At 54.0% G+C, this 111682-nt stretch carries 118 protein-coding genes, 4 pseudogenes and 1 other annotated feature (2 of these 123 running past the window's edge); of the genes and pseudogenes, 40 read left to right on the top strand and 82 right to left on the bottom strand.

Translation table 11 applies throughout. From position 1 onward, the window contains the following. The 3 genes in view from BH714_RS05455 to BH714_RS05445 are tightly spaced (at most 53 nt apart) and all read left to right on the top strand, a layout consistent with a single transcriptional unit that may run on beyond the window. On the top strand, nucleotides 1-540 hold the final stretch of the coding sequence (locus BH714_RS05455; RefSeq protein WP_040017266.1) for an acetyl-CoA C-acetyltransferase. Its footprint begins 642 nt before the window's first position; 540 of the gene's 1182 nt are visible here — the last part of the coding sequence; the start codon falls outside the window, past its left edge; its stop codon occupies nucleotides 538-540. Between the two features lie 53 nt (nucleotides 541-593). Beyond that, nucleotides 594-1988: a GntP family permease gene (locus tag BH714_RS05450; protein ID WP_176399550.1), complete on the top strand. Its 1395-nt coding sequence runs from the start codon at nucleotides 594-596 to the stop codon at nucleotides 1986-1988. A gap of 10 nt (nucleotides 1989-1998) precedes the next feature. After that, nucleotides 1999-2769: a 3-hydroxybutyrate dehydrogenase gene (locus BH714_RS05445; RefSeq protein ID WP_032681201.1), complete on the top strand. Its 771-nt coding sequence runs from the start codon at nucleotides 1999-2001 to the stop codon at nucleotides 2767-2769. 59 nt (nucleotides 2770-2828) lie between these two features. On the opposite strand, the gene selO is transcribed toward BH714_RS05445, so the two are convergent. From selO to thrS, 14 genes are all read right to left on the bottom strand, one after another. Next, nucleotides 2829-4271: a protein adenylyltransferase SelO gene (gene selO / locus BH714_RS05440; protein WP_040017263.1), complete on the bottom strand. Its 1443-nt coding sequence runs from the start codon at nucleotides 4269-4271 to the stop codon at nucleotides 2829-2831. 64 nt (nucleotides 4272-4335) lie between these two features. Next, nucleotides 4336-5046, bottom strand: a complete 711-nt coding sequence (locus tag BH714_RS05435) for an EAL domain-containing protein (protein WP_020884402.1) — start codon at nucleotides 5044-5046, stop codon at nucleotides 4336-4338. Nucleotides 5047-5340: 294 nt separating this feature from the next. Further along, entirely contained in the window at nucleotides 5341-5805 is a 465-nt protein-coding gene (locus BH714_RS05430; protein WP_040017261.1) for an NlpC/P60 family protein, read from the bottom strand. 74 nt (nucleotides 5806-5879) lie between these two features. Beyond that, nucleotides 5880-6635, bottom strand: a complete 756-nt coding sequence (btuD, locus tag BH714_RS05425; RefSeq protein WP_032677976.1) for a vitamin B12 ABC transporter ATP-binding protein BtuD — start codon at nucleotides 6633-6635, stop codon at nucleotides 5880-5882. Next, nucleotides 6635-7186 (bottom strand): glutathione peroxidase, encoded by a 552-nt coding sequence (locus BH714_RS05420; protein WP_014169696.1) that lies wholly within the window; start codon nucleotides 7184-7186, stop codon nucleotides 6635-6637. The genes btuD and BH714_RS05420 overlap by 1 nt, the downstream gene beginning before the upstream one ends. Before the next feature lie 33 nt (nucleotides 7187-7219). Next, entirely contained in the window at nucleotides 7220-8200 is a 981-nt protein-coding gene (gene btuC / locus BH714_RS05415; RefSeq protein ID WP_025204397.1) for a vitamin B12 ABC transporter permease BtuC, read from the bottom strand. Between the two features lie 103 nt (nucleotides 8201-8303). After that, complete coding sequence (gene ihfA / locus BH714_RS05410) at nucleotides 8304-8603, bottom strand: integration host factor subunit alpha (protein ID WP_003857805.1); 300 nt, start codon at nucleotides 8601-8603, stop codon at nucleotides 8304-8306. A 4-nt stretch (nucleotides 8604-8607) separates the two neighbouring features. Then, complete coding sequence (pheT, locus tag BH714_RS05405; protein WP_040017258.1) at nucleotides 8608-10995, bottom strand: phenylalanine--tRNA ligase subunit beta; 2388 nt, start codon at nucleotides 10993-10995, stop codon at nucleotides 8608-8610. Between the two features lie 15 nt (nucleotides 10996-11010). Continuing rightward, nucleotides 11011-11994, bottom strand: a complete 984-nt coding sequence (pheS, locus tag BH714_RS05400; RefSeq protein ID WP_020884406.1) for a phenylalanine--tRNA ligase subunit alpha — start codon at nucleotides 11992-11994, stop codon at nucleotides 11011-11013. Nucleotides 11995-12056: 62 nt separating this feature from the next. Continuing rightward, nucleotides 12057-12181: a sequence feature (Phe leader region), on the bottom strand. After that, nucleotides 12132-12176: a pheST operon leader peptide PheM gene (pheM, locus tag BH714_RS24010; protein ID WP_001386830.1), complete on the bottom strand. Its 45-nt coding sequence runs from the start codon at nucleotides 12174-12176 to the stop codon at nucleotides 12132-12134. Its footprint overlaps the feature before it by 45 nt. A gap of 118 nt (nucleotides 12182-12299) precedes the next feature. Next, nucleotides 12300-12656 (bottom strand): 50S ribosomal protein L20, encoded by a 357-nt coding sequence (rplT, locus tag BH714_RS05395; protein ID WP_000124850.1) that lies wholly within the window; start codon nucleotides 12654-12656, stop codon nucleotides 12300-12302. Between the two features lie 50 nt (nucleotides 12657-12706). Next, entirely contained in the window at nucleotides 12707-12904 is a 198-nt protein-coding gene (gene rpmI, locus BH714_RS05390) for a 50S ribosomal protein L35 (protein WP_003030583.1), read from the bottom strand. Between the two features lie 97 nt (nucleotides 12905-13001). Further along, nucleotides 13002-13544 carry a translation initiation factor IF-3 gene (gene infC, locus BH714_RS05385; RefSeq protein ID WP_023616141.1) on the bottom strand — a complete coding sequence of 181 codons (543 nt, stop codon included), beginning with the start codon at nucleotides 13542-13544 and terminating at the stop codon, nucleotides 13002-13004. A gap of 3 nt (nucleotides 13545-13547) precedes the next feature. After that, on the bottom strand, nucleotides 13548-15476 hold the full coding sequence (gene thrS / locus BH714_RS05380) for a threonine--tRNA ligase (RefSeq protein WP_014169692.1): 1929 nt from the start codon (nucleotides 15474-15476) through the stop codon (nucleotides 13548-13550). Between the two features lie 143 nt (nucleotides 15477-15619). Here thrS and yncL point away from each other — a divergent pair, with 143 nt between their 5' ends. After that, on the top strand, nucleotides 15620-15892 hold the full coding sequence (yncL, locus tag BH714_RS24430; RefSeq protein WP_072040314.1) for a stress response membrane protein YncL: 273 nt from the start codon (nucleotides 15620-15622) through the stop codon (nucleotides 15890-15892). A 99-nt stretch (nucleotides 15893-15991) separates the two neighbouring features. Further along, the gene (gene yniD, locus BH714_RS24000; protein ID WP_008500658.1) at nucleotides 15992-16099 is read left to right on the top strand and encodes a small membrane protein YniD; all 108 of its coding nucleotides are present in this window, start codon (nucleotides 15992-15994) and stop codon (nucleotides 16097-16099) included. Nucleotides 16100-16297: 198 nt separating this feature from the next. On the opposite strand, the gene BH714_RS05375 is transcribed toward yniD, so the two are convergent. Together BH714_RS05375 and BH714_RS05370 are read right to left on the bottom strand one after the other, a co-directional pair. Continuing rightward, nucleotides 16298-16531, bottom strand: a complete 234-nt coding sequence (locus tag BH714_RS05375) for a YdgH/BhsA/McbA family protein (RefSeq protein WP_020884407.1) — start codon at nucleotides 16529-16531, stop codon at nucleotides 16298-16300. Between the two features lie 272 nt (nucleotides 16532-16803). Beyond that, complete coding sequence (locus tag BH714_RS05370) at nucleotides 16804-17562, bottom strand: DUF481 domain-containing protein (RefSeq protein ID WP_025204400.1); 759 nt, start codon at nucleotides 17560-17562, stop codon at nucleotides 16804-16806. A gap of 295 nt (nucleotides 17563-17857) precedes the next feature. Here BH714_RS05370 and pfkB point away from each other — a divergent pair, with 295 nt between their 5' ends. The 3 genes from pfkB to BH714_RS05355 all read left to right on the top strand — a co-directional run bounded on the left by pfkB (nucleotide 17858) and on the right by BH714_RS05355 (nucleotide 20152). Further along, complete coding sequence (pfkB, locus tag BH714_RS05365; protein ID WP_040017252.1) at nucleotides 17858-18790, top strand: 6-phosphofructokinase II; 933 nt, start codon at nucleotides 17858-17860, stop codon at nucleotides 18788-18790. Nucleotides 18791-18895: 105 nt separating this feature from the next. Beyond that, entirely contained in the window at nucleotides 18896-19186 is a 291-nt protein-coding gene (gene ghoS / locus BH714_RS05360; protein ID WP_014169688.1) for a type V toxin-antitoxin system endoribonuclease antitoxin GhoS, read from the top strand. 105 nt (nucleotides 19187-19291) lie between these two features. After that, nucleotides 19292-20152 carry a fructosamine kinase family protein gene (locus tag BH714_RS05355; protein ID WP_014169687.1) on the top strand — a complete coding sequence of 287 codons (861 nt, stop codon included), beginning with the start codon at nucleotides 19292-19294 and terminating at the stop codon, nucleotides 20150-20152. A gap of 36 nt (nucleotides 20153-20188) precedes the next feature. Here BH714_RS05355 and BH714_RS05350 read toward each other — a convergent pair whose 3' ends face one another. Continuing rightward, complete coding sequence (locus BH714_RS05350) at nucleotides 20189-20725, bottom strand: YniB family protein (protein WP_040017251.1); 537 nt, start codon at nucleotides 20723-20725, stop codon at nucleotides 20189-20191. 148 nt (nucleotides 20726-20873) lie between these two features. On the opposite strand from BH714_RS05350, the gene hxpB reads away from it, so the two are divergent. From hxpB to BH714_RS05330, 4 genes and pseudogenes are all read left to right on the top strand, one after another. After that, the gene (gene hxpB / locus BH714_RS05345; RefSeq protein ID WP_040017250.1) at nucleotides 20874-21545 is read left to right on the top strand and encodes a hexitol phosphatase HxpB; all 672 of its coding nucleotides are present in this window, start codon (nucleotides 20874-20876) and stop codon (nucleotides 21543-21545) included. A 129-nt stretch (nucleotides 21546-21674) separates the two neighbouring features. Beyond that, nucleotides 21675-22436 (top strand): annotated as a pseudogene (kduD, locus tag BH714_RS05340) (2-dehydro-3-deoxy-D-gluconate 5-dehydrogenase KduD); the annotation flags it as partial. Between the two features lie 92 nt (nucleotides 22437-22528). Further along, nucleotides 22529-23119 carry a metal-dependent hydrolase gene (locus tag BH714_RS05335; protein ID WP_020884412.1) on the top strand — a complete coding sequence of 197 codons (591 nt, stop codon included), beginning with the start codon at nucleotides 22529-22531 and terminating at the stop codon, nucleotides 23117-23119. A 127-nt stretch (nucleotides 23120-23246) separates the two neighbouring features. Then, on the top strand, nucleotides 23247-24638 hold the full coding sequence (locus tag BH714_RS05330; protein ID WP_040017249.1) for an L-cystine transporter: 1392 nt from the start codon (nucleotides 23247-23249) through the stop codon (nucleotides 24636-24638). A gap of 48 nt (nucleotides 24639-24686) precedes the next feature. Here BH714_RS05330 and cedA read toward each other — a convergent pair whose 3' ends face one another. Continuing rightward, on the bottom strand, nucleotides 24687-24941 hold the full coding sequence (gene cedA / locus BH714_RS05325) for a cell division activator CedA (protein ID WP_071605472.1): 255 nt from the start codon (nucleotides 24939-24941) through the stop codon (nucleotides 24687-24689). Nucleotides 24942-25128: 187 nt separating this feature from the next. Here cedA and katE point away from each other — a divergent pair, with 187 nt between their 5' ends. Continuing rightward, on the top strand, nucleotides 25129-27378 hold the full coding sequence (gene katE, locus BH714_RS05320) for a catalase HPII (protein WP_040017248.1): 2250 nt from the start codon (nucleotides 25129-25131) through the stop codon (nucleotides 27376-27378). A gap of 85 nt (nucleotides 27379-27463) precedes the next feature. On the opposite strand, the gene chbG is transcribed toward katE, so the two are convergent. The 7 genes from chbG to osmE form a co-directional block, all read right to left on the bottom strand. Beyond that, nucleotides 27464-28222, bottom strand: a complete 759-nt coding sequence (gene chbG, locus BH714_RS05315; RefSeq protein WP_040017247.1) for a chitin disaccharide deacetylase — start codon at nucleotides 28220-28222, stop codon at nucleotides 27464-27466. An 11-nt stretch (nucleotides 28223-28233) separates the two neighbouring features. Next, nucleotides 28234-29589 carry a 6-phospho-beta-glucosidase gene (locus tag BH714_RS05310; protein WP_040017246.1) on the bottom strand — a complete coding sequence of 452 codons (1356 nt, stop codon included), beginning with the start codon at nucleotides 29587-29589 and terminating at the stop codon, nucleotides 28234-28236. Between the two features lie 110 nt (nucleotides 29590-29699). After that, a complete protein-coding gene (gene chbR / locus BH714_RS05305; protein WP_014169676.1) occupies nucleotides 29700-30539 on the bottom strand; it encodes a transcriptional regulator ChbR in 840 nt (279 codons plus the stop codon). Nucleotides 30540-30547: 8 nt separating this feature from the next. Continuing rightward, nucleotides 30548-30895: a PTS N,N'-diacetylchitobiose transporter subunit IIA gene (chbA, locus tag BH714_RS05300; RefSeq protein ID WP_020884417.1), complete on the bottom strand. Its 348-nt coding sequence runs from the start codon at nucleotides 30893-30895 to the stop codon at nucleotides 30548-30550. Between the two features lie 47 nt (nucleotides 30896-30942). After that, nucleotides 30943-32301 carry a PTS N,N'-diacetylchitobiose transporter subunit IIC gene (chbC, locus tag BH714_RS05295; protein WP_014169674.1) on the bottom strand — a complete coding sequence of 453 codons (1359 nt, stop codon included), beginning with the start codon at nucleotides 32299-32301 and terminating at the stop codon, nucleotides 30943-30945. Nucleotides 32302-32380: 79 nt separating this feature from the next. After that, nucleotides 32381-32698 (bottom strand): PTS N,N'-diacetylchitobiose transporter subunit IIB, encoded by a 318-nt coding sequence (gene chbB, locus BH714_RS05290; protein ID WP_008500676.1) that lies wholly within the window; start codon nucleotides 32696-32698, stop codon nucleotides 32381-32383. Nucleotides 32699-32979: 281 nt separating this feature from the next. Beyond that, nucleotides 32980-33324, bottom strand: coding sequence for an osmotically-inducible lipoprotein OsmE (osmE, locus tag BH714_RS05285; protein WP_014169673.1), 345 nt, complete (start codon nucleotides 33322-33324; stop codon nucleotides 32980-32982). A 232-nt stretch (nucleotides 33325-33556) separates the two neighbouring features. On the opposite strand from osmE, the gene nadE reads away from it, so the two are divergent. Both nadE and cho read left to right on the top strand, forming a co-directional pair. Beyond that, nucleotides 33557-34384, top strand: a complete 828-nt coding sequence (gene nadE / locus BH714_RS05280) for an ammonia-dependent NAD(+) synthetase (protein WP_020884418.1) — start codon at nucleotides 33557-33559, stop codon at nucleotides 34382-34384. A 123-nt stretch (nucleotides 34385-34507) separates the two neighbouring features. After that, complete coding sequence (gene cho / locus BH714_RS05275; protein ID WP_014169671.1) at nucleotides 34508-35386, top strand: excinuclease Cho; 879 nt, start codon at nucleotides 34508-34510, stop codon at nucleotides 35384-35386. Here cho and ves read toward each other — a convergent pair. The 7 genes from ves to astC form a co-directional block, all read right to left on the bottom strand. Beyond that, nucleotides 35364-35921, bottom strand: coding sequence for an environmental stress-induced protein Ves (ves, locus tag BH714_RS05270; RefSeq protein ID WP_020884419.1), 558 nt, complete (start codon nucleotides 35919-35921; stop codon nucleotides 35364-35366). The genes cho and ves overlap by 23 nt on opposite strands. Before the next feature lie 297 nt (nucleotides 35922-36218). Next, complete coding sequence (gene spy / locus BH714_RS05265) at nucleotides 36219-36716, bottom strand: ATP-independent periplasmic protein-refolding chaperone Spy (RefSeq protein WP_020884420.1); 498 nt, start codon at nucleotides 36714-36716, stop codon at nucleotides 36219-36221. 338 nt (nucleotides 36717-37054) lie between these two features. Beyond that, a complete protein-coding gene (astE, locus tag BH714_RS05260) occupies nucleotides 37055-38020 on the bottom strand; it encodes a succinylglutamate desuccinylase (RefSeq protein WP_040017244.1) in 966 nt (321 codons plus the stop codon). 10 nt (nucleotides 38021-38030) lie between these two features. Continuing rightward, on the bottom strand, nucleotides 38031-39356 hold the full coding sequence (gene astB / locus BH714_RS05255; protein WP_040017243.1) for an N-succinylarginine dihydrolase: 1326 nt from the start codon (nucleotides 39354-39356) through the stop codon (nucleotides 38031-38033). Beyond that, complete coding sequence (gene astD, locus BH714_RS05250; RefSeq protein ID WP_020884423.1) at nucleotides 39343-40830, bottom strand: succinylglutamate-semialdehyde dehydrogenase; 1488 nt, start codon at nucleotides 40828-40830, stop codon at nucleotides 39343-39345. Before astD ends, astB begins: the two co-directional genes overlap by 14 nt. Further along, entirely contained in the window at nucleotides 40827-41861 is a 1035-nt protein-coding gene (astA, locus tag BH714_RS05245; protein ID WP_014169664.1) for an arginine N-succinyltransferase, read from the bottom strand. Before astA ends, astD begins: the two co-directional genes overlap by 4 nt. After that, complete coding sequence (astC, locus tag BH714_RS05240) at nucleotides 41858-43078, bottom strand: succinylornithine/acetylornithine transaminase (RefSeq protein ID WP_040017242.1); 1221 nt, start codon at nucleotides 43076-43078, stop codon at nucleotides 41858-41860. Before astC ends, astA begins: the two co-directional genes overlap by 4 nt. A gap of 433 nt (nucleotides 43079-43511) precedes the next feature. Here astC and xthA point away from each other — a divergent pair, with 433 nt between their 5' ends. The 6 genes from xthA (at nucleotide 43512) to BH714_RS05210 (ending at nucleotide 49687) form a co-directional block, all read left to right on the top strand. Then, nucleotides 43512-44318 carry an exodeoxyribonuclease III gene (xthA, locus tag BH714_RS05235; RefSeq protein WP_020884424.1) on the top strand — a complete coding sequence of 269 codons (807 nt, stop codon included), beginning with the start codon at nucleotides 43512-43514 and terminating at the stop codon, nucleotides 44316-44318. A gap of 6 nt (nucleotides 44319-44324) precedes the next feature. Continuing rightward, entirely contained in the window at nucleotides 44325-45008 is a 684-nt protein-coding gene (locus tag BH714_RS05230) for a TVP38/TMEM64 family protein (protein WP_025204411.1), read from the top strand. A 15-nt stretch (nucleotides 45009-45023) separates the two neighbouring features. Next, on the top strand, nucleotides 45024-46184 hold the full coding sequence (locus BH714_RS05225; RefSeq protein WP_040019018.1) for an ABC transporter substrate-binding protein: 1161 nt from the start codon (nucleotides 45024-45026) through the stop codon (nucleotides 46182-46184). Next, nucleotides 46157-47686: an ABC transporter permease family protein gene (locus tag BH714_RS05220; protein ID WP_040017241.1), complete on the top strand. Its 1530-nt coding sequence runs from the start codon at nucleotides 46157-46159 to the stop codon at nucleotides 47684-47686. The genes BH714_RS05225 and BH714_RS05220 overlap by 28 nt, the downstream gene beginning before the upstream one ends. After that, nucleotides 47686-48306 carry an ATP-binding cassette domain-containing protein gene (locus BH714_RS05215; protein WP_040017239.1) on the top strand — a complete coding sequence of 207 codons (621 nt, stop codon included), beginning with the start codon at nucleotides 47686-47688 and terminating at the stop codon, nucleotides 48304-48306. Before BH714_RS05220 ends, BH714_RS05215 begins: the two co-directional genes overlap by 1 nt. Nucleotides 48307-48379: 73 nt before the next feature. Beyond that, entirely contained in the window at nucleotides 48380-49687 is a 1308-nt protein-coding gene (locus BH714_RS05210) for a rhodanese-like domain-containing protein (RefSeq protein ID WP_025204415.1), read from the top strand. Here BH714_RS05210 and BH714_RS05205 read toward each other — a convergent pair. Next, entirely contained in the window at nucleotides 49684-50301 is a 618-nt protein-coding gene (locus BH714_RS05205) for a CDP-alcohol phosphatidyltransferase family protein (protein WP_032677958.1), read from the bottom strand. The two genes, BH714_RS05210 and BH714_RS05205, sit on opposite strands and share 4 nt — an antisense overlap. Next, nucleotides 50294-50863, bottom strand: coding sequence for a carboxymuconolactone decarboxylase family protein (locus BH714_RS05200; RefSeq protein WP_040017238.1), 570 nt, complete (start codon nucleotides 50861-50863; stop codon nucleotides 50294-50296). The genes BH714_RS05205 and BH714_RS05200 overlap by 8 nt, the downstream gene beginning before the upstream one ends. A gap of 75 nt (nucleotides 50864-50938) precedes the next feature. On the opposite strand from BH714_RS05200, the gene BH714_RS05195 reads away from it, so the two are divergent. After that, nucleotides 50939-51355 (top strand): pyrimidine (deoxy)nucleoside triphosphate diphosphatase, encoded by a 417-nt coding sequence (locus BH714_RS05195; RefSeq protein ID WP_025204417.1) that lies wholly within the window; start codon nucleotides 50939-50941, stop codon nucleotides 51353-51355. Here BH714_RS05195 and BH714_RS05190 read toward each other — a convergent pair. Next, the gene (locus BH714_RS05190; RefSeq protein ID WP_032677956.1) at nucleotides 51315-51587 is read right to left on the bottom strand and encodes a YnjH family protein; all 273 of its coding nucleotides are present in this window, start codon (nucleotides 51585-51587) and stop codon (nucleotides 51315-51317) included. The genes BH714_RS05195 and BH714_RS05190 overlap by 41 nt on opposite strands. A 228-nt stretch (nucleotides 51588-51815) precedes the next feature. Here BH714_RS05190 and gdhA point away from each other — a divergent pair, with 228 nt between their 5' ends. Beyond that, nucleotides 51816-53159 carry an NADP-specific glutamate dehydrogenase gene (gene gdhA / locus BH714_RS05185; protein ID WP_014169652.1) on the top strand — a complete coding sequence of 448 codons (1344 nt, stop codon included), beginning with the start codon at nucleotides 51816-51818 and terminating at the stop codon, nucleotides 53157-53159. 49 nt (nucleotides 53160-53208) lie between these two features. Here the strand turns inward: gdhA and BH714_RS05180 are convergent, their stop codons facing one another. From BH714_RS05180 to BH714_RS05170, 3 genes are all read right to left on the bottom strand, one after another. Then, entirely contained in the window at nucleotides 53209-55116 is a 1908-nt protein-coding gene (locus BH714_RS05180; protein WP_040017237.1) for a DNA topoisomerase III, read from the bottom strand. Between the two features lie 4 nt (nucleotides 55117-55120). Further along, nucleotides 55121-56164 carry a selenide, water dikinase SelD gene (gene selD, locus BH714_RS05175; protein WP_020884436.1) on the bottom strand — a complete coding sequence of 348 codons (1044 nt, stop codon included), beginning with the start codon at nucleotides 56162-56164 and terminating at the stop codon, nucleotides 55121-55123. A 116-nt stretch (nucleotides 56165-56280) separates the two neighbouring features. Next, nucleotides 56281-56832, bottom strand: a complete 552-nt coding sequence (locus tag BH714_RS05170; RefSeq protein WP_014169648.1) for an NAD(P)H nitroreductase — start codon at nucleotides 56830-56832, stop codon at nucleotides 56281-56283. Nucleotides 56833-56999: 167 nt separating this feature from the next. On the opposite strand from BH714_RS05170, the gene sppA reads away from it, so the two are divergent. From sppA to chiD, 4 genes are all read left to right on the top strand, one after another. Next, nucleotides 57000-58856: a signal peptide peptidase SppA gene (gene sppA / locus BH714_RS05165; RefSeq protein ID WP_014169647.1), complete on the top strand. Its 1857-nt coding sequence runs from the start codon at nucleotides 57000-57002 to the stop codon at nucleotides 58854-58856. A gap of 63 nt (nucleotides 58857-58919) precedes the next feature. Beyond that, nucleotides 58920-59936 (top strand): asparaginase, encoded by a 1017-nt coding sequence (gene ansA / locus BH714_RS05160; protein ID WP_020884438.1) that lies wholly within the window; start codon nucleotides 58920-58922, stop codon nucleotides 59934-59936. 9 nt (nucleotides 59937-59945) lie between these two features. After that, the gene (gene pncA, locus BH714_RS05155) at nucleotides 59946-60587 is read left to right on the top strand and encodes a bifunctional nicotinamidase/pyrazinamidase (RefSeq protein WP_032677954.1); all 642 of its coding nucleotides are present in this window, start codon (nucleotides 59946-59948) and stop codon (nucleotides 60585-60587) included. Nucleotides 60588-60757: 170 nt separating this feature from the next. After that, nucleotides 60758-62017, top strand: coding sequence for a chitinase ChiD (chiD, locus tag BH714_RS05150; protein WP_040017235.1), 1260 nt, complete (start codon nucleotides 60758-60760; stop codon nucleotides 62015-62017). 55 nt (nucleotides 62018-62072) lie between these two features. Here chiD and BH714_RS05145 read toward each other — a convergent pair whose 3' ends face one another. Beyond that, nucleotides 62073-62336 (bottom strand): YeaC family protein, encoded by a 264-nt coding sequence (locus tag BH714_RS05145; protein ID WP_153852331.1) that lies wholly within the window; start codon nucleotides 62334-62336, stop codon nucleotides 62073-62075. A gap of 56 nt (nucleotides 62337-62392) precedes the next feature. Further along, nucleotides 62393-62806 (bottom strand): peptide-methionine (R)-S-oxide reductase MsrB, encoded by a 414-nt coding sequence (msrB, locus tag BH714_RS05140; RefSeq protein ID WP_020884441.1) that lies wholly within the window; start codon nucleotides 62804-62806, stop codon nucleotides 62393-62395. Between the two features lie 341 nt (nucleotides 62807-63147). Between msrB and gapA the strand changes: the two genes are divergently transcribed. Next, nucleotides 63148-64143: a glyceraldehyde-3-phosphate dehydrogenase gene (gapA, locus tag BH714_RS05135; protein WP_020884442.1), complete on the top strand. Its 996-nt coding sequence runs from the start codon at nucleotides 63148-63150 to the stop codon at nucleotides 64141-64143. A gap of 74 nt (nucleotides 64144-64217) precedes the next feature. Further along, nucleotides 64218-65102, top strand: a complete 885-nt coding sequence (locus tag BH714_RS05130) for a D-hexose-6-phosphate mutarotase (RefSeq protein ID WP_014169640.1) — start codon at nucleotides 64218-64220, stop codon at nucleotides 65100-65102. A gap of 47 nt (nucleotides 65103-65149) precedes the next feature. On the opposite strand, the gene BH714_RS05125 is transcribed toward BH714_RS05130, so the two are convergent. Beyond that, the gene (locus tag BH714_RS05125) at nucleotides 65150-66004 is read right to left on the bottom strand and encodes an aldo/keto reductase (protein WP_040017231.1); all 855 of its coding nucleotides are present in this window, start codon (nucleotides 66002-66004) and stop codon (nucleotides 65150-65152) included. A gap of 91 nt (nucleotides 66005-66095) precedes the next feature. Next, entirely contained in the window at nucleotides 66096-66845 is a 750-nt protein-coding gene (locus BH714_RS05120) for a MipA/OmpV family protein (RefSeq protein ID WP_014169638.1), read from the bottom strand. A 432-nt stretch (nucleotides 66846-67277) separates the two neighbouring features. Between BH714_RS05120 and yeaG the strand changes: the two genes are divergently transcribed. From yeaG to BH714_RS05105, 3 genes are all read left to right on the top strand, one after another. Beyond that, nucleotides 67278-69212 (top strand): protein kinase YeaG, encoded by a 1935-nt coding sequence (yeaG, locus tag BH714_RS05115; protein WP_014169637.1) that lies wholly within the window; start codon nucleotides 67278-67280, stop codon nucleotides 69210-69212. 99 nt (nucleotides 69213-69311) lie between these two features. Then, nucleotides 69312-70595 carry a YeaH/YhbH family protein gene (locus tag BH714_RS05110; RefSeq protein WP_040017223.1) on the top strand — a complete coding sequence of 428 codons (1284 nt, stop codon included), beginning with the start codon at nucleotides 69312-69314 and terminating at the stop codon, nucleotides 70593-70595. Nucleotides 70596-70709: 114 nt separating this feature from the next. Continuing rightward, entirely contained in the window at nucleotides 70710-71210 is a 501-nt protein-coding gene (locus BH714_RS05105) for a YbaK/prolyl-tRNA synthetase associated domain-containing protein (protein ID WP_014169635.1), read from the top strand. Nucleotides 71211-71230: 20 nt separating this feature from the next. On the opposite strand, the gene yoaI is transcribed toward BH714_RS05105, so the two are convergent. Next, complete coding sequence (gene yoaI / locus BH714_RS24265) at nucleotides 71231-71335, bottom strand: small membrane protein YoaI (protein ID WP_014169634.1); 105 nt, start codon at nucleotides 71333-71335, stop codon at nucleotides 71231-71233. A 144-nt stretch (nucleotides 71336-71479) separates the two neighbouring features. Between yoaI and BH714_RS05100 the strand changes: the two genes are divergently transcribed. Further along, nucleotides 71480-71926, top strand: a complete 447-nt coding sequence (locus BH714_RS05100; RefSeq protein ID WP_014169633.1) for a DUF441 domain-containing protein — start codon at nucleotides 71480-71482, stop codon at nucleotides 71924-71926. On the opposite strand, the gene BH714_RS05095 is transcribed toward BH714_RS05100, so the two are convergent. Continuing rightward, the gene (locus tag BH714_RS05095) at nucleotides 71910-72701 is read right to left on the bottom strand and encodes an AraC family transcriptional regulator (protein WP_040017221.1); all 792 of its coding nucleotides are present in this window, start codon (nucleotides 72699-72701) and stop codon (nucleotides 71910-71912) included. The two genes, BH714_RS05100 and BH714_RS05095, sit on opposite strands and share 17 nt — an antisense overlap. Nucleotides 72702-72800: 99 nt before the next feature. Between BH714_RS05095 and BH714_RS05090 the strand changes: the two genes are divergently transcribed. After that, entirely contained in the window at nucleotides 72801-73988 is a 1188-nt protein-coding gene (locus BH714_RS05090) for a CynX/NimT family MFS transporter (RefSeq protein WP_040017220.1), read from the top strand. A gap of 30 nt (nucleotides 73989-74018) precedes the next feature. Here BH714_RS05090 and BH714_RS05085 read toward each other — a convergent pair whose 3' ends face one another. Then, nucleotides 74019-74726 (bottom strand): CTP synthase C-terminal region-related (seleno)protein, encoded by a 708-nt coding sequence (locus tag BH714_RS05085; protein ID WP_040017219.1) that lies wholly within the window; start codon nucleotides 74724-74726, stop codon nucleotides 74019-74021. Nucleotides 74727-74877: 151 nt separating this feature from the next. On the opposite strand from BH714_RS05085, the gene BH714_RS05080 reads away from it, so the two are divergent. Continuing rightward, entirely contained in the window at nucleotides 74878-75222 is a 345-nt protein-coding gene (locus BH714_RS05080; RefSeq protein ID WP_040017218.1) for a DUF488 domain-containing protein, read from the top strand. Here the strand turns inward: BH714_RS05080 and BH714_RS05075 are convergent, their stop codons facing one another. Continuing rightward, nucleotides 75223-75528: a nuclear transport factor 2 family protein gene (locus BH714_RS05075; protein ID WP_014169628.1), complete on the bottom strand. Its 306-nt coding sequence runs from the start codon at nucleotides 75526-75528 to the stop codon at nucleotides 75223-75225. A gap of 80 nt (nucleotides 75529-75608) precedes the next feature. Next, nucleotides 75609-75863: a putative hemolysin gene (locus tag BH714_RS05070; RefSeq protein WP_020884447.1), complete on the bottom strand. Its 255-nt coding sequence runs from the start codon at nucleotides 75861-75863 to the stop codon at nucleotides 75609-75611. A gap of 304 nt (nucleotides 75864-76167) precedes the next feature. Here BH714_RS05070 and BH714_RS05065 point away from each other — a divergent pair, with 304 nt between their 5' ends. Genes BH714_RS05065 through yoaJ form a run of 3 tightly spaced genes read left to right on the top strand, consistent with a single transcriptional unit; the run spans nucleotide 76168 to nucleotide 77415 of the window. After that, nucleotides 76168-77196 carry a sensor domain-containing diguanylate cyclase gene (locus BH714_RS05065; protein WP_040017217.1) on the top strand — a complete coding sequence of 343 codons (1029 nt, stop codon included), beginning with the start codon at nucleotides 76168-76170 and terminating at the stop codon, nucleotides 77194-77196. A gap of 45 nt (nucleotides 77197-77241) precedes the next feature. Continuing rightward, nucleotides 77242-77340: a YoaK family small membrane protein gene (locus BH714_RS23995; RefSeq protein WP_014883431.1), complete on the top strand. Its 99-nt coding sequence runs from the start codon at nucleotides 77242-77244 to the stop codon at nucleotides 77338-77340. Then, nucleotides 77341-77415 (top strand): protein YoaJ, encoded by a 75-nt coding sequence (gene yoaJ, locus BH714_RS24450; RefSeq protein WP_071605476.1) that lies wholly within the window; start codon nucleotides 77341-77343, stop codon nucleotides 77413-77415. A 54-nt stretch (nucleotides 77416-77469) separates the two neighbouring features. Here the strand turns inward: yoaJ and BH714_RS05060 are convergent, their stop codons facing one another. The 3 genes from BH714_RS05060 to BH714_RS05050 all read right to left on the bottom strand — a co-directional run bounded on the left by BH714_RS05060 (nucleotide 77470) and on the right by BH714_RS05050 (nucleotide 81168). Then, nucleotides 77470-77718 carry a GlsB/YeaQ/YmgE family stress response membrane protein gene (locus BH714_RS05060; protein WP_006174788.1) on the bottom strand — a complete coding sequence of 83 codons (249 nt, stop codon included), beginning with the start codon at nucleotides 77716-77718 and terminating at the stop codon, nucleotides 77470-77472. Nucleotides 77719-77993: 275 nt separating this feature from the next. Continuing rightward, nucleotides 77994-79466 (bottom strand): sensor domain-containing diguanylate cyclase, encoded by a 1473-nt coding sequence (locus BH714_RS05055; RefSeq protein WP_032679672.1) that lies wholly within the window; start codon nucleotides 79464-79466, stop codon nucleotides 77994-77996. A 181-nt stretch (nucleotides 79467-79647) separates the two neighbouring features. Continuing rightward, nucleotides 79648-81168: an EAL domain-containing protein gene (locus BH714_RS05050; protein ID WP_080765198.1), complete on the bottom strand. Its 1521-nt coding sequence runs from the start codon at nucleotides 81166-81168 to the stop codon at nucleotides 79648-79650. 237 nt (nucleotides 81169-81405) lie between these two features. Here BH714_RS05050 and BH714_RS05045 point away from each other — a divergent pair, with 237 nt between their 5' ends. Beyond that, nucleotides 81406-82917, top strand: coding sequence for an EAL domain-containing protein (locus BH714_RS05045; RefSeq protein WP_040017216.1), 1512 nt, complete (start codon nucleotides 81406-81408; stop codon nucleotides 82915-82917). Here BH714_RS05045 and BH714_RS05040 read toward each other — a convergent pair. The 5 genes and pseudogenes from BH714_RS05040 to BH714_RS23470 form a co-directional block, all read right to left on the bottom strand. After that, nucleotides 82914-83609: a hypothetical protein gene (locus tag BH714_RS05040; RefSeq protein ID WP_040017215.1), complete on the bottom strand. Its 696-nt coding sequence runs from the start codon at nucleotides 83607-83609 to the stop codon at nucleotides 82914-82916. The two genes, BH714_RS05045 and BH714_RS05040, sit on opposite strands and share 4 nt — an antisense overlap. A 243-nt stretch (nucleotides 83610-83852) precedes the next feature. Continuing rightward, nucleotides 83853-84098: a YmjA family protein gene (locus tag BH714_RS05035; protein WP_014169620.1), complete on the bottom strand. Its 246-nt coding sequence runs from the start codon at nucleotides 84096-84098 to the stop codon at nucleotides 83853-83855. Between the two features lie 76 nt (nucleotides 84099-84174). Further along, entirely contained in the window at nucleotides 84175-84525 is a 351-nt protein-coding gene (locus BH714_RS05030) for a DUF1304 domain-containing protein (protein WP_040017214.1), read from the bottom strand. Nucleotides 84526-84724: 199 nt separating this feature from the next. After that, nucleotides 84725-85771, bottom strand: a complete 1047-nt coding sequence (locus BH714_RS05025; protein WP_040017213.1) for a glycosyl hydrolase — start codon at nucleotides 85769-85771, stop codon at nucleotides 84725-84727. 588 nt (nucleotides 85772-86359) lie between these two features. Continuing rightward, a pseudogene (locus BH714_RS23470) lies at nucleotides 86360-86530 on the bottom strand (NADP-dependent isocitrate dehydrogenase); the annotation flags it as partial. Between the two features lie 222 nt (nucleotides 86531-86752). Here BH714_RS23470 and BH714_RS05015 point away from each other — a divergent pair. After that, nucleotides 86753-87010 (top strand): annotated as a pseudogene (locus tag BH714_RS05015) (SOS response-associated peptidase family protein); the annotation flags it as partial. Here BH714_RS05015 and BH714_RS05010 read toward each other — a convergent pair. The 27 genes and pseudogenes from BH714_RS05010 to BH714_RS04890 form a co-directional block, all read right to left on the bottom strand. After that, nucleotides 87010-87342 (bottom strand): FlxA-like family protein, encoded by a 333-nt coding sequence (locus BH714_RS05010; protein WP_040017211.1) that lies wholly within the window; start codon nucleotides 87340-87342, stop codon nucleotides 87010-87012. The pseudogene BH714_RS05015 and the gene BH714_RS05010 sit on opposite strands and share 1 nt — an antisense overlap. A gap of 202 nt (nucleotides 87343-87544) precedes the next feature. Further along, nucleotides 87545-88813, bottom strand: a complete 1269-nt coding sequence (locus tag BH714_RS05005) for a Y-family DNA polymerase (RefSeq protein ID WP_040017210.1) — start codon at nucleotides 88811-88813, stop codon at nucleotides 87545-87547. Nucleotides 88814-88815: 2 nt separating this feature from the next. Beyond that, nucleotides 88816-89235 carry a translesion error-prone DNA polymerase V autoproteolytic subunit gene (locus BH714_RS05000; RefSeq protein WP_040017209.1) on the bottom strand — a complete coding sequence of 140 codons (420 nt, stop codon included), beginning with the start codon at nucleotides 89233-89235 and terminating at the stop codon, nucleotides 88816-88818. 166 nt (nucleotides 89236-89401) lie between these two features. After that, nucleotides 89402-89515 (bottom strand): annotated as a pseudogene (locus BH714_RS23985) (helix-turn-helix domain-containing protein); the annotation flags it as partial. A gap of 1010 nt (nucleotides 89516-90525) precedes the next feature. Next, nucleotides 90526-91845, bottom strand: a complete 1320-nt coding sequence (locus tag BH714_RS04995) for a tail fiber domain-containing protein (protein ID WP_052445446.1) — start codon at nucleotides 91843-91845, stop codon at nucleotides 90526-90528. Nucleotides 91846-91903: 58 nt separating this feature from the next. After that, on the bottom strand, nucleotides 91904-92140 hold the full coding sequence (cor, locus tag BH714_RS04990) for a phage exclusion lipoprotein Cor (protein WP_040017206.1): 237 nt from the start codon (nucleotides 92138-92140) through the stop codon (nucleotides 91904-91906). A 111-nt stretch (nucleotides 92141-92251) separates the two neighbouring features. After that, nucleotides 92252-92923 carry a hypothetical protein gene (locus BH714_RS23980; protein ID WP_072040313.1) on the bottom strand — a complete coding sequence of 224 codons (672 nt, stop codon included), beginning with the start codon at nucleotides 92921-92923 and terminating at the stop codon, nucleotides 92252-92254. Next, nucleotides 92923-93240: a hypothetical protein gene (locus BH714_RS04985; protein WP_040017205.1), complete on the bottom strand. Its 318-nt coding sequence runs from the start codon at nucleotides 93238-93240 to the stop codon at nucleotides 92923-92925. Before BH714_RS04985 ends, BH714_RS23980 begins: the two co-directional genes overlap by 1 nt. Nucleotides 93241-93282: 42 nt before the next feature. Beyond that, complete coding sequence (locus BH714_RS04980; protein ID WP_040017204.1) at nucleotides 93283-96873, bottom strand: TipJ family phage tail tip protein; 3591 nt, start codon at nucleotides 96871-96873, stop codon at nucleotides 93283-93285. A 42-nt stretch (nucleotides 96874-96915) separates the two neighbouring features. Continuing rightward, the gene (locus BH714_RS04975) at nucleotides 96916-97533 is read right to left on the bottom strand and encodes a tail assembly protein (protein ID WP_040017203.1); all 618 of its coding nucleotides are present in this window, start codon (nucleotides 97531-97533) and stop codon (nucleotides 96916-96918) included. After that, on the bottom strand, nucleotides 97526-98245 hold the full coding sequence (locus BH714_RS04970; protein WP_020690727.1) for a C40 family peptidase: 720 nt from the start codon (nucleotides 98243-98245) through the stop codon (nucleotides 97526-97528). The genes BH714_RS04975 and BH714_RS04970 overlap by 8 nt, the downstream gene beginning before the upstream one ends. A gap of 2 nt (nucleotides 98246-98247) precedes the next feature. Beyond that, nucleotides 98248-98985: a phage minor tail protein L gene (locus tag BH714_RS04965; protein ID WP_040017202.1), complete on the bottom strand. Its 738-nt coding sequence runs from the start codon at nucleotides 98983-98985 to the stop codon at nucleotides 98248-98250. 55 nt (nucleotides 98986-99040) lie between these two features. Beyond that, nucleotides 99041-99379: a phage tail protein gene (locus BH714_RS04960; protein WP_040017201.1), complete on the bottom strand. Its 339-nt coding sequence runs from the start codon at nucleotides 99377-99379 to the stop codon at nucleotides 99041-99043. After that, on the bottom strand, nucleotides 99376-102513 hold the full coding sequence (locus BH714_RS04955) for a phage tail tape measure protein (RefSeq protein WP_040017200.1): 3138 nt from the start codon (nucleotides 102511-102513) through the stop codon (nucleotides 99376-99378). Before BH714_RS04955 ends, BH714_RS04960 begins: the two co-directional genes overlap by 4 nt. Next, complete coding sequence (locus tag BH714_RS04950; RefSeq protein ID WP_020690724.1) at nucleotides 102497-102769, bottom strand: phage tail assembly protein T; 273 nt, start codon at nucleotides 102767-102769, stop codon at nucleotides 102497-102499. Before BH714_RS04950 ends, BH714_RS04955 begins: the two co-directional genes overlap by 17 nt. Nucleotides 102770-102819: 50 nt before the next feature. After that, nucleotides 102820-103251 (bottom strand): phage tail assembly chaperone G, encoded by a 432-nt coding sequence (gpG, locus tag BH714_RS04945; RefSeq protein ID WP_040017197.1) that lies wholly within the window; start codon nucleotides 103249-103251, stop codon nucleotides 102820-102822. 10 nt (nucleotides 103252-103261) lie between these two features. Then, the gene (locus BH714_RS04940; RefSeq protein ID WP_032678763.1) at nucleotides 103262-104005 is read right to left on the bottom strand and encodes a phage tail protein; all 744 of its coding nucleotides are present in this window, start codon (nucleotides 104003-104005) and stop codon (nucleotides 103262-103264) included. Nucleotides 104006-104012: 7 nt separating this feature from the next. Next, a complete protein-coding gene (locus tag BH714_RS04935; RefSeq protein ID WP_040017196.1) occupies nucleotides 104013-104411 on the bottom strand; it encodes a phage minor tail U family protein in 399 nt (132 codons plus the stop codon). Then, on the bottom strand, nucleotides 104408-104992 hold the full coding sequence (locus BH714_RS04930; RefSeq protein WP_023292731.1) for a phage tail protein: 585 nt from the start codon (nucleotides 104990-104992) through the stop codon (nucleotides 104408-104410). The genes BH714_RS04935 and BH714_RS04930 overlap by 4 nt, the downstream gene beginning before the upstream one ends. 9 nt (nucleotides 104993-105001) lie before the next feature. After that, nucleotides 105002-105355, bottom strand: a complete 354-nt coding sequence (locus BH714_RS04925; RefSeq protein ID WP_040017195.1) for a head-tail joining protein — start codon at nucleotides 105353-105355, stop codon at nucleotides 105002-105004. 11 nt (nucleotides 105356-105366) lie between these two features. Beyond that, nucleotides 105367-105774, bottom strand: a complete 408-nt coding sequence (gene gpFI / locus BH714_RS04920) for a DNA-packaging protein FI (protein WP_040017194.1) — start codon at nucleotides 105772-105774, stop codon at nucleotides 105367-105369. A gap of 45 nt (nucleotides 105775-105819) precedes the next feature. Beyond that, complete coding sequence (locus BH714_RS04915; RefSeq protein ID WP_040017193.1) at nucleotides 105820-106845, bottom strand: major capsid protein; 1026 nt, start codon at nucleotides 106843-106845, stop codon at nucleotides 105820-105822. Between the two features lie 55 nt (nucleotides 106846-106900). Beyond that, nucleotides 106901-107233 (bottom strand): head decoration protein, encoded by a 333-nt coding sequence (locus tag BH714_RS04910; RefSeq protein ID WP_040017192.1) that lies wholly within the window; start codon nucleotides 107231-107233, stop codon nucleotides 106901-106903. Between the two features lie 9 nt (nucleotides 107234-107242). Further along, a complete protein-coding gene (locus BH714_RS04905; protein ID WP_040017191.1) occupies nucleotides 107243-108586 on the bottom strand; it encodes a S49 family peptidase in 1344 nt (447 codons plus the stop codon). Beyond that, nucleotides 108567-110156, bottom strand: a complete 1590-nt coding sequence (locus BH714_RS04900) for a phage portal protein (protein WP_040017190.1) — start codon at nucleotides 110154-110156, stop codon at nucleotides 108567-108569. The genes BH714_RS04905 and BH714_RS04900 overlap by 20 nt, the downstream gene beginning before the upstream one ends. Next, nucleotides 110153-110359 (bottom strand): phage head-tail joining protein, encoded by a 207-nt coding sequence (locus BH714_RS04895; RefSeq protein ID WP_040017188.1) that lies wholly within the window; start codon nucleotides 110357-110359, stop codon nucleotides 110153-110155. The genes BH714_RS04900 and BH714_RS04895 overlap by 4 nt, the downstream gene beginning before the upstream one ends. Further along, nucleotides 110359-111682 carry the 3' portion of a phage terminase large subunit family protein gene (locus BH714_RS04890; RefSeq protein ID WP_040017187.1) on the bottom strand. The gene runs 599 nt beyond the window's last position, so only the last 1324 of its 1923 coding nucleotides appear in the window; the start codon falls outside the window, past its right edge; it ends in the stop codon at nucleotides 110359-110361. Before BH714_RS04890 ends, BH714_RS04895 begins: the two co-directional genes overlap by 1 nt.

Raw genomic sequence — 111682 nt, 5'->3', positions numbered from 1 at the left:
AGCAGTGATGAACAACCCCGGCCGGGAACCACCGCTGAGCAACTCGCTCAGTTGCGCCCTGCCTTTCGTCGTGAAGATGGAACGGTCACTGCGGGTAATGCCTCAACCCTGAACGATGGTGCCGCTGCGGTGCTGTTGATGAGCGGTGAAAAAGCGCGGGAAAGCGGATTACCGATCCTGGGACGGGTCGTGAGTTATGCCGTGACCGGCGTTGATCCATCGGTGATGGGCATCGGGCCGGTCAGCGCCTGCCAGACGGCTCTGGCCCGGGCAGGCTGGGCGCTGGATGAGGTGGACGTCATTGAAGCGAATGAAGCCTTTGCCGCACAGGCGCTGGCCGTTGGCAAACTGCTCGGCTGGGATGAACGTAAGGTGAACGTAAACGGTGGTGCGATTGCGCTTGGCCACCCTATCGGCGCTTCTGGCTGTCGGATCCTCGTCACGCTGCTGCATGAGATGCAACGCCGCGACGCGAAAAAAGGGCTCGTCACCCTGTGTGTGGGAGGTGGGCAAGGCATTGCATTAACCCTTGCGCGCTAACCGCGCCCGGACATCTCGTTGGTACCCGAATATAACAATGATAGTGAGGAGTCATAATGAGTGTGTTGATTGCCCTGGCGGCGCTGGCATTGCTGATGCTCGCGGCCTATCGCGGATACAGCGTTATTCTTTTTGCCCCCATCGCGGCGCTGGGTGCCGTGCTGCTGACCGACCCGGGGGCCGTCGGCCCGACGTTTACCGGTCTGTTTATGGAAAAGATGGTCGGCTTCGTCAAGCTCTACTTCCCGGTGTTCCTGCTGGGTGCCGTGTTTGGCAAGCTGATTGAGCTTTCCGGTTTCTCACGCGCTATCGTCGCTGCAGCGATCCAGATCCTCGGGCGCCGCCATGCGATTCCGGTCATTGTGCTGGTGTGTGCATTGTTAACGTACGGCGGCGTTTCGCTCTTCGTGGTGGCCTTTGCCGTCTATCCTTTTGCAGCCGAGCTGTTCCGCCAGAGCGGCATCCCCAAACGTCTTATCCCGGCAACCGTGGCTCTGGGTGCGTTCTCGTTTACCATGGACGCCCTGCCCGGCACGCCGCAGATCCAGAACATTATCCCCACCAGCTTCTTTGGCACTAACGCCTGGGCTGCCCCGTGGCTTGGTCTGATTGGCTCGCTGTTTATCCTCTGTTTTGGCCTGCTCTGGCTGGAGCGTCAGCGGCGAAAGGCGCTCAACAACAATGAGGGCTACGGTTTCGATCTGAAAAATGAACCTGAAACGCCGGACAACATTAATCTGCCCCATCCGCTGATCGCCATTTCCCCTCTGCTGCTGGTCGGGATCCTCAACCTGCTGTTTACCCGCTGGATCCCCGGCTGGTACGGGACGCAACATGAGCTTATCCTGCCCGGACTGGCGAAGCCGATTGTCACCGAGGTCAGCAAAATCACCGCCATCTGGGCCGTGGAAGCGGCGCTGATCGCGGGTATTGTCATGGTACTGCTTTTTGGATTTCGCAATATCCGGGGACGGCTGGCAGAAGGCAGCCGGACGGCGGTCAGCGGCGCCATTCTGGCGGCAATGAATACCGCATCTGAATACGGTTTCGGGGCGGTGATCGCTGCGCTGCCCGGTTTTCTGGTCTTATCCAAAGCGCTCGCCGCTATCCCGAACCCGTTGCTCAACGAAGCCATCAGCGTGACCGTGCTTGCCGGGATCACCGGTTCGGCGTCGGGCGGGATGAGCATCGCCCTTGCGGCCATGGCCGATACGTTTGTCGCGGCCGCCCACGCAGCCAATATCCCTCTGGAGGTTCTCCACCGCGTGGCCTCGATGGCCAGCGGCGGCATGGATACGCTTCCCCATAACGGGGCCGTGATAACGTTGCTTGCCATTACGGGTCTGAGCCATCGTCAGGCGTATGGCGGCATTTTCGCTATCACTCTCATCAAAAGTCTGGCGGTGCTTTTTGTCATTGCCGTGTTCTATCTCACCGGCATTGTGTAAGGAGAATAAAATGAATCTGAACGGTAAAACCGCACTGGTGACCGGCTCGACCAGTGGTATTGGACTTGGGATCGCTGGCGTGCTGGCGAAGGCCGGCGCGCAGTTGATTCTTAACGGTTTCGGCGACAGTGAATCGGCAAGAGACGAAATCGCGAAACGGGGTAAAACGCCGGGCTATCACGATGCGGACCTGCGTGACGTCCAGCAGATTGAAGCCATGATGCACTACGCCGAAACCCGGTATGGTGGAGTCGATATTCTGATCAACAACGCCGGTATACAGCACGTCGCACCTGTTGATGCGTTCCCGGTGGAGAAATGGAACGACATTATCGCCATCAACCTCTCTTCCGTCTTTCACACCAGCCGGCTGGCGCTGCCTGCAATGCAGGCGAAAAACTGGGGGCGCATCATTAATATCGCCTCCGTGCATGGGTTGGTCGCGTCGAAAGAGAAATCCGCCTATGTTGCCGCCAAGCATGGCGTGGTGGGCTTTACCAAATCCCTGGCGCTGGAGACCGCCCGCACCGGTATAACCGCCAATGCCATCTGCCCGGGCTGGGTGCTGACCCCGCTGGTGCAGCAGCAAATCGACAGACGTATTGCCGATGGCGTCGCACCGGATGTCGCTCGTGAGCAACTGCTGGCAGAGAAACAGCCCGCCGGCGAGTTTGTTACGCCGGAACAGCTAGGCGAGCTGGCGTTGTTTTTGTGCAGTGACAGCGCCGTACAGGTCCGCGGCGCCGCCTGGAATATGGATGGCGGATGGGTCGCACAGTGACCGCGGTATCGGCATAAAAAAACCTGGCACCGCAAGGTGTCAGGTTTTGTCCGCCCGGGCTAGCTCGAACAGCTCACTTCAAGGCGTTTTCCCCAGTCCGGCGGACGGCTGACATAGTCGTCATCACGGTCAGCAAACGGCGTACGCAGAGCCACATGCAGGCGATGTAATTCGTCATACTCACCCTGTTCTGCCTGTTCAATGGCCCGCTGCGCCAGCCAGATGCGCAACACCATCGCCGGGTTCGCCGCGTTCATTTGCGCCTGCCGGGTTGCGTCGTCGACCTGCTCTTGCTGCAATCGCGCACGGTAAAGCGCAAACCAGTCGTCAAAGCCCTGCCTGTCAATGAACTCGTCGCGCAGCGGTGAGGCACTACTGTGTTGCTCAGTCTGGCTCAGCATCCGGAAGGTGCGGGTGTAATCGCTGCCTTCACGTTCCATGAGTGCAAACAGAGCGTTCAGGATGTCGTTATCGCCCCTCTCCTGCGTCACCAGCCCCAGTTTGTTGCGCATCAACGCGCCGTATTCGCGCAGTAAAATGTCCTGGTAGCTGTCGAGCGCATCATTCAGGGCATCAACGTCGATAAACGGCGACAGAGTTTGCGCAAGGCGCTGCAGGTTCCACAGGCCAACAGCCGGCTGATTGTCGAAACTGTAACGTCCCTGATAGTCAGAATGGTTGCAGATGTACCCCGGCTGATAGTCATCAAGGAAGCCAAACGGACCGTAATCAAAGGTCAACCCGAGAAGCGACATGTTGTCCGTGTTCATCACCCCATGGGCAAACCCGACCGTCTGCCAGCGGGCAATCATGGTTGCGGTACGGGCTACCACATCGCGGAACCAGAGAATGTACTTATCGGCCTCGTCCTGGAAATGAGACCAGTGATGACGAATGGCATAATCCGCAAGCTGGCGGACTTTTTCCGGCTCACGACGATAATAAAAGTGTTCAAAGTGGCCAAAACGCAGATGGCTTTGCGCAACGCGCATAAGCATCGCCCCTTTTTCCATCGTTTCACGAGCCACCGGGGTGTCACTGGTTACAATCGACAGTGCGCGGGTGGTGGGGATCCCCAGCGCATGCATCGCTTCTGATGCCAGACATTCGCGAATAGTCGAACGCAATACCGCGCGCCCGTCGCCCATTCGAGAGTAAGGGGTCAGGCCGGCCCCCTTCAGGTGCCAGTCCACCGTCTCCCCGTTGGGCAGCCGTTGTTCGCCCAGCAGAATCCCCCGGCCATCGCCCAGTTGTCCTGCCCAGACGCCAAACTGATGTCCGCTATAGACCTGAGCCAGAGGCTGCATACCGGCAAGCAGCGTTTCGCCTCCCCAGACGCCAGCGCCGTCGGAGGGCTGAAACATCTCAGGTGGAACAGCCAGCTCATCTGCCAGCCGATCGTTATGCCAGATAAGACGGGAATTTTGTAACGGTGTGGGTTTGAGTGCGGTATAAAAACCCGGCAACTCGTCATGCCAGTGAGCAGTAAAAGACAGGGTCATAGGTCCTCCTGCTTTTAGTGTAGAGGGTTTACCCGGACTTAAACACGGGCGAAAGAGAGGGTTATCACTGAACGAGCGTGGTGACGTGCTCTGCAGAGACGGCTGGCCAGAGCGCCCCCTGCATTGCGCCAAAGTTAAAGGACAAGACGCGCTGCAATAAACCGTGGTCATCAATGCCGCCGACGAGCACGGACTGACAGTGAGGCGTTATTTGCCAGAGGATTGCGCGCATAAAAGGCTCAAAAGAGAGTTCAGAAGCACGCTGCTGGATAAATCCCTTGTCGAGAATGACCCGTTTAAACAATCCATCATAAACGGCTTTCAACGACGCTGCGCCTGCGCCAAAGTTTGCCAGCACCAGCGGAAAATGGATTGCCATTCTCGCCAGTTGCAGATCGTCCTTCCCGTTATTTAAACCTGGATAATTCTCATTAACAGTAAACTCAAGAAACGGATAACGCTCAAGTATTGAAACAGCGTTCCCATTACTTAATAAAAATTCAACAATTACAGGTGTAATATTGATCCATGCAATTAACTGATGCTGAATAAAAAACAGTTTACAGGTATCAAGCAATTGCAGTTTCTCGTTAAACAACGCTAACTCTTCTTCAGCAGAAAGCCGCGGGATAACGAGTTCGGTGGGGATCCGAACGTGGGTACCGACGCCAGTAAAGTTAACCAGAACCTCTAAACCTTTAAGCTCGCCGGCGCTATTACGGGCAGGCAGAAGCATCAGTTCAGACTGGTAAGCATTATCTAGCGTAATAATCATTGCACTCGCCCCGCATTAAAGATGAGAGAGGACATCCTGGAGCAATTGCCGACACAATTCCACTGTCTTGATTTTAATAAGATTAATTTCATTAGTTCCGTATTATTTTTCAGATTTATCCCTGAATCTAAAATAATCTTATCCTGGTTGCTCAGTAATAGCCAGTTTTAGATAAAACAGACACCTGAGGAGATAAGTCATTTTTCGTAAATTTAACTTTAAACCTCTTATTTGAGAAAAAATGGCATGATTTATTAGTTATCATGCCATCATAAGAGACTGCTCTTTGACAGACTAAATACGTCGTGCCTGCCAGAAGTTTTTACGCCAGTAAACATTATCGAGCGACGAGCGCATCACCCCACGACTGGTCGAGGCGTGAATAAACTGATTATCGGTATCATAAATACCGACGTGAAGCCCACTGTCACCCGAGCCGGTTTTGAAAAAAACCAGGTCGCCGGGCAGCAAATCATCTTTATTGATTTCCGTGCCAATTTCCGCCTGTTTGCGTGTTTCGCGCGGAAGCTGTAAATCAAACTTATCGCGAAACGTCATCAGAACAAAGCCAGAACAATCTACGCCCCCACGGCTCATGCCTCCATAACGATAGGGCGTGCCGCGCCAGTTGCTCAGCTGATCGTTAAGGCTGGCAATGACGGTAATAGAATCTGAAAGCCGCGGGTTAGGCGGCGGCGCACGATGGCTACTGCATCCCGCAAGAAATAACGCGGCCATCAGGAGAAACCAGAATCGCATTTTCAGACGAATCCTCTGCTTTTTTTGTTCTTTTCGTAATTTAGCGTGCAACGGCGTTAACAGGCAAGAAACGGTTACGCCTGCACGGTAGAAATCAGCATCTTATGCCCTTCTATATCCAGCCTGCGGAAAGACATATTGTACGCGCGGGCAAGATTTGGCGGCGTCAATACCGCATCGCGCGTGCCGCTGGCAATCATCTTTCCTCGCGCCAACAGCCACACCCGGTGGGCGTGACGCAGCGTATGGTTCAGGTCATGACTGCTCATGACCACGCCGATCCCTTTTCTGCTCAGGGAGCTTAACAGGGTGTCCAGCGCGGCCTGCTGTGCCACATCCAGACCGCTCATCGGTTCATCCAGAAGCAGCAGTCTGCCATGGGGATTGCCGGCCGGGTGAATCTGCAAAATGACGGCCGCGAGACGCACGCGCTGCCACTCGCCCCCGGAAAGCTGGCTGGCATGCCGGGACAGTTTATCTTCTAGCCCTAATCCCGCCGCCACCTCAGTGAGCAGCGACGTATGCTGTTTATCGTGCAGATGCAGCATCAGGTAGTGCCAGACGGGCATCGCAAAGGGCGGGACCTGCTGCTGCACCAGATAACTGCGCCTGTGCGCCAGCGAGACTGGCGACCAGTCAGCAAGGTTATGCTCCAGCAGGGTTATCTCCCCCGCGCCGGCGGTCAGCCCTGCCATGCGCGCCAGTAAGGTGCTTTTTCCTGCGCCGTTCGGCCCGACAAGATGCAGGATTTCGCCTGCATTGATGGCACCGGTTATCGGCTCCAGACGCCCCGTATCGGCGACGTCCGTGAGCTGCATCAGCAACGTCATTATTTCGCCAGCGCCAGCTTGATAGACTCCATCACAATCGGATCTTCAGGCGTCATGTCCGGTGAAAAACGCTGCACCACCTGTCCGTCACGACCAATGAGGAATTTTTCAAAATTCCACAGGATATCGTCCGGATAGAGCGGCGCGCGTCCTTTACTGGCCATGCGCTCATAAAAACCGCTACCTTCCGGCGCAACGGCGGTCGGCGCGGCCGCCACCAGCTTCGCATACAGGGGATGACGATGTTCACCGTTAACGTCGATTTTGCTGAACATCGGGAACGTCACACCGTAGGTGGTGCTGCAAAACGTTTTGATTTCGTCTTCGCTGCCCGGCTCCTGGCCCAGGAACTGGTTGCACGGGAAGCCCAGCACGGTGAAACCGTCTTTCTCCCAGGCTTTTTGAATGTTTTCCAGCTGCTCATACTGCGGCGTCAGGCCACATTTGGAGGCCACATTCACGATGAGCAGCACGTTGCCTTTATAGCTTTCCAGCGTGGTTTTCTCACCCTCAATGGTGGTCACTTCGGTATTCAAAATATCAGACTGCATAGCATTCCCTCAGGTTATCTTACGGGTAGTGATTTAACGTCCGGATTTTAATAGTAGCCAGATAAATACCGGCGCGCCCAGCGTGGCGGTCACCACGCCTATTGGCAGCTCAGCGGCTGTCAGGGCGAGCCGGGCGATGATATCCGCCACCAGCAGCGTTACCGCCCCGGCAACCGCCGAGGCCGGCAGTAAGGTTCGATGGTCGGTGATCCCGCACAGACGCAGCATGTGGGGGATAACCAGCCCAATAAAGCCAATCGCCCCGGCCAGTGCCACGCTCACCCCAACCAGCCAGCCAATGGCAATGACCAGCACGTTACGCCAGAAGCCTATCGGCATGCCAAGCTGGCGGGCCGAGGTTTCCCCCAGCGCGAGAATATTCAGCGGCTGTGCCTGCAGGCCTGCCCACAGCAAGACCGGTATCAGCAGTGCCATCAGCCAGCCCTGGCGCCAGTCTACGCCCCCGAAGCCGCCCATCATCCAGTACATCAACTGACGCAAGTCAAAGGACGTGGAGAAATACACCGCCCAGGTCATCAGCGCGCTACAGATGATCCCCAGAGCCACCCCGGCAAGCAGCAGCCGACTGGTTGATAAGTGCCGTCTGGCAAAGCGCAAAAGGATTACTGTTATCAGCAACGCGCCGATAATGGCGCTGAGGCTAATTCCCCATGAGGAGAGTTCCCCCCCGCCCAACATCACCGCCGCCACCAGCCCTACGCCCGCGCCATTCGACACACCGAGCAGCCCGGGCTCCGCCAGCGGGTTATCAAATAATGCCTGCATAATGGTGCCGCACAGTGCCAGCGCGGCGCCCACCAGGATCACTGCCAGCGTGCGCGGCAGACGGATTTGCCAGACGAAAAGCTGCCCCTCAGGCTCAAACCAGTGTTCAGGTCCTATCCACTGTTCCCCTGCGCACAGGCTAACGCCTGCGGTAACAATGAGCAGCAGCACGAGCAAAAGCAGGTGTCGTTGATCTAAACGGTGCTGGCGATGGGCATAATCAAGCATGGACATGGTTTTAGTAGCGTGTGATGTAATTGATTTTACGGCGGGTTTGCCAGAGAGCGCAAAGAAAAAAGGCCGCGTGAGCGGCCTTTTTAGTTAGTTCATATTACTCTGCTTTGGGCGTTGCGTTTTCGACACGGCTTTTTAACTTCTGGCCGGGTCTGAAGGTCACCACGCGGCGGGCTGTAATCGGAATATCTTCCCCCGTCTTTGGGTTACGGCCCGGACGTTGGTTTTTGTCACGCAAATCAAAATTGCCAAAACCGGAGAGTTTTACCTGCTCACCATTTTCCAGAGCACGACGGATCTCTTCGAAAAACAGCTCTACCAGCTCTTTGGCATCTCGTTTGCTAAGCCCAAGCTTATCAAACAGATATTCTGACATTTCAGCTTTTGTAAGCGCCATAGGTTCAATCCCTCAATGATGCCTGGAATCGCTCTTTTAATGCCTCTACACATTTGGCGACGGTAGCGGCAATCTCCTCTTCTTCGAGTGTACGGCTGGTATCCTGAAGGATAAGGCTAATAGCGAGGCTCTTGAAACCTTCTGCTACGCCCTTGCCGCGGTACACGTCAAATAAGTTTACGCCAACTACCTGATTTACGCCAACTTTCTTACATTCGGCCAAAATATCTGCTGCGGGCACATTTTCCGCGACCACAACCGCGATATCACGGCGGTTTGCCGGGAAGCGTGAGACGTCGCGGGCCTGAGGAATAACGCGGTCTGCAACCGGGCTCCATTCCAGCTCGAACACGATGGTACGGCCGTTCAGGTCCAGCTTGCGCTCCAGCTCAGGATGAACAACGCCAATGAAACCAATGCGTTTGCCGTCTAAATAGATAGCCGCGCTCTGGCCTGGATGCAGCGCAGGGATCGCTTCTGCACGGAATTCAATTTCAGATAATTTACCGGTCAGATCGAGAATTGCTTCCAGATCTCCCTTCATATCGTAGAAATCAACCGTGCCTTTTGCCAGGTCCCAGTGCTCTTCGTAACGGTTACCGCTGATGGCACCAGCCAGCATGAGATCCTGAAGGATGCCTAAATTTGCCTGATTATCCGGTACAAAGCGTAAACCACTTTCGAAAATTCGCACGCGGTTTTGCTGACGATTCTGGTTGTAAACGATAGTCCCCAGCAGACCGGTCCACAGGGACAGGCGCATCGCGGACATTTCGCTGGAGATTGGGCTTGGCAGGATCAGCGCCTCCTGGCCCGGATGGATCATCTGCTGCAGTTTTGGATCAACAAAGCTGTAGGTGATCACTTCCTGATAACCTTTGTCGTTCAGCATGGTTTTCACACGCTTAAGAGACAAATCTGCTTCACGGTGGCTTCCCATCACCAGACCCGCCTGAACAGGCTCATCCGGGATGTTGTTGTAGCCGTATACGCGAGCCACTTCTTCCACCAGATCTTCTTCGATCTCCATGTCGAAACGCCAGGATGGCGCAACGGCTTTCCACTCGTCCTGCCCTTCGGTCACATCACAACCCAGGCGGCGAAGGATATCGCTGACCTGTGCGTCAGAAACATGGTGACCAATCAGACGATCCAGCTTGCTACGACGCAGGGTAATGGTCGCACGCTTCGGTAACGTCGCTTCGTGGGTGACGTCGATAACCGGGCCCGCTTCACCGCCGCAGATGTCGATCAGCAGACGCGTCGCACGCTCCATCGCTTTGTGCTGCAGTGCCGGATCGACGCCACGCTCATAACGGTGAGAGGCATCGGTATGCAGGCCGTGACGACGTGCGCGACCGGTGATAGAGAGCGGGCTGAAAAACGCACATTCCAGCAAAACGTTTTGCGTTTCATCGTTTACACCGGAGTGTTCGCCACCGAAGATACCGCCCATCGCCAGCGCTTTAACGTGGTCCGCTATCACCAGCGTATCAGCATTCAGTTTTGCTTCGCTGCCGTCGAGCAGAACCAGGGTTTCGCCCTCTTTCGCCATACGCACCACAATACCGCCTTCGATACGATCTTTATCGAACGCGTGCATCGGCTGACCCAGCTCCAGCAGAACATAGTTGGTCACGTCAACGACGGCGTCGATAGAACGAATACCACAGCGACGCAGCTTCTCTTTCATCCACAGCGGGGTTGGCGCTTTTACGTTAATGCCTTTCACCACGCGACCAAGGTAGCGTGGGCACGCATCAGCGGCTTCAACCTGAATCGGCAGTGTGTCACTGATGGTAGCGTCAACCGGTACGATTTCCGGTACGTTCAGTTCAGTCTGGTTCAGCACGGCCACATCGCGGGCCACGCCGATAATGCCTAAGCAGTCCGCACGGTTTGGCGTCACGCTGATTTCAATGGTGTTGTCATCAAGTTTCAGGTATTCGCGGATGTCGGTACCAATAGGCGCATCAAGCGGCAGCTCAATGATGCCATTGTGATCGTCGGAAATACCCAGCTCAGAGAACGAACACAGCATGCCTTCAGACGGCTCACCGCGCAGTTTCGCTGCTTTAATTTTAAAATCGCCCGGCAGTACTGCCCCCACGGTCGCCACGGCCACTTTCAGGCCCTGACGGCAGTTTGGCGCGCCGCAGACGATATCCAGCAGGCGATCGCCGCCTACGTTAACTTTTGTCACACGCAGCTTGTCAGCGTTAGGGTGCTGACCGCACTCAACCACTTCGCCCACAACGACGCCATTGAAAGCGCCAGAAACCGGCTCAACACCGTCAACTTCCAGACCCGCCATGGTGATCTGGTTGGAAAGCGCTTCGCTATCAAGCGTGGTGTTCACCCATTCGCGTAACCACAGTTCACTGAATTTCATTGTTCTGTCCTGCCCTTATTTAAACTGTTTGAGGAAACGCAGATCGTTTTCGAAGAATGCACGCAAATCGGTCACGCCATAGCGCAGCATTGTCAGACGCTCCATGCCCATACCGAACGCAAAGCCGGAGTAGACTTCTGGATCGATACCCACGTTGCGCAGAACGTTTGGATGCACCATGCCGCAGCCCAGCACTTCCAGCCATTTGCCGTTTTTACCCATCACGTCAACTTCCGCAGACGGTTCAGTGAATGGGAAGTAGGACGGACGGAAACGAACCTGCAGGTCTTCCTCAAAGAAGTTGTTCAGGAAATCGTGCAGCGTACCTTTCAGGTTGGTAAAGCTGATGTTCTTATCAACAATCAGGCCTTCCATCTGATGGAACATCGGGGTATGGGTCTGATCGTAGTCGTTACGGTACACGCGGCCCGGTGCGATGATGCGGATCGGGGGCTCCTGCTCCTTCATGGTACGGATCTGAACGCCCGAGGTCTGAGTACGCAGCAGACGGGTGGCGTCGAACCAGAAAGTGTCGTGGTCAGCACGTGCCGGATGATGGCCTGGAATATTGAGGGCGTCGAAGTTGTGGTAATCATCTTCGATTTCCGGGCCAGTCGCCACGGTAAAGCCGAGCTCACCGAAGAAACTTTCAATGCGATCAATGGTGCGGGTAACCGGATGCAGGCCACCATTTTCAATACGGCGACCCGGCAGGGAGACATCGATAGTCTCTGCCGCCAGACGCGCATTCAGCACCGCGCTTTCCAGCTCAGCTTTGCGCGCGTTCAGTGCCTGTTGCACCTGCTCTTTGGCTTCGTTAATGACCGCACCCGCTGCCGGGCGTTCCTCTGGCGGCAGTTCACGCAGGGTTGTCATTTGAAGGGTCAAATGCCCTTTCTTACCGAGATATTCGACGCGGACATTGTCTAACGCGGCAACATCTGAGGCCTGATTAATGGCGGCTGTTGCACTGGCAACCAGCTCTGCGAGATGTGACATGATTTTCCTCATTATGTCGGTGCAGACACCGATTTGGTGGAGTTATTCTCTCGAATTTAGACACAAAAAAAGCCTCCATCAGGAGGCTTATCTGGCGCTGTTTTTCGTTTCATCTTTCACGCGCTAGCCTCCTGAATTCAGGTGCTAAAGTAAAAGAAGAAGCGGAAAATAGCAGCATTCATGCTTGCGTTACCTTGTGTGGTAAAAAACCGTTAAGACCTTATTGAAAAGGTTGCACGGGTAAAAGTCAATGTTCTGATGGTGTTAAATGAAAAGAGGGAGCGAAGCCCCCTCTTTCAACTGGCTTATGCCAGTGCTGCTTTCGCTTTTTCGACCAGAGCGGTGAACGCTACTTTGTCGAATACTGCGATGTCAGCCAGGATCTTACGGTCGATTTCAACAGAGGCTTTTTTCAGGCCGTTGATGAATTTGCTGTAAGAAATACCGTTCTGACGTGCTGCTGCGTTGATACGCGCAATCCACAGTTGACGGAACTGACGCTTACGTTGACGACGGTCACGGTAAGCGTACTGACCTGCTTTGATAACAGCCTGGAAGGCAACGCGGTATACGCGTGAACGCGCACCGTAGTAGCCTTTAGCTTGTTTCAAAATTTTCTTGTGACGTGCACGTGCAATTACACCACGTTTTACGCGAGCCATATGTGCTCTCCTGTATCTATATTCTTAGTAAAAAATTAAACGTTAACGGCTTATGCGTACGGCAGGCACGCGATAACCAGACCCAGATCGCCTTTAGAAACAAGGCCTTTTGGACGCAGGTGACGTTTACGCTTAGTAGATTTTTTGGTCAGAATATGACGCAGGTTTGCGTGCTTACGCTTAAATCCACCACCACCGGTTTTTTTGAAGCGCTTAGCAGCACCGCGTACGGTCTTAATTTTTGGCATCTTAATTACTTCCACTTCGCATTGTTAAATAAACGAAACATAGGCGAACAAAACCTATGAGACCCGAAGGCTCCACAGGTTTTGCTGCTTGAAGGCCTTACTGTTTCTTCTTAGGAGCGAGCACCATGATCATCTGGCGGCCTTCGATCTTCGTAGGGAAGGATTCGACTACTGCCAGTTCACTCAGATCGTCACGGACGCGGTTAAGCACTTCCATACCAATCTGTTGGTGGGCCATCTCACGACCGCGGAAACGCAGTGTGATCTTGGCCTTATCGCCATCTTCCAGAAAGCGAATCAGGCTGCGGAGTTTTACCTGATAATCGCCATCGTCGGTACCAGGACGGAATTTAATTTCCTTAACCTGGATAACTTTTTGCTTTTTCTTCTGTTCCTTAGAAGACTTACTCTTTTCATAAAGGAACTTGCCGTAGTCCATGATACGACAAACTGGCGGTTCGGCGTTAGGGCTGATTTCAACTAAATCTACTCCAGCTTCTTCAGCCTTTTCGATCGCTTCTCTCAGACTCACAATCCCCAGCTGCTCGCCTTCCAGACCTGTTAAGCGAACTTCCTGGGCGCGAATCTCGCCATTGATACGATTCGGACGTGCCGTTTGAACTCGTTTTCCGCCTTTAATACCTTATTCCTCCAGTTGTTGAAGACTGCGGCTGCGAATCTCTTGTTGCAGCTTCTCAATCACTTCACTTACGTCCAGGCTCCCCAGGTCTTTACCACGGCGGGTGCGAACGGCAACTTTGCCTGCTTCCACCTCTTTATCACCACAGACCAACATATACGGGACACGACGTAAAGTGTGCTCGCGGATTTTAAAGCCAATCTTCTCATTTCTCAAGTCTGCTTTTACGCGAATGCCCGCATTTTGTAGTTTCTGCGTCAATTCTTTAACGTATTCAGCCTGAGAATCGGTAATGTTCATCACCACGACCTGCACTGGCGCAAGCCAGGTTGGGAAGAAGCCGGCAAACTCTTCAGTCAGGATGCCGATGAAGCGCTCCAGAGAACCGAGGATTGCACGGTGAATCATAACCGGTACCTGACGTTCGTTATCTTCGCCAACATAAGAGGCGCTTAAACGCTGCGGCAGGGAGAAGTCCAGCTGTACAGTACCGCACTGCCATGCGCGATCGAGGCAGTCATACAGGGTAAATTCAATTTTCGGACCGTAGAATGCGCCCTCGCCCAGCTGGTATTCAAACGGAATGCCGTTCTCTTCCAGCGCCACGGCGAGATCCGCTTCTGCGCGATCCCAGGTCTCATCGCTACCGATACGTTTTTCCGGACGCGTTGAGAGTTTGACAACGATCTTCTCGAAGCCAAAGGTGCTGTACATATCGTAGACCATACGAATACAGGCATTAACTTCATCACGAACCTGATCTTCAGTACAGAAGATATGTGCATCATCCTGAGTAAAGCCACGAACACGCATCAGACCGTGCAATGCACCTGATGGCTCGTTACGGTGGCAGCTACCGAACTCTGCCATACGCAGCGGCAGATCGCGGTAGGATTTCAGACCCTGGTTGAAGATCTGAACGTGGCCCGGGCAGTTCATTGGCTTAATGCAGTATTCACGGTTCTCAGAAGAGGTGGTGAACATCGCATCTTTGTAGTTGTCCCAGTGGCCGGTTTTTTCCCACAGCACACGGTCCATCATGAACGGGCCTTTCACTTCCTGATACTGGTACTCTTTCAGCTTGGAGCGTACGAACGTTTCCAGTTCACGGAAGATAGTCCAGCCGTCATTGTGCCAGAACACCATACCCGGCGCTTCTTCCTGCATGTGGTACAGGTCAAGCTGTTTACCGATTTTACGGTGGTCACGTTTAGCCGCCTCTTCCAGGCGCTGCAGGTAGGCGTTAAGGGCTTTTTTATCGGCCCACGCGGTACCATAGATACGCTGCAACATCTTGTTGTTGCTATCGCCACGCCAGTAGGCGCCCGCGATTTTCATCAGCTTAAAGTGATGACAGAAGCGCATGTTCGGCACGTGCGGTCCACGGCACATGTCGACGTATTCTTCGTGATGGTACAAGCCAGGCTTGTCATCATGAGAGATGTTTTCATCAAGAATAGAGACTTTATAGCTCTCGCCACGCTTCACGAAGGTTTCACGCGCTTCGTGCCAGCTGACTTTCTTCTTAATGACGTCATAGTTAGTTTCGGCGAGCTCGTGCATACGTTTTTCGAGCGCGTCGATATCTTCCTGAGTCAGGGTATGGTCAAGATCAACGTCATAGTAGAAACCGTTGTCGATAACCGGACCGATCGCCATTTTGGTGTTCGGCCACAGCTGTTTGATCGCATGACCTAACAGGTGCGCGCAGGAGTGACGAATGATCTCCAGACCTTCTTCGTCTTTCGCTGTGATGATAGACAGCTGCGCATCGCTTTCAATCAGGTCAGATGCATCAACCAGCTCACCATTAACACGGCCAGCGATGGTTGCTTTCGCGAGTCCAGGACCAATGTCCAGGGCAACATCCATTGGGCTTACAGCGTGGTCGTAATGGCGTTGGCTGCCATCAGGAAGAGTAATTACAGGCATTTTATATCCTTATTTGCAGTGATGCCCCACACATAAGAGCATATACAAAGAAAATAATCGTGATTTGACAATAGATTACGACACCATCTGACCAACAATCGTCAAATTGGCTCGCGATCATTCACCCACCGAAAATCAGATAAATGCGGATTTACGGCAAGCCCTGCAATGGTAACACTAACAAAAGAGAGATTGCACCCTTTGCGGACAGATTGCTGCGCTGGCACTTTCTCATGAATTTGCAGGGCGCATATCTCCGGTGCTCGCATTCCAGAGATGCTGGGCTACTCTTGAACAAGTCTTTAAACCCAAAGGTGCATACCATGAACGTATCAAGTAGAACGGTTGTGATATTGAACATCCTTTCAGCCACCGGTTTATTGTTGATTCTTGCAGAACGATTCCACTGGTTCTAACCGAACCGGAAGCAGGCATAACCTGATTCACCACTGGAGAAGGGGCATTTCCCCGCCCTGTTTGGTAGACTGTTCGCATCAACTTACAAGGATCAGGTTATGCCAACAAAACGCTTTGCCGTAAAACACTGGAAAATGGTACTGGTGCTGATTGCCATCTGCGGCGCGATGCTGCTTCTGCGTTGGGCGGCAATGATTTGGGGCTGAACGTGAATATAAATAACTGCGCAGGGAATAACATCGTTATCCGTAATACCCTTTTGCGGGTATTCACCGCCAGGACGAAATACGGACGATAGGTTTACGTCAAATAGGTTTACCGCGAAAAAACCGGTACCACAAAATCCGGTTTTTTTGGCGCGTTGAATTAGCGTTTAAACGTCAATAACAACACGGCAAAACCCATCAGGACCATTCACCTGCAACCAGTTTATGGACGTCAAAAGCATCATTCATAGACTGACCGGTGGACTGAGAGGCTGGCGCGATGTTAGACCCGGCTTCAACGTCAGCGGCTTTCGCAATGCCGATTTGGCTGTGGGTGTCACTGGCTGTCGGGGTGGTTTCATCAGCAGCAAATACGCCAAAAGACAGTGCGGAAAGCACCATCGCTGCTGCGGCAGTTTTGATTTTTTTCATAATGTTTTTTCTCTTTCTACATTTAATACTAATAATGCTAAATACCTTAAGGCCGAATTCTGCCCGTGCTAAGAGTGTAGATCCAGATCACACTTTTGCCTAGCCTGTTACGTTATCAATTCGTGTCAAATAAGCCGCAAATTAATGAAAGCGCATTATGAAGAAATTATGGCGATATCAGCAGACCAGATATTTCAAAACAGTGTTTAATATAAAACAGCACAGTTTCAAAAAATAAAAAACGGGCCGATAGCGTAATCGGCCCGAGAATATTACATTTTATAACCCAGTGAAACCGTGGTTCTGCGGTCGGTATGATCCGGAGCAGAATCAGGAGGAGAAGAGTTCCAGGTGACGTTGTAGGCCACTTTCAGGCCAAAGTGTTCGTTGATGGCCACGTTCAGCGCTGTTTCTGAGTTCAGCGTCGTATCGTCGGCACCAAACACAGACACCCCCTGGGTAAATTTAGTGTTGTCAGTCATCTGCCAGGCATAGGTGCCGGAAGCGTAACCGAGCGGTTGAGTTTTGGTTTCGCCGTCGGTGTACTCGTCGTAGCGCACGCCTGGACCGAATTCAAAACGTAAACTGTGTACCGGACCGTTCAGGAACTGACGACCGTAACCGGCAGTGAACACATCACGCTGGCGATAGCCGTTGTAACGGTCAGTTAACCAGCTGGCCTGACCAAACAGGTAGTCAAAGTCGGTCATGTTGTAACGGCTACGTCCGCCAACCGCATATTTCTCGGAAGAGCGTTCGTCATTCGCGGAGGTGTTACTGGCATTTCCCCACAGAGACCAGGCGGTGGTATTACCGTACCAGGTCAGCGTACTGTCCGCCGTGAGAGAGGAGCTTTTCGTGTTACCGGATTGTGCAAGATAGCCAGCGTTCAGGTTACCTTCAAACGGTTTTTGCGCGGTGGCTGGATCGTCCATGACAGTAAAAACGGAATCATCTGCGGTCGCGTTCATTGCAGCAAACACGCCACCCGCCAGCATCAGTGCAGCGGGTACTGTCTTCAAAAGCTTCATTTTATTAAGGAGTCCGTACAACAAAAAAAGAGACCACACGGTCCCGGAAACTTTCTTGAGGATCAATGACAAGGCGTCCAGAGAAAGGTAACAAATTATAAAAAGCCGCAAATAACATAGCAATGATTTCTTATTTCATTTTTTGAATAAGAACGATCTCAAAAAGCGTTTTATTTTATATAAGCCGCAGCAGACTTTATGTCAGTATTCATATTTAAAATCATACTGTTATTTACATTGCCTTCCTGACAAATGGTGCCAGACTAAAAGAAACCCACGCTAAAAGGAGGTAATGATGGTTTCTATCTACACCCTGACGCTCTCCCCTTCCCTCGATTCCGCCACCCTGACGCCCCAGATTTACCCGGAAGGTAAATTGCGCTGCAGCGCCCCGGTGTTTGAGCCCGGCGGCGGCGGCATCAATGTGGCGCGAGCCATAACGCACCTCGGTGGAAAGGCGACAGCAATTTTCCCCGCAGGCGGCGCGACCGGTGAGCACCTGGTCTCTCTGCTGGCCGATGAACAGGTGGCCTCGCAGACCGTCGAGTCCAAAGACTGGACGCGGCAAAACCTGCATGTGCACGTGGAGTCCAGCGGCGAGCAATACCGTTTCGTCATGCCGGGTGCAAAACTCAGTGAAGATGAGTTTCGTCAGCTTGAAGAGAAGGTGCTGGCCATTGAGAGCGGAGCTCTGCTGGTGATAAGCGGCAGCCTGCCGCCCGGTGTCAGCACGGAAAAACTGACGGCGCTGATTCGGGCCGCGCAGCAACGCGGTATCCGCTGCATTGTCGACAGTAGCGGCGAGGCACTTCAGGCAGCCCTGACGCCGGGCAATCTTGAGCTGGTTAAACCCAATCAGAAAGAGTTAAGCGCGCTGGTGAACCGCGAGCTGAACCAGCCGGACGATGTCCTCACCGCCGTGCAGGAGCTGGTTCACAGCGGCAAAGCGCGACGGGTTGTGGTCTCCCTTGGCCCGCAGGGTGCCCTGGCCGTGGACGAAACGGGGTCCGTTCAGGTTGTCCCGCCGCCGATGAAAAGCCAGAGTACCGTGGGCGCAGGTGATAGCATGGTTGGAGCGATGACCCTGAAACTGGCCCAGGGTGCTTCATTACTGGAGATGACACGCTACGGCGTCGCAGCGGGTAGCGCTGCCACCATCAACCAGGGCACACGTCTCTGTTCGCTTAGCGACACGCAAAAAATCGTCGATTACCTGTCCCGAAATTAATCCCCCTTTTCCCCTTCTCTGTGAAGGGGAAATACGCGCCATAGTCGCCAAACGCAGCCTATCGACTATGCTAAGAAAACTTCCAAGATAACAATGAGGTGAATTATGAGCAGTGGTGACATCACCCGCTACGTCGTTACCATCAACATTCATCAAGCGTCGCTGACCGAGCTTAATGAGCTCAACAACGCCTTTACCCGGGCCAATTTCCTGCTCACACTCACGGATGACGAGGGCAATATCCATGATTTAGGCACCCTGACGTTTGGCCTGATCAGCGCCCTGAGTAAAGAAGAGGTTCACGCTCTGGCGGCCAGTCTGGTCGAAAGCGTGACCGACAAAGCGGCAGAAATTGATCTTGATACCTGGGAAAGCTGGCAGAAAAAAGAACAATAAGTGCCCTGCATGAATTTAAACCGCTCAGGTGTGCGTTAGTTCGTATTTTTTTACCGCAATTATGCGCTAACTTTATGATCTGGCAGACAACATGGGAGAGACAACATGTGGCAGGCTATCAGTCATCTTTTAAGTGAGCAACTGGGTGAAGGTGAAATTGAACTGCGGAACGAACTGCCAGGCGGAGAAATCCACGCCGCATGGCACTTACGCTACGCCGGGCGCGATCTCTTTGTTAAATGCGATGAGCGAGAGCTGCTTCCGATTTTCACCGCCGAAGCCGACCAGCTGGAACTGTTGTCGCGCAGTAAAACGGTGACGGTCCCACAGGTCTGGGCCGTGGGCAGCGACCGCGACTACAGTTTTCTGGTCATGGAATTTCTTCCTGCCCGCCCGTTAGACGCCCATAACGCCTTCATTCTCGGCCAACAGTTAGCGCGACTGCATCAATGGAGCGACCAGCCGCAGTTTGGTCTCGATTTTGACAACGACCTCTCCACCACCCCACAACCCAATGCCTGGCAACGACGCTGGTCGACATTCTTTGCTGAGCAACGCATTGGCTGGCAGCTGGAACTGGCTGCGGAGAAAGGTCTGGAGTTTGGCAATATCGATGCCATCGTCGAACACATTCAGCAGCGTCTGGCATCCCACCAGCCTCAGCCGTCTCTGCTGCATGGCGATTTGTGGTCAGATAACTGCGCGCTGGGTCCTGACGGCCCCTATATCTTCGACCCGGCCTGTTACTGGGGCGACAGGGAGTGTGACCTGGCGATGCTGCCACTGCACCCTGAGCAACCGCCGCAAATATACGACGGTTATCAGTCCGTGCTGCCTCTGCCGCAGGGTTTTCTTGAGCGCCAGCCGGTGTATCAGCTCTACACACTGATGAACCGCGCTATTCTGTTTGGCGGAGAGCATCTGGTCAATGCCCAGAGGGCACTTGAACGTGTGCTTGCCGCGTAATGGCGGGACGGGTGGCTATGTCGCCACCCTTATCGGTTACAGGAATCCCAACAGCGAAAAGAAGAAGTACCCCACCACGATGATAATGACTGGCAGGATATACAGCGGGAAAATTTGCAGGAAAATGGTGTGACGCGGCACAACAATGCGGGACTCAATCTGCTCGCGGCTCATCCCTTCCGGGCCTTTCGCCTGTTCGAGAATCATCTGGTCTTCCACACCTTCGCGTAAAAAGCGCGTCTGACGGCTCATGCGTGCGCCAGAGGCCTGCAACGCCATACCAATAAAGATCAGCGCGTAGATCACCCAAAACCCGAGATTCAACTGCTGATGAAAATTCGGCGTCGGCGAATTGAACCAAAAGACATTCAGAAACGGCGTGTTAAAACGCATCATCTCAATCATGACATGAGCAAAATCAAGCATTACCGCATTAATACCTGGCTGTTTTTCACTGTGATCGTACATAAATTTGAGCACAGAGATCAGCGTCGAAATGACGGCTGGAATAAAAATTACCCAGCCAGCAATACGTTTTAAGACAGCAATGCGTCCAGCTTGTTGATACGTCATCAGTTCCCCTTCATAAAGACGCGTTATTTCTGCCTAAGTCTACCTGCTGACCATCATTTTCGCCCGCTCTTTAAAGGCAATATGCTAAATTGCAGAGTGCACTTAGCATTTATCGTCTGTCGTACACCCTGGATAAGGAGACGTTGTGATGTCGACACCGCGCCAGATTCTTGCCGCAATTTTTGACATGGATGGATTACTGATCGATTCCGAACCGTTGTGGGATCGCGCCGAACTGGACGTTATCGCCAGCCTGGGCGTTGATATCAGCCGCCGTAGTGAACTTCCGGATACGCTTGGTCTGCGCATCGATATGGTGGTGGACCTGTGGTATGCCCAGCAGCCGTGGGTGGGACCCGATCGCGACGAAGTGACCGCGCGCATTATCAGCCGCGCCATCTCACTGGTGGAAGAGAGCAAGCCCCTGCTGCCCGGCGTGCGTGAAGCCGTCGCGCTGTGTAAAGCGCAGGGGTTGAAAGTTGGCCTGGCGTCAGCTTCACCGCTGCATATGCTGGAAAAAGTACTGACCATGTTTGAGCTGCGCGACAGCTTCGACGCGCTGGCCTCAGCGGAAACGTTGCCATACAGCAAGCCGCACCCGCAGGTCTATCTCGACTGCGCCGCTAAACTCGGTCTTGATCCTCTCTGCTGCGTCGCGCTGGAAGATTCCGTTAACGGAATGGTGGCCTCGAAGGCCGCGCGCATGCGCTCGATTGTTGTTCCCGCGGAGGAAGGCCGACACGATCCCCGTTTTGCCCTTGCCGACGTGAAGCTGAACTCACTGGTTGAGCTGACGGCGCAGCACCTGCGCGGCGAGTAACCCCCCCTTTCAGGCAGCGTCAGGCTGCCTGCTTTAAAAACAAAACATCGTTTCATTTTGTTTGCTTTTCTTATCCCCCGCTTCTATCCTTAGCGTCAGAATGACAATAACCTTACTTCTGAGGCGCGTATGATACTGGATAACTTCACTCTGTCAGGAAAAGTGGCCATCGTCACCGGATGCGATACCGGTCTGGGACAAGCCATGGCCATTGCGCTGGCGCAGGCGGGATGCGACATCGTGGGTGTTAACCGCAAAGCGCCGGAGGAAACGGCTGCCTGCATTAGCGCACTCGGAAGGCGGTTCAGGGCGATTCGGGCCGACCTCAGCCAGCAGGAGAGTCTTCAGAACGTTGTTGACAGCGCGGTTGCTGAGATGGGGCGAGTCGATATTCTGGTGAACAATGCCGGGACCATACGCCGTGAAGATGCTCTCGCGTTCAGCGAAAAGGACTGGGACGACGTCATCAACCTGAATCTGAAATCGCTTTTTTTCCTCTCCCAGGCCGTGGCTAAACAGTTTATTGCGCAGGGCCAGGGCGGGAAAATCATTAATATCGCCTCGATGCTCTCATTCCAGGGCGGCATCCGCGTGCCCTCTTACACCGCGTCCAAAAGCGGCGTGTTGGGGATCACGCGTCTGCTGGCCAATGAATGGGCGACACACGGCATCAATGTTAATGCCATCGCGCCGGGCTATATGGCGACCAACAACACTCAGCAACTGCGAGATGATCAGCAGCGCAGCCAGGAGATCCTCGACCGGATACCTGCCGGGCGCTGGGGAGTTCCGGAAGACCTGCAGGGACCGGTGGTCTTTTTAGCCTCCGCCGCCTCGGATTACGTGAACGGTCATACGTTAGCCGTCGACGGGGCTGGCTGGCGCGCTAGGCGCGTTTGTGACATACAGTTACACCGTCACCTCTTTCGTCTACTGTATAAAAACCCTATACTGTATGAATTGACAGTTTTATGGGTTTTATCATGACGGCGGAAGGCCATCTGCTTTTTTCCATTGCGTGCGCAGTTTTTGCCAAAAACGCTGAACTTACCCCTGTGCTCGCACAGGGGGACTGGTGGCATATTGTCCCGTCCGCCGTGTTGACCTGTCTGCTGCCCGATATCGACCATCCAAAATCATTCCTGGGACAGCGGCTAAAGTGGATATCAAAACCCATCGCCCGCGCGTTTGGTCACCGTGGGTTTACCCACAGCCTGCTGGCCGTATTCGGCCTGCTTACCCTTTTCTATTTAAAAGTCCCTGAGAGCTGGATAGTGCCCGCCGATGCTATCCAGGGAATGGTGCTGGGTTATTTAAGCCATATCCTTGCCGATATGCTGACGCCTGCGGGCGTGCCGCTGCTCTGGCCATGCCGCTGGCGTTTCCGTTTGCCCATTCTTGCGCCGCAGAAAGGTAATCAGCTTGAGCGTGTGTTGTGTATGGCGCTCTTTGCCTACGCCGTCTGGATGCCGCAAACCTTGCCCGAAAACAGTGCAGTGCGCTGGTCATCCCAGATGATCAATTCGCTGCAATTTCAGTTCAATCGGTTCATTAATCACCAGATTGAACACTAAGCACACAAATTATTTCCATTTGTCATAACCCATTCCATTTGGATATAAGCGCCACATCACACTTCTGATAACCTTGCGCCAACAGGATCGGTAAAAATCGACCGTAAAATAAATCAGGAGAACGGGGATGAATTTTCCACTCATCGCGAACATTGTGGTGTTCGTTGTATTGCTATTGCTTCTCGCGCAGGCGCGCCACAAACCGTGGAGCCTCGCGAAGAAAGTGCTGGTTGGTCTGGCCATGGGTGTCGTGTTTGGTCTGGCGTTGCAGGCTATCTACGGCTCCGATAATCCAGTTCTGAAAGACTCTATTCAGTGGTTCAACATCGTCGGTAACGGCTATGTCCAGCTGCTGCAGATGATCGTTATGCCGCTGGTGTTTGCCTCTATTCTGAGCGCCGTTGCCCGTCTGCATAACGCCACCCAGTTGGGTAAAATCAGCTTCCTGACCATCGGTACGCTGCTGTTTACCACGCTGATTGCTGCTCTGGTCGGTGTGCTGGTCACCAACCTGTTCGGGCTGACCGCAGAAGGTCTGGTCCAGGGTACGGCTGAAACGGCGCGTCTTACCGCGATTCAGACCAACTACGTGGGTAAAGTCGCTGACCTGACGGTGCCACAGATGGTGCTCTCTTTCGTGCCGAAGAACCCGTTTGCTGACCTGACCGGTGCCAGCCCAACCTCCATTATCAGCGTGGTGATCTTTGCGGCCTTCCTCGGTGTGGCGGCGCTGAAGCTGCTGAAAGACGACGCACCGAAAGGCGAGCGCGTGCTGGTGGCTATCGATACCCTGCAAAGCTGGGTAATGAAGCTGGTCCGTCTGGTGATGCAGTTGACCCCTTACGGTGTTCTGGCGCTGATGACCAAAGTGGTTGCCGGCTCTAACCTGCAGGACATCATTAAGCTGGGTAGCTTCGTCGTCGCCTCTTATCTGGGTCTGGGCATTATGTTCGTGGTGCACGGTATCCTGCTGGGCGTCAATGGCGTTAGCCCGCTGAAATACTTCCGTAAAGTGTGGCCGGTACTGACCTTTGCGTTCACCAGCCGTTCCAGCGCCGCGTCTATTCCGCTGAACGTTGAAGCGCAGACCCGTCGTCTGGGCGTACCGGAATCTATTGCCAGCTTCTCTGCCTCCTTTGGTGCCACCATTGGTCAGAACGGTTGCGCAGGTCTCTACCCTGCAATGCTGGCGGTAATGGTTGCTCCGACCGTGGGTATCAACCCACTGGATCCCGTCTGGATTGCCACGCTGGTCGGGATTGTTACCATCAGCTCCGCAGGCGTTGCGGGTGTTGGCGGTGGCGCAACCTTCGCCGCGCTGATTGTCCTGCCGGCCCTGGGTCTGCCGGTGACGCTGGTTGCCCTGCTGATCTCCGTTGAGCCGCTGATCGACATGGGTCGTACTGCGCTGAACGTGAGCGGTTCCATGACCGCCGGTACGTTGACCAGCCAGTGGCTGAAGCAGACCGATAAAACCATTCTGGAAAGTGAAGACGACGCTGAACTGGCGCACCGTTAATCACGGATGAATAAAAAAAACCGCCTGATGGCGGTTTTTTTTTGGCTGCTATTCTTCAATCTCTTCATCCTGGCGGACCTGGTTCGCCCATCGCTGGGCCGACTCCGGCCCCGAAAACGCGGGCGAACGACGGAAGTGTTCTCCCATCAGAACAAACGCCACGTATTTACCGCGCAGTTGCCAGACATCACGAAAACCATCCACCTTCAGGGCGTGTTCGGGCGGCGCGGGTTCGACGCGGGGCACGTAGCTAATGACAGGGCGGTTTTGTTGACGAAAAGGTTTCATAAGCGACGGGTTCACTAAAGCACATTCTGGAAGCAGGAAAATTCTATGATAGCCGATCCTCCCCCCACGCGTCGCGCCCTGCATCGCTCTGATAGCGCATTCCTTAACCAGGTCATCTGAAAACTCTTAGTTCGCCCGCCCTTTCGCCACATTGTTCTATAGTTAACAAGGTTTTTAGCAATGGATAAAGGAGAAGCGTGCAATGTCGAACAAAGATAAAACACATCAATCACCCATTCATGGCACTGAAGAATCTCAACCAGGCATGGACTCTCTGGCCCCAGCGGATGGCTCTCACCGCCCGTCCCCCGGCCCTTCCGCACCTGGCGAACAGCCTACCGCGCCGGGAAGTATGAAATCCCCGGATACCGGAAACGAGAAGCTGAAATCCCTTGAGTCCCACCGTAAAGGCGGCGAAGGTTTTGCACTTACCACCAACCAGGGCGTGCGCATTGCTGACGATCAGAACTCGCTGCGTGCGGGAACGCGCGGACCGACCCTGCTGGAAGACTTTATTCTGCGGGAAAAAATCACCCATTTTGACCATGAACGTATACCTGAGCGCATCGTTCACGCGCGTGGCTCCGCGGCACACGGCTACTTCCAGCCCTACAAAAGCCTCAAAGAGATAACCAAAGCGGATTTCCTTTCCGATCCGGACAAAATCACACCGGTCTTTGTCCGCTTTTCAACCGTACAGGGCGGCGCGGGTTCGGCAGATACCGTGCGTGATATCCGCGGCTTCGCCACCAAATTTTATACCGAAGAGGGTATTTTCGATCTCGTCGGCAATAACACCCCGGTGTTCTTCATTCAGGATGCGCATAAATTTCCTGACTTTGTCCATGCGGTAAAACCGGAGCCCCACTGGGCCATACCGCAGGGACAAAGTGCGCATGACACCTTCTGGGATTATGTCTCACTGCAACCAGAAACGTTACACAACGTGATGTGGGCGATGTCAGACCGGGGCATTCCGCGCAGCTACCGCACGATGGAAGGGTTTGGTATTCATACCTTCAGGATGATCAACGCGGACGGGAAAGCCACATTCGTACGCTTCCACTGGAAGCCTGTGGCGGGCAAAGCCTCGCTGGTGTGGGATGAAGCCCAGAAGCTGACCGGGCGCGATCCGGACTTCCACCGTCGCGAACTGTGGGAGTCGATTGAAGCCGGTGACTTCCCGGAATATGAACTGGGGTTACAGCTGATCCCGGAAGAGGATGAGTTTAACTTCGATTTCGACCTTCTCGACCCGACAAAGCTGATCCCAGAGGAGCTGGTGCCGGTTCAGCTGGTGGGTAAAATGGTGCTCAACCGTAACCCGGACAATTTCTTTGCCGAAAATGAGCAGGTCGCGTTCCACCCGGGGCATATCGTTCCGGGGCTGGATTTCACGAACGATCCCCTCCTGCAGGGGCGATTGTTCTCCTATACCGATACGCAGATCAGTCGCCTTGGCGGGCCAAACTTCCACGAAATTCCGATTAACCGTCCAACCTGCCCGTACCACAATTTCCAGCGCGACGGGATGCATCGCCAGGATATCGATACCAATCCGGCTAACTATGAGCCGAACTCCATCAACGATAACTGGCCGCGCGAAACGCCGCCGGGACCGAAACGCGGTGGTTTTGAGTCGTACCAGGAGCGCATCGATGGCAATAAAATCCGCGAGCGTAGCCCGTCATTCGGCGAGTATTATGCCCAACCTCGCCTGTTCTGGAACAGCCAGACGCCGATCGAGCAACAGCACATTATCGGCGGCTTTAGCTTTGAACTGAGCAAAGTGGTGCGGACTTACATCCGCGAGCGCGTGGTCGATCAGCTCGCCCATATCGATATTCAGCTTGCCCAGAGCGTGGCGGATAACCTTGGCATTACGCTGACGGACGAGCAACGCAATGCGGCCCCACCTAAAGACGTTAACGGACTGAAGAAAGATCCGTCCCTGAGTCTGTATGCGGTGCCGGGTGGCTCGATAAAAGGCCGGGTAGTGGCCATTCTGCTGAATGACAACACCCGTGCCAGCGACGTGCTGGGGATTATGCAGGCGCTGAAAGCCAAAGGCGTTCACGCCAAACTGCTCTATTCCCGCATGGGGGAAGTGACCGCCGACGACGGTTCAGTGCTGCCGGTTGCGGCCACCTTTGCCGGAGCACCATCGCTCACCGTTGATGCGGTGATTGTGCCGTGCGGCGACATCGACAGTCTGCTGAACAATGGCGATGCGATTTATTATCTGCTGGAAGCCTATAAACACCTGAAGCCGATCGCCCTGTCCGGCGATGCGCGACAGTTTAAAGCGCACCTGAAGGTGGCTGAGCAAGGTGAAGATGGTATTGTCGAAGGCGATAACGTCGATGATGCGTTTATGACGAAGCTGTTCGATCTGCTCGCAGCGCACCGTGTGTGGTCACGCAGCAGTAAGATTGATCGGATACCGGCATAAGAAAAGCCGGGTCTGGCTTTGCCCGACCCGGCGCTGATTGACATCGTTTACTCAGCCCGGCAGGCACCGCGCCTCCGGGCTATTTTCATACATCCTCAAAGGTGCCCAGACGGTACCCACGCTCGGCAATGGCGTATTTCAGCGATGCCGACGTCAGCACATCCAGTTCCGCCAGTCGCGGCCAGCAGTAGGCACTTTTACGCACAATGTTATCGACAAACGCCGGGTGTGCCATCACTTCCAGCGACCGTTCCCCGCGCGTGGCGGACTCATCCAGCACCTGCAGGAACAGCGCTTCGCTAATCTCGTCGCCGTAGAACGCGCTACTGAACCCGTCCGTTGTGGGCACAGAAGACAATGACAGCCCGTGCAGCGCCTGCACCTCACGATCCACGCGCATTGCCACGCCTTTGCGCTGTGCAAATTCCGCCACTGACGGGAAAAGTGCCGGGATCATATGCACGTGATGATGGCTGTCAATATGCGTGGGTTCACGGCCAAAGAGATCGACGAAACGGTTGAACTGACAGTCCAGCTCGCGGGTAATCTCCTCGAGCGGCAGCGTGCCCTGCTCTGCCTGTTCCCAAATCCATTTGCCCAGCTGTCCGTCCCGCGCAAGTCCCGGCATCGGTGAAAGCGGCATCCCGAGCGTCAATACAAAGTGCATGCCGACGCCCAGCGCTGGCACCTCGCGGCTGAGCTGCGCCGCGTGTTCAACCGCGTCACCATTAACCAGTGCCGTAGTTGAGGTCACCACACCCCGGCGGCAGGCTTCAATAATGCCGTAGTTTTGACCTTTTGAGAGACCAAAATCATCAGCATTGACGATCAGCAGGTTTTCCATCACACATCCTCTCAGTGCTGTTTGAATTTCAGCTTCTCAATCGTGGCGGCAAAATTAGGCAACCATTTTTCATGCGCCAGAATCATTTCGCTGGCCAGTTGCTCGGCATCGCGATCGGAATGGACCAGCGGGCTGAGATTGAGCGCCAGAAGAACGTCATTGAGTTCACCGCTCAGCGCCGCGTTGCTGGCTGCCACTTCAAACCCTTTGATGGTGTGGATCAACCCCATCACTTTGTCGTCAAAATGGGTAATCCGTGGATGCGGTCTGGCGCCATCACGTCCCAGAATGCAGGTCATCTCAACGGCCCAGTCAGCCGGGATGTTGTCGATATGACCGTGATGCGGCACATTGACGTAGTGCTCGGCCTGCTTGTCGTTGTAAATGGCGTTGATCACTTCACACGCCGCATCGGAATAATACGCTCCGCCGCGCAGCTCAAGCTCTTTCGGTTTCACGTTCAGGTTCGGATCTTTATACAAATCAAACAGCTGCTTTTCAACTTTCTGCACCACCTGAGCGCGTGCGCCACCCTTATAGTACTCACCCATCTCGATGGCCAGCATCTCTTTCTGTTTGAAGTAGTAAAGCAGGTATGAGCAAGGCAGCAGATTAAGCGAGCGGATCAGCCCTTCGCTGAACGGCAGGTCAAAGATGTTTTTCACTGACGCAGCGGTCAGGCGCCCGGAGGCCACGCCGTTAAGCAATTCGCTAAAGCGAGACTGACCATTCACAATGACATCTTTGATAAACACCATGTGGTTCAGGCCAAAGAGATCGATAGAAAGATCGTCGTTATCGGTCAACTCCAGCACATCGCTGATGAACATCTTCATGCCAATCGGAATATTACAGACGCCGATAAAGCGTTTGAAACCGGTGTGGCGATAGACCGCCTCGGTCACCATCCCGGCCGGGTTGGTGAAGTTAATCACCCACGCGTTGGGGCAGATCGCTTCCACATCGTTGATGATGTCAAAAATGACCGGAATGGTACGCAGCCCCTTGAACAGGCCGCCCGCGCCGTTGGTCTCCTGCCCCAGATAGCCGTGGCTCAGTGGAATACGTTCATCCATTTCACGCGCTTTGAGCTGGCCGACGCGCAGCTGGGTCGTCACGAAGTCGGCATCCTGCAGCGCCAGGCGACGGTCGAGGGTTTTATGCACGGTCAATGGCACACCGGCTTTCGCGACCATCCGCTTGCAGAGCTCAAAAATGATATTCAGTTTCTCCTGACCTTCCTCAACGTCCACCAGCCATAATTCGCTGACCGGTAATTCATGATAACGTTTCAGGAAACCTTCGAGTAATTCCGGGGTATAACTGCTGCCGCCGCCAATGGTTACGACTTTTAATTTCTTCTGCATAATATCTCCCTTAGCATATCAGGTTAATCGCCTGCAAGGTGTAGCGTACTCTTCCCGCTCTGTGGGCAAGCAATCAAGGCAATATTTGTGGCGGGTAAATCCGCCGAAATTTAATTAATTACCGTCAGGTTCTTCCGGTAACTGTTCGGTGTGAACGAAGTCAATTTCTTAAAGGTCTTAATAAACAAGCTGGGGCTACTGTAGCCTGACTCATAAGCAATATCGGTAACCGAGTAGTTGGTTATTTCCAGCTGTTTTTTAGCAAAATTAATGCGGATTTCATTAATAATTTGCACTGGCGTTTTACGATAATAACGCTGAGTTGCTCGGGTCAGATATTCCTGTGATTTACCGGACAAAGCGACCATATTTTCCAGCGCATTTTCGCTGAATTGTCCTTTATCGTGCATCAGTTCAACCGTACTGCGCAGCCACTGCGGAATATCATCGCTTACCTGCTGCTCTTCACGATGATGGCGCAGACGGTTCATCACATAAAACGTCACCGTTTCAATAAACTCATCAAATTCATTCTCGCGAAAGTTAAGCGAGGCGATAACCGTTTCAATCCAGGTCATGAACTCGTTTTTGATGCGATAGACCTGCGAGGCCACAAAGCAGAACGGCACCAGCGGCAGATAGTGTTTCTCAAAGAAGCGTCTGCTGACACCTACGTTAAGAATGCGGGTTGCACCAAATTCATAAAAGCTCTGGTGATGGGACCCCATCGGCAGGAAGACGAAATCTCCCCGCTCAAGCAGGACGCGCTTGCCGTTGATTTCCTGGTAGTAGCGACCGGTCAGAACAATCGTGAACTCATAGTAGTCATGCTGATGCAGACCGCTCGCGCTCTCCGTCTTGTTGTAAATAATCACGTGAAAATTTTTGCCATTAAACAGTTGCTGTTCAAGTGCGGTTTTTATTTCCATCGCGCTGACCTCCTGCTGCAAACTCTGCCTTACTGCATCTTCTCGTGAAGCTCAATTAACTCGGCCACCAGTTCACGTGCCAGCATCGACGTCATCAGATGATCCTGCGCATGCACCAGCACCAGACTGACCTTCATCTTGCCTTCACCCTGGTCGCTTTCAATAAGCTTTGTCTGCACCAGGTGTGCTTCGTTCAGCGCCGTACGGGACTGTTCCATCATGGTCTTTGCGGCTGCGAAATCACCCTGCTTGGCCTGTTTGAGCGCGGCATACGCCAGGCTACGCGCCTGCCCGGAATTGATGATAAGCCCCATCACCACCTCTTCCAGATCGTTCTCTGCGGTTTCTTCTGCGACAATACTGTCCAAATCTAACATTTTTAAGCTCCTTTTGGCTGGCGCGGGTTGCCCCGCGCCGTGCAATTTTAGAATTTCAGTGCGAGGGCGATATCCTCTTCGCTCTCTTCTTCATCGATAACGGTTGCAGCTTTGTTTGCTATCGCCACGAATGGCATATAGAGCAGTGTTGCAATCCCGAGGTTGAATATCGCCAGCAGGAAGGCAGCCACGCTACCGTTGGTGTTGAAGAACGCCCCCAGACCCGCCGGCATAGTCCACGGCGCAATGTTGGTGACGGGCGGGATAATGCCCAGGTAATAGGCCGTCAGGGTAATGGCCGCCAACAGTGGCTGAACCAGAATGAACGGAATGAACATTACCGGGTTCATGATGATTGGCAGACCAAACAGAATCGGCTCGTTAATCTGGAAGATGCCTGACGGCAGTGCCAGCTTCGCAACCTGACGATGGTCAGCGCGACGAGAAACAATAAAGACCGCGATGATCAGACCCAGCGTCGCCCCGGTACCCCCCAGGAAGATATAAGAGTCGAGCATCGGCTTCGCCCACACATGGAAGGTTTTACCGGCTGCCAGCGCCGCGTCAACGGAGCCGTACTGCTGATAAAGTGCAACGTTTTCCAGTGCCCATGGGGTCATGATACCGCTGTCCAGCGCCGCCAGTGCCAGTGAACCATGCACGCCAAAGAACCACAGCAGGGAGGTGAAAATCACATACGCCCAACCGACCACGCTACCCATTGACGCCAGCGGCGTTGAGATAGAGTCCATAATGATCTGGTGGAAGTTAGTGCCCCAATGAGAGAGCGCCCAGGCGATAATCCCCATGATGGAGAGAATAATGAAGCCTGGAATCAACGCGGAAAATGAACGAGAAACGGACGCCGGCACGCTATCCGGTAAACGGATAACCCAGTTGCGACGAATAATAAAGGTGAACATCTCCGCAACCACCAGACCGATAACGATACCGGAGATGATATTAGCGCCCCCCAGCCAGTTGGCCCCTACGGCATAGGCCTCACCGACGCTGTATGGCGTCACGGTCATAAAGGCGGCAATGGATAATAAACCTGCGGCCAGCGGATCCACTTTCCGCTCTTCCGCCAGTGCCATGCCAATAAAGAAAGGTGCCATCAGCGACATAATACCTAACGTACCGTTATATACGTTGCCGCCGATGGCTTTTAAACCATTAAGGGTTTCAATTGTGGAAGCGTCTAATCGAATTCCTAATGAATAAAAGAAGGAACCTTCACCAAAGCTCAGAAAAACGTTGTTAATTAAAACGAACATTGCCCCAGCCAGCGTCAACGGCATTAATCTAATAAAACCGTTTTTGATGGCATTAACGTGAGGCTGCTTTCCTATTTTAACAGCAAAAGGAAGGAGTACCTTTTCAAGTGAAGCGATGACTTTACTCATAGGAAAATACCCTTAAATGCCGCAACGCAGGTTACGGCGTATTGTGTGTGAAATAACTCTTTGACGGGAAAAATAAAAATTAATTAGCAGCTTTTTTAATGGCTGCAACAGCAGCTTTCAATACACCTAAACCATCAATCTTGCCGTACAATCCCGAATCGATCACTTCGACCGGTTTATTGGGTAACAGACGTTGAATTTCGGGTAACATATAGGCAATTTGCGGCCCCAGTAAAACGACGTCGGCTGTCTGGCCCTTTTCGCCCGCCAGCGTCTCCGGAAACGCTTCGATTACCACCGGGACTTCATACTTCTCAGCCTGAGCACGCATCTTTGACACCAGAAGCGAGGTTGACATGCCTGCTGAGCAGAACAGATAGATATGTTTCTTTTCCATAGTAACTTCCCTCTCGTATGACTACCTGCCATCGCGCTATCACTCGACTCGCTATCCTGGCAGACAGGTAGTTTGCTTACTGTTGTTTGTCGTTGGAGTGAGTATACGCAATGGTACAGACAGGAGATAATTCTGCACAGGGGCAAATTGTCTCTCATTGACCTGGCGTGTTGACTACCTTCACATTTCAGGCAAATAATTCGCGAGAAGAAATAAGATTTACGTATGTATAAAAAAACCGGCCCAACGGCCGGTTTGTTAACATACTCAGGCAAGAAGGGTTACTGCGCCTTAGGTGCCTGCGGATCGGTATCGTATTCAGTACAGGTCTGGTAACCGGAGTTGATCACATGACCGGTCTCATCCAACGCAACGAAGTAGGTCTCTGCCTTACCATCACGTTGACCCAGGATATAGGTCTGGCAGGTACCGCGTGCATGAATCATTGTCACTTCAGAAGAAGGCTTGCCGGCAATCGCAGCCACCTGCGAACGGGTCATGCCTTTTTTGACATCTTTCACTACGGGCTGTGTAAACTGATCTTTGGTGCGGTCGTAGGCCGTACACCCTGCCAGCATAGTCAGTACCGCCGCTGCGCTAAGAATTCCTGCTACGTTCTTGTTCATATTCCGTCCTCTTGTTTATCAGCGTGTTATCTAAGCATGGAATAAAAAGTACTATTGTTCAACTTTGTGAATTCCGCCAGACGAATTTCGGAAAATTCTAATAAAACAACGATAACCTGCTAAATCGCCGCAATTTAGCGCACTCGAAACTGTGATCCTTGTCGTTTCTCGTTCAAAGGGTTAGTTTTAACAGTTAACACAATCTGTTTATGTTCTGCATATGGAGGGCGTGATGGCTCTGCAACAAGAGATTATTCAGGCGCTGGGCGCAAAGCCCGCGGTAGACGCACAAGAAGAGATCCGCCGCAGCGTGGATTTTTTAAAGTCTTATTTAAAAACTCACTCGTTCCTGAAATCCCTGGTGCTGGGCATCAGCGGCGGTCAGGACTCTACCCTGGCCGGTAAACTCTGCCAGATGGCAATTTCAGAGCTCCGCGAAGAGACGGGTGATGACGCGCTGCAGTTTATTGCCGTGCGTCTTCCCTATGGCGTGCAGGCCGATGAACAGGATTGCCAGGATGCCATCGCCTTCATCCAGCCCGATCGCGTGCTCACCGTCAATATCAAAGGATCGGTGCTGGCCAGCGAGCAGGCGCTTCGCGAAGCAGGCATTGAGTTGAGCGATTTTGTCCGCGGCAATGAAAAAGCCCGTGAACGTATGAAAGCGCAATACAGCATTGCCGGGATGACCAAAGGCGTTGTGGTCGGTACCGATCATGCGGCAGAAGCCATCACGGGTTTCTTCACCAAGTATGGCGACGGCGGTACCGATATTAACCCGCTCTTCCGTCTGAACAAACGTCAGGGTAAGCAGCTGCTTGCCGCGCTGGGTTGCCCGGAGCACCTTTACAAGAAAGCGCCAACGGCAGATCTGGAAGACGATCGCCCCTCCCTGCCGGATGAAGCGGCCCTGGGTGTCACCTATGACAATATTGATGATTATCTGGAAGGCAAAAAACTGGATGAAGGTACCGCGAAGATCATTGAAAGCTGGTATCTGAAAACCGAGCACAAGCGTCGCCCGCCGATCACCGTGTTCGATGATTTCTGGAAAAAGTAACACTCTGGCACCCTCTCTCTGGGGAGAGGGTGTTCGCCCGCACCGTCCGTTGCGCCACCCGGCTCTTTTTTAACCAAACCGGCTCTGCTACACTGTATGCCTGAACAGTATATGGAGTAGTATGTGAGCAGGCGTCAATCCGCCCCGCGTCTTGAGTTTGAAGCGGCGGCTATCTACGAATATCCCGAACATCTTCGCCCCTGGCTTGAGGAACTGCCTAAACAGCCGGGCGTGTATATCTTTCACGGTGAGAGTGACACCCTTCCGCTCTACATTGGCAAAAGCGTAAATATTCGCAGCCGGGTCATGTCTCATCTGCGCACGCCAGACGAGGCGGCAATGCTGCGCCAGTCGCGACGCATCACCTGGTTTCGTACCGCCGGAGAAATGGGCGCGCTCTTACTGGAAGCCCGGCTGATCAAAGAGCAACAGCCGCTGTTCAATAAGCGCCTGCGCCGCAACCGGCAGCTCTGCTCCCTGCAGATAAACGCCGGTAAGCCGCAGGTTGTCTACGCACGCGAAGTCGATTTTTCTCACGCCCCCAATCTCTACGGGCTGTTCGCTAACAAACGGGCGGCTCTGCAGGCTCTGCAAACGCTGGCCGATGAGTTACAGCTGTGCTACAGCCTGCTAGGCCTCGAAGCAACCACCCGCGGGCGTGCCTGTTTCCGCTCAGCGTTAAAGCGCTGCGCAGGGGCCTGCTGCGGGAAAGAAAGCATTGAGGAACACCACGCCCGGCTCCTCGCAGGGCTGGCGGCGCTTAGCGTTAACTGCTGGCCGTGGGAGGGTGCCGTTGCGCTAAAAGAAGTCGGTGACGCGATGACCCAGTATCACATCATCAACAACTGGCTCTGGCTGGGTGCTGTTGACGATGTAAACGATGCGGCAACCTTGCTGCGCACACCCGCCGGTTTCGACCACGATGGCTACAAAATTCTCTGCAAGCCCGTGTTAACCGGCAAGTATGAGGTCATTGAGCTTAGTGCCCCGGCAGCCAGTTAATTTCGCTGAATAATAAGGTGCCCTGAGCCTCCAGCAGGCGGAGAGTATGGACGCCCTCCTCCCAGCTGGCGCCCTGATCGGCCGTCAGCAACTTATCGCCAAGCTGCCACGCCCCGCTTAACACGAACGCGACGCCCCCGCGGGAGCCGAACGTGGTAAAGGTGCGGTCAGCGACACGCACTTTCGCCTGACAACGGTCACGCCGGGTCATGATGTTGAAATCCATCGACATCCGTCCTTCGGAAAGCAGCGCTTTCACCGGCTGATCGCCGGAAAAATGGTATGGCTGATGATGTTTCAGGGTATGGCAGAACGCCTGACCGGCATCCAGCGTTACCTCACCCCCTTCAAGCAAGGTAATCACCCGATCGACACCGGGAAAAGAGGAGAATTCGCCATTGCTGGCGATGGTCGCGATACTGGCACGCCAGTAAAAATCGCGCGTTGCGGGCGGAAAACAACAAATTTCCCGCGTCTCGCCTGCGCCATTGCGCCAGAGGCTGACCGGCATCTTACGGATATCAAAGAACTCCATCACCACTCCTGAAAGGCACAACCTGTGCCAGGGCAAGGATATCGCTATCGTTGCTGTCTTGTTTGTTATCGTTGGGTTTTCACAGGCACAGTATCGGCAGCAGAGCGGGCAGGCCTTAGCGGAACGTTAATAAAAATTATAACGCCATGACTCTGCAAACATTCTCTGAAGCGACTACAGGAGAATACCGCTCTGGCGGCGGCAGACAAGAGGGCAGGAAAGAAAAACCGCCGGTCCTGTCCACAGCGTTAGCGCTTTTGTGGACAGGATCCCGGCGGTCTTAAGATGTTGAACCGATTATTCGGTTGGTGCTGGCATTTTACCTTCCATTGCTGGACGTTCTGTCAGACGCTTCTCAAAATTGGCATTAAATTGTTTTTTCTGTTCCGGCGTCAGAATGTTGTAGATCTTGTTCTGGGTTTCCATATGCGCCAGCATGCGGGCTTTATGCTGCTCAGCCATTTTGTCGATCTGCGCTTCGGCTTTTGCTTTATCGAAGCTGTCGCTGGCGATGATGTCATGCATCGCGCGGCGTTCGTCCAGTGACGGACGTTTCATCTGGTCGCGCTGGCTTTTCATGATGTCGCGGACCTGCTGTTTCTGTGCATCCGTCAGGTTCAGATCTTTAAACATCATCATCTCGTGGTGCATACCCGGCTTGCCTTTATGATGCATCATCATTTTGCCTTCGACAGGCGCGGCAGTGGTGGTGGTCGCGGTATCTGCAGCGAACGCCATGCTGGTAGCGCCCAGAGCCAGGGTAGAAGCAACAAACAGTGCAGTAAACTTACGCATAATTTATTTCCTTACTTTCAGTTATTCTTCGGCGCTATGCCGTGTTGACGAGATTAACTTTACGGGGTTTATCGTCAATTAATCAGAGCAACAGTAAAACAATGAAAGTGTAAAAAACAAATTATCGCCAAATGTGGAGGAATTAAGGATAAAGGATGGAGAGTTGCAACGAAAATATTCAAAATGATGATTTTAAAAGCAATTTAAAAAAGTATAGCGAAGTGAAGACCAATAATAAAGCAATTCACCAGGAATATTCTGCAATAGTTGTCATTGCGCTTTAATCGCTAAGAAAAATAATTTGACGTTCCCCTCTCAGGCAATGAGAGGGGAAATGTTCAGGACACTTTTTCCAGCATCAGCCCGGCACGCAGGCCAAACGCTACTGATGGATTAGGGAACAGAACATATTCAGTGGTTTTCTGCACCTCGTAGCGCTCGTCGCCATCTTCCGCCAGCAGAACGCCTTTGCGAAAAGGGGTGAAGTTCAGCGTGTGGGCGGCCATATGCAGCCGGAAGGCCTCGCTGCGGCGAGTGATCTGCTGTACGACCCGATAACGCACGACAGTCTGTTGCGTTGGCTCGGGTGCCAATCCTCCAAGCAGCGCGCGAAGCGCAAGATGCGTTGGCGCGAAGCGCGTGAGATCGTTCTGGCCAAACGGTAGCGCTTTTCCCAGTTCCAGCGTGCAGGCCAGCGCGCCGAAATGCTCACAGGTGAAATGGGTAAATGTGCCCCCCGGCGACTGATGAAACACCAGAGCCTCCAGCCCGGCGTCGCCCAGCCAGCTCAGAAACGCCTCATCCCACGGCTGGTTACGCTGGGGCAGAACACCAAAGCGCACATGATAAGAGGCGCGAATTGCCGTATGCAGGTCGAGATGCCAGCGCACGGGACCGGCCGCGGCGAAAAATGTGGCAACCACGTGCTCAAGCCACTGCGCCCGCGACGTTTCATCGCCCGGCACAAACTGTGACCAGCGGCCGCCAAACATGCGGTTAAGGTCGCTCTCAAGATAACGTTTGTTTTGCGCCAGCGCTGGCGGGTTGCCAAGCACCACTAGCAGACGGCACTGCAGGGTGATATCTCCCCGATACAACGCGCGAAGCAGCAGGTCGACAATTTCAACCGGCGCGGTTTCATTGCCATGGATGCCGGTTGAAAGCAGCAGCGATAACTCACTCTTCGCGGCCGGTGTCAGTTCAAGGACGCCGCGACCCAGCCACCGCCAGTGAAATGAGGGGCCCTCCCCCTCACGCTGTTCGGGCGTTTCATCGGCCAGTGTCAACGCCAGTAAATTTTCCATAGCCACTCCTTTAGCGCTGGAACGGATAAACCGTTCCCAACTGCAGGATTGTTGTTAACGCGTCCAGTGCCTCACGCCCTTCACGCAGTAGCTGAGGGTCGACCAGATCGGCCTGCGTTAATCTGTCGCGATAGTAACGATCCACCCAGTCATTCAGGGAGTTAAACAGCGTCTCATTCATCATCACGGCTGGATTAACAGCCTGCATTTCGTTCTGCGTCAGCACTACGCGCAGGCGTAAACAGGCCGGACCGCCGCCGTTGGCCATGCTTTCGCGCAGGTCAAAGACGCGCAATTCATCGATCGGGTTATCGGCTTTCACCAGTTCAGACAGATAACGCCACACCCCTTTATGGTCCTGCGACTCTTGCGGCAGCACCAGCATCATGCTGCCGTCCTCACGGCTCAACAGCTGGCTATTAAAGAGGTAAGTTTCAACCGCGTCCTGCACGCTGACCGCCTGGGTCGGCACCTGAATCGGCATAAACCCCGGCACCCGCTCATGCAGCGTAGCGAGCAGCTTCTCCTGATGGGCAAACGCCTGCTCATGGCAGAACAGCACCTGGCGGTTAGAGACGGCAATGACGTCATTGTGGAAAACCCCCTGGTCAATCACCTGCGGGTTCTGCTGAGCAAAAATCACCTGTGAGGGATTCACCTGGTTCAGCCGCGCGACGGCCTGGCTTGCCGCCAGCGTCTGGCGGGCGGGATAACGGACAGGCGCCGAATGGCCGCCCTCTTCTCGCCCGTAAATGAACAGCTGTACGCCGGGATCGCCATAATCCCCCCCAAGACGGTTATGGTTTGCCGCTCCTTCATCCCCGAACATGGCCACCTGTGGCAACGCCTGATGGACCTCAAAGTGAGCCTCATCACGGAAAATCGCACGCAGAACGCGCTCGGTCGTCTCCGCTTCGGTAGCACGATGGAATTTGTTATTCAGGTTCGCCACCGTTAAATGTACTTTGCCATCCAGCGTATCGGCCGACGGTGCAACGGTAGCAGCGTTTGCCACCCACATCGACGAGGCAGAGCTCGCCGCTGAAAGCAGGTGCGGCGTCTGCGTACCCGCTTTTTCGATAACCTGCTCATCGCTGCCGCTAAAGCCGAGCTGACGTAACACCGCCACGTTCGGACGCTCCTGCGGCGGGATCACCGCCTGCGGGAAACCGGCATCCGACAGGGCTTTCATTTTCAGTAGCCCCTGCTTCGCCGCCAGTTTCGGGTTGGAGACCTGAAAACGGTGCTTCGTCGAGGCTTCATTACCAAACGAGAGGCCGGCATAGTGGTGCGTCAGCCCCACCAGCCCGTCAAAGTTAACTTCACGCGCTTTCATGACGATCCCCCTGAGTAAAATCCAGCCCCGGACTCAGCGTTTCCGGCAGCGTCAGCGCAGGCGTTTCCAGGCTCGCCATCGGCCACGCGCAGTAATCTGCGGCATACCACGCGCTGGCGCGGTGGTTACCCGAAGCGCCTACCCCGCCAAACGGTGCCGTACTCGCCGCACCGGTAAGCGGTTTATTCCAGTTCACAATCCCGGCGCGTGCTTCGAGCAGCAGCTGATCAAATTTCTCACGATGCGGGGAAATCAGACCGCTCGACAGGCCATAGCGGGTGTGATTGGCCATCTCAATGGCGCTGTCAAAATCGTCATAACGCCAGACGCAGAGCAGCGGGCCAAAGACCTCTTCATCCGGCACGTTGCGTGCGCCACTCATCTCAACAATGCCCGGCGTCAGGAGCGATGTTCCGGGCTTGATTTGCTTTGGCTCAAGCAGGGTTTTCGCCCCGCGCGCCACGTGATCCTGCCAGGCTTTCAGCACGTTCAGCGCGGCCTGCTCGGAAATCAGCCCCCCAATAAACGGCTGTGGGTCGGCATCCCACTGCGCAGGCACCAGACGCGCGCTGATTTCCACCAGCCGCGCGAGGAAGGCGTCGCCCTGTGCACCCCGTTTCACCAGCAGACGACGCGCGCAGGTGCAGCGCTGTCCGGCGGTAATAAACGCTGACTGGAGGGTCAAATGCACCGCCGCGTCGATATCATCGGGATCTTCAACGATCAGCGGGTTGTTACCGCCCATCTCCAGCGCGAGAATTTTTTCCGGCTGCCCCGCCAGCTGGCGATGCAGTTGGTAGCCCGTTCCGGCGCTGCCGGTAAACAGCAGGCCGTCGATATCACTCAACGCACTCAGCGCCTGGCCGGTTTCACGTCCCCCCTGCACCAGATTGAGCACCCCGTGCGGCAGACCAGCCTGTTCCCAGAGCTTCACCACCACCTCACCGGTCAGTGGCGTTAACTCACTCGGCTTGAAAATCACGCTATTGCCCGCCAGCAGCGCGGGCACGATATGCCCGTTCGGCAGATGCCCCGGGAAGTTATAGGGGCCAAATACCGCCAGCACGCCGTGCGGACGGTGGCGCAGCGTGGCCGCGCCGTCAGGCATATCGGTATGTTGCTCACCGGTCCGGGTATGGTACGCCTTCACCGAAATGGCGATTTTATTGATCATCGCCGTCACTTCCGTGGCCGCCTCCCAGCGCGGCTTGCTGGTTTCCTGAGCGATAACGCGCGTCAATTCGGCTTTATTGGCCTCCAGCAGTGATGCAAATTTCTCGACAATTCCCTGACGTACGGAGAACGGTTGTTTCGCCCATCCCGGGAAAGCGCGACGGGCGGCGTGACAGGCCTGTTCGACCTGCCCGGCGCTGGCGTCATTTCCCTTCCAGAGCACTTCTTGTCCGACCGGATTGGTCTTTATGCGCGGCTCGCCTTCGCCCGTGACCCAGTCACCGTTGATCCATAAAGTCATGCTGTTTTCTCCTCAGGGCAGAGACGCACCAGGCGAACCGTGTCGCCGGCGTTACATTTCAGGGCATCCAGTTGCGCGGCCGTCAGCACCAGACGTTCACTTTTCGGGTTGGTTCGCACCAGCATGGCGCGGAAATTGTTGTACTGCTCGTTAGCCACCAGACATGCCGGCCACTCACCCGGTGCAGGCTGGCCTTCAGAAACCTCAACCAGCCGGCTTTTACGGATCGCGCGCACGCGGTCGATATCGCACTCCAGGGTGGGTCCGCCGTCAAAGATGTCCACATAGTTACGGTAGCGGAAACCCTCTTTTTCCAGCACCGCCCGGGCCGGCGCGGTTTGCGGGTGCACTTCGCCAATCACCGCCTGCGCCTGGGGGCTTAAGAAATGGGTATAGATGGGGTGTTTCGGCATCAGTTCGGCGATAAACGCTTTCTGCCCGGTGCCGCACAGATAGTCCGCCCGGCTGAACTCCATTGAGAAGAAGCGCTCGCCCAGGCTCTCCCAGAAAGGTGAATAGCCGGTGTCGTCGATCACGCCGCGCATCTCGGCGACGACCTTTTCGTTAAAACGATCGCGGAACGCGGCCATAAACATGAAGCGCGACTTGGAGAGCAGATAACCGTTGCCCTCTTTGCGCCACGCAGGATCGAGGAACAGCGTGCAAAGCTCGCTGGCTCCCGTGTGGTCATTACAGAGAAAAAGCGTGGGCAGCGCGTTATAGACGTTCAGCTCTTTTGAGGCGTGAACCATCGTACCGACACGGTAGTTGTACCACGGGTCGTTAAGCCCGACGGCCACTTCGATTGCGCAAATGCCGGCCACGGTACCGGTGTCGGTATCTTCGAGAACGAACACATAACCCTGTTCGCTTTTTGGCAACGTCCCCTGCCAGGTTTGCAGGGCGCGCTCAATGCGCGCCGACAGCGTTTTTTCATCGGCAGGAAGCGAGGTCAGCCCGCCTCCCGTCTTACCGGCAAGCTGCATGAGCCCGGCAATATCGCCGCGCTCAACGGGACGGATGACCATCATGATGACACCCCGGACTTCGCATGTTCACAGGCCAGTGCAAAACGGTCTAAACCGGTTCTCACCTCTTCCTCGCTGACAATCAGCGCAGGGGCAAAACGCACCACGTTGGCACCGGCAATCAGTACCATCACGCCCATTTTTGCCGCTTCCTGTGAAATAAGTTTAGCTTTTCCGGCAAACTCAGGTGTGAGTTCGCAGCCAATTAACAGACCCAGACCGCGGATCTCTTTAAACAGTCCCGTCTTGCTGTTGATGGCGTTCAGGCGCTCAACAAACCAGTCATGACGTTGTTTAACGCCCTTGAGCACTTCCGGCGTGTTAATGATGTCGAGAACCTGTCCGGCCACGGCGGTAGCCAGCGGGTTACCCCCGTATGTTGTACCATGCGTACCCACGGTCATTACGCTGGCGAATTTATCAGTGGTCAGCATGGCGCCAATCGGGAAGCCACCGCCCAGCGCTTTCGCCGTAGAGAGCACGTCCGGCGTTACGCCGTAGTGCATATAGGCATACAGCTCACCGGTACGCCCCACACCCGTCTGGACTTCATCGAAAATCAGCACCGCGTGATGACGATCGCACAGCTCACGCAGCCCCTGCAGGAACGCTTTTTGCGCCGGAAGGACCCCGCCCTCACCCTGCATAGGCTCGACGATCACCGCACAGGTAGTGTCGTTGATAAGCTCGCTGGCGGACTGCAGATCGTTATACACGCCGTGACGAATATCCGGCGGCAGTGGCGCAAAATCCTGCGAGTATGACGGCTGACCGCCGGCGCTGACGGTAAAGAGCGTGCGGCCGTGGAACGCGTTTTTAAACGCCACAATGCCGCTCTTATGAACGCCGAATTTATCGTGTGCATATTTGCGCGCCAGCTTCAGGGCCGCTTCGTTTGCTTCCGCACCTGAGTTACAGAAAAAGACTTTTTCGGCAAACGTTGCGTCGATCAGCTTTTTCGCCAGTCGCAGAGCGGGCTCGTTGGTAAAACCGTTACCGGTATGCCAGAACTTCGCCGCCTGGTCGTTCAACGCCTGGCGCAGTGCCGGGTGCGCGTGACCCAGCGCGTTTACCGCAATCCCGCCTGCAAAGTCGATATACTCTTTGCCCTGTTGATCCCACAGGCGTGAGCCTTCCCCCCGTACCGGAATAAAAGCCGCCGGAGCGTAAACCGGCATCATCCATTCATCGAAATTTTCACGCGTAATTGACAGAGACATAGCGACCTCATCCGGTAAATAAAAGGTTATTTAGATGTTAAATAATTGAGTGTTTGCACTGTGAATGTAGATTGCAGCCTTCGTGCCAGCCAGCGATAAAAATGCATAAACGGGTTAGGGGTACAGAATATCAATAAGTTACGATATGGAGTTATTCACTGTTATTGCATAAAAAGTGAATATTTTTACGACAAGCGGCGCTTTGCCGCATGAAAATAAGAAAGAGTATGCAGAAGCCAAATATAATTCTGGAATTGTGATCGCTCGCGAAATTTATCGGTTCTTTACGCCCTGTTGGGGGGCAATGCGCGTCAAAATGGTGCAAATATTGCACCGTTGGCATGATCTGTCGCAGTTATTGGTCGAACCCCGTAACAGTTGACGCAAATTCTGCTACCATCCATGCACTATTCACCTTGCATTGGCAGCGACTATGAAATTTGTCTCTTTTAATATCAACGGCCTGCGTGCCCGCCCTCACCAGCTTGAAGCAATTGTTGAGCAACATCAGCCAGATGTGATCGGCCTGCAGGAGACAAAAGTTCACGACGATATGTTCCCCCTCGAAGAGGTGGCGAAGCTCGGTTACAACGTCTTCTATCACGGACAGAAAGGTCACTATGGCGTGGCGCTGCTGACCAAAGAGACGCCGGTTTCCGTACGTCGTGGCTTCCCGGGCGATGATGGCGAAGCGCAGCGTCGCATCATCATGGCGGAAATTCCTTCACCACTTGGCAATATCACGGTGATTAACGGGTATTTCCCGCAGGGTGAGAGCCGCGACCATGAGACAAAATTCCCGGCCAAAGCAAAGTTTTATCAGGATCTGCAGGATTACCTGACCACCGAACTGAAAAAAGAGAATCCGGTGCTGATCATGGGCGACATGAATATCAGCCCGACCGATCTCGATATCGGCATTGGTGAAGAGAACCGCAAACGCTGGTTGCGTACCGGTAAATGTTCTTTCCTGCCGGAAGAACGCGAGTGGATGGAACGCCTGCTCGGCTGGGGTCTGGTTGATACTTTCCGCACCGCCAACCCGGAAACACAGGATCGCTTCTCGTGGTTTGACTACCGCTCAAAAGGCTTTGATGACAACCGCGGTCTGCGTATAGACCTGCTGCTGGCCAGCCCGCCGCTGGCGGAACGCTGCATCGAAACTGGCATCGACTACGATATCCGCAGCATGGAAAAACCGTCTGACCATGCGCCGGTCTGGGCGAAATTCAAACTGTAACCTCGTGTGAACACGCAAAAAATACTCCTGATGTGCGCCCTTCTGGGCGCATTTGTTCTGACCTTCGTCTTTCTTCCGCCGGGGACGCTCTCCCTGGAAACCATCAAAACGCACCAGCAGTCGCTCCTCTCGCACGTGGAACAGGCACCGTGGCAAAGCGCGTTTTTCTTTTTCGCCCTCTACGTATTGGTCTCCGCCCTGTCGATACCCGGTGCGGCGATACTGACGCTGCTGGCGGGAGCGCTGTTTACGCTGTGGGAAGGCACCCTGCTGGTCTCGTTTGCTTCTACCCTCGGCGCCACGCTGGCGATGCTTGCCAGCCGTTATCTGCTGCGCGACTGGGTACAGCGGCGATTCACATCGCAGATGAATACGGTGAATGCCGGTATGGCGCGAGACGGTGCAGGGTATCTTTTTGCCCTGCGTCTGATGCCCTTGTTCCCGTTTTTTCTGGTGAATCTGCTCATGGGGCTGACCCGTATTGCGGTCAGTCGCTACTGGTGGGTGAGCCAGGTCGCCATGCTGCCTGCAACCATTATCTTTCTGAATGCCGGACGCGCGCTGGGGAAAGTGAATTCGCTTCGCGATATTTTATCGCCGGGACTGATATTCGCCTTTACACTACTGGGGTTATTGCCGCTGGCGACGCGCTGGCTGTTTTCCCGTTTTACCCCTTCATCAAAAAAGTGAGGCATTATGCGCCGTGTGCGTTTTTGCACGTTTCTGAGCGGTCTGCTGCTGGCAGCCCCGCTGTTTGCAGCGGACAACTGGCAGGCTATCCAACAACAAGCCAAAGGCCAGACCGTCTGGTTTAACGCCTGGGGCGGCGATCGGGCGGTAAACCGCTACCTCGAGTGGGTAAGCGGTGAGATGAAAACGCATTACGACATAACCCTTAAAATCGTCCCACTGGCGGATGCCGCCGATGCGGTCAAACGTATTCAAACAGAAGCCGCCGCAGGCCGGAAAACGAACGGTTCAGTCGACCTCTTATGGGTCAACGGTGAGAACTTCCGGACCCTGAAAGCCGCTAACCTGCTGCAAACCGGATGGGCGCAGACCTTGCCCAACTGGCGCTATGTCGATACCCGCAAACCGGTTATGGAGGATTTTGCTGTCCCCACCGATGGCGCGGAATCCCCGTGGGGCGGTGCGCAGCTCACCTTTATTGCCCGCCACGCAAGCCTGCCTGCGCCCCCAAACGATCCTCAGGCGTTACTGGCGTATGCGCAGCAGCATCCGGGCAAAGTCAGCTACCCACGCCCGCCCGATTTTACCGGTACGGCATTTCTGGAACAGTTGCTCCTGACCCTCACCGCTCACCCGGAGGCGTTGCAAAAAGCCCCTGATAACACCTTTGCCCAGGTGACGGCTCCGCTGTGGCACTACCTGGACAAATTACACCCGCTGCTGTGGCGAAAGGGAGAGGACTTTCCTCCCTCGCCCGCCAGAATGGATACCTTGCTTGCCAGCGGTAGCCTCAATCTCTCCCTGACCTTTAACCCGGCACATGCGCAGCAAAAAGTGGCCAGCGGTGAACTGCCTGCCGACAGCTACAGCGTTGGTTTTGACAACGGAATGATAGGCAATGTCCATTTTGTGGCCATTCCGTCGAATGCCAGTGCAAGCGCAGGCGCGAAGGTGGTCGCCAATTTCCTCCTTTCACCGCAGGCGCAAATCCGCAAGGCCGACCCGGCCATCTGGGGAGACCCGAGCGTACTGGATGCGAAAACACTGCCCGAAAAAGAAGCGAAGCAGCTCGCTGCCCATACGCCGGCAGGGCTGCCAAAAATGCTTCCCGAGCCGCACGCTGCCTGGGTTAACGCGCTGGAGCAGGAATGGCTGCGTCGTTACGGCACCCGCTGAGCTGGCTCGTCTGGCTGGCGATGGCGGTCATCTATCTGCCGCTGCTACCCACCGCCGCCATACTGTTTGCCCCGGCATTCTCGCTGAACAACTGGCAGTTGCTGCTTAACGACCCGCAGCTGCCACAGGCAACGATCGCCACGCTGGTCTCAACGCTTATCGCGACGCTGGGGTCGATGTTTATCGCTCTGGTGATCGTGGCCCTCCTGTGGCCGGGCGAGCGCTGGCGACGGCTCAGCAGCCGGCTGCCGTGGCTGCTCGCCGTTCCTCATGTGGCCTTTGCCACCAGCGCTTTACTATTGTTTGCCGAAGGGGGCCTGTTGTATCAGGTGTGTAGCGTCTGTACGCCACCGCTTGACCGATACGGTGCAGGGCTGGGGCTGACGCTTGCGGTAAAAGAGAGCGCGTTTGTGCTGTGGGCCCTTTACGCCGTCCTGCCGGAAAAACGCCTTGCGCAGCAAAAGGTCGTGCTGCATACCTTCGGCTACGGGCGTTTTCAGGCGCTGAACTGGTTCATCCTTCCAACGATCGCGCCGGCTCTTGGCGCGGTGATGCTGGCGGTGCTGGCCTGGTCCCTGTCGGTTGTGGACGTGGCGATGGTGCTCGGGCCCGGCAATCCCCCGACGCTTGCCGTACTGGCGTGGCAATGGCTCAGTCAGGGCGATGCGCAGCAGCAGACAAAGGGAACGCTGCTGTGCCTGCTTCTCCTTCTGCTGCTGGCCGCACTTTCTGCACTGGGTTACGGCGCATGGAGACTCTGGCGTCGCACGTTACCGGACCTGAGCGGACGCCGTCGAATGTCGCTTATCGCGCCACCAGCGCGTCTGCTCAGCGGATTTCTGCCCGCCTGCGGGGTGCTTTGCGCGGTCGTGCTGCTCATGCTGGCGCAGCGGGACGACATCGGTGCGGTTGGCGCCAGCCTCTCCTTTGGCCTGCTCGCCAGCCTGATTTCGCTGGGGGTAATTGTTCTCTGGCTTGAGTGGGGACCGCAGCGAGGCACACAGTGGGTGTGGTTGCCGCTGGCGCTGCCGGCGCTGCCCCTCGTTACTGGACAATATGTTATCGCGTTGCGACTGGGTATCGACGGGCACTATGCCGCCGTGCTGTGGAGCCATCTGCTGTGGGTTTTACCGTGGATGTTGCTGGTCCTCCAGCCAGCCTGGCAGAGGATCGATCCCCGTCTGATCCTTACCGCCAGAACGCTCGGCTGGCGGCGGGGAAAAATCTTCTGCTGGCTGAAATGCCCCTTGCTGGTACGCCCGGCGCTGCTGGCTTTCGCGACCGGGTTTTCCGTCAGCATGGCGCAATACATGCCAACCCTCTGGCTGGGCGCGGGCCGTTTTGCGACGCTGACCACTGAAACCGTGGCGCTCAGCAGTGGAGGCAGCATTCCGCTTCTGGCTAACCGGGCGCTGGGGTTGCTGTTGGTCACGGGGAGCGTGTTTGGCCTTGCCGCCCTGCTATCCCGGCTCGCAAGCCGTTACCGACGAGGATTACGTTAATGCTGCAGGTCAGCAATCTCACCATTGAACCGCTTTTCCGCGAGGTCAATTTTTGTGTGCCACGCGGCGAAATAGTCACGCTGATGGGGCCTTCCGGCAGCGGAAAATCAACCCTTTTTGCCTGGATAGTGGGCGCACTGCCAGACGACTTTCAGGCTCAGGGCGAACTGTGGCTTGATGAACGTCGCTGCGACGGACTGCCCGTGGAGGCCCGCGGGTTGGGGATCCTCTTTCAGGATGCCCTGCTGTTTGACCATTTCAGCGTCGGACAAAATTTGCTGCTGGCATTACCTGAACGGATTGTCGGACGAGCACGACGGGAAGCGGTCGAGCAGGCGCTCGGTTCTGCCGGGCTTGCCGGGCATTACGCCAGCGATCCGGCGACCCTTTCCGGCGGAGAACGTGCCCGGGTCAGTCTGCTGCGTGCCCTGCTTGCAGAGCCGCAGGCGTTACTGCTGGATGAACCGTTCAGCCGTCTCGATAATGCGTTACGCGCTTCGTTTCGGGCATGGGTATTTGACACTACCCGCGCACGCAATATTCCGGTGGTTCTGGTCACGCATGACGACGAAGACGTGCCCCCGGGCGGCGAAGTGATTGAGATTTCTCGCTGGCAATAATGTGCTAACGCAATGTTTTACCTTTCAGGAGAGACGACAATGCCCCCCTCTTTTACTGACGTCAGGTTATTCGATGAAACGTGTTTCTCAACTGACCGCGCTGGCCATGCTGTGCGGCCTCGCTTCATTTTCCTCTCTGGCTGCTGATATGCCGCACGCCATGACGCTGTCTCAACTTCAGGCACAACACGGCGCGGTGATCGACACCCGCGCCAGCGCGTTTTACAACGGCTGGCCGCAAACGCTGAGCGCGCCCTCCGGGCATGAGCCCGCCGCACTTAACCTTTCCGCCTCCTGGCTTGGCGCGATGAGCGATGACCAGATTGCCGTCTGGGCCAGACAGCACCAGCTTACGCCGGCCATGACGATCGCGCTCTACGGTCGCGACGCCGATAATCAGGCGGTCAAAACGCGGCTGGAAAAAGCCGGCTACCACCAGATTTCCGTGCTCAACGATGCCCTGCAGGTACCTGAGCGTCTGCAGCGTTTGCCGCACTTTGAACAACTCGTCTACCCGGAGTGGATCCACCGGCTTCAGCAGGGTAAACCCGTCACTGCTGCGCCAACGGGCGACTGGAAAGTCATTGAAGCCGCATGGGGCGCGCCGAAGTTTTATCTGCTGAACCATATTCCCGGTGCCGGCTACATTGATACCAACGAAGTGGAAAGCGAACCGCTGTGGAATAAAGTTTCTGACGACACGCTAAAAGCGATGCTGGCGAAGCACGGGATCCGTCACGATACGACCGTCATTCTGTATGGCCGTGACGTATATGCCGCCGCCCGCGTGGCGCAGATCATGCTGTATGCGGGCGTGAAGGACGTCCGCATTCTTGATGGCGGCTGGAAAGCCTGGTCTGACGCGGGTCTTCCGGTTGAACGGGGAATGCCCAAAGACGTGAAGCCCGCCCCCGATTTTGGTGCACCGATCCCCGGCCAGCCGCAGTTGATGGTGGATATGGCGCAAGCACGCGGGATGCTGCATCGCCAGGACGCGTCGCTGGTCAGCATTCGTTCCTGGCCGGAGTTCATCGGCGAAACCAGCGGCTACAGCTACATCAAGCCAAAAGGTGAAATTGCCGGTGCCCGCTGGGGTCATGCCGGTAGCGACGCCACCCATATGGAAGATTTCCATAATCCGGATGGCACCATGCGCAGCGCTGACGACATCGCCGCCATGTGGAAAACCTGGAACATCCTGCCGGAACAGCACGTCGCGTTTTACTGCGGCACCGGCTGGCGTGCGTCCGAGACGTTTATGTACGCACGGGCGATGGGCTGGAAAAATGTCGCCGTCTATGACGGCGGCTGGTACGAGTGGAGCAGTCATCCACAGAACCCCGTCTCCAGCGGAAAACGTGGGCCAGAAAGTTCACGCTAACGGGTAAGTGACTTCAGCGTCACATACCCGCTCCAGATGCGCGTTGTGGTGGTCAGCCAGCACAACGCGCCAAATATCCACGCCAGCACGCTGAAGTGCGCCGGAAAGAGGCAGCACAGCACAAACAGCGCGATCGTCTCCGTCCCCTCCGTTAACCCACCAATATAGTAAAACGACTTATGCGCGTAGCCGGGGTTGTCGATGTTGTGTTTCGCTGCCAGCGCGGCAAATGCCAGAAAACTGCTCCCGGTACCGATAAAGGCAAACAACAGCCAGCCAGCGGCAAGCGCATTCTCTGCGGGGGCCGCCAGCGCGAATCCGAAGGGAACCAGCGCGTAAAACAGAAAATCGAGGGCGATATCAAGAAATCCTCCCGCATCCGTCAGCCCGCGCCGGCGCGCCAGCGCACCGTCCAGACCATCCAGCAGGCGATTCAGCACGATGGCGACGAGCGCCGCCGGATACCAGCCGAGGGCCAGAAACGGTAAGGCCAGAACGCCTATGGCAAACCCGGTCAGGGTTAATCCGTCAGGCGTGATCCCCGGCTTATCCAGTACTGACACCAGTCGGTTGAGCGTGGGTTTAATCCGCGGGTGCAGATGACGATCAAGCATGGGGATCCTCTTTAAACGTGGCACATAACCCCTGCGCCGGGATGTCCAGCGCGGCATTAAAGCGTGCAGAGAGATTCTGAAACGCAATCAGCGCCGTCATTTCGGCGATCGCGTCCTCGCTGAAATGGCGTTTGATCTCACTTTTTACTTCGTCATTCACACGGGGCGGCGTCGCGGTGACAGCCTCGGCATAGGCCAGCGCTGCACGCTCCTCTTCGCTAAAAAGAGCGGAATCACGCCACGCGTTGACGGCATGAACCTTATCCAATGCGCCCGAGCGCTCCGCCAGGCGCAAACTGTTGGCATCGATACAAAAAGCGCAGTGACAAAGCTGCGATACCCGGGTCATTAACAGCGAACGGAGCACCGGCGACAGGCGCGCGTGACGACGTTCGAGAAAACCGACGAACAATGCCACCAGCCAGAAAAGACGTGGCATCCTTCCCCACCAGCGCGTGGGGTTAAGCACGGCACCAAAGTGTTTTTTCTGCATGGCGGCAATCGGTTTTATGCTGACCGGAAGGGTGGCGATGGGATCTACCCAGGTGGACGTCTCTTTCACCTGATTCTCCTGATGGCTGGACTCTTAGAAAGGGCACGATAATATGGTGTTTTTCGCTAACAAGTATTGACGACCATGCTAAAAACAGTCGATGTCGTTGCGGCAATCATCGAAAAAGACAACAAAATTTTACTGGCCCAGCGCCCGGCTCATGCCGACCAGCCGGGCATGTGGGAATTCGCAGGCGGAAAAGTAGAAGCCGGTGAGACGCAGCCCGAGGCGCTTGTCCGCGAGCTGCACGAAGAGCTCGGCATCCACGCGCAGCCAGGTGAGTATGTGGCAAGCCATCAGCGTGAGGTGTCACAGCGGTTAATCAACCTTCACGCCTGGCACGTTCCGGCGTTCAGCGGCGCGCTGACGGCGCATTACCACAGTGCGCTGGTGTGGTGTACGCCCGAAGACGCATTTGGTTTCAACTTAGCGCCTGCGGACATCCCGCTGCTGGAGGCGTTTATTGTTTTACGCGACGCCAGACCAGCGGATTCGTGCTAATGGTGCGTTCATCACGCTGGCACTGCAACAGAATGCCGTCCGCTTTTACCACTGCCCCTTCCGAATAGTTCTGATCCTGATAGATGCAGCACTGGTTACACGGCTGCGCTCGCTGGCCGCTGGAGCTGAACACCTCCGGCGGCACATTCACGTCCACATCCGGGCGAATGCGGTCTGCCTGCGCGCCTGCGGTAAACATCAAACATAACGCGGTTATCACGTAACGGTTCATAGACTTATCTTCCTGTTGTGCCCTGATAAAGACTATAACGGTAAACCGGCGCAGAACCTTTAATTTATCTCGTCATCGCTTTTGGTTATGACGAAGCCCCGCTGATTAATTTCCTTTTCGGCATGCATTTCTGCTTGCTTCACAAAGCGGTACGGATGGTATAGTCAAAAAAACAACACAATTCGTATAAGCAATATACATAAAATAATATAAGGGGTTCTTATATCTATGGATCAGACACGCTCTCTGGAAACTTTCCTCTCTTATGTTCAACAGCGCGACCCGCATCAAAGTGAGTTTGCGCAGGCCGTACGTGAAGTCATGACCACGTTGTGGCCGTTCCTTGAAGAAAACCCGCGCTATCGCCAGATGTCACTGCTTGAGCGCCTCGTGGAGCCGGAGCGCGTGATCCAGTTTCGCGTGACCTGGGTAGATGACCGTAATCAGGTCCAGGTTAACCGCGCGTGGCGCGTGCAGTTTAATTCCGCCATCGGCCCGTTTAAGGGTGGGATGCGTTTCCACCCTTCCGTGAATCTGTCGATTTTAAAATTCCTCGGCTTTGAGCAGACGTTTAAAAACGCCCTTACGACCCTGCCCATGGGGGGCGGGAAAGGCGGCAGTGATTTCGATCCGAAAGGCAAAAGCGAAGGTGAAGTGATGCGTTTCTGTCAGGCGCTGATGACCGAACTCTATCGTCATCTTGGTCCCGATACTGACGTTCCGGCGGGCGATATCGGCGTCGGTGCGCGTGAAGTGGGCTTTATGGCCGGCATGATGAAAAAGCTTTCGAATAACAGCGCCTGTGTCTTTACGGGCAAAGGGCTCTCCTTTGGCGGCAGCCTGATCCGTCCGGAAGCCACCGGCTACGGGCTGGTCTATTTTACCGAGGCGATGCTGAAGCGCCACGGCTTAGGGTTTGAAGGTATGCGCGTGGCGGTGTCCGGCTCCGGTAACGTGGCCCAGTACGCCATTGAGAAAGCAATGCAGTTTGGTGCCCGCGTGGTTACCGCGTCAGATTCACGCGGTACCGTGGTGGATGAAGCCGGTTTTACGGCCGAGAAGCTGGCACGCCTGTGCGACATTAAAGCCAGCCGCGACGGCCGTCTGGCGGATTATGCCCGTGAATTTGGTCTGACCTGGCTCGAAGGCAAACAACCGTGGGGCGTGCCGGTCGATATCGCCCTGCCATGTGCGACCCAGAACGAACTGGATACCGAGGCCGCACGCACCCTGATTACCAACGGCGTGAAGGCCGTGGCCGAAGGGGCGAATATGCCAACCACCATCGAAGCGACCGATCTGTTCCTTGAGGCTGGCGTGCTGTTTGCGCCGGGCAAAGCCGCGAACGCCGGTGGCGTGGCGACCTCTGGCCTGGAGATGGCGCAAAACGCCGCGCGCCTCGGCTGGAAGGCAGAGAAAGTGGATGCGCGTCTGCACCACATTATGCTGGATATTCACCACGCCTGCGTCGAGTACGGCGGTGAGGCATCGCAAACCAACTACGTGCGCGGCGCAAATATCGCCGGGTTCGTGAAGGTCGCGGATGCGATGATGGGGCAAGGGGTTATCTAAGCACGCTGTCGCCCTTTCCCGTCGGGAGAGGGCGACAACCGAAAGCACATCAGGCTGCGCTTTTTTTCTTTTTGAACGGTTTCTTCGGCGCACCACCCGGTGCAACCATCCCCCGGAACTGCTTCACCGGCGTATTACGCGCCTGGTTAATCAGCTCGTACAAGGTCTCCACCAGCGGCTGCATAAAGTCCTGATAGCGACACTGCTTTTCACTGATTTGCGTCAGCACGGATTCCCAGTGTGCCGTCATGTCCGGCCTTGCGGCCAGCTCAGGCAGCGAGTGGATCAATGCGCGCCCCGGTTCAGTCGAGTGGATATAGCGCCCTTTTTTCTCCAGAAAACCGCGCTTAAACAGCAGCTCGATAATCCCCGCACGGGTCGCTTCTGTGCCCAGTCCGTCGGTAGCACGCAAGATCTTCTTCAGATCCTTATCCTGAACAAAACGGGCGATCCCGGTCATTGCCGAGAGCAGTGTCGCATCGGTGAAGTGGCGCGGCGGTTGGGTCTGGCGTTCAACCACTTCGCCTTTCTCACACAGCAGCTCGTCATCTTTGGCGACCACCGGCAGCGGCGTGCCGTCATTCTCTTCGTCACGCTCTTTGTTGCCAAGCAGCGTGCGCCAGCCAGCCTCCGCCAGGAAACGCGCCTTGGCGATAAATTTCCCTTTGGCAATTTCCAGCTCAATCACGCATTTGCGGAACATGGCGTCCGGGCAGAACTGCATCAGATACTGACGAGCCACCAGGTTATACACCTTCGCTTCGTTTTCCGTGAGGTTAACGTTGCTGGCGCGCGCCGTCGGGATAATCGCATGGTGGGCATCCACCTTTTTATCATCCCAGCAGCGGTTATGAATGTCCGGATTCACAACCGGTTGCGGCAGCAGATCCGGCGCGTGAACGGCAATGGCGTTCATCACCGAGTGACGGCCGGCAAAGTGCTCTTCCGGCAGATACCGGCTGTCAGAACGCGGATAGGTAATGAGTTTGTGGGTTTCGTAGAGCTTCTGGCAGATATCAAGGACGTTCTGCGCGCTCAGACCGAAGCGTTTCGCCGCTTCAATCTGCAGCGCGGAAAGCGAGAACGGCAGCGGCGCGGGTTCTGATTCCCGTTTATCGTTATAGCTGGTGACAATAGCAGGCTGACCGGTAATCCGGTTGACCACGTGCTCCGCCAGCGGACGGTGCAGCAACCGCCCCTCTTCATCCTGATACGATTCGCAGGCATCGCTTGGCTGCCAGACGGCGGTAAAGCGCTCGTCTTTTGGCGTGACGATATGCGCTTTAACCTCAAAGAAATCTTTGGCGACGAAATTCTCAATCTCTTCGTCACGACGCACCACCAGCCCCAGCACCGGCGTTTGCACACGCCCGACGGAGAGGACGCCCTGATAACCGGCATTACGCCCCAGAATGGTGTAGGCGCGGGTCATGTTGATCCCGTAAAGCCAGTCCGCTCGAGCGCGGGCCAGCGCGGAAACGCACAGCGGAATAAACTCGCTGTTCGCGCGCAGACGTGAAATGGCCCGCTCCACGGCCTGCGGATTGAGGTCGTTAATCAGGCAGCGCTGGACCTGCTGGCGTTTTTCCGGCGCCAGCTCCAGATAGTCCAGCACCTCATCCACCAGCAGTTGCCCTTCCCTGTCCGGGTCACCCGCGTGGATGACTTCCGTCGCGTCATGCAAAAAACGTTTAATCACGTTGAGCTGTTTGGTGACGGAAGGCCGTGGCTGCAGGCGCCATTTATCAGGGACGATGGGTAGGTCATTGAGGTTCCAGCGGGCATAGCGGCTGTCGTAAACATCCGGCTGCGCCTGCTCAAGCAGGTGACCGATACACCAGGTGACCACCTGCCCGTTACCGCATTCGATAAAGCCGTCGCCCTTGCGATGCGGCTTCGGCAGCACATCGGCAATGGCACGGGCCAGGCTCGGCTTTTCGGCAATAAACAACCGCATTGAATTAACGGATCTCAATCATCGGTCGGCCACCGCGCGCGGTCACCAGTTCACCGATCGCCGTCAGGGTAATACCAAACTCTGCGGCCGTCGCCTGGACGTCGGCTTCAGCGTCTGGCGTGACCGCCAGCAGCAAACCACCGGACGTTTGCGGATCGCACAGCAGATTGCGCCACGCTTCAGGCATTTCACCCATCAGATGACCATAGCTGGCAAAGTTACGCTGGGTACCGCCCGGAACGGCGCCCGCTGCAATGTACTCCTCCACACCCGGCAGCTTCGGCACGTCCTGATACCAGACCTGCGCCTGTACGCCCGCGCCCTGACACACTTCGGAGAGGTGTCCGAGAAGGCCAAAACCGGTCACGTCGGTCATGGCTTTCACGCCGTCGATATTCGCAAAGGCCGCACCCGCGAGGTTCATCTGGCACATGACCTCGGTTGCCAGCCCCTGGTGTTCCGGCTTCAGCAGCGATTTTTTCTCCGCAGTAGTGAGGACACCAATGCCCAGCGGTTTGGTGAGGAACAGCTTGCAGCCCGCCTGCGCGGTGCTGTTGCGTTTCACGCGCTCGGTGGGCACCACGCCCGTGACCGCGAGACCGAAGATCGGCTCCGGCGCATCGATAGAATGTCCCCCGGCCAGCGCGATCCCCGCCTGCTGGCAGGCAAAACGTCCCCCTTCGATCACCTCACGGGCAATTTCAGGAGCAAGGGTGTTAATCGGCCAGCCCAGAATGGCAATCGCCATAATCGGTTTGCCCCCCATGGCGAAAATATCGCTGATGGCGTTGGTGGCCGCAATACGCCCGAAATCGAACGGGTTGTCGACAATCGGCATAAAGAAGTCGGTGGTACTGATAATGCTGGTGCCGTTACCCAGGTCATAAACTGCCGCATCGTCACGCGTTTCGTTACCGACAAGCAGGTTCGGGTCGACAAACTTCGCCTGTTCACTGTGGAGAATGGTCTCCAGCACTTTCGGGGAAATTTTACAACCGCAACCGGCTCCGTGGCTGTATTGCGTTAAACGAATAGTTTGCTCGCTCATGGACGTCTCCTGTCATCTCAATCGCGCTATGGTAGCGCTCATTCCATAAAGAGGTAAGTATGACTGTCTGAATTCTGCGGCAGATGCTCAGAATCCAGACAGTTTAGCGCGCGTTATCAGAAACGGCTGACGAAAGGCGTGGTGTCCGGCACATTAATGGTGGCGGAGGCTTTAAGCTGAGGCGTGCCGAGATAGAGGAAGCCGACAATTTTATCATGTTCGCCACAGGCGAATCCGTCGCGAACCGGCTGGCTGTTGGTCAGCGGCCCTGTGCGCCAGATACCGTTAAACCCTTGCGCCACGGCGGCCATTTGCATTGCCATGACGGCACAGCCGGCAGACATTTCCTGCTCCCAGACCGGCACTTTGTGGTCGGCCTGACATTTCGCCACGACAGCGATGATCATCGGCGCACGGAATGGCGCACTGCGGGCTTTCTCAATACCCTTCTCATCCTGACCTGCGGCAACCGCCCCCTGCTCCAGTATCTGACTGAAACGATCGCGGCCTTCACCTTCAATCACAAAGAAGTGCCATGGCTGCAGCGTACCATGATCCGGTGCACGCAGGCCGGCACGCAGAATATTCTCCAGTTGCTCCCCTGCCGGCGCCGGCTCGGTGAGACGTGAAGCGCTACGGCGGTTAACAAGCAGTTCAAGTGCGTCCATTGGTTAACTCCTTTCTTGAAATTTACTCACAAAATTAACACGGCGGCAGATTTTGTTACAGCGTAGCAGGCGATTCCTGCTGACAAGTGACGGTTGGGTCATTACGATAACCGCACATTGCCGTCCCGTGGCGACGGAAACAGTCATTTTCTGGTTAGGGAGAATACATGCGAACCCTTTGGCGAATCATTGCCGGTTTCTTTAAATGGACGTGGCGACTGCTCAACTTCGTCCGCAACCTGGTGATGAATATCTTCTTCATCCTCCTGGTTCTGGTTTGCGCAGGCGTCTGGATGCATATCAGCAACGCAAATCAGGCGCAGCATTCGACTCGCGGGGCGCTGTTACTTGATATCACGGGCGTCATCGTCGATAAGCCGTCCACCAGCAATCGTCTGGGCGTTATTGGCCGTCAGCTGTTTGGCGCGACATCAGACCGTCTTCAGGAAAACTCCCTGTTCGATATCGTCGACACCATTCGTCAGGCAAAAGATGACCGCAACATTACCGGCATCGTGCTGGATCTGAAAGATTTTGCCGGCGGCGACCAGCCTTCAATGCAATACATTGGTAAAGCGCTGCGCGAATTCCGCGACAGCGGCAAGCCGGTGATTGCGGTCGGGGACAGCTACAGCCAGGGGCAGTATTATCTGGCCAGCTTCGCCAATAAAATCTGGCTCTCCCCGCAGGGTACGGTCGATCTGCATGGCTTTGCCACTAACGGTCTGTATTACAAATCGCTGCTCGACAAACTGAAAGTCACCACCCACGTCTTCCGCGTCGGAACCTATAAATCCGCCGTGGAGCCGTTTATTCGTGATGATATGTCCCCTGCGGCCCGTGAAGCGGACAGCCGCTGGATTGGTGAGCTGTGGCAAAACTATCTGAGCACCGTGGCCGCTAACCGCCAGATAACCGCTGAACAGGTGTTCCCTGGCGCGCAGGGCGTGCTGGAAGGCCTGCGCAAGGTTGATGGTGATACCGCAAAATATGCGCTGGATAACAAACTGGTCGATGCGCTGGGCACCAGCGCGGATATCGAAAAATCACTGAGCAAACAGTTTGGCTGGAGCAAAGAGGATAAAAACTTCAGCGCTATCAGCATGTACGATTATGCGACCAAAAAGCCGGATGACAGCGGTGACAGCGTCGCGGTGGTCTTTGCTAATGGTGCCATCATGGACGGCGAGGAAACGCCGGGTAACGTGGGCGGCGATACCACCGCATCGCAAATCCGTGATGCTCGCCTTGATCCGAAAGTGAAGGCGATCGTACTGCGCGTAAACAGCCCTGGCGGCAGCGTCAGCGCTTCTGAAGTGATCCGCGCTGAACTTGCCGCGGCACGTGCAGCCGGCAAGCCGGTAGTGGTGTCGATGGGTGGAATGGCGGCCTCGGGCGGTTACTGGATTTCAACCCCGGCTAACTACATCGTCGCCAACCCGAGCACGCTGACCGGCTCGATTGGCATCTTTGGGGTGATTAACACCGTGGAAAACAGCCTGGATTATCTGGGCGTCCATACCGATGGCGTTGCCACTTCACCGCTGGCGGATGTGTCGGTCACCAAATCGCTGCCGCCTGAAGTCTCTGAGATGATGCAGCTCAGTATCGAGAACGGCTACAAGCGCTTTATTACGCTGGTGGCAGAGTCCCGTAAAAAGACACCGCAACAGATCGACGACATTGCGCAGGGCCACGTCTGGACTGGCCAGGATGCGAAGAATAATGGTCTGGTAGACAGCCTGGGCGACTTTGATGACGCGGTGAAGAAAGCCGCCGAACTGGCGAAGCTCAAGCAGTGGCATGTTGAGTATTATCAGGACGAGCCGTCGTTCTTTGACCTGGTGATGAACAGCATGTCCGGCTCCGTACGCGCCATGCTGCCTGAGGCGCTGCAGGCGTATTTGCCTGCGCCAGTCGCAACGGCGGCTAAAGCGATGAAAGCGGAAAGCGACAAACTGGCGGCCTTTAACGATCCACAAAGCCGTTACGCGTTTTGTCTGACCTGTGCAAACGTCCGTTAAACACCGTCCCCTCTTCCCGTGAAGAGGGGATTTTTTTCTTTTGAAGAACAAGAACTCACTACCATGCAGAAGAAATCGATTTATGTAGCCTACACTGGCGGTACCATCGGTATGCAGCGCTCTGAAAACGGCTATATCCCGGTCTCCGGCCACCTTCAGCGCCAGCTCGCGCTGATGCCTGAATTCCACCGTCCTGAAATGCCTGACTTCACCATCCACGAATACGAGCCGCTGATGGACTCCTCCGATATGACGCCGGAAGACTGGCAGCATATCGCGGACGACATTAAAGCCCATTACGACCAGTACGACGGCTTTGTGATCCTGCATGGTACCGACACGATGGCGTTTACCGCCTCGGCACTCTCCTTCATGCTGGAGAATCTGGGCAAACCCGTCATCGTCACCGGCTCGCAAATTCCGCTGGCGGAGCTGCGTTCTGACGGGCAGATCAACCTGCTCAACTCCCTGTATGTGGCAGCGAATTACCCGATTAACGAAGTGTCGCTGTTCTTCAACAACCGACTGTATCGCGGCAACCGGACCACGAAGGCGCACGCCGATGGCTTTGACGCTTTCGCCTCACCGAACCTGCAGCCGCTGCTGGAGGCGGGCATCCATATTCGTCGTCTGGGCACCCCGCCTGCGCCGAGCACGGCGGGCGAACTGATTGTTCATCCGATCACGCCGCAACCGATTGGCGTGGTAACGATTTACCCGGGTATCTCTGCAGATGTGGTGCGTAACTTCCTGCGCCAGCCGGTGAAAGCGCTGATCCTGCGCTCTTACGGCGTGGGCAATGCCCCGCAGAACGGCGAGTTCCTGAAAGAGCTGCAGGAAGCGAGCGAGCGCGGGATCGTGGTGGTTAACCTGACGCAATGCATGTCCGGTAAAGTCAACATGGGCGGTTACGCCACCGGTAACGCCCTCGCGCATGCAGGCGTTATCAGCGGATTCGATATGACCGTTGAAGCCACGCTGACTAAACTTCACTATTTACTGAGTCAGGATCTGGACATTCAGTCCATCCGCAGCGCGATGATGCAAAACCTGCGCGGCGAACTGACGCCGGACGAATAAGGAGACACCATGACGCAACGCGCCCTGTTACTGGTCGATTTGCAAAATGATTTCTGTGCGGGCGGCGCACTGGCCGTCGCTGAAGGTGACAGCACCGTAGACGTGGCGAATACGCTGATTGAGTGGTGCAAAACGCGGGGTGAGGCGGTTGTCGCAAGCCAGGACTGGCACCCGGCTGACCACGGCAGTTTTGCCAGCCAGCACGGCGTTGAGCCCTTCACGCAGGGTGAACTTGACGGCCTGGCACAAACCTTCTGGCCGGATCACTGCGTGCAACAGACGGAAGGTGCGCAGCTGCATCCGCTGCTGAATCAGAAGGCCATCGACGCGGTGTTTCATAAAGGGGAAAACCCGTCTATTGACAGCTACAGCGCCTTCTTTGATAACGGACATCGCCAGAAAACGGCGCTGGACGGGTGGTTACGCCATCACGAAATCACCGAACTGATTGTGCTGGGTCTGGCGACGGATTACTGCGTGAAGTTCACCGTGCTGGACGCCCTCCAGCTAGGCTATACCGTCAGCGTCATCACCGACGGCTGTCGTGGGGTGAACATTCAGGCGCATGACAGCGCACAGGCGTTTATGGATATGGCCGCGGAAGGCGCCACCCTGTATACCCTGGAAGACTGGCTGGAAACGCACGCCTGACCTTCTCGCCGGGCAAGCCACAGTGCTGCCCGGCACGCCCCGTCTCATTCCCCATAAAGTGAACTCCCTCGCATCACCAGCGAAGCGGCAATGCTATTCTCTTCAGGCTGTTTTTTCGCCACGTCTTTTCCGTGGCGTGGTTATTTTTGTTAAGTCAAAGAGGAACTTGTATGAAACGTTTGCCTTTGCTGGCAGCATTACCCCTGCTTTGCGCGTCAGTTGCTTCCGCCACGCCCCTGATGTCTGTGGGATATTTTAATGGCGGTGGCGATGTCACCGCCGGTCCCGGTGGTGATATCAATACGCTCGACGTTCGTCAGATTACCCACCTGAACTACTCATTTGGTCTGGTCTATAACGATGAGAAAGACGAAACCCATGCTGCGCTGAAAGATCCGGCGAAACTTCATCAGATCTGGCTGTCGCCAAAAGTCGCCGCCGATCTGGCGCTAATCCCGACGCTGCGTAAGCAAAATCCAAACCTGAAAGTGCTGCTGTCCGTGGGCGGATGGGGTGCGCGTGGCTTCTCCGGCGCAGCCGCGACCCAAGAGAGCCGTGCGGTGTTTATCCGCTCGGCTCAGGAGATTGTCGAAAAATATGCACTCGACGGCATCGATCTTGACTGGGAATACCCGGTAAATGGTGCATGGGGACTGGTGGCCAGCACGCCAGCCGATCGCGATAACTTCACCGCACTGCTGAAAGAATTGCGCGCCGCCTTCGGCCATAAAAAGCTGGTCACCATCGCGGTAGGGGCAAATGCAGAAAGTCCAAAAAGCTGGGTGGATGTGAAGGCCATTGCCCCGCTGCTCGACTACATCAACCTGATGACCTACGACATGGCGTATGGCACACAGTATTTCAACGCCAATCTGTATGACTCCAGCGACTGGCCAACGGTGGCCGCCGCAGACAAATACAGCGTGGATTTTGTGGTGAACAACTATCTGGCGGCCGGGCTGAAGCCGCAACAGATGAACCTCGGGATTGGTTTTTACGGCCGCGTGCCGAAACGCGCCGTGGAGCCCGGTATTGACTGGACAAAACCCGATGCGCAAAACCATCCGGTGACCCAGCCCTACTTTGGACCTAAGGAAACCGGCTTATTCGCGTCACTGGGCTACGACCTGACCAAAGATACGTATGTGAAGTACAACGATATTGTGAAAAAGCTCTTAAACGATCCGCAGAAGCGTTTTACCGAACACTGGGACGAACGGGCGCAAGTGCCGTGGCTTTCAGTGAATGCGGCGGACGGCAAGGCGCTGTTTGCCCTTTCCTATGAGAACCCGCGTTCCGTCGCCATCAAAGCGGATTACATCAAGGAGAAAGGTCTCGCCGGGGCGATGTTCTGGGAGTACGGCGCGGATGACAATAACCAGTTAGCGAAACAGCTGGCGGAGTCGCTGGGAATTAAACCCAAAGAGTAAGATAAGCACGCCCTCTCTCCAGAGAGAGGGCGCTGGCAGGCCTGCCGCCCCACCGTTACTGCATCTTTATCGTCGCGATCGGCTTTGGCGTGATACCAAAGTCCTCTTTCAGCTCGCGCTTGCTCTTCATCACCATCTGGCCTTGAGTGTCGATAGTCATGTGTTGCGCGTCGGTATTGTTACGCGCCTGCCAGAGCATCACCAGTTGCAGACTGTTCTCTTTTTGCTCCGGCGTGAGCGCGACACCGTCCGGCCATTTGCCCAGTTCAACAGCAGTCACCAGGCGCTGATACACCTCCGGCGTCATACCGCTAATCATGTCATCAATATTCACGATCTCTCCCTTTCAAAGGAATAATTTGCTGAATCGTTTTTTCAACCTTTGATCTGGTCACCGTTTTCATCATCGGTGAAGCTCATCGACGCTGAATTCACACAGAAACGCTCACCCGTCGGCTGAGGACCATCCGGGAAGACGTGTCCAAGGTGGGCGTCACAGGTTCCGCAACGAATTTCAGTACGCACCATGCCGTGCGACGTGTCGCTCAGGTAGCGGATCGCATCGTCGCTGACCGGCTCATAAAAGCTTGGCCAGCCACAGCCAGAATCGAACTTCGTTTGGGAATTGAACAACGGGGCGTCACATACCAGACAGTGGTAGACACCATCGCGCTTGTTGTGCAGTAAACGGCCGGTAAAAGGCGGTTCGGTTCCGTGATTTTGCGTCACGTAAAACTGCATTTCGGTGAGGTTTTTTTTCAAATCGTCAGGGTTACGTTGGTTCGACATATGCTTACATCTCGCTGTAGAAACAGACACCTTTTAACCCGGATTCTAACAAAACATTAACACCCTTGCGTGCACTTTTGTTCTAAACTTATGTGTCGCGAAAAGGCGGTCAGGCAATTGTGATCATGTTCACATTTTTATCCTGCGAGGACTTTAAAATGCCGCGCGCAGCCCCCATGTGGTTGCTAGCTCAAAGGGAAAGTGAGGCGAGTCAGTCGCACAAACGTTAGTCACAGGATTGATTTGTCGCAATGATTGACACGATTCCGCTTGACGCTGCGTAAGGTTTTTGTAATTTTACAGGCAACCTTTTATTCACTAACAAATAGCTGGTGGAATATATGACTATCAAAGTAGGTATCAACGGTTTTGGCCGTATCGGCCGTATTGTTTTCCGTGCTGCTCAGAAACGTTCTGACATCGAAATCGTTGGTATCAACGATCTCCTGGACGCTGAATACATGGCGTACATGCTGAAGTACGACTCAACTCACGGTCGTTTCGACGGCACCGTTGAAGTGAAAGACGGCCACCTGGTTGTTAATGGCAAAACCATCCGCGTTACTGCTGAGAAAGACCCAGCTAACCTGAAATGGAACGAAATCGGTGTTGATGTTGTAGCTGAAGCTACCGGTATCTTCCTGACCGACGAAACTGCGCGTAAACACATTACCGCGGGTGCGAAAAAAGTTGTTCTGACCGGTCCTTCTAAAGACAACACCCCAATGTTCGTTCGTGGTGCAAACTTCGAAACTTACGCTGGCCAGGACATCGTTTCTAACGCATCCTGCACCACCAACTGCCTGGCACCACTGGCGAAAGTAATCAACGACAACTTCGGCATTGTCGAAGGTCTGATGACTACCGTTCACGCGACCACCGCGACTCAGAAAACTGTTGACGGCCCGTCTCACAAAGACTGGCGTGGCGGCCGTGGCGCGGCTCAGAACATCATCCCATCCTCTACCGGTGCAGCTAAAGCTGTAGGTAAAGTACTGCCAGAACTGAATGGCAAACTGACTGGTATGGCGTTCCGCGTTCCAACTCCTAACGTATCCGTTGTTGACCTGACCGTTCGTCTGGAAAAAGCTGCTTCTTATGAAGAAATTAAGAAAGCAATCAAAGCTGCTTCCGAAGGCGCAATGAAAGGCGTTCTGGGCTACACCGAAGACGACGTTGTATCTACCGATTTCAACGGCGAAGTGTGCACTTCCGTGTTCGATGCTAAAGCGGGTATCGCACTGAACGACAACTTCGTGAAACTGGTTTCCTGGTACGACAACGAAACCGGCTACTCTAACAAAGTACTGGACCTGATCGCTCACATCTCCAAATAAGTTGAGATGAGTGCTTGATCCAAAAAGGCGACTTCGGTCGCCTTTTTTATTGTTTTTAGACAGAGGATTGCTTAATGATTAATAAAATTTTTGCACTTCCGGTAGTCGAACAACTTACCCCTGTGCTCTCCCGCCGCCAGATTGATGGTGCGGATATCATCGTCGTTGACCACCCGCGCGTAAAAGCCTCCGTGGCGCTGAACGGCGCACACCTGCTCTCCTGGAAACCTGAAGGCGAAACGGAAGCACTGTGGCTGAGCGACGCGACCTCCTTTAAAAAAGGGGATGCGATTCGCGGCGGCGTGCCTATTTGCTGGCCATGGTTTGGTCCTTCCGCTGAGAAAGGCCTGCCTTCTCACGGTTTTGCCCGTAACCAGCAGTGGACGCTGAAAGCGCACAATGAAGACGATAACGGTGCGGTACTGACCTTTGAGCTGCAGGCGAATGAGGAAACCCGTGCCCTGTGGCCGCACGATTTCACCCTGTACGCACGCTTCAAGCTGGGCAAAACCTGCGAAATCGAACTGGAAGCACACGGCGAATTTGAAACCACCTCCGCCCTGCACACCTATTTCAACGTTGGTGACATCAGCGCCGTGAAGGTGAGCGGCCTTGGCGATACCTTTATCGACAAAGTGGATAACGCGAAAGAAGGAAAACTGAGCGACGGCATTCAGACGTTCCCGGACCGTACTGACCGCGTTTACCTGCATCCGGAAGCGTGCAACGTGATCCACGACAGCGCCCTGAACCGTGGTATCGAAGTGGTACACCACCATCACAGCAACGTGGTGGGCTGGAACCCAGGCCCGGCACTTTCTGTCAGTATGGCCGACGTGCCTGATGACGGTTACAAAACGTTCGTCTGTGTGGAAACGGCGTGCGTCACTGCGCCACAAAAAACCAGCGAAGAAAAACCGTCTCGCTTAGGGCAGACAATCAGTATTGTGAAGCGCTAATACGCTACCGCCCCTCTTCCTGTAAAGGAGAGGGGCATGCGTTAGGATTAAACGACATCCAGCGGGAGTTTATGGGTGGGTGGCGGGAAAGCATTATCCAGTTTGTGACGTTCTTCCGCGGTGAGGGTTATCTCCAGCGCTCCAGCGTTGGCGTTAACATGCTCAATCGAGGCCGCTTTCGGTATGGCAATAACACCCTGATGGCGGATAACCCACGCCAGCAGAATTTGGGCGGCAGTGGCGCGGTGGTTATGCGCGATGGCATTCACGACCGGATGGTTCATCAGCCCCGAACGCAGGCGACCGGCCTGAGCCAGCGGGCAGTAAGCCATCACCGGCATCGCTTGTTGCTGACACCAGGGAAGCAGATCAAATTCAATTCCCCGTGACGCCAGATGATAAAGCACCTGATTAGTGGCACAGGCGGAACCGCCCTCTTCGCGCCACAGCGCCTGCATATCTTCATAATCCAGGTTTGAGACGCCCCAGCGGCCAATTTTTCCCTGCTGCTGGAGTGTGTCCATCAGCGTAATGGTTTCATCCAGGCCATAGTTACCGCGCCAGTGCAGAAGGTAGAGATCGATATGGTCTGTCCCGAGACGTCGCAGACTGGCATCACACGCCGCCTGGCCTTTCAGACCGCCAGCGTTCCACGGGTAGACTTTTGATACCAGAAAAACGTCGTCGCGCTGGCCCTTAATGGCCTCCCCGACCACCTCTTCCGCTCCGCCTTCGGCATACATTTCAGCGGTATCAATTAACGTTAACCCCATATCAATGCCCGCCCGCAGTGCATTCACTTCGGATTTACGCTGGCTGGCTTTTTCTCCCATATACCAGGTACCCTGTCCGATAGCCGGAAGTGGACGCCCTGCGGAAAAGGTCACGGTTTTTACGCTCATATCATCCCCTCTTTTTCGTTGCACCACACCAATGCAAACGGGGCGCAAGCGCCCCGTTTTGATGCAATGATTGCACTGTTTTAATGCACAATCAGAACTTGTAGGACACACCGACTGAGAATATGCCCGCCCAGGACTTATCAACCATCGGGCTGTCTTTCACTTCATCGCTCAGACGCTCATAGCGCCCGGTACCGTAGACGTTCCAGTCACCGAGGAAGTTATAGCTCGCCGTCAGCTCAAGGTACGGATCCCAGCCGTCGTCCGCACTGTAGCTCTTCAGACCGCTACGACGGGATTCGTTCTTAGAAACACCATAGTAGTAGTCGTTGTAGTTCTCACTGTTATATTGCACACCGATACCCGGAGTTAGCGTTAACGCACCGTTGGTGTAGCGATAGAGCCAGGCCAGATCCCAGATAAAACCGTTGCTGTTATCCAGCGTATCCCCCGCAAGTGCGGTACGCAGGAAGCCATATTCGGTGTTATGCACATAAGAGAGTCCCGCCATCATGGTGCTCTTACGCTTGTCGAGCTGGCGAAGCGCATGGCTGTCGCTGTCACCCGGCTTGAAGTGCGTCGGATCGTAATAAGCCATGATGGAGAGCTTGTCGGCCGTATCATTCCAGAGATAGTAGCCACCGCCCAGACCGCGGAACCAGAAGTTATCGCCTTCATAGGTGACAACCGGAACTGGATAAACATCACGATCATACTGTTTGTATGGGCTGTTAATCACGCCAACGCCCGCGCCAACAGTCCACTGACTTTCCGCCGCCTGTGCGGTGCTAACAGCGGTTGCGGCAAGTACGCCCAATGCCAGAAGTTTGAGTTTGGTCACAATCCATTCTTTCCTGTAGTCAAATAATCAGCGAGAGAAGTTTAACCGCCATTGTCGTACATCCCAAAATTTTTTGCCTGCTAATCAGTCTGATTAACCCGTTATTTTCAACTTTTCAGGTGACAGCCTGCTTTCATTTATATGACTACTGAATGAAAAACGTGCTTTTACCCTAAAACAGCAGGGGAAATTTTTGGATGAGTTATTGATATGTCATTGAAATTAGATTTTATCGGCATGCAAGTTTTGCAAATGCCATCTACGCTTTAAATTAAGAAGAGTTTTTTCTGAACACCCTGCGGTTCTTAGCGTCTGACCTGGCACACAGGTTGCTGCTCTGGCAGTGAGGTGCGAGAGATTCTCTTCCGGGAGCCTCCACTACTCATACGAACGGCTCTTATCCTGTGCTAAAAAACGAAAGGACGGCATGCCATGAATATATTCGATCACTATCGCCAGCGTTATGAAGCTGCCAAGGACGAAGAGTTCACACTGCAGGAGTTTCTTACCATTTGTCGGCAAGATCGCAGTGCCTATGCCAATGCGGCAGAACGGCTATTAATGGCTATTGGTGAGCCAAACATGGTTGATACTGCCCTGGAACCTCGGCTTTCCCGTCTCTTTTCGAATCGGGTGGTCGCCCGATACCCGGCGTTTGAAGAGTTCTATGGTATGGAAGATGCCATCGAACAGATTGTCTCCTACCTGAAGCATGCCGCCCAGGGTCTGGAAGAGAAGAAACAGATCCTTTATTTACTCGGCCCTGTGGGTGGGGGTAAATCATCACTGGCTGAACGTCTGAAATCACTGATGCAGCGCGTCCCTATCTATGTGCTGAGCGCTAACGGTGAACGCAGCCCGGTGAATGACCATCCGCTGTGCCTGTTTAACCCGCAGGAAGATGCGCAAATTCTGGATAAAGAGTTTGGTATTCCGCGGCGCTATCTTGGCACCATCATGTCGCCTTGGGCGGCAAAACGCCTGCACGAGTTTGGTGGGGATATCACCAAATTCCGCGTCGTCAAGGTGTGGCCATCCATTCTGGAACAGATTGCTATCGCCAAAACTGAACCGGGGGATGAGAACAACCAGGATATCTCCGCCCTGGTGGGTAAAGTCGATATTCGTAAGCTGGAAAACTACGCGCAAAACGACCCGGATGCCTACGGTTACTCGGGTGCGCTGTGCCGCGCCAACCAGGGGATTATGGAGTTCGTCGAGATGTTTAAAGCACCGATTAAAGTGCTGCATCCGCTGCTGACGGCCACCCAGGAAGGCAACTACAATGGTACGGAAGGTATTTCCGCCCTGCCGTTTAACGGCATTATCCTCGCGCACTCAAACGAATCTGAGTGGGTCTCCTTCCGTAATAACAAAAACAATGAGGCGTTCCTTGACCGTGTCTACATCGTCAAAGTGCCTTATTGCCTGCGGATCTCCGAAGAGATCAAAATTTACGAGAAACTGCTTAACCACAGTGAGCTGGTACACGCACCTTGCGCACCGGGCACCCTGGAAACGCTGTCGCGCTTTTCCATTCTCTCGCGCCTGAAAGAGCCGGAAAACTCCAGCATCTACTCGAAAATGCGCGTGTACGACGGGGAAAGCCTGAAAGATACCGACCCGAAAGCGAAGTCTTATCAGGAGTACCGCGACTACGCCGGTGTGGACGAAGGGATGAACGGTCTGTCCACGCGTTTCGCCTTTAAGATCCTCTCCCGCGTGTTTAACTTCGACCATGCGGAAGTGGCAGCCAACCCGGTTCATCTGTTCTACGTGCTGGAGCAGCAAATTGAACGCGAGCAGTTCCCGCAGGAACAGGCTGAACGCTACCTTGAGTTCCTGAAAGGCTACCTGATCCCGAAATATGCGGAGTTCATCGGCAAAGAGATCCAGACCGCCTACCTGGAGTCTTATTCAGAGTACGGGCAGAACATTTTTGACCGTTATGTCACCTATGCTGACTTCTGGATCCAGGACCAGGAGTACCGCGACCCGGATACCGGCCAGTTGTTCGACCGGGAATCCCTTAACGCAGAGCTGGAAAAAATCGAGAAGCCGGCCGGGATCAGTAACCCGAAAGACTTCCGTAACGAGATTGTGAACTTCGTCCTGCGCGCCAGAGCGCATAACAACGGACGTAATCCGAACTGGACCAGCTACGAGAAACTGCGCACGGTAATCGAGAAGAAAATGTTCTCCAATACCGAAGAGCTGTTGCCGGTGATTTCGTTTAACACTAAAACGTCAACCGATGAGCAGAAAAAGCACGACGATTTTGTCGACCGTATGATGGAGAAAGGCTACACCCGCAAACAGGTTCGCCTGCTCTGCGAATGGTATCTGCGCGTACGTAAATCGTCTTAATACAAGTACAAGTGCCCGGTAGCGCATACGCCTGCCGGGCTACAAAAATGTCCGGCACGTCCGGACACTGCAAGTTGGCAAATGCAGTACGGGGGATATATGACCTGGTTTATTGACCGTCGTCTTAACGGCAAAAACAAGAGCACGGTAAATCGCCAGCGCTTCTTGCGCCGTTATAAAGCGCAAATTAAACAGTCGATCTCCGAGGCCATCAACAAACGCTCGGTGACCGACGTCGACAGCGGCGAATCTGTCTCCATCCCCACCGATGACATCAGCGAACCGATGTTTCATCAGGGACGTGGCGGCCTGCGCCATCGCGTACACCCAGGTAATGACCACTTCGTGCAGAACGACAGAATCGAGCGCCCGCAAGGCGGCGGGGGCGGTTCAGGAAGCGGTCAGGGACAGGCCAGCCAGGACGGTGAAGGACAGGATGAGTTTGTCTTCCAGATTTCAAAAGATGAGTATCTCGACCTGCTGTTTGAGGATCTGGCGCTGCCGAATCTGAAAAAGAACCAGCATCGTCAGCTTAACGAGTACAAAACCCATCGCGCGGGATATACCGCAAACGGCGTGCCCGCCAACATCAGCGTGGTCCGTTCGCTGCAGAACTCTCTGGCGCGACGCACGGCCATGACGGCAGGTAAACGGCGCGAACTCCGCGAGCTGGAGAGCAACCTGAAGGTGGTGGAAAATACTGAACCGGCACAACTGCTGGAAGAGGAACGCCTGCGCAAAGAGATAGCCGAACTCCGGGCTAAAATAGACCGGGTACCGTTTATCGACACCTTCGACCTGCGCTACAAAAATTACGAAAAACGCCCCGAACCGTCGAGCCAGGCGGTCATGTTCTGTCTGATGGATGTCTCCGGCTCGATGGACCAGGCCACCAAGGATATGGCGAAGCGTTTTTATATCCTGCTCTATCTATTCCTGAGCAGAACCTATAAGAACGTGGAAGTGGTCTATATTCGCCATCACACTCAGGCGAAAGAGGTGGATGAACATGAGTTCTTTTACTCGCAGGAGACCGGTGGCACCATCGTGTCGAGCGCTCTGAAACTGATGGATGAAGTGGTGAAAGAGCGTTACGACCCGGCGCAGTGGAACATCTATGCCGCGCAGGCATCAGATGGCGATAACTGGGCGGATGACTCCCCGCTGTGTCACGACATTCTGGCGAAGAAAATTCTGCCGGTGGTGCGTTACTACAGCTATATCGAAATTACCCGCCGTGCTCACCAGACGCTGTGGCGTGAGTATGAACATCTGCAATCGATGTTTGATAACTTTGCCATGCAGCATATCCGCGATCAGGATGATATCTATCCGGTGTTCAGGGAACTGTTCCATAAACAGTCAGCCAACAGCAATGCCTGACCCAACAGCCAGCGAATCCGCTGGCTGTTTTCTTTGCGTCCTGCCTATCCCAACGGCGAAATATTCTGTGCTAAGGTTAAACGCTGCGTATTGGTATTTAACAGGTAAATCGCTATGTCTGATGACGTTAAGGGAACAACAACCCACCAGCAACTCATTACGTTGTTAACCCAGCAGGGCGCACGATTTCGCGTCATGGAGCATGACGCCGTGGGGAAATGTGAAGCGGTGAGTGAGATCCGCGGAACCGATCTGGGGCAAGGGGCAAAAGCACTGGTCTGTAAGGTGAAGGGAAACGGCGTAAAAAAACACGTTCTGGCGATCCTCGCCGCCGATCTGCAGGCCGATTTAAGCCAGCTTGCCAGCCATTTTGGGGGGATAAAAGCGTCTCTCGCAAGCCCTGCCGAAGTCGATACCCTGACCGCCTGCGTTTTTGGCGCCATTCCGCCTTTTAGCTTCCATCCCGATCTGGCACTGGTGGCCGACCCGCTCCTGTTCGAGCGTTTCGATGAAATCGCGTTTAACGCCGGTCTGCTGGAAAAATCCGTGATTATGGATACGCAAGATTATTTGCGTATCGCCCGTCCTGAGCTGGTGACGTTCCATAAAGCGTAATCGTGTAGGCTGGCATCCCGTCAGCCTTTTTTTTCCAGAAAAATAACTGACGCGACCAGGATAATGGCAACAGCGAAAAACGATGAAGAGATGATCAGCGTTTCGACAAACATGTGATCGTACATTTTTGCGACCCTTTTTCGATGCCTGCCCCTGTTTTATCCCCCGTAAATGACAGGGTTATGACAGCAGTAAAATCTTTTTAAAACTGTCTTCAGCCGTGTTTCCGCGTAAAGTAAGCAGGCTTACTCTTTTGGCAAGGATTCCTTATGTTTGACCCGACTCTGCTCATTCTTCTGGCCCTCGCTGCGCTGGGCTTTGTCAGCCATAACACCACCGTCGCTATCTCAATTCTGGTGCTGATCATTGTGCGCGTGACCCCGTTAAACACCTTTTTCCCGTGGATAGAAAAACAAGGTCTCACCATCGGGATCATCATTCTGACCATTGGGGTGATGGCACCTATCGCCAGCGGTACGCTGCCTGCCTCGACGCTGCTGCACTCATTTGTGAACTGGAAATCGCTGATAGCGATAGCGGTAGGCGTTTTTGTCTCGTGGCTGGGCGGGCGTGGCGTTACGCTGATGAGCAGCCAGCCCTCGCTGGTGGCCGGTCTGCTGGTGGGAACCGTGCTCGGTGTGGCGCTCTTTCGTGGCGTTCCGGTGGGCCCGCTGATTGCGGCCGGGCTGGTCTCACTGTTTATCGGGAAGTCATAGTCAGGCTGGCTATATACCGCGCTGGCGTCTGCCCCAACCCCTTCTTAAACATCGTGATAAACGCGGTGGTGGAGTCGTACCCCAGCGACTGTGCCACCTGCTGTACCGACTTCCCCCCAATCAACAGCTGTAACGCCACAATAAGCTGCAGCTGATGCCGCCAGCGGCGAAAGCTCAGGCCCGTCTCTTTTACCACCAGGCGCGCCAGATTGCGTTCACTCATGGCGAAGTGGCTCGCCCATTGCGCCAGCGTCTGCCAGGCGGCAGGCTCTTCCGCCATCTTCTCGCTCATCAGCCGGATTTTTGGATGAGGCGAAACGGGCAGTTGCAAATGTTCCTGACGCTGCAGCGGTAGCTCGTCAAAAAGAACATCCACCAGACGCGATGTGGCAGCAAGCGAAAGCGCTTCACGTGATTTTTCCGCCAGCGATAAGATCAGTTCCCGCACCAGAGGGGAGATCTTCAGGGTGCAGCAGCGATCGGGCAAACTTACCGCTCCGGGTTCAATAAACAAAAAGCAAAGCTGGGCACCCGGCGTGGCCTTATTGCTGTGCGGCATCTGGCCAGGGATCCACACGGCATACTGGGGCGGTACCATCAGCATGGCGTTTTCCACTTCGCAGGTGATGGCTCCCCCCAGCGCCAGAATCAGCTGTCCCTTACGGTGTTGGTGTCGCGGAATGTATTGTTCCTGCGCCACCACGCGGATGCGAAACGCGACAGCCGCATCATGCCGGCTATCGGGATCGTAGCCGTCCAGTCCGAGACCAATCATCAGGTTGTCCGATATTAGCGATAAACTGTCATTTTAGCCTGATTTCAACCGTGGAGAAAATCGGTATTGTGTGCGCTCGCTTGAACGTATGAGAACACAATGACTACTGCAATTCGGGTTTCAGGAAAAAAAGGCGCACTGCTGATCGCAGGTATCCTGATGATTGCCACTACGCTTCGCGTCACCTTTACCGGAGCAGCACCGCTGCTCGATACCATTCGTCTCGATTATGGCTTGAGTACAGCGCAAACCGGTCTGCTGACCACCCTGCCTCTGCTGGCTTTCGCCCTTATCTCCCCGCTCGCCGCAGGTGTTGCCCGGCGTATCGGCATGGAGCGCAGCCTGTTTATCGCCCTGCTGCTGATTTGCGTCGGCATTGCTGTGCGCTCCCTGCCTTCCGCCCCCCTGCTTTTCATCGGTACGGCGGTGATTGGCTGCGGTATCGCACTGGGCAATGTGCTTTTGCCTGGGTTAATTAAACGTGACTTCCCGGGACAGGTTGCCAGACTCACCGGCGCGTATTCCCTGACGATGGGGATCTCCGCGGCGTTAGGTTCCGCACTGATTGTTCCGCTGGCGCAAGGGGAAGCCGGCTGGCATGGCGCCCTGCTAATGCTGATGGCCTTTCCGCTGGCTGCACTACTGCTCTGGCTGCCACAGTGGCGTCAGAAACACGTTGCGACGGTGACCGGTGCAGGCGCGTTACATAACCGCGCCATCTGGCGCTCTGCCCTCGCCTGGCAGGTCACCCTTTTTCTGGGGATTAACTCGCTGATTTACTATGTCATCATCGGCTGGCTACCGGCGATCCTGCTCAGCCACGGGTATAGCGAAGCCCAGGCGGGTTCTGTGCACGGACTCTTACAGCTGGCCACCGCCGTGCCGGGTCTCGCTGTCCCGCTAATCCTCCATCGTCTGAAGGATCAGCGAGCAATCGCCGGCGTCGTGGCGCTGTTGTGCGCGATAAGCGCAGCAGGATTGTGGTTTGCGCCGGGAATGGCGGTCATGTGGACACTGGTGTTTGGTTTTGGTACCGGGGCAACGATGATCCTTGGCCTGACTTTCATCGGGCTGCGCGCCAGCTCTGCGCATCAGGCCGCGGCCTTGTCCGGCATGGCACAGTCGGTTGGCTATCTGCTGGCCGCCTGTGGCCCGCCGTTGATGGGCAAAATTCACGATGCTGCCGGTGACTGGCGTTATCCGCTTCTGGCCTGTGCACTGGCCGCCGTGATCATGGCCGTTTGCGGTATGCTTGCCGGGCGTGACCGGGAGGTCACGCCCCGTTAGTAGAATGGCAGACCACCAGGTCTGCCTTTTTTATCCGCGCGCCGCGCGCAGCATTGCCTGTACCAGCACCACCGGTCGACCTTCCAGCGCGGCACGTTCATGCTGGAATAAGGTGATCACGAAGAACGGATGGGTCAGTAGCTCCGCGGCGCGAATTTCACCCTGCTCGTCCCAGCCGGTGACGCGCATGTCACCGCTCTCCAGCTCCCGTGCAAATTCCGACGACACACCGTAATTGCAGTGATATCCCTCCACGATTTCCGGTTTGCCATAGGCTTTGGCGATGAGCGTATTGTTGCGCAGCTCAATTGCATCGGTTTTTTCCACCAGCGAGCAGGTTAATGGCGCAATCACCATTGTGCCTTCGGTATCCGTTTCGGCGTGCGCCGCATCGTGCCAGCCCAGCACATTACGGGCGTACTCAATCAGCGCATGCTGGAACCCGCCGCAGGTGCCGAGGAAGGGAATGCTGTTTTCGCGTGCGTAGCGTGCAGCGATAAAGGCCGCCGCTGTGTTTTTGTACGGGCTTGCGGGAACCAGCCAGATAGCGTCATAACCTACCAGATCTTCCGGGCTGGTCAGTTCCGTGGTCGCGAGCCAGTCATAATCAGCGGTGAGGTCAAGAACGGCAGCGGCGTCGTCAATTGCCAGCGGGATCGCCTGGTGCGCAATAACATCGGGATTGTAATCGCCAACCAGCGCAATGCGCAGTGTGGTTTTAGCCGGGAGGTGTTCCATGAAAGGTTCCTTATGCCTGAGTATTAGCAGATAACATAAGGAACCTCAGACTACCGATCTTCTGCAATTATCACAATACCTTAAATTGGGTGGGTAAAGACAAAGTGCTAGAGTAATACGCAGAACGTTTGGCCGCAGGTGAGGAGAAAAGATGATCCAGTGTAAACGCGTATACGAACAGGCAAGCCCGGACGATGGTTATCGGGTGCTGGTAGACAGACTCTGGCCGCGTGGCGTGAAGAAAACCGATCTCGCGTATGATGAATGGTGTAAAACGCTCACCCCGTCTAACAATTTACGCAAGGCGTTTCATAGCGAAACCCTTGATTTCAACGCCTTCAGCAAGGCGTACCGGGAAGAGCTGGCGCAGCACAAGGACGAGGGGTTGCGTCTTGCTGCGCTGGCCAGCAAGCAGACCTTAACCCTTCTCTATGGCGCGAAAGATAAGGAACACAATCACGCCCTGGTGTTAGCCGACTGGCTGCGTAATGTCTAGTCAGTCAATCATCAGTTCATCAAGGATTTGCGGCGCCGTATCCGGGGTAAGCGGCATCAGATGTTCGGCACGAATAAACGCAAAGCCGTGCTGATTGTCAAACGCGAAGACATCACCGGTCACCAGCCAAAGCGCGCGATCCGAGGTGGCGGGTAACTGCGTCATGACGCCATTGACCGGATTAACGAAACGCTGGCCGGGCTGACACAGGCCAAACAGTTCAACAGATTTACCAATATTACGACGGCCGGACGCCGTGCGGGCACCGATGATCATCGCCATGCTGCCCGGTTTAAGCTGAAACATACTTCTCTCACGATAACGGTAGCCATCGAAAGGCTAAGAATAATCCTAAAGAGAAGTGTACCGCAGCCACTATCCCGCTGTCACCTGGCAGGTTGCGGATGATCGCGACGATAAAGCGCCCATTCATCGATTACTTCGCCGCCAGGCAACTTGCACTCCGTGCGAACCCCTTGCGGGCTTTGAACCGGGACCTGTTCCCCGCCTTTATTCAGGCAGTAGACGGAGGCGGGATTAGCCATCCCGATAACATGGGGCGGTTTCGGGGCATCAGGCGGGGATGTTTTGGAGGTACAGGCGGCCAGCGGTAACGCGAGTGCCAGAAGCAGTAATCTCATCTCATTGATCCTTTTAACTTCATCAGACTTTAAGGGTAACGGGTCATCGCCGCTTTCTCCACGATTTCTCCATCTTAACTGCACTTTTCCACACTACAGTGGCACGTGTTCTCAATGACCAGAGAACATCATTCCGTAATCAAGATGTCTTTGCCCCGGTCTCAACATCGGGGCTTTTTTTCTCCCCCGCTCCCCTGTGATGAATATTAAAATTTTTATATTCATGTTTTACTATGCCCGAAGTCGAAAAATTCAGCATAACATGCAGATGCAGACGTCTTCTGCATGGGAGTGAGCCTACGTCATGTCGGATATTATCCTTGCCCGTGTTTCAGAAACGCTCGCCACTGAGCAGTCCCTTGAAAGTCTCGTTCGCCAGCTGCTGGAGATGCTGGAGATTGTGACTGAAATGGAGTCCACCTACCTGACGAAGGTCGATATCAATGCGCGGCTGCAGCATATCCTCTACGCCCGCAACAGCAAGCAGATGCAGATCCCTGAGGGGCTGAGCGTTCCATGGGGCGACACCTTGTGTAAGCGCGCCATCGAGAGTGGTACGTTGTTCAGTAACGAGGTGGCAGAGCGCTGGCCGGATTGCGATGCCGCGAAAGCCCTTGGCATTACAACCTACATGAGTATCCCTATTCATCTTGCGGATGGTTCACTCTATGGCACGCTCTGCGCCACCAGCACGGAAAAGAAACATCCCAGCGATCGCGGTGAACAAGTTTTGAAATTATTCGCCGGGTTGATTGCCCAGTATATTCAGAAAGAGTCGCTGGTGATCCAGCTTCGGGAAGCCAATGCGGCACTCATTGCGCACTCTTATACCGATGCCCTTACCGGATTACCAAACCGTCGCGCCATCTTCGAAGAGCTGACGACCCTGTTTTCACTGGCAAAGCACCTTAAACGCAACGCCATCATCGCGTTTATCGACCTTGATGATTTCAAGCTGATTAACGACCGTTACGGGCATGAATCAGGCGATCGGTTCCTGATTGAAGTGGGTAAACGTCTGACTGAAGAAAAACAGGCGGACGAGATAATCGGCCGGCTGGGCGGTGATGAGTTTCTGGTGGCCTCGCTTAGCCAGACCAATAGTACGGGTGAGAGCACACAGATTAACCTGCTTAAAACGCGCCTCGACGCCCGTATTGCAGGAGAATACTGGCTGGGGAGCGTGAACATTATTTATCCTGGCGCCAGCTTCGGTGTGATTGAAGTTGACCCCACCGTGACCGATCCGGACAGTGCGTTACGCGCGGCTGATGTCGCGATGTATCAGCATAAGAAAGGAAAAAGCAAAACGCGCTTTCTCGCGATGGATTAACCCCGTACACTCTACGGCGTTATAAAAACCGAAACAGGTGATGGTATGAGAATAGGGATCCTCTTCCCGGTCGTTATTTTTATAACGGCGGTAGTGTTTTTGGCCTGGTTTTTTGTCGGTGGTTACGCTGCTCCGGGGGCATAAATGAGAAAAACAACCCTCATTATGCTGATCGTGGCAATCGTGGCTGTTGCAGGCTCGCAGCTAGGCTGGTGGTAAACCCACCACGTAAAAAGGCCGCCATATGGCAGCCTTTTTCAACATTTATCAGGCTTAGCTTTTGATTTTTCTGTAGATAAACAGAACAACCAACGCACCGATCACCGCGACAGCGAAGCTGCCGAAGTTAAAGCCATCGACCTTACCAAAGCCGAACAGCGTACTGATCCAACCGCCCACCACTGCACCGATAATCCCCAGTATTACGGTGACGATAAACCCACCGCCATCTTTGCCCGGCATAATCCACTTCGCCAGAATACCTGCAATAAGCCCAAAGATAATCCAGGATAAAATTCCCATAAGTTTCCTCTCCGTATGGTTTTTGTCATTAAATCAACGACACAAGAAAGGATAGCACAGGATTTCAGAAAGGAAATTTGTGATAAGCATCACAGTGAGAGAGTGCGCGTTTATTCATCAACAGCACCACAAGAAATGTGGGGTTGCATCTTTTGTTGAGAAAGATTATCTTTCTCAACACTGAATAGTTGAGCTAAACACTCAGGTATTCAGTACGACATTGCTCACATTGCTTCCAGTATTTCTTGCCCACTCTAGAGTGGGCTTTTTTTTGCCTACACCGCAACAAAAGCGTGCCGGTTTCGCCCTGCACGTTTTGCCTGATAGAGCGCCTGGTCGGCGGCTATAATGATGTTCTGCTGGCTGCCCGCGATATCCACGGCACGCGCAGTGGAGATCCCGACGCTAACCGTGACCCGCCCGAAGGGACTGAAAGCATGTTCAATATGCAGCGAAAAGACATTGCGAATGATCGTCTGACCGAGGCGGAGCGCTTCCTGGATATCCGTGTCTGGCAGGATCAGTGCAAACTCTTCCCCACCATAGCGCGCCACAACCTGGTTGTCCCGGTTGAGGCTCTCCCTGAGGCTATTTCCCAGCAGGGTTAAACAGCGGTCCCCTTCGGGATGACCATAGTTATCGTTGTATTTTTTGAAGTAGTCCACATCGACAATCAACACCGAAATCGGGGCGTCGCTGGCCGCACAGGCCGCAATTTCTGACAGAATTTTTTCATCAAAAATGCGTCGGTTGAAAAGTCCGGTTAGCGCATCTTCAGACGCAATAATCTTCAGCGCTCTGTTATCCCGTGTTTTTCTGGATAAATCGGAATAAAGGAAACAGGACGCCGCAATGAGTATCGCGGTAAAAACCAAAATGAGTACAGAAAGCTGGAGAGCCTGCTTGCGCCAGGGGGCGAGTGCTTCTTGCGTACTGACCGCCACGGTGGTGACGAGCCCGTAGCGCTTGTTCTTCTCGAAAGCATAAATGCGTTCGATTTTATCAAACCGTGAGACAGAGCTGGCGATACCCGCGTTTTGTACCTTGAGGTATGTCCTGAAGAGAGGCGAATCCGAAACAATCGCGCCAATGTAATTATTTTTAAACGGATGACGTACCAGCAACACGCCTGACTGGGTTGTTAAGCCGATCACGCCTGAGTGTCCAATATTGATCTGCCCGTATAACGCCAGAAAATTTTCGATACCCAGCGTAACCACAACGACACCGTTAAACGCGCCGGTAGGGGTTTCCAGCCGACGACTAATGGTTATGACCCATTTACCATTCGTTCTGCTGACCACCGGCTGGCCAATAAAAATCTGCTGGCTCTTATTTTCTTTGTGGTAGATAAAAAACGACCTGTCCACCCCTTTCCGGGGTCCGGAAAAACTTTCATGCAGTGCCGTAAAAATATTCCCTTGCGCATCGTAAACAACCACATTATTTATCTGGATAAGAAGATTATCCTGATTGCTTATCATCCGCTGGATATTTTTGGCCTGTTGTGGGGTCATGCCATAAATTTTGATTATGTCGGAAACCGAAGTAATCAACATTTCACTTTGGCGCATGATCCCTTCGCTGTACACGTCTAAGGTATGGCTCAGGTTGGCAACGCTGGTGTTTATTTGCTGGATTGACTGCTGCCTGGACGTGGTAATTTGGACGGCAAGCGACAGCGAAATGATCAATGAGACAATGATGACGGTAATAGTTGTTGTGTAAAAAGTATTTTTCACATGCACGAGCTCTTCCACCTTATCACGCCTGACATCCCTGGCTGACAACTAGAGTCACTGTAACAAAGCTCAGGATAAGAGGAAAATGAATTGCACTTAAGCATACAACAGAAATCTGATGATATTTCGCTTTTCGCAAACGGGCATCAGATATTATTACTGGGCCCCTTTCACAGAAAAAAATCTCTTACAGACTGACCTTCTCCAGCGGTTTAGATAAGATGACTTTAATAAATTCTTTATACGAGACCGGTTTACCAAAATAGTATCCCTGCAACAGGGTAATCTGATTACGGTTGAGATAGTCCAGTTGCTCCTTCGTTTCTACCCCTTCAGCCACGATATGCAGTGAGAGTTTTTTCGCCAGGTCAATCACACAGTCCAGCAGGATCGTAGAGTCTTTCGCCTCTGATACCCGGTTCACGAAACTTTTATCGATTTTAATATAATCAATCGCCAGCGCGTGCAGACAGGAGAGGCCGGAATACCCGGTCCCAAAGTCATCAAGCGCAATGACGAAACCGGCGTTATGTAACGCATTGAGATTTTCCACCAGATGAGGATTATCGATCAGCGGTTCACGCTCGGTCACTTCGAGAACCAGTTTGACCTCTTTACCATAAAAGCCTTTTCCAAAGACCCGGCAGTCAGCGATAAAAGAAGGCGCATTGATGTGTCTGGCGCTGATGTTCACCCCGATGTGAAATCCGTCCGGCAACTTAGGCAAAAGCGGCTTAAGCTCGGTCACCACTTTCGCCATTAACCCTTTGGTCAGCGGAATTATCAGGCCGCTGCGCTCGGCAATCGGAATAAAAACATCCGGTGGGATAAAGCCTGATTTTGGGTGCTTCCACCTTGCCAGCACTTCCACGCCATACAAACCGCCGGTATCGCCATTCACGATCGGCTGATAGTACGGAACGATCTCGCCGTGGATGATGGCTTTACGTAGATCGTCTTCAAACGAGTTGCTTTTCCCCCTGTAGCGACGGATAAGAATGCCAACAGCCGCAGATAACGCAAGGATAAGCAGTATCAGGCTCCATCCCTGGTGCAGTAAACGCGTCAGGCTGAAAAAGGCGGGAGGCTGCCAGGCCATGCTAAACGGAAAATGTGCCGATGCAGTTAAGGAGCCCACCCACTTCACGGGGGGCCAGCCGCTCACATCGCCCGCGCCGGCTATCGCTTTTTCGCCAACAACCAGCCTCAGTCCCGTGCTGTTTGCTGCACTCGCAATAACATCCCGCAAATGCGCATCGCTAACGCTTACGATAACGCGCCCTTTCGCGACGGGCATCTGGAAAAGTAACACCGGAATGCCGTTCACCAGGCGATTACCGGGGAGCAACATCAATCCTTTGTTGGGCAGCGTCTGCGGGCGAACAATCAATACGCCGTTTCCGGGAAGGGAGGTACAGACGATCCTGCCCTGCTGCTCAATCATAATGGCGCGAAGATGCGGTTTCAGCGCAGCTTCCGAACCCAGTTCACGCTGTCCGGTGTCGGTACACCCTGCAGCGGCGACCCGTTTTGCGGTATCTGCAGCACTGACAGCCTCAGCAAGAATGGCCTCAATTTTACGCGTGCTTGCGGCGGCGGTTTCGGCATAATTTGACCGGGCCATATGCCACAACTGCCAGTTAATGATCAGCATGCCACTCAGAAACACAAATAAGGCACACAGAATGGGGAGCATAACGTTGCGCACGATTTTTTCCTTAAGAGAAAAATGCTCATTTATGACCTGTATAAGGCGATCGCCTGGCAAACTCTGCGCTGCTTAAAGCAATGTGAAAAGTTTAGTTAAGATTTATCTTAAAAAACTGGTACTTCCGCATGAGTTACTCTGACTGAATAAGATAAACCTCCGTTATTATCAGGCTTGTGCCTTGCCCTGGCTGTGTTAAGATTTGTGAAATCAGGGAGCGGACGGGACCACTGGAAAATGAAAAAGATCATTGCCGTTGCTATCATTTCAACGTTGCTGGTCGCCCTCTCTCTCTACGCGGTTAATGCGGTTATCGTGGCCCAGCAAAAGAGCAAACAGCTCGAGGTTTCCCATTCCCTTTTGCAATATTCAGAAGGCCTCTCTCAAAGTGTGGCGCAGGCCCTCAAAAGCATTACTACACAGGGTTGTGATAAAACCAGTCTCGATAGTTACAGGCAGATAAAGTTAGATAGCCTCTATTTCGGGGATATCGGTTTTATTGAAAAGGGGAAAATAGCCTGTACTGCTTTTTGGGGTAAACTCGCCACTCCCGTTGCCCTTCCTGCAGAGCTGCATAAAACGCCACGGGGTTTTCTTCTGGCACAGTTTTCCAGAAAAGATTTTTTTACAGGCAATGCGGCAATTTATAATAACGTGATTATATTCACCTCCCGCTATGCTTACGATAAGTTCACGCCGATTACGGCGAACTATTCACTGAGTACGACGACCAAAGATTTCGGCAGAACATTTTTCTCAGCCTCCCCGGTGATAAAAGAACAGAGCTGGCTGCATTCGAATCTGTTTACCTTAACCCTGACGCAGTGCAGCGCCGTATGGGATTTGTGTGTGATCGTGAAGCATCACAACGCAGGGCTGGCTTCGTTGTCTCTGGTGGTGTTTACCCTTCTCACGGCAATTCTGGCTTTCATCTGGATAGCGATCACGCTGTTTTTCTTCCGCATCTATGAAGATCGGTTCTCACTGGAGCGCACGCTGGTTAACGCGGTAAAAGCCAATACCATCAGCGTTAACTACCAGCCCATTATTCGAATCCAGGATAAAAAAATGGTGGGCGTTGAAGTTCTGTCGAGATGGCGCGATAACAATCATGGAGAGGTCTCGCCTGAGCTCTTTATTCCCTTAATTAAGAAAATTGGCCTGTATCAAAAGTATTATATCAATATCATCGAAAAATCCCTGGCAGAAATCGCCTCGCTGGCGATTAAACATCAGCTGGTGATTTCATTAAACATTGGTCGAACCGAGATTGAAGACGGGCAATTCATTAAGATTCTGTGTCGTGAGTGTTTAGTGAATAGCATTCCACTCTCCTTGATAAAAGTTGAACTCTCTGAAAAGGCGGTCTCCACTGCGGATGTTCTCGAAGGGTTTTGTCAGGCGTTAAAACCACTGGGTGTGAGAATATCAATTGACGATTTTGGAGTGCAAAACTCTAACCTCGCCCGCATATCGCTTCTGGAATACGATGAGATCAAAATAGATAAATCGCTGGTAGATGGTATTAATGAGCATTATAAACAGAATATATTCGTCATCTTTAGTGACGCCCTCGCCAAACTGAATAAAACGCTCGTCTTTGAAGGTGTGGAAAGCGAAACGCAATATCGCTTTATCGCAGACCGGTATCCTGATGCCCTGATTCAGGGATGGTATTTCTCTAAATCACTGACCATTGATGAACTGACGCAGCAACTTAACAACGATAAGCAAAAACCAGCGCGTTAGCATGTCAACATTGACGACGTGACGGCTCTGCATAACGTCCAGTTATAATTCACGACGTTGAGTTTTAGCTCTCCGCAAACCTCACCGTAACGCTGCATGCGGCGCTCACGGAAAAACGCCCTCAGCGATTCAGGCAGACAGTCTGCCTGGTAGCGTAACAGCGTAGTGTGCCAGAACGGCGCTGGCAAAGGGGTATTGCCATGGCGTAAGCGCAACGCCTCTTGCCAGTCCGTGGCTAACAGACGTTCACAAAATGCCTGCCGCTGCCTCAAGACAAGTGTATCGGGTATGCCTGCAAGCAAGAGCTGGTTGGGCAATGCCACCAGCCTGAGTTCCCGAACCGTGATACCCAGACCGGCAAAAGGGGTCCATGCGTCGATAAGCTGATGCGTCTTCGCCGGTAACGGTGCATTCTCGTCGTAGAGAGGGAGCGTTATGGGTACGAAGGTGAAATGGAAGCCGGATGGCGGCTGGAGGTCTACTAACGAGTCGTGGCGGGTCAACGCCCGCAGTTCCCGAAACAACATGTCGACAGACGCGGTCATTTCCGGCTGGAAACCTGTCGCCAGTGCGAGCTTTTGCGTAGCATAAAACGGCTCCCTTACCGCTCCGATACCGTCCCGCTTTTCCCAGAGCGCCAGCGTCTTCGCGTTAGTGTCGTGGTAATGTTTTTCCAGATCAGACGTTTCCATTTCTTTCCTAAAAACATATAGTCGTCACATTCAGACCGTAGATTACCCTGAAGCACACTCTCATTTGGTTAAAACGTGAAAAATTCTCTGTTGTTTCCGCTGGTACTCTTTTTCCTGATCGTTATTTTCGCCCTGCTCATCGGTAAACCCTCAACGCACATCCCGGATAAAAAATGCATGTGGTCCGATAGCGTGATGCTGAGCTGTTTAGCAAAGCATCAGCACAACGGTTTTTGAGGCGGACTATTCATTTCCCCACTGATTGAGGAAGTTCGCAATATCATCAATGCGCGCGCTACGGATGCCGGCTTCACTGGCCATCTCTTGCTGGGCTTCCTCGCTGATCTCTTCATTGTTCGATAAACGGGTGAGCAGCAACTGGAAATAACAGGCAAGAGGATCGCGCTCTGCCTCACTTACCGGCTCCGCGGCTTCCGACGCGTATTCATCGACGATGTCATAATACTTAAGTGGAATTTCATTGTGCATAAACAGTCTCTTCTCTGACCTTTAAGGGTAATGCCTGAGTATATCGGACGGCACTCTTAGACCAAAGCCTTGTTAATCAACGCAACCACAGTGCAATCAATGCAGCCAGCGCCGGTAAAGCCTGAACATAGAGTATTTTTCGGCTGGCGGTCATGGCACCGTAAATGCCCGCAATCAACACGCAGGTCAAAAAGAAGAAGACCACAGGAACACCGCTTTCACCAAGCCACAGTCCCCAGAGCAGTCCCGCTGCCAGAAAACCGTTATACAACCCCTGATTTGCGGCCAGCACGCGGGTATCGCGTGCAAAATCAGGGCTGAGATTAAATGCCTTGTGGCCTGTTTTTGTGTTCCACAGGAACATTTCCAGCACAAGTATGTAGAGATGAATTAATGCAACAATAGCGACAAGGATCGTAGCAAACATCTTGCAGTCTCCCGCAGGCAGAGGAAAAAAACGGGGACCTTCTGGCCCCCGTTCACGTTTAACCCAGAATCTGGATGACATATTCGCGATGATCGCGTCGCCAGACTCTGAACATTTTAGCATCTTCTATAGCGTTAACGATCGGGCCAGCGACTTCAACCATTTAATATGGTGCATCAACGTGACACCGGAACGAACGTTAACTCAGAACGCTGCCGTTCCATACATCTCCGAGATTTATTACCCGGTCATTATTGTATGCACCAGAGGCATTCAGGTTTTTCAGCGGGCTCCAGTCATTATTCCAGGGGATAAACATGGTTGCTTTAGGGTATTTCTGAAGAATAATACTCACTAAATTTGCATAATCAAACTGGCCGTTAATTGTTGATGGCCCCACTTCTGCAAAGGCAAACGGCTTATTCAATGCCACCATTTCATCGTAACCGTTTACAGTGGCAGGATTGTCTGTATACAAGTCCAGGCCAGTAATATCAACATACTCTGCGCCAGGGTAATAAGATGTCTTATAATCCCGGTTTGCATCAGGAGAGAAGACCCAGAGTAAATTGTTTAACCCTTTCGTTTTAACGAAATAGTTAAAGATATCCTGATACAGGCGTCGATACAGATCCATACGTACAGTATCGTTTGTATTCTCACCGGTTGCCCCCCACCAGAACCACTCGCCATTCATCTCATGCAAGGGTCGATAAAAGACGGTGACACCTTTCTCATTCAGTTGCTGTAGGCCCTGAGCGACTTTATCAAGCATTGCCAGCCAGCGCCCACGCGACGGTGTTCCAGACTGTAAGATTGCAGAAAATTCATCATTACTCACAGGATGCTTGAGAGCCCCCTTTCCATCACCAGGATTATTCCCCGCAAAACAAGGGTTTGGTAAATGGTGGCTGATCGCGACCAGTCCGCCTTTTTTCCAGTGGTCGATCAGATCGGCATTACAACCAAAATCGATCAAACTGGCTTCCTCTCCAGGGGTACAGGCATCCCAGCCACGGGCATAGTCAGCGCTATAAATAGCCGGGAATTTCCCGGTCAGGGCCTGCAGGTCTTTTCCTTGTTGCAGGGAAAAAGCATCGACGCCGCCGATATTGCTATAGCCACCAAAAATACCTGAAATGAGCTTTTTACCCTGTCGTTCGGACAGACCACTCAACCACTGATAAATCATTTTCGCATTATTATCTGCAGACTGATTTGCGGGTACTACAGCAAAAGTACTCATTTATAGAATATCCTTACGTCTCGATTGGAAAATACATGGCAATGAATGACCATGCGTGTTTGCTATGTACACAATAAAACCGAAATTACCCGGCTTTATTTTTTCGTACAGTTTGTCTCATTTTTCCCACTACCGCGGAAAGTGCCAGCGCAGCAATACCGTTTGATTAAATAACTTGCTGCGACAGGGATATTTATATCAGCCGCCTGCTTAAAATGATGCTAATTCACGTTGTGCTATCTCCCGTAATACGAGTGATATTCCGCACACCAGAAAGTTATGCTGACAACAGAATTAATGAGGGTTTCACCGTAATCGTCGCACCCGATAAGTTAGATCAGGTATTCATGAGCGCGGCACCGGGTGAGGCCGGACACCATAACAATGAATTTGGAGAGACGTGGAATTAAGATATTCAAGAAATTTTGGGGCATACATCGCCGAATCAAACGGCGAAAGCTCATGATGGCCCGGTAAAGCGTGGACGGTAAATGCTATTTAAGGGAGGGGTTTTGATAACCGTACGAAATCGAATAATAAAAAACGGGAACCCATCGGCTCCCGTTCTTGTTTAACCCAGCAAGTGGATTACATGTTCGCGATAATCGCGTCGCCAAACTCTGAACATTTCAGCAGCTTAGCGCCTTCCATCAGACGTTCGAAATCGTACGTTACGGTTTTCGCGTTAATCGCGCCTTCCATACCTTTAACGATCAGGTCTGCGGCTTCGAACCATTCCATATGACGGAGCAGTATTTCATTAAATCAATCATGATGCATTGATTTTTCAATCAAAAACTCATAATTGGCGCGTTCATCACACTTTTTTGACCACAAGCTAACCTATTGATTAGTTATGATGATTTTTGGGTTTTGATAACCACTTTTTGGTTTTATTGATTAATCTCTTAATGGGTTCGCTACGCTCCTCCTTCTCTCCCTGCTCTATACTTTGAGTTTGAGACTTGGCTGGAGGTTTCTATGTGCGGACGTTTTGCACAAGCTCAAACGCGTGAAGAATATCTGGCCTATCTGGCCTATCTGGCCGATGAAGTCGATCGCGACATTCCATACGACCCGGAACCTATAGGCAGGAACATCGTCTCGCCCGGTACCAAGGTGCTGCTCCTGAGCAAACGCAACGAGCAGCTGCATCTTGATCCAGTCCTGTGGTCTTACGCGCCCGAATGGTGGGATAATACGCCACTGATTAATGCGTGTGTCGAGACGGCAACCACTCAGACGTAAATATCAATGGTGCCGGCAGTATTTGTATCGTCCTTTCTCTCTACTTTGTTATCAGGCTGAACTTTCGCATCCTTATTCTGTTTCTCTGCCTGCTGCCGTAACAACTGTTCAAGTTGAACTCTGAGGCTTTCAATTTGCTTCTGTACTAGTGCAGCCATTTCTTTTTTCTGCTCTGGCGTCATCCCCTCTTCCGATGAGATTTTCCCAAGCTTTTCAGTCAGCACTTGAATTTGTCTCATGATTTTGGCTATTTTTGATGTTCCTTCCGGGGCGGAGTTGTTTAAAATGGCAGTTGAGGCATTCCCCTGAATTGTGACAGACATAGATTTCTCCTTTTAAAAAAGCACTATCGGCACGCAATAAAATATCTTTAATCGTATTTTTGTTGCATTAATCGTTTGATGTTAATATTGATTTCCTTGCGCCTGGCGTATCTCAGAAAGCTAAGCTTGTTGACAGGAGGCAGAAGGGCTAGACGTTCGGCAATAATTTTCCTCCTGACGCGGCCCAAGACATCAGGAAAATTTATCGGACCCTAAGCAGGTCTGAATATCTCGTCGTATATCGAGGCGACAACATTTCTCGCTTCATTTGCCACTGCTGCTGTATGCCCTGCCCGGCAAAATAAAGCGTTCCCTTTCCATCTTTCCCGTTCAGATAATCCAGAACTTCCATCAACCTCTCGCTACCAGCACGCGGCGCGTTCTCATCGAACAGGTTGAGCTGGGCCACGCCCTGGCTGAAAAAATCCCCAAGCATGATCCCTGCCTTCTGGTACCGGTGGCCATCCTTCCAGATTTTGTCCAGGCACTTTACCGCGGCGTTAATGATGTCGCGTGAATCCTGGGTGGGGGTGAGAAGCTTCATAGAGGCACTATTGCCGTAATATGGTTCGTTCAAGGCAAACGGAGATGTTTTAACGAACGCCGAGATAAAACGGCAATACTGGTGCTCACCACGTAGCTTTTCGGCGCCACGCGCCGCATAGCTACAAATAGCCTGCCGCATCTGTTCATACTCTGTAACGCGTTCGCCGAATGACCTGCTGCAGACGATTTCCTGCTTTGTAGGGGCAAACTCTTCCAGATCAAGACAGGGTTCGCCGCGCAGCTCCCGTACAGTGCGCTCGAGTACCACGTTAAAGTGCTTCCGGATTATCCATGTACTCTGCTCTGAAAGGTCTAAGGCCGTTTTAATACCCATCGCGTTTAGCTTTTTACTGATTCGGCGACCAACACCCCAGACGTCCTCTACAGGTACCACAGAAAGCAGCCTGCGCTGGCGATCAACATTTGAGAGGTCAACTACCCCACCCGTCTGCCGCTGCCATTTCTTTGCGGCGTGGTTGGCCAGCTTTGCGAGTGTTTTTGTCTGCGCGATGCCAACCCCGACAGTCAGATGCGTACGCTTCAGAACCGTAGCGCGGATCTCTTTACCGAAATCCGTCAGATCCCGGCAATTGCGAACACCTGTCAGGTCGCAAAATGCTTCGTCGATGCTGTAAATTTCGACGCGAGGGCTCATTTCCTCAAGTGTCGTCATTACCCGGTTCGACATATCAGCATACAGCTCATAGTTGCTGCTGAAGCAAACAACGCCAGCGCGCCGGAAAAGCTCCTTTTGCTTGAAGAAAGGCTCACCCATGGTAATTCCGGCGGCTTTGGCCTCGGCGCTGCGCGCAATTACGCAGCCATCATTATTAGAGAGAACGACAACCGGGCGCCCCCTCAAATCAGGCCGAAACACCGTCTCGCATGATGCGTAGAACGAATTCACATCACAGAGCGCGAACATGTTCAGCTCGCCGATTTAACGATGAAAGTCACGACGCCGAAAACGTCCAGCGTGTCTTCACTGCCGACGATAATCGGCGAATAAGCGCTGTTCATCGGATTAAGCTGAACGGTCGGGCGGAGCTGCAGACGTTTGACTGTGAATTCTCCTTCAACCGCGGCAATTACGATATCTCCGTGTTCAGCAGTTCGGGAGCTATCCACCACCAGCAGATCACCGTCGCTAATCCCAGCCTCGATCATCGAGTCGCCTGCGGCCTTTACGAAATACGTCGAGCTGGGATGCGCAACTAAAAGCTCATTGAGATCAATACGCTGCTCAACGTAATCAGCTGCCGGACTCGGGAAGCCACACTGAACTAAGTCGCTGAAAAGTGGGATGGAGATAATTTCTCTCAGTTCTGTAGGTCTGAAGAATTCCATTACGCATACCTCGAATACTGTTTTTATATACAGTAGTTTCATTTGAGTTTGTGCGCAAGACACCAAAGTTCCAGCGACTGTGCAAAGCTTCACCGTTTGGTTTGTAAGTTTCTATCTCGCTTCAAATTATGCGTTTTGTAAATTTTCCCGGCATGACCACGTATGTTCACAATGAAACCGGCTTAGATGCCGGAAACTTTTTATAAAGAGTGCACACAGCCACATCATAAATTATTGCCATCTGCTTTCTGTCCACGCCGTTTGCGATCAACCGACCAGCCTAAGCTCATTGCGATTGGACTTTAACTGTCAAAAGGTTACTATTTCTGATGATTGCTTGGACATGAACACTAAGCAACCAGCCGCAACCCGTTCTTGCATACGACGGGTTGCGGCTTTTTATTTTAAGAATGCAGCACTCTTGCTGCTTACCGTTTTACAGGTGACATTTCTGCAAGCAGTTTTAAGCGCGGCATTAAAAGCAATAAGAGTAACCGGGCGAGGGTTGGACAATGTGCGATTTGTATGGCTCTGGAATAAATATTCATCTTCCGGATATGAGGTTCTTCGGGATACGAGAATTTTCTCTATTCCTGGACTGATCTCTACGTAACGCAAGGCAAGCCGCCTATTGGACCTGAGTACAAGCCTCCCGTTTTCTACATCGGAAAACTTCAGACAGATAATATGCGTCGGACTCGCTTGGCTGATGTGCAACATCGCCCAGAGATCGGACCATGTTTCTGATAACTTTTTCAGGTTTCGCTGTATCCCGAAAAATTCCTCTACAGTAAGAACGTTAACCATTGTGTACATCACTGTTAATGTAGACCATAAGCATCGACAGAGAGAAGTATATCGTAGAACACGCCTTCGCCTGTCCGCTCATGGTCAAAACATGTTGCGATAATCTAAACACACAGAATAAATCCATTATCCCAACAGCAACAAGCTTGTGTGTTATAAGTTCGTTCATAAAACGGAGGGGCCAAGCTTAGGGATTCTTAGCAGTCACCGGTCGTACTGTTTACGAAAGCAAGGATTTATCTTGCCTCTAAGCCATGATAAATGAGTTCCTCCATAGAATCATGCCTGGAGCATGTTATCCGCACCGGCTATGTGGTGATGCCGTGCGATGAGGCAGAGAAATTTACCTTGGGTCAGATCCAGGAAATGATCATAATCGCACGTGGATCTCGCGTTCGGTGAATACAATCTTAATCTTTCCATGCCGTCCCTCCTTACATACGATGGGCGGCGGTTTTCTCATTGGGTACCTGCGTAGATTATTTACGAACCCGATTGGCTAAGCTCAGAGGCAGCTTTCACCGCTTTAATAACATCACGAGCTTTTTCCGGATCGTTAAGCGCCAGTTCCACTAGGTTAAACAGTTCTTTTATGGCCTCAGTGTGGTAAGCAGCCGACACGCCAGAGGTATCAAGAAATTTAAAGTTCTCAATCACCGTTTCATCACTGAACTTACGGTCTCCGTATGTCTTGACTGCATCGGGGCACCACTTCTCCACATCCTGGGCAATTAGGCCTACGCCCCGGCCACCGTCTTTAATCTCGTATGTCGTGCCGCGCCAGCTAATAACGGCGGCCAGAGAATTTTTCACAAGCTCAATATCAAATTTGTGACGGATATCAGAACCATTAACCCACGCGCCCTGAGAGGTGGCAGAACCATCGTAATTAAAGCTCCACAGTTTTGACCCCGTGCCATATGATGCACCGTTATAGTAGATGGAGTATGTAAGCGTGTTGGTACCTGAACCACGAGTTATCCCGGTGATCCAGCCGTCGGCATACCAGTTGTACTGAAATGCTCCGACATACCCTGTCGCTGCAGTGTTACCATCGCCTGAAACAGTCAGTATATTGTTATCTTTGCCTGCCCCCTGCTGTACTTTCCCCCTCATCAAAAATCCCTTTGCCAAATCGACATCGAGACCACCGTTTGCGGAAATAACAGAGTTGGCATCAGCTGCAATGGGTGCGCCTTTCAAATTCAGCTGGCCTGTAAGTGTTCCGCCTGAGGTTTGCAGAGCTCCTGCAATACGTGAATCATCGCCAGCAGCGACCGTGCCGGCCCCCGTGCCAACGTTCCTGGTGGCGCTGTCTCCTAAACCGAGGTTTGCGCGACTGCCTTCTGCAGTAGTTGCCCCAGTCCCGCCGTCAGCGATTGCAAGGGCACCATTGCTCCCTTTTTGCGCCAGTTTCCCGATCCCGGGGATGGTTACGGCGGCGCCGTTGATGGTTACAGTGATGCTCTGATTTGCTGATGTGGTGGCGAACGTCTCCCACGCACCGATATTCTCGTCATACTCGTTAATGAGCTGAGACATCGCCTGCGCCAGGCCATCTACCGAGATATTGTCAGATACAAGAATGCCGTACTTCTGGCCACTCAGCGCCGGGGAAGCAGCTGGCGTAACCGTCATTGACGTGGCGCTGTTCACGGATGAAATCTGGAACAGCTGGACCGGGTTAGACATGACGATAATCGTCTGGCCAGCGCGAACCTGGCTGGCCGGTGCCGTCCAGTTTGTACCTGTGCCGGTTGCAGTATTTCCGTTAATAGCGATAGTGCCAGTGTTATAAAGCATATTTTCTCCAGACATAAAAAAACCCCGCCATAGCGAGGTTTGTATTGAGCTGACTAGCTTATTTGCAGGTGGTGCGGATAAACGTATTTTTACTTACCCAGGTCCAGTTAAATGGATAACCGGCGCGGTACTGCGTCTGATTATTTTGCTTACGGACCCCGTAAATCTGAACGCTATTTTCCTGGCCGCCAATCAGCGCCGTTCCCGTGCAGATCGGTTGTTGTTTATCAAGAACGCCAGCGCAACCGGAAAGCGCAACTGCGGCAAAGAGGCACAGAATAAGATTTTTTTTCATATTGGTGATGCCTAAGGGTATTCATGAGGCTACACAATATCAATCTATAAGAGAGGGGTATAATTGATTGAACAGATCAATTAGCAAACATTGATCGTTGAAAGCGATCAATTAATCATAAACATCGAGTCTGGTCACCATCATCTGATTTCTGAGATTATGATAAACAGTATTGCTGAGCCCGCCCCCTCCGGTTCCTAAAATTGGGTATGCATAGCAGCGAGTACTCCCTCCTTCCCCTTTCGCGAGAGCTTTATATTCAGATGCAAATGGTCGTGGCATTCCTCCTGTATTAATAATTCCTGTTATTGCGCCAAATGAATCAGGCACGCATCCCCATTTACCTGGTAAAACCTGATTAATATAAATTCCTGAAGCGGTTGCTGAATTTGGATCTCCAAGTTTATTCATATCTGTAAGTGTTTTTGTTTCATTTGTCAGTATGCATACCCCTTGTTCATCCCAAATCGCAATACCATAAGCGGGGGGAGTTTGCTGAAAAATAGTGAAGAAATAGACTTCATAAACTCCCGATGATGATCTGCTAAATGTGACACTGCAAACGCCTCCTGATGCCGACCAGGAGATAGCGCATTCACCCGTTGTGTAAACGAAAGGAATGATAGGTCTGGTTGAGTCATAATTGACCGATACAGTCGATGACCCGCCAGAGTTTGATGGGAGAGAGCCTGTCCTCTTAGCAAATAACGCCAGCGGTATGCTTGATGGGGAAACCCAAACCTCTCCACTGGTGTTAGCGAGCAAAACGCCATAATCAGCCATTATATCCTCTCTGCAACAGCAATAATAAATGACCTGACAGCCGGGAAGATATCCGCGCCGTACGTTGACTCACTAACAGCCTCAACGATAATACGATTACCCGAAACATACACTCGCCTCTTCATGTTGCTGTCATAATCCTGAACATTATTGACATGAAAAAAATTAAGCTTGCATCCAGTTGGAACTGGATAAGTGAATGTTCCTGACTGCTGATTTTTCGCAAGTTCATTATAACTAATTACGGAAACAGGATTTATACCGAAATTATTTTGAACTCCATTAGCATCCCATGTCTGGATGCCATATTCAGCCATAATAACCTCCTGTGAAAACAGGGCATCTGATGAGGAATATGTTTACCATGTTCCCGTTATTCGTCCGATCTGAACCCTTAATACATTCCTGGAATCCCGGACACTAATTGTCTGGTTCGTTTGCTTCATAGCACCCTCGCCAGCTGTAGAACCGTAGTTCTCCAGTGTGCCCGTTCTAAAGTTTATCGAAAGACCAGCCTGATTCGGAACGTAGTTTACCGAACTTATTGTTTCGGCGAGCTTTGCTCGTGTGATGGTGGCATCACCTATAACTGTATCCCTGATAAACACCTGGCCGTTCTGAATAACGAACGGAAGCGTGACCTGAGCGCCGGCCTGATGAGTAACAGCGAATCGGTCTGCAAGGAAGATAACCTGCGACTGCATGCCACCAGGAGTATTCTCAACCCCAATCCCCATCCCTGCTGCGTAATACTGACCATTGCTCGATAACCCGACCTTGATGGTGTACATCGCTTTCAGATCGCCGTTGACGTTGGCAATTGCCTCGGCGTTGGTGGTGATAGCTGCTGTATGCCCGTTGACGGTCGCCGTGATGCTGTTTACCTGCGTGGCCATAGCCTGCTGATAATCCGAGAACGTCTGGTTCAGGCTGTTGATTGACGCTTTGTTGCCGTTCACGTCAGTCTGCAGACTCAGCAAAGCGCGCGACGTTGCCTCCTTCTCGTTAACGATCACCTCATCAATGCGGTCCAGCTGCGCGCTGTTACCGGCAACCGTTGCGGATAGCCTTTTGCGTGTGGCGACCTGCGCCAGCCCGTTCTGGATAATGGCAATGGCTGAGTTCTTGACCCCGCCCGTCATGCCGTCCATAGACACACTGATGCTGTCGATTCGCTGACCCAGCGCGGTATCAGCCGTCGCAACGGTCTGCTCAAGCTGACTGAGTGAAGACGAAACATTCCCGACTGTGCTGGAAAGCTCATTAACGCTGGTCTGAACCTTCCCGACGTCCTGGGCATTTTTGGCGATGTCCTTCGCCTGCTGCTCCAGTTCGTCGTTGGCCTGTTTGATATCGTCAGCCATGCCAGCAATTTTTTCATTGCTGTCCACCGCGTTCTCGATCAGGTCCTTGAACGTTTCCGACTCTTTCATATCCTCCAGAATGTCATTGGTTATTTCGCTGACATCTATCGAGGACGTGCCCATGACCCAGTCGGTCCAGTCCCCGGTGTTACCGATACGGTCAATCAGGCGCGCGCGGTACCACTGGCGAACGCCGGCCTGCATGGGGCCATGCTGATAATCTGCAGCCGGGTACGGCACCAGGACCAGCAGTTCAGGATTGGCGTAGTCGGCAGTTGTGGCGCGCTGAATCTCTGTATAGGCCGTGTCGCCAGAGCCATCCGGAAATTTCCAGGTCAGGTCGATATGCCAGACCACATCTTCGGTCGCCAGGAAGTTGAGCGGAGTACCCGGTTTTCCCGTTTTACCGGAGAGATATGTTGTTTCACCGTATCCCCATGGTGACGACGTATCCTGCGCATTCAGCGCCCGGACGCGCACGTCATAGCTGCCCGAATAAATGCCCTGAACCGAGAAACCCTGCGCGCTGGTAACCGGAATGTTTATCCAGTCCCCGTTGTCCTTACGCCACTGGGCAACGTACCGGATTGCGCCCTCTACCTTATCCCATGACACGTCCAGGCTTGCTACCGTCAGGCCCTGTGAAACATGATCGCTCTCAGTCACCACGATATTCTTCGGCGCTGACAGGACGCTTATCGGCGTGACGGTGATCGGGGGCGACTCGACCCGAACGCCGTCATCAATGTAACGGTATTTGTTTGGATCGTGCTGAACGGCCGTAATAGTGAAACCGCCTGTGCTGTCGTCGTTAGCCGCAATTGAAGTGACCCGGAAATACTGTATTGCGAGGTTATCACTGTCTATCGCCCAGACAGCACCCGCCACAGGTGCCTGACTAAATGCGGTGGCCACTGTCACCGTTTTTTTATCTGCGCTCACCGCGCTGATTGTGCGCGTCTGGGCTTTTCCGTCAGGCAGGTTAACCACCAGCCGGTCTTTCGCCGCGTAGTCTATTTCTCGATCCAGCGTAATCTGGCGGCCGTTGACCGCCCTGATGCGTCCCCCGTTCTCCTTGCCGGAACGGAAAGGATCGGCGACACCGATAATTTCAGCAGGCAGCGGGATGTAGCCATCCAGCCCCACGCCAAATGATACGGTACCGTCTTTGGCATTGGAGAGTAGTACCCAGCGCCCGCGCCGGTGCGCTTCACTTTGCGAGGTGCAGCCGATTGCGGTCAGGGACGTCTGCCGGACGTCATAACGCTCTACAAGCGCCGAATCGTAGACCCCCTCAACGGTATCGCTGTAATGGTTCTGCGGATCGGACCAGGACACCAGGCAGGAGCTGTAGCGATTCTTGTATGAGCCGCCCGCATAAGTAAACAGCCCATCGATAACGTTTGAGGCGTTATAAACCCAGTCAACATCGTCCTGCGGGACGTCTGCCTGGACATAAATCTGATCGTTGCCCCAGAACGTTATGCCACGAAATACCGCGGCGAGATCGTTAAGTACCTGCCAGGCGTCCTCCTGGCTCTGAATGAAAACGTTGCAGGTGAAACGCGGTTCGGTGCCACCGGCACCGTCGGAAACCATTTCGTCGCAATACTGGGCTATTGAGTACAGCGCCCACTTATCCACCATGGATGCATCCACGCGCGTGCCCATGCCGTAAATTTCATCCAGAACCAGATCGTAAAATATCCAGGCGGGGTTATTGGACCAGGCCATTTTAAAACCGCCGGACCATGAGCCAGAATAGGTTCGGGTTATCGGATCATAGTTATCCGGAACCTTTATCAGCTTGCCCTTTATCTTACAGGTCACCTTCGGTGCGCTGCCGTTGAACTGGCTGCTGTCCACTTCGACATACAGTAGCGCCGTCAGAGGATAACGAAGCTTGCTGTCGATGACTTCCGCATACGAAAACACCTTGAAGGCGTTAACCAGTTTCGAATTTGATCCGCTGGCATCAGCCGTAATACGTCTGACCCTGACAGACCAGCCGGATGTGGATTTTGGCAGATCGATACGGTGGTCACGCTGATATTCCGTCGTGGTCTTTCCGTCAAACTTGCCGTTTACAACCGTTTTCCAGGTGCCGCCGTCTGTTGATAAATCGATCGCATACTCGGTGACCGTGCCCACCATATCGCCGTTATCTTTATAGAGATACTGGACCGGAACGCTTAGCTTAATACGAATGGCATCCAGGGAAAGATTGGTAAACTGGCGTGTCCAGGGCGACGTGGTGGTGACAGTGGTGCCCACCGCCAGCTCGTTATCGACCTGGGGCATCCCGGCGATGTAAGTCTGGTCCTGTGTGCCCTTGCGGAACTCCCATTTCACGCCGCTGAAGTTGTACTCCCCGCTGTCGTTTGCCAGCTGCGTATCATTGAGAAAAATGTTTTGTGCGGTCAGGTCGCCCTGTATTTCCCCCTCAGAAACGGCAATGAGCATTTTTAATTTTGCGACCGACAGCAGATCGTCAGGCTGCTCAACTGGAGTATGCGCGCTACCCCCGCCCCCTTTGGCACCCTGCAGGATGGTTTCTTGTTCAAGAAGCTGCATTTTTTCACCCATAAAAAAAGGTGCCTAAGCACCTTTAAGTTAATGGCCGCTGGCCTACTGCTGATCGCTCGAGTACATACCGGCGCTGACTATCGCTCCCCCTGCCTCGATCAGACCGTAAGCCAGGGGGACAGGATGCCCCATAGCGACGGTATTGACCGGCGCCCCGAAGGCATAGTTAGGCGTGTTATCCGTGCTTGAGGATTTACCCGCGCCGAAGGATGGCTGGGGCGTGAGCATCTGGACAACGCCGCCCAGCATCATTGATACCCCGACCCCGGTCAAAATTGACGTGGCGCTGATGGCTGTTGCACTCATCGCCGCCCCCCAGGCTGCCATACTCGCACCGGCGGTAAAGAATGCAGCGACCAGCGCAACGGCACCGACAACTATCTGCAGGACGCCCGAGTTTTTGGCCCCCTCATAAACGGGCACGATCCGGTATACGCTTCCCCCGCGGGTCATATCGAACTCTTCCAGCCCGATATTGTTATCCCCGTTGAAAAAGGCGAAACGGATCCCCTTCATATGGGCTTCCGACATGTATTTTTTGAAGCCGGGAACCTGCGAACATACTGCCCTGAGCATTTCACGCAGATCGACAACATCAAACTGAACGCGGGCCCCGAATTTTTTAGCCATCTTACCGTCGAGAATAAGCGTTTTAAGCATTCATGTTGTCCTTATGCCTGACCACCCGGACCGTTCTGTCGCGATAATATTTCCCATACGGCGTACGCGAAGAAAGGTGCCCGAACAAATGATGAAGAATGATGTTGTCACCCAGATATACAGCGGCGTGATTGGTCACCGATGCCTGCACACTCATCATGATGATGTCCCCGGGCTGCATAGCACCGGCGTCAATCTCAACGAACCCCTCACGCTCCCAGTTGTCATCGTAGAGCCGCTCTTTGCCGCTCTCCCACCATTCGTAAGGCACTGAATAGTTCCCGAGGCCAATATCATATTCACGCTGATAATATTCCCGGATCAGCGACCAGCAGTCCGCGTAACCCAGCAACCATTGCCGCCCGGCATAATCCCGGTCTTCACGCGGGGAAATCGTACAAAAATCACCGTCCGGCCAGGACATGATCCCCCACTCAATACCCGACCAGTCACACTGGATGCGGTCCAGCTCGGAGGGCACCAGCCGGACCACATCCGGATGGGAGTGAATGACCATAATGATTTCACCGAGCGCGCGGGCAGCAAGCTGGTCTTCCGGAGAGAGCGTGAATGTTTCCTCCGGTTTATCCGCGATGTTGCGACAGGGAATAAAGATTTGCTGCTGCCCTGACTGAACAATCAGGCCACAGGCTTCTTTGGGGTATTCACCAGCGACGTGCTGACGGATAGCATCCAGCAATTTTTCACGCATTATCATTTCCCCTGCAGGTTGGCGGCCGGAAAACCGCCGAACGGCAGCGGCGCCTCCGGGCCGTGACGATCCTGACAATCCTGCCGGCGGCCGCCACAAACGTCTTTCGACGGGTCATCGGTCGGCGTACCGTCTTTGGTAAAGTATTTCGTGCCGTTGTAATCGCATCCAGTCCCGCTTCGGTACCAGCCCCGCATACACCAGGTGCAGACAGGCGTAATCTGCCGTGTCGGCAGCTGCAGGCTCTGAATATCGAAAGGAGAGCACAGCTCGAAATCAACCTGTACACGCGTCTCTGCGGTTTTGGCATTGACGTAAAAGAGCTGTACGCGCTCATCAGCAGGGCTGGCCCCCGGATTGCCGTCTTTCCAGTTGGCGGCATCGAGGTACTTAGAGAGCGTTGTGTGGATTTTTACTTTCGCCCGGACCATGTCGTCATACTCCAGGCATAGCGCCGTGACATAGTTCCCGACGTTCCCGACTGAGAGCGTGGGCGTCGGCTGGGACCCGGTACTTGATAACTCCATACCCTTCAGTTCATAAGGATGAGGATCGTACTGGTTGCCCTGCCAGATTATGGCGGGCAGGTTCTCAGCGGCGAAGGCTACCCACCCCTCCTCCTGGATATTGTGCGCATGAAACCGCAGCACCTGATCCATACCGAATTCGGTGCCGTCGATCTCAATCAGCTGAATAACGCTGCCGGGCTCAAGCTGTTGTATATCTCCGGTAAAACTCATATTACCCCCATAAAAAAAGCCGCCCGGAGGCAGCTTTCAGTGTTTGTCGAGAAAATCAGGGCGCAAACGCCTGTTCAAAAGTGAAGGCCACCGTGGCTTTTTTCCCGGTAGGGAATGAAACGCTGAACGAATCGGCCTTCATTCTGAACAGCTTTTTTTCACCCCATGGCGTGGTCCACCAGAACGATTTAGTAACGTGAGACATCAGAAAAGCGCGCAGCGCAGCCGCCTCCTGTCTGGTGCCCGTCCAGTCCAGGTTCCACGTTTCCTGTTTGTCGTTGATCCCCATCCCCGCTATCTGCTTGTAGCCATCCCCGAACTGGGCCAGCAGCGTTCGGGCCGTTTCAGTGCCCTGCGCGGTTTTTCGCGTGCGCCAGGTAAACGTATCTGTCACGGTGTCCTCCTCGAATAAAGCACGCCGCCTGCGGACATTTCTTTTTTCAGTCGCTCGGTGATTGTCTGCTGAACAATCGCCTGCAGCTGTTTCGCCGTCCCCGTGGCGTTCGCCTGATTTATGCTCCCGTCACTCCCCTGCTGGCTGATGTTCACAGGGGCATAAACACTGATCCCGCCCATGCCAGCCCCGGCTGCGCTCCCGCCGCCGACCAGACCACCCGAGGCATACCCGCGCATCAGGCGATAGAGATTCGCCACGCCGATGCGACTGGTTGACTCTTTGGTGAAGACGAATTCCCCGCGGTGAACGATACCGGCTGGCTCGTACTTGCCGCCGTGTCCGGTAAAACCGCCCACGTCAAAACCCTGTGGCCGGTATGACGGGACCGCGAATGACTGACCTGCAGAGGAGGCTTTCGCCCCGCCGCTCACCCAGCCCATTGCGCTCTGGATGGTGTAAGCCACCAGCAGCTGGTTGATAACAGACACAATCATTTTGAGGATTGAGCTGGTGAAGTCCCGGAAGCTCGCCTTCCCGGTTGTCGTCAGGCTGGTAAGCTGGCCCGCCAGCCCGCTGAACGTTGCCTGCGAAATCTGCTGAACTGAGCTGAAAACGTTTGTCGCTGAATCCTGATATTCGGCCCAGCCCTGTTTCGCACCGGCCAGCCAGTTAGCGCGCAGGGCATCTTCAGCCTCGAACGTCGCCCTTTGCTCTTCCAGAACCTTTTGCTGCGCCTGAGGGTTATATGAATAGCTCTCGCTGAGACGTTGCAGGGTGGTTTGTCGCCCGGCCTCGCGGGTAGATAGCCCCTCAGACTGAGCCTGTAAACCCGCCCTGGCGGCTTTTTGCTGCTGCTCAAACTTCACGGCCTGGTCGGTCAGCTGGTTGAGCTTTTGCTGCCTGGCAACCTTATCGCCCAGGTCGGCCAGCTGCCGCTTGTACTCGAGTGTTTCTTCCTTGTGCGCAAGCAGGGATTTTTCCTGCGCCGTAAGCTGACGACGACCAGCCGCCTCCTGCAGAACGGCGAACTGATTTTCAGTCTGCCAGAGATCCTGCCGCTGTTTGCTTATGACGTCGTTTACGCTGGTATGCTGCTCGAGTGTTTTAAGCTGGGCCTGAAGGGTGAGAAGTTCAGCCTGCGCTTTTTCTTCAGCTTTGTCCCCGGCTGGCGTTGAATAGCTTTTGCCTTTCGGCGTTTTGGGATCCTTCCACTGCTTTTCAATCCCGGCGCGTGCTGCCGCTATGTCCTTTTCAGTCCACAACGTGGCGATGCCGTCTTTCGCATCCTGGCGGTTTTTAGCAATAAGCTGATTGAGTTTTTTCTCCGCAAGGGCACGTTTTTCTGCCGCCGTCGCCCCGGATTCAACCATCTGATTAAATTGCTGCTGGGTCCGGACGGCCTGTGTCTGCTGTTCCGTCCGCATTTTTTCCCTGGCAGCTGCCAGCCCTTCCTGGGCATATTGCTTATCAGCAAGATCGTAAGCCTGCTTCTTAAGCTCTACCTGCTGGCGCGCGTTTCTCAGCCTTTCCGCATCTGCCTTTTGCAGAACGTTGTTACCGGCATAGTCCGGATCAACCTTGAGATTGCCCGACAGTGCACGGTACTCTTTCTCAGCTGCCTGCCATTCAGCAAAAGAGTCCTGGCGCTTCATCGCGGTGTCAGGATTACGCCCTATGCCCAGCATCGCATCCCACGCGCCTGAGGCCGCATTCTTCACCCAGTTCCAGGCTTTTTCGAGGGAGCCAAGATTTTCCTCAACCGCCCCGGCCCGCTGAATGACCGCATCAGAATACGCACGCATGGCAAGCTCTGATGCTTTCTGCGTATCTCCCATCGCCTGAGCAGAGGCAATCTGTTCATACTGCGTGGCCGTCAGAAAATGCAGAGAATCATTGAGCGTTGTGACTGCATTAACCGGATCATCCTTCAGGCGTTTAAACTGGTTGATGGTTTCGTCGACGGCCTGCCCGGTAGCCTGCTGCAGCCTGGCAGCAACATTGCTCACCATGCTGACATCATTACCGCTAAACGCACCACTTCCGACAACCTGCGCCAGCACACCTGCAGCAGCATGCTGTGTGATGCCATTACCTGCCAGCGAGCGCGCCAGTGCCTGTAGCTGTCCGGATGTTTTCCCGGCGTAATTCCCGGTCAGGATCAGTTGCCTGTTAAATTCCTCGGACTCTTTGCTGCCGTCATACCAGGCCTTACCCAGCCCGTAAACCGCCGCGGCAATACCACCGACCATCCCGGCGATCCCAAGACCGCGCAGCGATAACAGCTGGTCAATCCACCCCGCCCGGTTAGCCAGCGTGATCCCGGAGCCGCGAAGCGCGCCGAAGTTACCGCGCATCACCTCGCCGATCAGTATCCCCAGTTCCTGCCGCGCTGCGGCGCTTTGCAGGCCCAGACCGTGCGTGGCCACTTTGGCAGCCTCAAGCTTGCGGATATAGACCTCAGCCGCATCGCTTGCACCGACCTGCGCCGCCTTCATGCGCAGCAACTCGGTACCGGAGAGTTTTTGCTCTGCGACCTGTTGCTTCAGCTGACTGAGGAATCGGGTACGCGCGGCGGCCGATTTTTCCTCTACGATCTGCAGCTCTTTTTGCCTGGCCGTGGTGCGGGAAATCAGGGCGAGATAATCCTGCTGGGTGATATTGCCCTGTGCCCTTGCCGCACGAAAGCGCGCCTGCACGTTCGCAAGCGACTGCGTTTCACCATTGAGCTGGCGAACGCCGTCAATCTGGCGGAAAAAGGATGCCGCCAGTTCATCCTGACGGCGGGCAAGCGCTGCGGCCTGTCCGTCATTTTCCCGCATACGCTGATTAAGCTCGGTCACGCGGCGGTGAGTTTCATCAACGGACTTAGAAACGTTCTGCCAGTCTTTGGTCAGCCCTTCCGTTGCAGCAGACTGTCGGGCTTTCATATCTGCGGCAGCCGCCGCGCCAGCGTCGCCCACGCTCTTTAATGCCGCGCTCTGACGGTCCGCTGCACGCTGCATTCGCGCCTGAACTTTATCAGACTCATCCGCCATTCCTGTCAGTTGCCCTTTGATTCGGGCGACCTGCTCGCTGAAGGTGGCGCGGTCAACATCCAGCTTAATAACCAGATCGCTAATCTGCTGGGCCATATCGGATACCTCCTGTGATCCCCTCGGCGGCGGTCATCAGCGTGTCATCATCCGGCTCATCATCGCTGATGACGCTATCCGAAGGAGAAAGCAGGCTGAAATGTGCGGGGGTAAGTTCCGGATCGCGGAAGAAAAGAGTGGAGATGGAATAAAGCAGCTCTGAGAAATGCGCATCGAGCTGCGCGTCCTGAAAATAATGATCCCGGTAGAACTGGTGCCAGTCGCCCAGCTCACTGGAGGTCATTCCAGCCAGCATGGCGCGCCAGTCGGGTCGCCCGAACTCGCGCGCCAGATTCAGGACAAACTTCAGCTCGCTGGCAAGGGCTTTTCCGCCGTAACGGTTTCTGCGCTTTCGGCCTCCGTTGAGCCATCTGGATCGGCAGCGTTGTCATCATCAACCGGAACGAGCATGCCGGAGAGCAGCTTTATTTCCATTTCTGCTTTACCGATCGCCTCCGGCGGCCAGCCGCTCAGCACCTGCTGATATAACGTTTCCACATCCGTGCCGGCCGGATCGTTATGCCACAAAGACATCGCGATCAAACGCGCACCGCAGCGAATATTTGAGCCAATCAGCCTGGCCGTCATTTCCTGATCGCTGATGCCCTCGCTGTCAGCACTGACGGCCCTTTCCTCTGCGGCCATAAACGTAAGGAACTCAATACGCTGAAGCGCCGACAGCTCGAAGATGGTCAGGGATTCTGTTTGCCAGGTGAACTTCTCTTTTTTCAGAAACATGCGTCCTTCCTTACGCTGCAGTTACGGTGACTTTGCAGACCGCAACGAAATTACCGTCGCTGGTCATTACAATAATGTCAGCGGTGCCTGCCGCCACGCCGGTGACGGTGATCGCGTTGCCGCTAACGGTGACCGTTGCTTTTGCCCCGTCGGAGGTTGCCACGCGGAACGAGGTATCTGAGGCGCTGGCAGGATTAACCGTCACATTGAGCGTTGTGGTTGCACCGACGGCCACGCTTGCCGTGGCTTTATCGAGCGTGACGCCGGTGACGGGGATATTCGGGCTCCCGCTTTCTTCAGCCAGCTCCGGCTTGCCGGTGTTGGTGATTTTCGCTGTGCGGGTAATAACCTCTTTTGCCGGGATGGCTTTACCCAGGCTGCTGCACCAGCCGCGGAAAACGTCGACGGTACCGTTCGGGTATTTGATTTTGTAATAGCGTACTGAGCCATCAATAAACCATGCGACCAGGTCTTTTTGCCCTTCTTCACCCGGCTTCCAGGCGAGTGTGAAAGAGGTGTCGCCAGCAGATTTTGCCCCCTGAGCGGTCGCGTTCCAGTCGGCGTCCTCGTCGTCGAGGTAGGTGTCGTCATACGATTCGGCGGTCATTTCGCCCGGCGTGAGTTCTTTGATTTTCGCCAGGCGATTCCAGTCGATATCAGAGAGTGGGTTGGCGAAAGCGTTACCCGTTCCGGTGTACAGCCAGAGCGTGGTACCGGCACCTTTTACAGGAGCGAGTGGATTTGGTGTTGGCATGTTTTCCTCACATTTCGTAAGTGATTGAATATTTCATATCGGCGGAAGTCCACAACCCCATCGCATCATCGCGCTGATAATCGAAGCCTTGTGGAACCATGAGCGTTAACAGTGAATCGAGACCGGGTACGTCAGCGAGGGCAGGATAAATATGGCTTTCCATCCATTCATCCAGTTCGGAATCTGGTACCTGCGAGGACAGGAAGACCTCAATATGTAACGTTGCCGCCCACATATCGGCATCAAGTTCTTCGCCGGTATACTCCGCATCGGTCAGATAGACCGCAACGGCAGGAAAATCCTCCTCCTCAATGACAGCAGGACGCCCGTCAAAAAACATGACGTCGTTCCCGATGGCCTCTTCAAGCACATCAATAATTTTCTGGCGAATGAGAGTGTGTTTCATCGTGTCAGATGCAACCTCAGTTGTTGCCTGAGGGCATAGCCAAGTTGTTTTGGCATTTCCTCTTCAAGCATGCGTTTCTTTTCTGCTTCGAAAGCAGTTGTGAGGGGCGCGGACAATGGAATTTTGACCACGTCGATGGGATAACGACTTTTTCCTGCAATTCGCTTCATGACGTGCCAGCGGCCGTTCGCCAGGCGCTGGATAAAGGCGTCGCGAAAAACATAACGGCCAATTCTTAACACGCTACTTTTTCGAACCAGCGGGCCCTTTCGATTCGTCGCCCTGACCTGCGCGGCACCGAGTTTGATGGCGGGAAGATTGCCCCGGTTAACCTTAATTCGGGCCGCTGAGTGCCCTGACGCCGAGGCTTTGTTGATTCGCACCCTTTGTCGGACCAGCTTTACGGGTATCCCCGAAACGCGGTTATCACCGGCTACCGTTTCTTTCGCCACCCTTCGGACGGCAACCGAGACGCCATTAGCAGCAACCCGGTTCACAGCCCATGCGCTGGCATTGGGAACCATATTTCTGTCCAGGCTATCCAGGTTAGCGATCGCCTGCTCAAGACCTTTTATCGACATGAATGCTCCTTAACGACGCCGCGAACCGCCGGGAGGTGATCCACTACCCAGCCAAACATGGCAGGACCCGCAATCATCCGGACCAACGCGATCAACCCAAAATTCACGCCCGTTAACCTTCAGCGTGTCCAGCCTTTCCAGCCCGCTAACATCCGATGTGTTCACAAACAACGTCGGCCTGGTTCCATCAATTCGGATCCCCACTTCGGCGTAACCAATGTTCTCTGGATCGTCAAAGACCCCCCGGAGCGTGACGCCGGATAAAGATCCTGAGGTTATCCTTGCCTCTGCGCCCATCACTCCACGTATAGTGGTATCCGCGCGCGCCATCGCTTCATCAAAAAGATTGTCGAAATCAGCCATTAGGCCCCCTGTCAGATTTCCCGGGCCAGCTCCCGAGATATCAGGTCGTTAGCCTCTACGTCAGTCACGCGGATAACGACACCAGGCTCGACAATAGACACAGACTCGTTACGCGTGGCGTGAAGCGCGTTTATGTGCAAGGTCACCAGCGTTTCAACCGCCACCAGCGCGCCGATCTCTGTTGATGCAGGATTTTCGGTAATCGAGCCAGAAGTGTTATCCGCGCCAGGCTGGCTCGACGTGCTGGTAACAGCACTACTGGCCGCTTCCGCTCCCTCTTCTCCGTCTTCGTCGAGTTCCTCTTCGAGCTCAGAAATACGTAACGTAAGCTCCTGGATCGTGCCTGTGACGTTGACCTCACGATCAAGCTTTACGCCCAGCTCTTTCAGTCGGGCGATAAGGGTTTCTTTTTCTGTCATGGGAAATACTCCAGAAATGTGGCCCGACAGGGCCACTTGGGAAAGTTATGCCAGCTTGACTGAAACGAACGCGTCAGGATCTGGCAGCAGCATCAGCGGAGCTGACTGAATCATGGTGAACTCACGTGCCGGGTCGCCCGTTTGCACCCAGTTTTTCGGGTAGCGCGTTGAAGCATTAATGCCTTCGCGCTGGGCATCTGCATCCAGAATGCAGCCATAGGTACGCAGGCCGCGCGCCTGGGTATTTCCCAGCACCATTGTCAGGTCTGGCAGAGCGTTCTTTTTGACGTCATTTTCAACAAGCTGGCCTGCGTAAACGACAATCGCCACATCTCCGTACATGCCCTTATAAGAAACGGCTTCACCCAGGTCTTTCAGAGCGGTTTCCAGCTCGGAGTTAGAGCCGCGACGTGTATCCAATTTTTCCTTCACCGCGTCGAAAGAGCGGAACAATGCCCAGCCCTTCGGATCGAACACAATAATGTTGATTGTGCCGCTGGCGTTGAGCGCGTACGCCTCAATATCATCGGTCGGGTCGTACGTTTTTTTGTCGCGAGAGGACCAGGCAGCTGCACCCGCCTGGATGATGTTGTTACCGGCACTGCGGCCCATATCGACTTCTACTGGCTCAAATGCTTCTCCGCTCATGGTGTATTTCCCATAGAGCACAGCTTCAATTGCTTGCTTCTCTTCCACCTGTGCAATCGCCAGCTCTTCATCTTTCATGTTTTGAAGGATGATGCGGCGGCGGCGATAGGCAGGGTCGGCCAGTTTTTGTGGGTCTTCATCAGGCAGGCGGCGAAGAGTCATCAGCGGGTTAACTTCATGCTTAGGCTTCACATAGCCAGGCGTAAATTCCGACGTGCTGCCGCCACGGGAACGGATCACTTTCCCGGAGACAATCGGCGACACGTAAAGAGCCATGTTGACCAGGCCAGGAATTTGCGACAGGTAGACTTTTTCTGTACTGAAGGGATAAGTTTCGCGAAAGAAGATGCGCAGGAAGAGCGGATCGAACTTGAATTTCTTCTCATTGACCGCCAGAAGCTGGGCTGTTGTGTACACTGACATAGAATTTTCCCGTAAAAAAAGCCGCATATGCGGCTTTTATGAAAGTTGAGGGTGATTAAACGATGCTGATCGCAGTACCGGCGAACGCGTTGCGCTTGATATTTTCGTCGGTAACGGCAGATGGCCAGAGCACATCTTCGATGCGGAACGAACCGGATTTATAAAATGCCAGTTCTGCACTGCTCTGGTCAGCAGTAACCGCCAGAATGCCGGTTGCTGCACCTGCATTCTCGCCGTCCCACACAGTGAGCTTGCCTGACGTAGCATCGAGCATGAGCGGGGTCATTGCCGGGGTGGATGCTGTCAGTTCGCCCGGTGCATACGCAGTGTGTGCCGGATCGCTGTTACCGAGCGGCTGGTGATGAGTAAATACTTCGGTGATTGCCATGTTAGCCTCTTATACGGGGGTGTTTAACAAATCGTCGCCGGCTTCAGCAGAGACATTCCCTGCAGAAAGAGTGCCAGGTGCGGTTTCCATCAGACGATCCAGCGCCGTATCGGTACGCGCCTGGGCGCTTTGCGGCGCCGCAGCCAGAATGCGCTGCGCACTCTCGACCGTCATGCCCGGCGTTTCGGCCAGCGCGCGGGCCTGTGATTCGCGACCTTTTGCCTCTTCGCAGTTCAGAATACCCATGATGCGACCGTTCTCGGCGGCTACGGCTGCCGAAACCTGAGCGCTGAGGTCTGCCTGGGCCGTTAAAGCCGCGGTTGTTGTGTCAACGGTGGTGACCTGCTCAGTTGGTGCAGAAGTCTGTGTAGCTGTCTGGTCAGCTGGCTGATTAGTCGCTGCAGATGCAGAAGGTGATGGCATAGTTCCTCCAGTGGTTGTTTTTTTGCGTCTGTCGAGTGCTTCACGCATCACGCCGAGCGCATCGGTATTGTTAACAAGTTCATCCGCCAGACCGTTATCCACGGACTCCTGGCCTGAGAAGACAGCCGCTTCGGTGTCCAGTACGGCCTGCACTGACATGCCGGTATAAGCGGAAACCTTTTCGGCAAACATCTGACGAGTGGCATCGATACGCGTCTGAAAATCCGCGCGAACGTCCTTCGGTAGTTTTTCGTAAGGATTGCCGTCGACTTTGTGATCGCCGCTGTAAATCAGCGTGACCTCAACGCCGTTAGTTTTCAGTGCAGCGCCATAATTACTGTGCGCCATCATGACGCCGATAGATCCGGTTCTGGCCGTTTGCGTGACAAGCCGTCGTGATGCAGAACTGGCAATAAGCTGCCCTGCGCTGCAGTTCATATCGTTCGCCAGCGCCCAGACGGGCTTGATATCCCGCATCCGGGCAATAATATCGGCACAGTCAAAAGCCCCGGACACCATCCCGCCCGGCGTGTCCATATCCAGCAGGATGCCGTCCACGCCGGGATCGCTGATTGCCTGCTGCAGGCGGGCAATGATCCCGTTATAGCCCGTCATACCGGAATAAGGCTGCAGTGACCGGGTTTTGCTGACCAGCGTGCCGGAAACGGGAAGCACCGCGATCCCGTTTGTTACCTGATAGCTCCGCGCTGGCCGGGGCCCCATTTCCTCATCATCGCCAAACAGCACCAGCGGCTCTGCAATTTGTTCTGCACCGAGCGTGACGCCAGAAGCGGGATCCGTCAGACGGGTGATACCCAGCTGGCCTGCCAGCGCGCAAAAGAAAACCCGCGCGTAGGCGGGTTCAAGCATCAGCGGCTCATTGAAGGCCATGCTGGCAATGTGCGGGAGATTACGCAGCTCTGGCGTCATCTTTATCCTCCTCGTTTGATTTTTTCAGCCCTGCGTCGAAAGCAGCAGCCGCCCATGCCGGAGGTTTAAGTCCCGCCTGGCGGCGCTCCATAGTTTCACGTACCTGCTGAGAAAATATTTCCTGATAGTCATCTCCGCGTTTGGCACACTCCTTCTCATATGTGCTGAGACCGGCCTCGATCAGCATTACGGCCTCCTGCACCTCCTTCAGCCCATCAATAGCCATGCGCCCCGAGCCAATCCAGTTGGCGTTACCCCATGCGGTTCTCGCCTCCTGGAAGCTAAACCTGGCTTTGGACGGGAGCGTGACAACCCGGCGCGCAATCGCCTCTTCGAGCCAGCAGACGAACATCTGACAGGCCTGCCGGGCCGCGACAAACTTCCGACGCCCCATAAAGAACGCCCAGGATTCATTGGCGCTGGCACGCGCTGTCGAATAGCTCATCTGAGAGTAGTTGCGGGAAAGTTGCTCATACGACACACCAAGACCAGCCGAGATATAGCGCAGAAGGGATTGTTCAAAGGTGGAATAACCGTTATCGGTATCCTGCGCTGACTGAAGGTTCAGTGAATCGCCCGGCAAAAGATGAGGCACTTTCGCGCCACCGAGGCGAACCGGCGCCGCGGCATAATAAGATGCCATTTCGCCAAGCCAGCCCGTCAACTTATTTTGCTGCTTGCTATCCGCGCCGAGGATAAAGTCCATCGCCGTATCGGTATCAAGCTCACTTTCGATGGTGGCCGCATACATGGCCTTCACTATCGCGCTCTGGAGCTGGGTATTTTGCAGGGTGTCGAGCATTTTCATCTGCTCCATCACGCTGTAAAACACGTTTGCGCCGCGGGTCTGTCCATCCTCAAGCGGTTCAAAAATATGGATGAATGATGGCCTTCCGCCCGGCAGTTCCCGTGGTATATAGGTCCATTTTTGCGACATCCAGCCAGGATAGCTGTCTTCGCTGACGAAGTACCCCAGCGCTGCGCCGCTATCACTGATTTTGACGCCCGCGCGACAGTTACGCGTGTCACCTGTATTACCGGGATTACTCACGCGTTTTGGACTAACCATTTTAAATTGCGTGCGAAAAAGTCGCGATGAATCATTGTCCCAGGTGGGCTGAACGCACAGCTCGCCGTTAAAAGCGTGCGTCGCGACACCTTCGCGGATCATCATGGTAAAGGTTCGCTTGCGCTCGGCATCAATCCCGCAAAAGTCATCCTCCGCATATTCATACCAGGCGGCCTCCACCTCCCTGGCAAACGCCCGGCTTTCCTCTTCTTTAATGCCGAGATATCGCCAGCTCGGGCAGTAACTCAGTCTGAAAAAAGACCCGACGATGTGATCCTGGTGCAACTGCACGGCGTTTGCCGCATAACCATTGTTTCGGACCAGATCATCAGCACGGGCATTCCCCCGTGAGAAGTTCGGCAGAAGTGCGGCGTCGGCACTTTCACTCTGGGGATTCCAGGCATTTAGCTGTCCACCGAATCCGCCGCCACCGGCGTGATAGCCTGCATATTCCCTCAGGGAGGTTTTCCCGTCAGGGCCAACTAAAGAAGGAATTTTCATGCGTAGAACCTTGCCGGCCCGCGGCGTCGTGAAGTGGTACCGACCTGTGACTCAAGATCGGCGATGTACTTTTTCAGATCGCTGACTGAGGTCGCCGTAAATTCCACCTTTCGACCGTCTTTCTGTACCGTCGCAACCCGTTTCCCCATCATCAGGTCATGTAACGCTGCGCGCGCGGCATCCAGTTCAGCCTGTGTTGCCATTATTCATCTCCCGCTAATGCCCTGGCATAATCAGCCAGAGATTTGTTATTTTTACGGCCAGTGTCTTCTTCCAGTAAGCTGGCCAGAAGAGAATCCAGATCCAGCTGCCAGCGGGAGATACTTATCCGCAGTGCTGCAAGCGCGTAGACAAAACAGTCAAGCGCCTCGTTTCGTCGTTTTTTACTGTCCCAGACGATTTTTTTCTTCCCGTCTACCCACTTCTCAACCTGCTCTTCAGCCGTAAGCTGCTGAGCCTCAGCTAAATCATATATTTCAGGGTTATTAGGGAAGTGAACCGCACCCGCCAGCGGCTCGTCGCCTTCTGCCACCAGCGTGAAACGGTTATAAATCTGCTCTTTCGCGGTGTCTGTTCCTACCTCAGTGAGATAAACGCCATTCTTGTTACGCTTGCGAGGCATATTCGCCACGGGCTTGCCGTAAACAGATGCGCCTTTAACAGGAATGACACGAAACAGACCATGCTTTTTCGAGCGGTTATAAACAATCGTTGGGTCTATGCCGCCGATATCCCAGCAGAAGCGGGAAATAAGCATCTCAACGCCGTTAGGCCTCGGATAGGTTTTGTTGATCGCCTCGTCCAGCCTGAGAAGTGTGGATTCATCATCATGGCGACCCATAATGATAATTTTGTCGATAAGCCAGCTTTCCTCGCCAGGCCCCCAGCCCCAGACACGCATTTCGTAACGGTCAAGCTGGGAGTCAATACCGGCAGTAAGGTAGGCCACGCGCTCCGGCACCCTGGCCCCGAAGTGCTCAATACGTTCGGCCATCACCTCAGCATCAGGACGCTCACCAATTTTAGGCTCCCACGTTTCACCAAGCGTTGTGTTGACGAACGTCTTACGTTTCCCCGTGTCGCCTTTGGTCTTGATCCAGTCCTTGACGATTTGCACCCATGTTGTGAAGGGGCTATAGGCCGTCCAGACGTGAAAGGTAACGCTGTCAGGCGGATCAATTTCGGTACCCGATGATGAAAACCAGCAAAGGCCGTCGCGCGTCCAGATCCCGGTTTCATCACAGATGTACCGCGCCTGTGAAAAATCGAGCTCCTGCTGTTTAATTACGCAGGCATTGTGCTCACACAGGTATATAACGCTGGCAGGATCCCCCGGCGTCCACTTGAATCCGAATGGCGTCTCTTTATCGCCGAATTTAAGGTACTGCTCTTCCCCACAGTGTGGGCAGGGAACATAGAAGCGTAAGAAATGCTCCGACTCTTTGGCGGCACGTTCAATCTGGCACGTTCCTTTAATTTTGGGTGTGGATCCTCGTATGGATTTAGGCCAGACCGACCCTTCAATA

This window comes from Enterobacter ludwigii, from assembly GCF_001750725.1.
In the GTDB taxonomy this organism is placed as follows: Bacteria; Pseudomonadota; Gammaproteobacteria; order Enterobacterales; family Enterobacteriaceae; genus Enterobacter; species Enterobacter ludwigii.
Note: the sequence above shows the minus strand (reverse complement) of the source record. Positions and strands in the feature narration are given on the sequence as shown.

What these genes read in the sequence shown, in the direction of transcription:
- BH714_RS05375 (WP_020884407.1), bottom strand. Translation starts at nt 16,531, where the DNA reads ATGAAAAAAATCAAAACTGCCGCAGCAGCGATGGTGCTTTCCGCACTG.
- BH714_RS05010 (WP_040017211.1), bottom strand. Translation starts at nt 87,342, where the DNA reads ATGTCTGTCACAATTCAGGGGAATGCCTCAACTGCCATTTTAAACAAC.
- chiD (WP_040017235.1), top strand. Translation starts at nt 60,758, where the DNA reads ATGAAACGTTTGCCTTTGCTGGCAGCATTACCCCTGCTTTGCGCGTCA.
- selD (WP_020884436.1), bottom strand. Translation starts at nt 56,164, where the DNA reads ATGAGCGAGCAAACTATTCGTTTAACGCAATACAGCCACGGAGCCGGT.
- BH714_RS04895 (WP_040017188.1), bottom strand. Translation starts at nt 110,359, where the DNA reads ATGGCAACACAGGCTGAACTGGATGCCGCGCGCGCAGCGTTACATGAC.
- BH714_RS05125 (WP_040017231.1), bottom strand. Translation starts at nt 66,004, where the DNA reads ATGAGCGTAAAAACCGTGACCTTTTCCGCAGGGCGTCCACTTCCGGCT.
- pncA (WP_032677954.1), top strand. Translation starts at nt 59,946, where the DNA reads ATGACGCAACGCGCCCTGTTACTGGTCGATTTGCAAAATGATTTCTGT.
- astA (WP_014169664.1), bottom strand. Translation starts at nt 41,861, where the DNA reads ATGATGGTCATCCGTCCCGTTGAGCGCGGCGATATTGCCGGGCTCATG.
- cor (WP_040017206.1), bottom strand. Translation starts at nt 92,140, where the DNA reads ATGAAAAAAAATCTTATTCTGTGCCTCTTTGCCGCAGTTGCGCTTTCC.
- BH714_RS05030 (WP_040017214.1), bottom strand. Translation starts at nt 84,525, where the DNA reads ATGTTTGCTACGATCCTTGTCGCTATTGTTGCATTAATTCATCTCTAC.
- BH714_RS04900 (WP_040017190.1), bottom strand. Translation starts at nt 110,156, where the DNA reads ATGAAAATTCCTTCTTTAGTTGGCCCTGACGGGAAAACCTCCCTGAGG.
- ihfA (WP_003857805.1), bottom strand. Translation starts at nt 8,603, where the DNA reads ATGGCGCTTACAAAAGCTGAAATGTCAGAATATCTGTTTGATAAGCTT.
- chbB (WP_008500676.1), bottom strand. Translation starts at nt 32,698, where the DNA reads ATGGAAAAGAAACATATCTATCTGTTCTGCTCAGCAGGCATGTCAACC.
- pheT (WP_040017258.1), bottom strand. Translation starts at nt 10,995, where the DNA reads ATGAAATTCAGTGAACTGTGGTTACGCGAATGGGTGAACACCACGCTT.
- BH714_RS05025 (WP_040017213.1), bottom strand. Translation starts at nt 85,771, where the DNA reads ATGAGTACTTTTGCTGTAGTACCCGCAAATCAGTCTGCAGATAATAAT.
- BH714_RS23980 (WP_072040313.1), bottom strand. Translation starts at nt 92,923, where the DNA reads ATGGCTGATTATGGCGTTTTGCTCGCTAACACCAGTGGAGAGGTTTGG.
- BH714_RS04955 (WP_040017200.1), bottom strand. Translation starts at nt 102,513, where the DNA reads ATGGCCCAGCAGATTAGCGATCTGGTTATTAAGCTGGATGTTGACCGC.
- BH714_RS04930 (WP_023292731.1), bottom strand. Translation starts at nt 104,992, where the DNA reads ATGTCGATAAAAGGTCTTGAGCAGGCGATCGCTAACCTGGATAGCCTG.
- astE (WP_040017244.1), bottom strand. Translation starts at nt 38,020, where the DNA reads ATGGAAAATTTACTGGCGTTGACACTGGCCGATGAAACGCCCGAACAG.
- BH714_RS05180 (WP_040017237.1), bottom strand. Translation starts at nt 55,116, where the DNA reads ATGCGGTTGTTTATTGCCGAAAAGCCGAGCCTGGCCCGTGCCATTGCC.
- BH714_RS04995 (WP_052445446.1), bottom strand. Translation starts at nt 91,845, where the DNA reads ATGCTTTATAACACTGGCACTATCGCTATTAACGGAAATACTGCAACC.
- ves (WP_020884419.1), bottom strand. Translation starts at nt 35,921, where the DNA reads ATGGAGTTCTTTGATATCCGTAAGATGCCGGTCAGCCTCTGGCGCAAT.
- BH714_RS05195 (WP_025204417.1), top strand. Translation starts at nt 50,939, where the DNA reads ATGCTAAAAACAGTCGATGTCGTTGCGGCAATCATCGAAAAAGACAAC.
- BH714_RS05070 (WP_020884447.1), bottom strand. Translation starts at nt 75,863, where the DNA reads ATGAGATTACTGCTTCTGGCACTCGCGTTACCGCTGGCCGCCTGTACC.
- BH714_RS05075 (WP_014169628.1), bottom strand. Translation starts at nt 75,528, where the DNA reads ATGTTTCAGCTTAAACCGGGCAGCATGGCGATGATCATCGGTGCCCGC.
- BH714_RS04940 (WP_032678763.1), bottom strand. Translation starts at nt 104,005, where the DNA reads ATGCCAACACCAAATCCACTCGCTCCTGTAAAAGGTGCCGGTACCACG.
- ghoS (WP_014169688.1), top strand. Translation starts at nt 18,896, where the DNA reads ATGAGCAGTGGTGACATCACCCGCTACGTCGTTACCATCAACATTCAT.
- chbG (WP_040017247.1), bottom strand. Translation starts at nt 28,222, where the DNA reads ATGGAAAACCTGCTGATCGTCAATGCTGATGATTTTGGTCTCTCAAAA.
- BH714_RS05090 (WP_040017220.1), top strand. Translation starts at nt 72,801, where the DNA reads ATGACTACTGCAATTCGGGTTTCAGGAAAAAAAGGCGCACTGCTGATC.
- BH714_RS04975 (WP_040017203.1), bottom strand. Translation starts at nt 97,533, where the DNA reads ATGCTTAAAACGCTTATTCTCGACGGTAAGATGGCTAAAAAATTCGGG.
- BH714_RS05190 (WP_032677956.1), bottom strand. Translation starts at nt 51,587, where the DNA reads ATGAACCGTTACGTGATAACCGCGTTATGTTTGATGTTTACCGCAGGC.
- BH714_RS04915 (WP_040017193.1), bottom strand. Translation starts at nt 106,845, where the DNA reads ATGTCAGTGTACACAACAGCCCAGCTTCTGGCGGTCAATGAGAAGAAA.
- BH714_RS05210 (WP_025204415.1), top strand. Translation starts at nt 48,380, where the DNA reads ATGAAACGTGTTTCTCAACTGACCGCGCTGGCCATGCTGTGCGGCCTC.
- yoaI (WP_014169634.1), bottom strand. Translation starts at nt 71,335, where the DNA reads ATGTACGATCACATGTTTGTCGAAACGCTGATCATCTCTTCATCGTTT.
- BH714_RS23995 (WP_014883431.1), top strand. Translation starts at nt 77,242, where the DNA reads ATGAGAATAGGGATCCTCTTCCCGGTCGTTATTTTTATAACGGCGGTA.
- BH714_RS05080 (WP_040017218.1), top strand. Translation starts at nt 74,878, where the DNA reads ATGATCCAGTGTAAACGCGTATACGAACAGGCAAGCCCGGACGATGGT.
- BH714_RS05130 (WP_014169640.1), top strand. Translation starts at nt 64,218, where the DNA reads ATGATTAATAAAATTTTTGCACTTCCGGTAGTCGAACAACTTACCCCT.
- BH714_RS05310 (WP_040017246.1), bottom strand. Translation starts at nt 29,589, where the DNA reads ATGCAGAAGAAATTAAAAGTCGTAACCATTGGCGGCGGCAGCAGTTAT.
- selO (WP_040017263.1), bottom strand. Translation starts at nt 4,271, where the DNA reads ATGACCCTGTCTTTTACTGCTCACTGGCATGACGAGTTGCCGGGTTTT.
- katE (WP_040017248.1), top strand. Translation starts at nt 25,129, where the DNA reads ATGTCGAACAAAGATAAAACACATCAATCACCCATTCATGGCACTGAA.
- yeaG (WP_014169637.1), top strand. Translation starts at nt 67,278, where the DNA reads ATGAATATATTCGATCACTATCGCCAGCGTTATGAAGCTGCCAAGGAC.
- ansA (WP_020884438.1), top strand. Translation starts at nt 58,920, where the DNA reads ATGCAGAAGAAATCGATTTATGTAGCCTACACTGGCGGTACCATCGGT.
- BH714_RS05350 (WP_040017251.1), bottom strand. Translation starts at nt 20,725, where the DNA reads ATGACGTATCAACAAGCTGGACGCATTGCTGTCTTAAAACGTATTGCT.
- astD (WP_020884423.1), bottom strand. Translation starts at nt 40,830, where the DNA reads ATGACTTTATGGATCAACGGTGACTGGGTCACGGGCGAAGGCGAGCCG.
- BH714_RS04935 (WP_040017196.1), bottom strand. Translation starts at nt 104,411, where the DNA reads ATGAAACACACTCTCATTCGCCAGAAAATTATTGATGTGCTTGAAGAG.
- BH714_RS05045 (WP_040017216.1), top strand. Translation starts at nt 81,406, where the DNA reads ATGAAAAAGATCATTGCCGTTGCTATCATTTCAACGTTGCTGGTCGCC.
- BH714_RS05040 (WP_040017215.1), bottom strand. Translation starts at nt 83,609, where the DNA reads ATGGAAACGTCTGATCTGGAAAAACATTACCACGACACTAACGCGAAG.
- BH714_RS05000 (WP_040017209.1), bottom strand. Translation starts at nt 89,235, where the DNA reads ATGGAATTCTTCAGACCTACAGAACTGAGAGAAATTATCTCCATCCCA.
- BH714_RS05005 (WP_040017210.1), bottom strand. Translation starts at nt 88,813, where the DNA reads ATGTTCGCGCTCTGTGATGTGAATTCGTTCTACGCATCATGCGAGACG.
- BH714_RS04970 (WP_020690727.1), bottom strand. Translation starts at nt 98,245, where the DNA reads ATGCGTGAAAAATTGCTGGATGCTATCCGTCAGCACGTCGCTGGTGAA.
- gdhA (WP_014169652.1), top strand. Translation starts at nt 51,816, where the DNA reads ATGGATCAGACACGCTCTCTGGAAACTTTCCTCTCTTATGTTCAACAG.
- rpmI (WP_003030583.1), bottom strand. Translation starts at nt 12,904, where the DNA reads ATGCCAAAAATTAAGACCGTACGCGGTGCTGCTAAGCGCTTCAAAAAA.
- BH714_RS05095 (WP_040017221.1), bottom strand. Translation starts at nt 72,701, where the DNA reads ATGATTGGTCTCGGACTGGACGGCTACGATCCCGATAGCCGGCATGAT.
- BH714_RS05220 (WP_040017241.1), top strand. Translation starts at nt 46,157, where the DNA reads ATGGCTGCGTCGTTACGGCACCCGCTGAGCTGGCTCGTCTGGCTGGCG.
- BH714_RS04965 (WP_040017202.1), bottom strand. Translation starts at nt 98,985, where the DNA reads ATGAGTTTTACCGGAGATATACAACAGCTTGAGCCCGGCAGCGTTATT.
- BH714_RS05215 (WP_040017239.1), top strand. Translation starts at nt 47,686, where the DNA reads ATGCTGCAGGTCAGCAATCTCACCATTGAACCGCTTTTCCGCGAGGTC.
- BH714_RS05445 (WP_032681201.1), top strand. Translation starts at nt 1,999, where the DNA reads ATGAATCTGAACGGTAAAACCGCACTGGTGACCGGCTCGACCAGTGGT.
- yncL (WP_072040314.1), top strand. Translation starts at nt 15,620, where the DNA reads ATGCGGATTTACGGCAAGCCCTGCAATGGTAACACTAACAAAAGAGAG.
- BH714_RS05060 (WP_006174788.1), bottom strand. Translation starts at nt 77,718, where the DNA reads ATGGGAATTTTATCCTGGATTATCTTTGGGCTTATTGCAGGTATTCTG.
- BH714_RS04925 (WP_040017195.1), bottom strand. Translation starts at nt 105,355, where the DNA reads ATGGCTGATTTCGACAATCTTTTTGATGAAGCGATGGCGCGCGCGGAT.
- BH714_RS05110 (WP_040017223.1), top strand. Translation starts at nt 69,312, where the DNA reads ATGACCTGGTTTATTGACCGTCGTCTTAACGGCAAAAACAAGAGCACG.
- BH714_RS04980 (WP_040017204.1), bottom strand. Translation starts at nt 96,873, where the DNA reads ATGGGTGAAAAAATGCAGCTTCTTGAACAAGAAACCATCCTGCAGGGT.
- nadE (WP_020884418.1), top strand. Translation starts at nt 33,557, where the DNA reads ATGGCTCTGCAACAAGAGATTATTCAGGCGCTGGGCGCAAAGCCCGCG.
- BH714_RS04950 (WP_020690724.1), bottom strand. Translation starts at nt 102,769, where the DNA reads ATGCTGGCTGGAATGACCTCCAGTGAGCTGGGCGACTGGCACCAGTTC.
- BH714_RS05435 (WP_020884402.1), bottom strand. Translation starts at nt 5,046, where the DNA reads ATGATTATTACGCTAGATAATGCTTACCAGTCTGAACTGATGCTTCTG.
- chbA (WP_020884417.1), bottom strand. Translation starts at nt 30,895, where the DNA reads ATGTTAGATTTGGACAGTATTGTCGCAGAAGAAACCGCAGAGAACGAT.
- BH714_RS05035 (WP_014169620.1), bottom strand. Translation starts at nt 84,098, where the DNA reads ATGCACAATGAAATTCCACTTAAGTATTATGACATCGTCGATGAATAC.
- btuC (WP_025204397.1), bottom strand. Translation starts at nt 8,200, where the DNA reads ATGCTTGATTATGCCCATCGCCAGCACCGTTTAGATCAACGACACCTG.
- gapA (WP_020884442.1), top strand. Translation starts at nt 63,148, where the DNA reads ATGACTATCAAAGTAGGTATCAACGGTTTTGGCCGTATCGGCCGTATT.
- chbC (WP_014169674.1), bottom strand. Translation starts at nt 32,301, where the DNA reads ATGAGTAAAGTCATCGCTTCACTTGAAAAGGTACTCCTTCCTTTTGCT.
- BH714_RS05065 (WP_040017217.1), top strand. Translation starts at nt 76,168, where the DNA reads ATGTCGGATATTATCCTTGCCCGTGTTTCAGAAACGCTCGCCACTGAG.
- BH714_RS05335 (WP_020884412.1), top strand. Translation starts at nt 22,529, where the DNA reads ATGACGGCGGAAGGCCATCTGCTTTTTTCCATTGCGTGCGCAGTTTTT.
- pfkB (WP_040017252.1), top strand. Translation starts at nt 17,858, where the DNA reads ATGGTTTCTATCTACACCCTGACGCTCTCCCCTTCCCTCGATTCCGCC.
- BH714_RS05085 (WP_040017219.1), bottom strand. Translation starts at nt 74,726, where the DNA reads ATGGAACACCTCCCGGCTAAAACCACACTGCGCATTGCGCTGGTTGGC.
- BH714_RS05370 (WP_025204400.1), bottom strand. Translation starts at nt 17,562, where the DNA reads ATGAAGCTTTTGAAGACAGTACCCGCTGCACTGATGCTGGCGGGTGGC.
- BH714_RS05355 (WP_014169687.1), top strand. Translation starts at nt 19,292, where the DNA reads ATGTGGCAGGCTATCAGTCATCTTTTAAGTGAGCAACTGGGTGAAGGT.
- BH714_RS04985 (WP_040017205.1), bottom strand. Translation starts at nt 93,240, where the DNA reads ATGGCTGAATATGGCATCCAGACATGGGATGCTAATGGAGTTCAAAAT.
- BH714_RS05420 (WP_014169696.1), bottom strand. Translation starts at nt 7,186, where the DNA reads ATGCAGTCTGATATTTTGAATACCGAAGTGACCACCATTGAGGGTGAG.
- pheS (WP_020884406.1), bottom strand. Translation starts at nt 11,994, where the DNA reads ATGTCACATCTCGCAGAGCTGGTTGCCAGTGCAACAGCCGCCATTAAT.
- btuD (WP_032677976.1), bottom strand. Translation starts at nt 6,635, where the DNA reads ATGACGTTGCTGATGCAGCTCACGGACGTCGCCGATACGGGGCGTCTG.
- gpG (WP_040017197.1), bottom strand. Translation starts at nt 103,251, where the DNA reads ATGTTTCTGAAAAAAGAGAAGTTCACCTGGCAAACAGAATCCCTGACC.
- BH714_RS05145 (WP_153852331.1), bottom strand. Translation starts at nt 62,336, where the DNA reads ATGATTAGCGGTATGACGCCGGAGGTGTATCAGCGCCTGGTGACTGCT.
- msrB (WP_020884441.1), bottom strand. Translation starts at nt 62,806, where the DNA reads ATGTCGAACCAACGTAACCCTGACGATTTGAAAAAAAACCTCACCGAA.
- hxpB (WP_040017250.1), top strand. Translation starts at nt 20,874, where the DNA reads ATGTCGACACCGCGCCAGATTCTTGCCGCAATTTTTGACATGGATGGA.
- BH714_RS05205 (WP_032677958.1), bottom strand. Translation starts at nt 50,301, where the DNA reads ATGCTTGATCGTCATCTGCACCCGCGGATTAAACCCACGCTCAACCGA.
- BH714_RS05430 (WP_040017261.1), bottom strand. Translation starts at nt 5,805, where the DNA reads ATGCGATTCTGGTTTCTCCTGATGGCCGCGTTATTTCTTGCGGGATGC.
- BH714_RS04910 (WP_040017192.1), bottom strand. Translation starts at nt 107,233, where the DNA reads ATGGCAATCACCGAAGTATTTACTCATCACCAGCCGCTCGGTAACAGC.
- astB (WP_040017243.1), bottom strand. Translation starts at nt 39,356, where the DNA reads ATGAAAGCGCGTGAAGTTAACTTTGACGGGCTGGTGGGGCTGACGCAC.
- xthA (WP_020884424.1), top strand. Translation starts at nt 43,512, where the DNA reads ATGAAATTTGTCTCTTTTAATATCAACGGCCTGCGTGCCCGCCCTCAC.
- thrS (WP_014169692.1), bottom strand. Translation starts at nt 15,476, where the DNA reads ATGCCTGTAATTACTCTTCCTGATGGCAGCCAACGCCATTACGACCAC.
- BH714_RS05100 (WP_014169633.1), top strand. Translation starts at nt 71,480, where the DNA reads ATGTTTGACCCGACTCTGCTCATTCTTCTGGCCCTCGCTGCGCTGGGC.
- BH714_RS05330 (WP_040017249.1), top strand. Translation starts at nt 23,247, where the DNA reads ATGAATTTTCCACTCATCGCGAACATTGTGGTGTTCGTTGTATTGCTA.
- rplT (WP_000124850.1), bottom strand. Translation starts at nt 12,656, where the DNA reads ATGGCTCGCGTAAAACGTGGTGTAATTGCACGTGCACGTCACAAGAAA.
- sppA (WP_014169647.1), top strand. Translation starts at nt 57,000, where the DNA reads ATGCGAACCCTTTGGCGAATCATTGCCGGTTTCTTTAAATGGACGTGG.
- spy (WP_020884420.1), bottom strand. Translation starts at nt 36,716, where the DNA reads ATGCGTAAGTTTACTGCACTGTTTGTTGCTTCTACCCTGGCTCTGGGC.
- yniD (WP_008500658.1), top strand. Translation starts at nt 15,992, where the DNA reads ATGCCAACAAAACGCTTTGCCGTAAAACACTGGAAAATGGTACTGGTG.
- astC (WP_040017242.1), bottom strand. Translation starts at nt 43,078, where the DNA reads ATGTCTCTGTCAATTACGCGTGAAAATTTCGATGAATGGATGATGCCG.
- osmE (WP_014169673.1), bottom strand. Translation starts at nt 33,324, where the DNA reads ATGAACAAGAACGTAGCAGGAATTCTTAGCGCAGCGGCGGTACTGACT.
- BH714_RS05105 (WP_014169635.1), top strand. Translation starts at nt 70,710, where the DNA reads ATGTCTGATGACGTTAAGGGAACAACAACCCACCAGCAACTCATTACG.
- BH714_RS04905 (WP_040017191.1), bottom strand. Translation starts at nt 108,586, where the DNA reads ATGACGCCAGAGCTGCGTAATCTCCCGCACATTGCCAGCATGGCCTTC.
- BH714_RS05170 (WP_014169648.1), bottom strand. Translation starts at nt 56,832, where the DNA reads ATGGACGCACTTGAACTGCTTGTTAACCGCCGTAGCGCTTCACGTCTC.
- gpFI (WP_040017194.1), bottom strand. Translation starts at nt 105,774, where the DNA reads ATGACAGAAAAAGAAACCCTTATCGCCCGACTGAAAGAGCTGGGCGTA.